Consider the following 115343-nt stretch of genomic DNA (forward strand, 5'->3'; position numbering starts at 1 on the left):
ACGAAGTCGGACACCACGTGCAGACATTGCTCGGCGTTTCAGCGAAAATTCAGACCGCTCGCCAACAGGGCCGGCCAATGGAAGGTGACAATGGATTGCTGGTGCGCCAGGAACTTCAAGCCGATTGCCTGGCCGGAGTCTGGGCCAACAATGCGCAAAAACGTCTGAACTGGCTGGAACCCGGTGATATCGAAGAAGCCCTGAACGCCGCCAACGCCATCGGCGACGACCGTTTGCAGCAGCAAGGCCAGGGTCGCGTGGTGCCGGACTCGTTTACTCATGGTACGTCGGCGCAAAGGGTGCGCTGGTTCAAAACCGGATTCGCGCAAGGCCAGGTCGGCCAGTGCGATACCTTTGCAGCGAAAAACCTATAAATGAATAAGTGGCTGTTAGCTCTACTGATCACCTGCGCAAGCGCCCAGGCTGCCGAGCATGCGGTCAAGGAGGTCAGCCCCGGACGCCTGCTGTTGACTTCAGGTGAAATCGCGGTGGGCATCGGCCCGGCGCCGACGAAAATCGAACGCGTGCTGATCATCATCCACGGTCGATTGCGCAATGCCCAAACCTATCGCCAGAGCGCCGAGCACGCGGCCGAGCAGGCCGGGCAAAGCGCAACCACCTTGGTGATCGCCCCGCAATTTCTCAATGAAACCGACGTCGCGCTTCATCCCGTGGCTGACAGCGTATTGCGCTGGCAGGGCAATGACTGGATGGCGGGCGGTTTATCCACCGCTCCGTTTTCCCTGAGTTCCTACGCCGCCCTCGACGAAATCATCGCCCGAATCGGCGATCGCCGACAGTTTCCAGACGTGAAGAAAATCGTCATCGCCGGTCATTCCGGTGGCGCTCAGGTGGTGCAGCGATATGCATTGCTGGGTCACGATCAGCCAGCGCTCAAGGCGGCGGACATACAGGTGCGTTACGTCATTGCCAACTCGTCTTCTTATGCGTACTTCGATGAACGACGGCCGATGGCGTTCAGCCACGCCGGTTGCCCTAATTTCAATCGCTGGAAGTACGGGCTGGCGGGTCTCCCTACCTACGCTGATGGGCAAACACCCGCGCAGTTGAAGGAAAACTACGTCAAGCGTGACGTCGTTTATCTACTCGGGCAGCAGGACATCGACTCGAAGCATCCGGCGCTGGATAAAAGCTGTGAGGCCCAATCTCAGGGAGCCAATCGATTGGTTCGCGGACGCAATTATTTTGCTTATCTGAAGCGGCTGCATCCTCAAGGAATGAGTCAGCAACTGATCGAAGTGCCTGGGGTCGGGCATGATGGGGATGGGATGTTCAACTCGCCGGAGGGGCAGAAAGCGTTGTTCGGGCAGTGAGTTTTTTTGGTGTTTGAGCCGACGCCATCGCGGGCAAGCCTTGCTCCTACGGGATTGTGGTGTGCACGCGATTGCATTTACACCGAGGACCTGTAGGAGCAAGGCTTGCCCGCGAAGGGGCCCTCAAGCCGAAAGCATCTGCCGCAACGCCACGCAATCGGCCGCATGCCAATCCGTTAACTCAGGCCACGGATTATCGGGCAGGTTCACCAACACCGTCCGCGTCCCTGCCGCCCGGCCGCAATCCAGATCAAAGCGGTAATCACCGACCATCACCATTTCACTGGCCGGTACATTCCAGGCCTGTGCCAACTTCAACAAACCACCCGGATGCGGTTTCGGCGGCGCTTCATCACGACCCAACACATCTTCCACCGCGAAGCAGTCGGCCAGACCGATTGCCTCCAGCGTCACATGCGCCAGTTCGCGAGCATTGCGCGTGAGAATGCCCAGGCGATAACCGCGTCCGGCCAACTCACGCACCAGTTCCACCGCGCCCGGTGCTGCTGTCGAACCCAACGCCAGGTCTCGTTCGTGTTCCAGCAACCACGCATGTTTGGCCGCGGCTTCGTCGGCCGGCAGCGCGGCGAGGTGGGTCAGGATGTCGTCTTCGGCAGGAATCGCCAACGCCACGCGGATTGCCGCGAAGTCATGCACGGCCACCGTCAGGGTGCCGTCCATGTCGAACACCCAGTGCCGCACCTCGGCCAGGCTCATGCCCAATCCTTGCGGTGGCGAATCAGGCCTTCCTGCGTGACCGACGCCACCAGTTGCCCGGCGCGGTTGAACACGCTGCCACGGGTAAAGCCACGGGAATTGCCGGCCCACGGGCTGTCCATCGCATACAGCAGCCAGTCATCGGCGCGCAGATCGGCGTGAAACCACAGCGAATGATCGAGGCTGGCGACCTGCATGTCTTTCTGCCAGACCGACTTGCCGTGAGGCTGCATTGACGTGGTCAGCAGACCGAAATCCGAGGCGTAGGCCAGCAGGTATTTATGCAGCGCCGGGGAATCGGCCAAGCCACCGTCGGCGCGAAACCAGACGTACTTGATCGGATCGGACGGTTGCGGGTTGTAGGGATCTTCCTCGGTGACCGGTCGGAACTCGATCGGTTTGGGGCACAGCAGTTTTTCGCGCATGTGCTCGGGGATCAGGTGCGCGCGCTGTTGCGCGAGTTCCAGCTCCGAAGGCAGATTTTCCGGGCCGACCACAATCGGCATCTCGGCCTGGTGCTCGAAGCCTTTTTCGTCGTACTGGAACGAAGCGCTGCAAGTGAAGATCGGGTTGCCTTTCTGAATCGCCGTCACCCGACGCGTACTGAAGCTGCCGCCGTCGCGTACCCGATCAACCTGATAAACCACGGGCAACGCGGAATCGCCCGGACGCAGGAAATAACCGTGCATCGAATGCACATGGCGCGCTTCTTCGACCGTCTGACTAGCCGCCGACAGGGACTGACCAATCACCTGGCCGCCAAACAGCTGACGAAAACCCAGGTCCTGGCTGCGGCCACGGAACAGGTTTTCTTCGATCGGTTCCAGGGTCAACAGGTCAACCAGATCATCCAACACTTGGCTCATTCAGACTCTCCTCACACAACGCATGCCGCGCAGTCTTGGCTGCGACGGTCGATTCAAATTCTGGCCAGGGCCCAGGGGAGCCATTGTAAACGTCCGTGCCGGCTTATCCATGCAAGGTTTGCAGCCACTGTTCACGAGTGATGCGGTACAGCACATGGTGACGCAGGGGATGATCGACCGCGAGCGTCGGATGTTCGAAGTCATCGGCTGAATCATGGTGCATGCCGATCGCCTGCATGACTTTCTGCGACGGCAGGTTGGTTTCGCTGGTGAAGGACACGACTTCTTTCAGCGGCAACCGGTCAAACCCGCAGCGCAGAGCGGTCCACGCCGCTTCACTGGCGTAGCCAAGGCCCCAGTGCTCGCGGGCCAGGCGCCAGCCGATTTCAGTGGCCGGTGTGAAAGGCGCGTCGAAACCGACCACCCCGAGCCCGGTGAACCCGATAAATGCCCCGGTATCCTTGCGCTCCAGCGCCCAGAGTCCGAAGCCATGCTCGGCAAAATGGCCACGAACCCGTCCGATCAGCGAAGCACTTTCCAGTCGACTCAAAGGCGCTGGAAAATATCGCATCACCTGTGGATCGGCGCACATCGCCGCAAACTCCGGCAAATCCTCATCGCGCCACTGCCGTAACAGCAGTCGCGCGCTCTCGAGTTCCAGTATCGGCTCCATCGTGCCCCCCGTTTCCATGCCGCAAGTCTACATCGCTGGTAGGATCCTTCCTTCATTCCGAACTGAATTCGTCATGCCGCTGCCCCTGATCTACCACGAAGACTACAGTCCCGAGTTCCCGGCGGATCACCGCTTCCCCATGGACAAGTTTCGCCTGCTGCGCGATCACCTTGTGGACAGTGGCCTGACCCGGGACGCCGACCTGCTGCGCCCCGACCTCTGCCCGCCAGAGATTCTCGCCCTCGCTCATGACTCTGCGTATATCGAACGCTACATGAGTGGCGAGTTGTCCCGCGAAGACCAGCGGCGCCTCGGCCTGCCGTGGAGCGAAGCCCTGGCCCGGCGCACGGTTCGGGCAGTTGGCGGCTCGCTTCTGGCCGCCGAGCAGGCGCTGCAACATGGTTTGGCCTGTCACTTGGCAGGTGGCACCCATCACGCTCACTACGACCATCCTGCCGGGTTTTGCATCTTCAATGACCTGGCAGTGATCAGCCATTTCTTGCTGGAAAGCGGTCGTGTGAATCGGGTGCTGATCTTCGACTGCGATGTGCATCAGGGCGACGGGACTGCACGGATTCTGCACAACACCCCGGACGCAGTGACCGTTTCCCTGCACTGCGAAAAGAATTTTCCTGCACGCAAGGCCGAAAGTGACTGGGACATTCCACTGCCCATGGGGATGGGCGATGCCGACTACCTGAAGGTGGTGGACGATGCGCTCAATTATTTGCTGCCGCTCTACCAACCTGACCTGGTGCTGTATGACGCCGGCGTCGATGTGCATAAAGATGACGCGCTCGGCTACCTGAAGCTGACAGACGAAGGCGTCGCCGCTCGCGATGAAAGTGTGATGCGTCATTGTCTGGGCCGCGATATTCCGGTGGTCGGCGTGATCGGCGGCGGCTACAGCAAGGACCGCAAGGCGTTGGCGCGCCGTCATGGAATCCTCCATCACAGCGCGCAGCGGGTCTGGCAGTCATCAGGTTGTCATTGAATTATGGGTCTTTACCCACAATGCCTGTGGAACTGCCTGTGGATAACCTGAGTGAAAGGTCCTACAGGCCATGCTGCCTATAGCCTGCAAAGGGGTGGTTGTTTTTTGATCAGCTTCTTCAACAACGCCCACAATGCTTCGTGCTGGTAGAATGCGCGGCTTATTCCGCCACGCCGCAGCTCTAGCCATGACCCAGCCCTCGCCTTCCTCCACTTCTCACGTTGCCATCATCGGCGGTGGCCCCGCCGGTTTGATGGCGGCTGAAGTGCTGAGCCAGGCCGGGATCAACGTTGATCTGTACGACGGCATGCCTTCAGTTGGGCGAAAATTCCTGCTGGCCGGTGTGGGTGGCATGAACATCACCCATTCCGAAGCTTATCCGGCGTTTCTCTCGCGTTACGCCGAACGCGCGCCGCAGATTGCGCCGCTGCTAAGGTCCTTCGGCGCCGATGCGTTGTGCCAATGGATTCATGACCTGGGCATCGAAACCTTTGTCGGCAGCTCCGGCCGAGTTTTTCCTACAGACATGAAAGCCGCTCCCCTGTTGCGTGCATGGCTCAAACGTCTGCGTGACAGCGGCGTCGTTATTCACACCCGTCACCGCTGGCTCGGCTGGAATGACAGCGGCGAATTGCGCATCGACAGCCCCGAGGGCGAAAAAACCGTCAAACCTGACGCAACCTTGCTGGCCCTCGGCGGCGGCAGTTGGTCGCGCCTCGGCTCGGACGGCGCCTGGATGCTGCCACTGGAACAACGCGGCGTAGGACTTGCGCCCCTGCAACCGAGCAATTGCGGCTTCGAGGTGCAGGCCTGGAGCGAGTTGATGGTCAGCAAATTCGCCGGCGCACCGCTGAAAAACATCGCCATTGGCCTCAATGACGACGTCCCACGGCTCGGCGAATGTGTGATCACGGCGACCGGGATTGAAGGCAGTTTGATCTACGCCTTGTCGGCGCCGATCCGCGAAGCCATCAATCAGCACGGCTCGGCGACCCTTCACCTCGACCTGTTACCTGGCAGGCCTGGGGATAAAGTGCAGGCTGCGCTGAGCAAACCGCGTGGGTCTCGTTCCATGTCGAAACACTTGCACAGCCAGCTCGGGATCGATGGTGTGAAAGCGGCGTTGCTGCGCGAGCTCACTCCGGCCGAATGCTTCGCTGATCCGGCGCTGCTGGCCAAAGCGATCAAGGCGTTGCCACTGACATTGGTGAAAACCCGTCCGCTGGATGAAGCCATTAGCAGCGCCGGTGGCGTGATGTTCGAGTCGATGGATGAACGTTTGATGCTCAAGCAACTGCCCGGCGTGTTCTGCGCGGGGGAAATGCTCGATTGGGAAGCGCCGACGGGGGGGTATTTGCTGACGGCGTGTTTTGCCAGTGGTAGAACGGCGGGGTTCGGGATGGTGGAGTGGTTGAAGCGAGGGGCGTGATGATCGTTCCCACGCTCTGCGTGGGAATGCCTCTTCGGACGCTCCGCGTTCGGCTTTGAAGGGACGCGGAGCGTCCCGGGCTGCATTCCCACGCAGAGCGTGGGAACGATCAACAGACGCCGCAGAGAATCAAGGCTTACGCTTACGCGGCCCAGTATTAAACACCGGCACCTTGCGCACAGGCTTGATCGAAGGTTCCGGCGCCGAAGCATCACCACTCTCAACCCATTTGCCCAGGTTGCGTTTACCGCCACTGGACGTCTTCGGCTTCTTCGGTTTTTTCGGCTTCTTCACCACTTGGCCGCTGGAATCAGTGTCCGGCACCCGATGCTCAGGCTCGAAATCCTGTTCCATCTGACGCGTCAGGGTCTGACGGGTCAACGTCTCGATGGCGGACAGTTGATTCACTTCATCCGCGCACACCAGGGAAATCGCCTCACCGGTTGCACCCGCGCGACCGGTACGACCGATCCGGTGGATGTAGTCCTCAGCCACGATCGGCAGGTCGAAATTGACCACCAATGGCAAATCTTCGATATCCAGACCACGGGCCGCGACGTCGGTGGCTACAAGAATCTGCACTTCGCTGGCCTTGAAACGGTCAAGCGCACGCTGACGAGTCGCCTGCGGTTTGTCGCCGTGAATGCCGTCAGCGTTGATGCCAAGGCCCTGGAGTTTTTCCACCAGCGCGTCCACGCCATTGCGGGTCTTGGCGAACACCAGCACCTGCTTCCATTTGCCCTTGCGCAGCAAGTGAACGAACAGCTCAGGTTTGCGCTTCTTGTCCACCACCACAACCCATTGCTTGACGGTGCTGGCGGCGACGTTGCGCGGGCTGACTTCGATGCTCAGCGGATCGTTGAGCATTTGCCCGGCCAGCAAACGGATGGCGTCGGAAAAGGTCGCGGAGAACAACAGCGTCTGACGTTGCTTCGGCAGCACGCGGTAAATATTTCCCAGCTCCTCGGAAAAACCCAGGTCGAGCATGCGGTCGGCTTCGTCAAGAATCAGGGTTTGCAGCTGATTGAACTTGAGGGCCTTCTGGCGATACAGGTCGAGCAAACGACCCGGGGTCGCCACCAGCACGTCGACACCTTTGCGCAACTTCATCATTTGCGGGTTGATGCTGACGCCGCCGTACACCGCGTAAGTGCTCAACGGCAGGTTCTCGGCGTACTGACGCACGGCTTCGTGAACCTGTTCTGCCAGTTCGCGGGTCGGCACCAGGATCAGGGCGCGCACCGAGTTGGAGGCAACTTTCGGCCCTTCCATGGCCAGCAACTGCAGCAGCGGCAGCGCGAAACCGGCGGTCTTGCCGGTGCCGGTCTGGGCCGCAGCCATCAGGTCGCGACCGGCCAGCACCGCCGGAATGGCTTGCGCCTGAACCGGCGTAGGAGTCTGGTAGCCGAGCGTCTCTAGAGAGCGCAGCAAGGGTTCGATCAGGCCAAGGGAGGCGAAAGTCATGGGATTACCGTAGGAAAATTCAGCGCGGGTTTTTCAAAACAAGTGTGCAAAACGAGATGCAATGGCGCGCAGTTTACCCTAATTCACACGGGATTCTGTCGGCACCGCTACGGCAGGTTGAACCGGAGTTCGACGCCACTGCGGCAACCCGATCAACACCACGGCACTGATGATCACCAGCATCGCCAGCCCTTCTTCAATACCGATGGTCTCACCGACAAACACGATCCCCAGCAACACCGCCACCGCCGGGTTGACGTAGGCATAACTGGTGGCCGCCGCCGGACGCACGTTTTTCAACAGGTACATGTAGGCGTTGAAAGCGATGATCGAACCGAAGACAGTCAGGTAGGCCAAGGCTGCCCAGCCTTCAATCGGAGGCAAACTCTCCAGATGTTCACCGCTCAGCGCACTGCCGATCAGCAACGCCACGCCACCCACCAGCATTTCCACGGCACTGGCCATCGCGCCCTGGGGCAACGGCAAGTGTTTGCTCCAGACTGAACCGAAGGCCCAGGAAGCTGCCGCGAAAATCAGCAATGCGGCGCCCAGCGGGCTCGATTGCAAGTTGGAGCCGAGGTTGAGCATGGCAATGCCGATCAGCCCGAGCATAATCCCGGCCCATTCGAGACGGGTATTACGCGCGCCCCAGAAATATCCGCAGAGCAAGGTAAACAGCGGCACTGTCGCCACCGCCAGCGCGGCAACGCCGGAAGCGACACCCGTGTGCTCGGCGCCACTGACCGCACCGTTACCGCACGTCAGCAGCAAGATCCCGATGATCCCGGCGGCCTTCCACTGCGCCCAGGTCGGGGCCGGCGCCCCCCGCCAACGCAGGAACGCGTACATCAACGTCCCGGCGATCACGAAGCGGACACCCGCGAGCAGCAACGGCGGCCAGTACTCCACGCCGATGCGAATCACCAGGTAGGTCGAGCCCCAAATCACGTACAACGCGAAAAAGGCAGCGATCAACGGTAAGGGAAAACGGCGTAGGCCAGGCATGGGGCAGCTCGTAGGCAAGACAAGTGAAGAGCTATTCTAGAAAGGCCAGCGGCGTAAAATAAGTTACAAAACCTGTTTATAGCGCCGGTACACTTTTCAAAACACGGAGGCCGTGGCCGAGCGCGTGGCCAAACTCGAAGCCTGCGGGGTGATCACCGGGTACCAGGCGAAAGTCGACATGGCCAAGCTTGGATTGCCGATCCAGTGCGTCATCGAACTGCGCCTGAACCAGCATGGCAACCAGAAGGCCTACGATGATCTGATCAAAATCCCGCCATTGACCGAATGCCACCGGGTGACGGGTGATCCGTGCGTGATCATGCAGGCTGCGGTGGGATCGATGCAGGAGCTGGAAGAGTTGATCAACCGGATTGCCAAGTTCGGGTTCAGCAAGACGTCGATTGTGTTGTCGAGTGCCATCGAGAAGCGCGTGCCGTTGGGGCAGCTGGAAGGAAAGCCCTGATCAGATCGTTCCCATGCTCCGCGTGGGAATGCCTCACCGGACGCTCTGCGTCCGCTCTTGGGACGCGGAGCGTCCCGGGCTGCATTCCCACGCAGAGCGTGGGGACGATCACTTTAGAACCCGCGATGGCGCTTCAGATGCTCATTGATCTTCGCCGCCGGCACTTTCTGCAAGCTGACGAGCAGATCATGCGACAACTCGCGCAACCCATGCTTGTGCCGCAGTTCCTGCGCGAGGTGCGCCGTCAGGTTGGCCGCCATCTCGGCATCGGCCATGGCCCGGTGAGCCTTGCCGGTGTGGGGCAGGCAGGCGAACGTGGTGAGGGTACCGAGTTTGTGGTTCGGCGCGGCGGGCATCAAACGGCGGGCGAGTAGCAGCGAGCAGGCAAAGTTCTGCAAGCGTGTGCGCTTGATGCGGCCGAGTTCAAAGTCCCAGAACTTCTGGTCGAACGCGGCGTTGTGCGCCAGCAGCGGTGTGATGCCGACGAACTCATTGACTTCGTTCATCACCTGCTCGGCCGACGGCGCGGTGCGCAGCATGGCGTTGCTGATGCCGGTGAGTTGTTCGATAAAGGCCGGGACGCGCACGCCGGCATTCATCAGGCTCTGGTAACGCTCGACGATGCGCCCCTGTTCAAGGATCACCACGGCAATTTCCGTGGCCCGGCAGCTGCTGCTCGGGGAGATCCCGGTGGTTTCAAAGTCGATGACTGCTATGCGTTCCAAACCTGTTTCAACTCCGTAAAAATCAATTCTTGAGCAGCAACGCGCCTTCGATCGGCACGTAGCGGCTGGCGGCGCGGATCAGCGAGTTGGCCGTCAGGCCCGGCACGCCGTAGGCCACTGCTTGCACCCCGTGTTTAGTGATGATGCGCTCCAGCAGCATGTCGAAATCACCGTCACCGGAGGCCAGCACCACTTCGTCGACATGATCGGCGGCGTCCATGATATCGAGGGTGATGCCCACGTCCCAGTCGCCCTTGGCCGAGCCATCGCTGCGCTGGATGTAGGGCTTGAGCTTCACGGTGAAACCGAGGTTGCGCAGGATCTGCTGGAATTGCTGTTGTTTGCTGTCGCCGCGATCGATTGCGTAGGCATAGGCCTCGACGATCTCGCCCTGTTTGCTGATGTCAGCCCACAGGGCGGCATAGTTGAAATGGCAACCATAGGCCTGACGCACGGTGTAATAGAGGTTCTGGACATCGGCGAACACTGCGATTTTTTTCACCGTGCATCCTCTCTTGGCGGGCAGGCAGGATCAGGCACCAGGCCCGAAAAGTGGTCCAGTATGCCAGCCCGAAGGATTGTTCCGCGAATAATCGGCCATGTGGCGAGGGAGCTTGCTCCCGCTGGACTGCGTAGCTGCAGTGGTCAACTAATTCCGGACACCTCGATAGGTGGTTTTGATGCCATCACCCGTTCGTAAACGGTCGGTGGCAAATAGCCTAGTTTCGAGTGCAGCCGTTTGTTGTTGTAAAACCCAACGATGTACTCAGTAATGTCGCGGATTGCTTCGCCGTGGTTTGCGTAGTCACGTCGCCACACTCGCTCCATTTTCAAGCTGAGGAAGAAGCGTTCCATTACCGCATTATCCCAACAGTTACCTTTGCGGCTCATGCTTTGCTGCATGTTATGTCGCGCCAGCAACGCTCGATAGCTCGCGCTGGCGTATTGGCTGCCACGGTCTGAGTGAGCGATCAGGCCCGGTGGCGGTTGACGCTGAGCGATGGCCAGTTGCATCGCGCTGCACACCAGCTCCGCCGGCATGTTCGGCGCCATGGACCAACCGACGATTTTACGGGAGTACAAGTCCAACACCACCGCCAGGTATAACCAGCCGCTGCGGGTCCGGATGTAGGTAATGTCAGCCACCCAAGCCTTGTTCGGCGCCACGGGGTCAAACTGACGATTCAGCACATTTTCGGCAATGGGCAGGTCATGGTTGCTGTCGGTGGTATGGACAAACTTGCGCTTCCAGGCCGAGCGAAGACCGTTGGCACGCATCAATCGGCGGATTTTATAAAGACCCACCGCCATGCCCTTGCCACGCAACGCATTGCGTAACGGGCGGCTGCCGAAGCAGCCTCCACTTTCCTCAAACGAAGCCCTGAGCTGAACCGTAACCGGACAAATAGATGCCGGCGCAGCAGCACGCTTGCCGGCCTCATAGAAACCGGATCGACTGACGTTGAGTACACGACAGACATGCGCTACCGAGTAAGCCTTCTGTTGCAACTGTCTGACCAGCCGATAAGTCACTTCAGCTCGCGGGCAAAGAAGGCTGTAGCCTTTTTTAAGATGTCATTGTCCATCTTGAGCTGGCGGTTTTCCTGCTCCAGCTGCCGAATACGTTGTTGCTCGGCGGTCAATGGCTTACCGATGCCGGTCTCTCCCAGTATCTCCGCATCGTACTGACGCACCCATCGGCGCACAGCCGTCTCACCAAGATTGAGATCCAGGCAGACCTGCGGAACGGTCAGGCCTTTGTCCTTGATCATCCTCACGACTTCAAGCTTAAAGCTATCGTCGAAAATTCTACGTTTGTCAGTCATTAAAAAACTCCTCGGTAGATGTATTTTCCACCTATCGGGGTGTCTGGGGGAATTAGACCACTACATAGCAGGCCCCTTAGGTTCTAAAGTAAGGGGGCCGCTTCGCGGCCCAGCGGGAGCAAGCTCCCTCGCCACAGGCGTATCAGACGAAGGAATCGTCGTCGCCGCCGAAGAACGATGAGCTGTCATCGCTATAGTCGGCGTCGGTAAAGCCGCCCTGATCGTTGGCGTTGTTGTCAGCCACGCGCTGATCATCGCCTCCGCCATTGCCACTGTCGCTCTGATCGGCGACCTGAGCCGGTTCTTCCTTGATGACTTCAGGCACTTCCGGCTGCTGATTGGGGTGGAACAGGCTGCTGATGCCTTGTGCCAGCATCACGCCACCGGCCACACCGGCTGCGGTTTTCAGTGCACCACCGAGGAAACCGCTGCCGGCAGGCTGTTGCTGGCCATAGTTCTGCTGAGGAGGCGCTGCACCGAAGTTCTGTTGTGGCGGCTGCGAGTTAAACGACGGCCGCGCCGGTTCACGCCAGCCACCACCGCTCGGTGCGGGTGGGCTTTGGGTTGGAGCAGGCTGCGAATCACGGGAGCCACCGAACATGCTCGATAGAAAACCGCCGCCGCTGGTTGCCGGAGCAGCCGGCTGAGCTTTGGCCTGCTGCAGTTCGGCCTGTAATTGCTGGACTTGCTGAGCGAGCTGCTTGTTCTGTTCGTCGAGGCTCTTGAGGGCAGCCTCTTGCACCAGAATCGCCTGGCTCATGAAATAGCCTGCCGCTGGCTGGCGAGTCAGGTGTTCCTTGATCCGCGCCTCGGCCTGGGCGTCGCGCGGGGCTGAGTCCGATTCGGCCTGTTGCAGCCGGGAAAACAGTCCATCGATCAGGGTTTGTTCTTCGCTGTTCATGGCGACCTCGTAGATTGCCGGGAATTTCTGCCCTATCCACTGTGGATAAGGGACACCCCTCTAATGGAGGTTGATGCAGGATGTTTCAATGGTCTTTACCGAACGTTTACGTTTGCGCCCCAAAGCGCTTCATCGGTTAAAGTGTGCCACTGCTTCCAACCTGCGATACCGACTGATGAATTCGTTCGATGTGCTGCGTGACTCTCTGTATTTCTTCAAACGCAATCTGGGCCAGATCGTTCGGCTGTGCCTGCCGCTGGTGATCTTCGAGGCGCTGTTGCAACTGGTGGTCGACCACTCCACCGAGCCGGACAGTTTCCCGGGTATCAGCGTGATGGTCGGCTTGCTGGTTTATCCGCTGTACACCGGCGCGCTGATCCTGTTTCTCGATGCCCGCAGCCGTGGCGAATCACCGCGCAATCGCGACCTGCTGGCGATGTCCGCGACCCTGTGGCCACGCTTCGCCCTGCTCACCGCCCTCAATACCCTGCTGATCCTGATCGGCCTGTCGCTGTATTTCCTGCCAGGCATTTGGCTGATGGTGACCCTGGCGTTTGGCGAGTACCTGCTGGTGCTGCGCGGCCTGGGCCCGCTGGCGGCGATGAAGGAAAGCCTGCGCCTGACCCGCGGCCAATTCCTGCGCATTCTGGTGTGCATTCTGTGTGTGATGGGCCCGTTATGGGTGCTCAAGGGGACGACCCTGGCGGTTTACCCGGAGCCGCAGAACCCGGTGTTTTCCCTGCTGATCGACAGTGCTCACAGCTTCCTGCAGCTGTTCACCAGCGTAGTGCTGTTCCGCTTGTTCATGCTGATCAGCGAGGTGCCCGAGAAAATTGACGGGCCGCTATGACCCCTCTACCCGTGGGCTTAAGCCCGGCTGTCGGTTATGCTCGGGCTCATCTTTTGTAACGCTATAAGCCGAGCCATGACCCGTCTACTGCGCTACACCCTGCTGGGCCTGCTGATCGTCATCGGCCTGATTGCCTTGCTGATCTACAACCTGACTTGGCGCCCCGAAGCCAAGGAAGCATTACCGGTCAGTTGCAACGTCCAGGCACCGACGCTGGTGCCCGGTCAGGCGCTGAAGGTGATGACCTGGAACGTCCAGTACCTGGCGGGAAAACGCTACGTATTCTGGAATGACCTGGCGGCCGGCAATGACGAAAAACCCACGCCCGATGACATGGCCTTCAGCCTCGATGAAGTGGCACGCGTCATCCGCGACGAGCAACCGGATGTCGTGCTGTTGCAGGAGCTCGATGACGGCGCCAAGGCCAGCGATTACCAAAACCAGTTCAAGCTGCTTCAGGAGCGAGTCGCTGACCTTTATCCGTGCAGTGCTCACGCCTTCGACTGGAAAGCCGATTTCGTGCCTGAGTCGCACCTCTTCGGCAGCGTCGGCCGGCAACTGGCCACCCTCAGCCGCTATCAGATCGAGCACGCCGAACGCCTGCAATTACCGGTCGCGCCGGCCAACTTCGTCACCCGCCAGTTCAAACCGAAAAACGCCTTGTTGGTCACCTTGCTGCCGCTGAGTGACGGCGGTCAGATAGCGGTGCTCAACACCCATCTGGACCGCGTTACCCAGCCCGACGAAACGCTGCAAGCCCAAGTGACGGCCGTGGCCAAAGTTCTCGACAAGTTCGAAAGCCGCGGCACGCCGTGGTTGATCGGCGGGGACTTCAACCTGTTGCCGCTGGGGCAATATCGACGCCTGCCCGACGAACAACGCACGCCCTACTCCGCCGACAGTGCGCTGCATGCGCTGTGGGACAAATACCCGATGATCCCGACCAACAACGAAGCCAGCGGCATCGATCGGGCACGGTGGCTGACCCATTACCCGAACGATCCGGGCTTGAACGGCCCGGACCGGACGGTCGACTACCTGTTCTACAGTCCGCGGATCAAACGGGTCGAGGCGATGGTGAGGCAGGACGACACCTTGCGCATCTCCGATCACTTGCCGGTGATCGCACGGTTCCTGCTGCCGGCAGCCCCTTAGATGACGCAGAACCTGTGGGAGCGGGCTTGCTCCCACAGGGATTGTGCATGGCTTGCATCAGGCTCAATGCGCCTCCTCCAGCTCATCGTGCAATAACCCGAAGATCTTGCGCTTCATGTCGATGAACGAGTGCTCCATGACCATGTCCAGGGTCCTTGGGCGCTCGATCGGTACGTCCAGAATCTGCTTGATCCGCCCAGGCCTGGCCCCCATCACGTAGACCCGGTCACCCAGCAGAATCGCCTCGTCGATATCGTGGGTCACGAACAACACGGTCTTCTTGCTGTTGCCCCAGACCCGCAACAACAGCTGCTGCATTTGCAGGCGCGTCTGGCTGTCGAGAGCACCGAAGGGCTCATCCATCAGCAGGATTTGCGGGTCGTTGGCCAGCGCCCGAGCAATGGCGACGCGCTGCATCATGCCGCCGGAAAGCTGCTTGGCGTAGTTATCGGCGAACCCGGTCAGACCCACTTCGTTGACGTAGTAGTCGACGATGTCCTTGCGCTGGGCGGTCGCCATGCCGCGACGCTTGAGGCCGAACTCGACGTTCTGGCGCACGGTCAGCCAGGGGAAAAGCGTATAGCTCTGGAACACCATGCCTCGATCCGCGCCCGGGCCCTGCACGTGCTGGCCGCCGACGTAGATTTCGCCTTCCGTGGGCTCATTCAGACCCGCCGTGAGATACAGCAAACTCGACTTGCCGCAGCCCGAAGGCCCGACCAGCACCGCGAACTGTTGATCCGGCACTTCGAACGATACCTGCTCCAGCGCTGTGAACATACCGCCGCCAGGCTTCTGATAACGCAGGCTGACCTTGTCCACTTGCAGCCGTGGCGCGGCGTGCACCGGGGCGGCCTGTGGCGTGACGAAACGCGGGTTGACGGCGCTTACTGAGCCCATGCGGCGATCCTCAGACGTAGGAAACGGAACAGTTGATCGGTGACCAGGCCCAGCAGGCCGATGATCGCGATGGCCAGAAAGATCACATCCACTTGAAAGCCGCGCATGGCTTTAAGGCTCAGGTAACCCAGGCCGCTGGACGCCGCAACCAGCTCGGCGACCACCAGGTAAGTCCAGGCCCAGCCCATCGTCACGCGCAAGGTATCGAGCACACCCGGCAACGACGCCGGGGCGATCACATGCAGCACCGCATCGCGGCGGTTCGAACCCAAGGTGTAAGACGCGTTGATCAGGTCCTTGGAGATACCTTTGGACACGTCCGCGATCATCACCAGTTGCTGGAAAAACACCCCGAAGATGATCACCGAGACCCGCTGTTCCAGACCGATGCCGATCCACAGAATGAACAGCGGCACGAACGAAGTCACTGGCAGGTAGCGGATGAAATTGACCATCGGCTCAAGGAACGCCTGGACGATGCGAAAGCTGCCCATCAGCAACCCCAGCGGCACCGCCACCAACGACGAGACGATGAAACCGACCATCACCACTTCGAGGCTGGCCCATACATGCAGGCCGAGGGTGCCGTCGCGGCTCAGGCGCACGGCGGCCTCGACCACCGCGCCCGGTGTCGGCAAGAACATGCCCGGCACCACGCCGCCGTATGACAATCCGGCCCACAGGCCGATCAACAACACCCAGGCCAGACCGCTCGCGCTCCAAATCACCGAAACCGGCAGGCCGGTCTTGGGCGTGATGCAGCGGCTCAGCCATGAATTGCGCTTGAACATGCAAACCTCCTAGAGCGGGCTGACGAAGCGGTTGTCGATCAGGTCGTCATTGCTGACGTTGTACGGTTTGCCCTGCAATTCACTGGCGGTCTCGTTGGCCAGTTTGATCAGCGGTTCGCTGTCACCCGGTTTGCCCGGCGAGCCGAGGAGTTTTTCGCTCATGGCCTGATCGTAGAAGCGCACGCCTTGCGCGGCAGCGGCCAGTTCCTTCGGATCGGCCAGGTAACCGCCGACACCTTTGGCCATGATCTTGTAGGCTTCTTCTGGATGGTCCTTGGTGTACTGCACCGCTTTGTACAGACCGGCCACCAATGCCTTGACGTCTTCCGGTTGCTTCTCGATGACGGTGCAATTGAGCGCGACCACATCGACAATCACTCCCGGCGTACTGCTGCTGTCGATCAGCACCTTGCCTTGTTGCTTGTTGCGGACCATCGACAGATGCGGTTCCCAGGTCACGGCGGCCGGCACGCGACCGGCGATGAACGCGGTGGCGGCATCGTCGGCGGTCATGTTCTGCACGGTGATGTCGCTCATTTTCATGCCGTGTTTTTTCAGCAAATAGGACAACCAGAACTGCGAGGTCGAACCTTCGTTCACCGCCACGGCTTTGCCCTTCAGCTCCTGCAGGCTCTTGACGTCCTTGCCGACCAAAACACCGTCGCCACCATGGCTGTCATCCAGTGCGGCCACCGCTTTGAAGCAGAACTGCGGGCGGTACTTGAGCACTTCGTCGATGGTCGACGCCGAGCCCGATAACTTTCCCGAGGCTTGCGCAGCCATGTACATCGAAGCCTCTTCGACGACGGGCAATTCGACGGTCAAACCGTTTTCCTTGAAGTAGCCCAGATCCCGGGCCAGATAGAGCGTGCCATATCCGACCCACGTGGTGTGGCCGATGGACAGGGTGCCGGCCTGGGCGCTGGTGGCGACCGTGGCGGCGATGGCGGTGACCGCCAGTGGATGAGCGACGCGGATAAGCAAGGACTTGATCATGGAGCACTCCCAAAGCTGTTGATTTAGTTTTGTCATGGGCAGTACGGCCAGTGGCCTTGGAGCAGAAGCAACCTGAGGTCTCTGATGGACCTTTCGGCGGTCAGCGTTTGGCTGACTGGCGAGGTCGATGTTGGCCCAAGGCGGGGATTAGGAAAATTAGGAAATATGTCGATGGGAGTGATGAAAAAACTGGGTAGCGCGCACTGCGAAAGGGCGCCGTGGGCAGGGATGCCCGGGGTGGGTGCAAAAGGTGCGACGATGATCGTTCCCACGCTCCGTGTGGGAATGCAGCCCGGGACGCTCCGCGTCCCAAAGCGGACGCAGAGCGTCCATTGAGGCATTCCCACGCAGAGCGTGGGAACGATCAGATGGTGTCAGAGTCGGCCGTATTCCTGCGCCGTGCGATCGACTGCCTTGAGGGTCTTGCCGACCAACTCATCAACCTCTTCGCGACTGGCAATCAACGCCGGCGCCATGATCATCCGCCCCAGCGTCGAGCGAATAATCACCCCTTCTTCGAAGCCGATCGTGCGGCAACGCCAGGCAATGTCGTTCTCATTGGCGAAGCGCTTGCGACTGGTTTTGTCCTCCGCCAACTGCAGCGCCGCTACCATGCCGACACCCTGAATATCACCCACCAACGGGTGATTGCCGAACACCTCGCGCAAGCACTGTTGCAGGTAGGGGCCGATGTCATCCTTGACCCGCGTCACCACCCCTTCATCACGCAAGGCCTTGAGGTTGGCGATGGCCACCGCCGCCGCCACCGGGTGCCCGGAATAGGTCAAGCCGTGGGCAAACACCCCGCCCTGCTCCACCAATACCTGGGCGATTTTCTTCGACAGAATCAGACCGCCCATGGGGATGTAACCCGAGGTCAAACCCTTAGCGATCGACAACGTGTCCGGCTCGAAACCGAAGTGCTCGTGGGCGAACCATTCACCGGTGCGACCAAAGCCACCGATCACTTCATCGGCGCACAACAGCACGTCGTACTGGCGGCAAATCCGCTGGATTTCCGGCCAGTAACTCTCTGGCGGAAAGATCATCCCGCCTGCGCCCTGGAACGGTTCGGCAATAAACCCCGCAACCTTGTCCGCACCCAGTTGGAGAATCTTCGCTTCCAGTTGCTGCGCCGCCCGCAGGCCAAATTCAGCCGGGGTCAGATTGCCCTCGTGAGCGAAAAAGTACGGCTCATCGATGTGTTCAATGTCGGGAATCATGCCGCCCATTTCGTGCATGAACTTCATGCCACCGAGCGCCGTCGCCGCCAGGGTCGAGCCGTGGTATCCGTTCCAGCGACCGATCATGATCTTCTTCTCGGGCTTGCCGAGGATCGTCCAGTAACGGCGCACGGTACGGATCAGCACTTCGTTGGCTTCGGAGCCGGAGTTGGTGTAGATCGCGTGGCTGTAGTGCCCCGGCAACAGGCTGAACAGCAACTCCGAAAGCTCGATGACCTGTGGGTGGGTGGTGTGGAAAAACATGTTGTAGTACGGCAACTGCTCAAGCTGTCGGGTCGCCGCTGCCGCCAGGTCCTTGCGGCCGTAACCAAGGTTGGTGCACCACAGCCCCGACATGCCGTCGAGGTAACGCCGACCATCGTTGTCCCACAGGTGCAGGCGCTCACCACGGACCATCACCCGGGGCCCTTCGTCGTTGAGTGCCTTTTGATCGACGAACGCGTGGATGTGGTGCGCAGCATCGGCGGCCTGGTAGTCGCGGGTTTCACGTGGTGTGGTCATCGCCAGTTCTCCGTTTTGTTATTAGCGGCTGTTATGAGCGCAGCTGAAACCAGGTGGTTTTCAACTGGGTGTATTTATCGAATGAATGCAGCGACAAGTCACGGCCAAAACCGGACTGTTTACCGCCGCCAAAAGGGACGGTCACGTCCAGCGCATCGACGCTGTTGACCGACACTGTGCCTGCTCGCAATTGCCGCGCCACGCGGTGGGCGCGATTGAGATCATCGGTCCACAGCGAGGCCGCCAATCCGTAGACGCTGTCATTGGCCAGCTGCAAGGCGTGAGCCTCGTCATCGAACGCCGTGACCGCCAGCACGGGGCCGAAGACTTCATCGCGAAACAGCGGCATGTCCGGGCTCACGTTAGTGAAAATGGTCGGCTGAATGAAGTTGTCGGAACCGTTGAACAACGACTGCCGTCCACCGCACACTTTCGTCGCGCCCTGGCGTTCGGCCTGCTGGATGAACTTCATGATGCGTGCAGTCTGACGGCTGTCGACAATCGCCCCGGCTCGGCTCGACGGGTCCAGCGGATCACCCGGCTGCCAGCATTCGGCCTGCGCCTTAAGGCGCTCGACGAACTCATCATGGATCGAACGCTCCACCAGCAACCGCGAGTTGGCCGAGCACACTTCACCCTGATTGAAGAAGATCCCGAACGCGGCTTTCTCCGCAGCCAGATCGAGGTCCTGGCAATCGGCGAACACCAGATTGGCGCTCTTGCCACCGCACTCCAGCCACACCTGTTTCAGGTTCGATTGCGCGGAGTACTGCATGAAATACTTGCCGACTTCGGTGGAGCCGGTGAACACCAGGCAATCGACATCCGGGTGCAAACCGAGGGCTTTGCCGGTCTGCTCGCCGAGCCCCGGCAACACGTTCAGCACCCCTGCTGGCAGGCCGGCGTCCAGCGCCAGCTCGGCCAGACGCAGGGCGGAGAACGGTGACTGCTCGGCGGGTTTGAGGATCACCGAATTGCCCGCCGCCAGCGCTGGCGCGAGTTTCCAGGCGGCCATGTCCAACGGGAAATTCCACGGCACCACCGCAGCGACTACGCCCAGCGCTTCGCGGGTAATGGTGGCCAACACGTTTTGCGCACTGGGGGCGATCTGGTCGTAGAGTTTGTCGAGACTTTCGGCGTACCAGCGAAACACCCCAGCGGCGCCCGGGACGTCGATGTTGTAGGCGTCCATCACTGGTTTACCCATGTTCAGCGAGTCGAGCAGCGCCAGTTCTTCGCGATGGACCATGATCAGGTCGGCGAGGCGCAGCAGCACTTGCTTGCGCTCGCCCGGCGATCGCGCCGACCAGGTTCCGGCCTCGAACACCTGCCGCGCATTGCTGACCGCGGCGTTCACCTCTTCATCGCCGCACGCAGTCACATTTGCCAGACACTGGCCGGTGGCCGGGTTGATCGCTGCGAAAGTCTGGCCCGACTGCGCCGAGCGGGGTTTGCCGTCGATGACGGCCTGGTCGGGTAACCGCATCGCGGCAGCTTTGTTTTGCCAATATGCAAGCTCGAACACGTTCAGATGCTCCATGGACTTTTCTTGTGTCTGGATGGTGGCCCAGGCCCGAGTCCAGGAAAAATAGTAAAAATATCTTCGCAGACCATGAAAAAACTGGGCAGCCAATCTCGCCGGTGGCGCGGTATGTGGTTATTGTTCAGGCATAACAACACCGTCGTCAGAACGGATGAAGTCGGCGTAAAAAATTGCCTGGATGTCGAGTCCATCCATCCCGAGGTTCGCCGTGGCTGCCTACAACCTGCGTCAATTGAAATACTTCATCACCACCGTTGATTGCGGCAGTGTCGCCGAGGCTTCGCGCAAGCTGTACATCGCCCAGCCGGCGATCTCCACGGCGATCAAAGGCCTGGAGGACAGCTTCGGCGTGCAACTGCTGATCCGTCATCACGCCCAGGGCGTGTCCTTGACCCCCAGCGGCGCGCGCTTCTACCGCAAGGCCCAAGACCTGTTGCGCATGGCCAAGGAGTTCGAACAGAACGCCCTGGCCGACAACGATGTGGTGGCCGGGCAAATCGATATCGGTTGCTTCGAAACGGTCGCTCCGCTGTACCTGCCGCAGTTGATTGCCGGGTTCTCGACGCTGTATCCGGGAGTGAAAATCCGCATCCGCGACGGCGAGCAGCAAGAGCTGGTGCAAGGCCTGACCTCGGGCACCTTCGACTTGGCGATTCTGTATGAACACGACCTCGACGCCACCATCCAGACCGAACCGCTGATGCCGGCGCAGCGCCCTTATGCGTTGCTGCCAGCAGATCATCGCTTTGCTCAGCTCAAGCAAGTGTCACTGCGCGATCTGTGCCTGGAGCCGATGATTCTGCTGGACGTGCAACCGAGCCGGACCTACTTCGTCAGCGTGTTCGAAGAGTTGGGGCTGACGCCGAACATTGCCTTCAGCTCACCGTCGATCGAGATGGTGCGGGGGATGGTCGGGCAAGGGTTCGGCTTCTCGATCCTGGTCACCCGGCCGCATTCGGAATGCACCTATGACGGCCAGAAAGTGGTGTGCGTGAACATTGTCGAAGACGTCACCGGCTCCGGGCTGGTGGCGGCGTGGCTCAAGCGCGGGCAACTGACCAAACCGGCGCAGTTGTTTGCTGATTATTGTCGGGAGCAGTTGACGGCCAAGGCCCAAAGACCAACCCCGGACCTGTAGGAGCACGGTTCGCCGGCGATCATCTTCAGCTTTTGCGGGGTTTGATCCGCGCAGTGGCCTCGGCCACCAGCGGATCGTCCGGCCAGTAATGCTTCGGATACCGACCCTTCAAGTCCTTCTTCACCTCGGCATACGTGCTGCGCCAGAAGTTCGCCAGGTCCTGAGTCACTTGCACCGGTCGTCGCGCCGGGGACAGCAGATGCAACTTGACCACCTGCCGGCCACCGGCAATTCGCGGGGTTTCGGCCAGGCCGAACAGTTCCTGCAACCGCACCGCCAGAATCGGCGGCTGCTCGCTGTAATCCAGACGAATCGACGACCCCGACGGCACGCTCAAATGATGCGGCGCCAGCTCATCGAGCCGTTGCGGCAGCGGCCATGGCAGCAGATTGTGGACGATGCTCGACAGGTCCAGATTGGCGAAGTGACTGAGCCGCGAGACTTTGCCCAGATACGGCATCAGCCAATGCTCAAGACTTTTAAGCAGTGCAGCATCGCTGACATCCGGCCATTCACTCTGCTCCTTACTGCCGAGGTCCAGCTGCCGCAACAACGCCACTCGCGCTTGCCACTGACGCAGCTCCGGGGTCCACGGCAACAGCTCCAGACCTTTGCGTCGCACCAGATTGACCAACGCCTGACTGCGGGCCGTTTCATCGAGGCCGGTCAGCGGTTCACGGCTGAGGATTAATTCACCAACCTTGCGCTGACGCTCGGCCCGCAACACGCCTTCACGCTCATCCCAATCCAGTTGATCGACGCAGCGCACCTGTTCGGCCAGCACCGAATCGAACAGCGTCGGATCGAAATCCGCTGCCAGATAAATTCGCTCTTCACGCTGGCCCTGACGGCTGCCAAGATCGGCGATCACCAGCCACGGTTGTTTCATCAAACTGTCGGCTTCGGCAAACAGCGCTGCACGACCGTTGGCCAAGCGATATTCCGCACCACCGGCCCTTCGCTGTTGGGCGACGCGATCCGGATAAGCCAGTGCCAACAACGCGCCGAGCCAACGCGGATGATCCGGATCGCTGACCGGTTCCGACGCTTTACCCCGCAGGTAACCGCGGTACTGCCGCGCCAGTTGCCGGGCACGTTGAACGCCCCCCTGAGCGCCGCGTGCGGCCCGTTCTTCGCCGGACAACAACACCAATCGGCTGTGCAGATCCGCGCCGGCGCCACGCAAAATATCCCGCTCACCGAGCAAGGCCGCAACATCGCACGCCATGTCGGCCAAACCGAGTGCCTGACCGCGCAACAACAAATGCGCGATGCGCGGATGAGCCGGCAGTTCAGCCATGGCCTGACCGTGCCGGGTCAATGCTTCACCGTCCAATGCACCCAAGCGCTCCAGCAGATCCTGAGCCTGTGCATAAGCCGCCGCGGGCGGTACGTCGAGCCAAACCAACTGTCCCGGCGTAACGCCCCAGCGACCGAGCTGCAACGCCAGGCCGGCGAGGTCCGCCGAAAGGATTTCCGCGCTGGCGTAGGCCGCCAATTGTTCGTGCTGATCCTGCGACCACAACCGATAACACACGCCCGGTTCCAAGCGCCCTGCCCGACCCGCACGCTGAGTGGCGCTGGCGCGAGAAACACGCTGGGTGTCGAGGCGGGTCATGCCGCTACCGGGATCGAACCGCGGCACTCGCGCCAACCCGGCATCGATCACCACGCGCACGCCGTCGATGGTCAGACTGGTCTCGGCGATGTTGGTGGCCAGCACCACTTTGCGAAAGCCTGCCGGTGCCGGATCGATCGCGGCGCGTTGCGCGGCCAGGTCCAGTTCACCGTGCAACGGGCAGAGCAGAACCTGTGTGCTCGCGCCCAGCGCATCGGCGAGTTGCTGATGCACCCGACGGATTTCCGCCTGCCCCGGCAGAAACACCAGCACGCTGCCGGTTTCATCATTCAAGGCTTCAAGGATGGTCTGTACCAGGCGTGGCTCGATGAATTCACCGGGCTGGAACGGTCGGCCCCAGCGCATTGCCACCGGGTACATGCGGCCTTCGCTGCGCAGGATCGGCGCATCATCCAGCAACCCGGCCAGGCGTTCGCCTTCCAGCGTGGCCGACATCAACAGGATTTTCAGCGCTTGATCATCACGAAACAGCTCACGGCCATTCAAGCTCAAGGCCAACGCCAGGTCGGCGTCGAGGCTGCGTTCGTGGAATTCGTCGAAAATCAGCAAACCCACACCTTCCAGCGCCGGGTCATCCTGCAGACGCCGGGTGAGAATGCCTTCGGTGACCACTTCGATACGGGTATTGGGGCCGACTTTGCTGTCGAGCCGAATGCGATAACCGACGGTTTCGCCGACCTTCTCGCCCAGCTCACTGGCCAAGCGCTCCGCCGCCGCCCGCGCCGCCAACCGACGCGGTTCGAGCATCAGAATAGTCTGCCCGGCCAGCCAGGGCTCGTTGAGCAAGGCCAACGGCACGCGGGTGGTTTTACCGGCACCGGGCGGTGCTTCGAGCACGGCTTCGTGGCGTGTAGCCAAGGCTTCACGCAGGGCGGGTAAAACTTCATCAATCGGCAAAGAAATCATGCTGGCTCCCAGACAAGCCGGGAAGTATAACGGCGAAGCACCCGGCCCAATGCAGCCAGGTGTTCAGAAACTAGATTTTGAATGCAGTCCGTATGCGCCCCGCCACTTCAGCCATAGTAACTCCGCGCAACCCGGTGGCTTTCATGTCGACTTCCAGCGCGGGCATGACGTCCAGAAATTGCCGCAGATCCTGTGCGATGCTTTCGGGCAGATCAAATTCGGGATCATCTGAAAGAAGGCGAGACAGAACAACAATCTCCTTCAGGTGTTTACTGCTCTTGCGGCCAGCGTTCGGTTCTTCACACTCCAGGCGGCTGAGGTTAGTCCAAGCCTGTGCTTTAAGCGGGATCAGTCGGTCTACACCAATATAGGAAAGATCCTCAGTGTCGTTGCGACCCGTTACGATGAACGCGTAGTAAGCCTTGTCGAGCAGAATTGCAGACAGATCGGAGATTTCTCCGTCTACAGGCACAGGAGTCAGATGAGCACCTTCTGGCAGTGATAAGCCTTCAGGTGCCCTTGAGAATAACTCCAAAAGTACGGGGTAGCTGTCATCGGTGGGATTGCCGAATCTGTAGCGCCTTGTCGGCCCATCAAGTGCCTGACGTTCCGTGTAACCTCCACGCCTTACGAACTCCCAGAGTTCGGCACCGAACACGTCATCCAAAGCTTCGATGATGAGAACGATATCCAGATCACGGGTCGCCCGGAATTCGATGCCTGCTTCTTCAAGGGTCAGGCTGGCTGCAACGCCGCCGATCAGCACATATCGATCCGCATGGCCGGCAAAGGCTCCACGAAAGGTATCCAATCCTTTTACCATTCGATCTTCTCCATCATTTCATCAAGGCTAATCTGGACTCTGTCGTCAACGTCGTCTCTTAAGCTGAGATAGAGAGACAGGGGGTCCACACTTTCTCTCGACACTGGAACACAGGTTTTGCCAATAATGTGATCAGGAGAGTAACTCCAGATTTCGACTTCAAAGACCGGGTCATTGAATTGGCCGACTTCTGTGCGCCCCGAGCGCTGGACCTCCGCGTCCCACCCTTCTTTGGTGAACGCGATAACGGGTATCGACGGCTCCCCAAGCATGGAAACTTTACTGAGCGCCGACAGGCCAGCAGCTCGCTGCAGCTGAGGGTGCCAATCAGAATAAACCACACGCCTCACCGGGTTCTGCATCACCGGCAGGGCTTTTTCCCAGATGGTTTTAGGCGCTGCGACAAAGTGCCAGCGAGGTGACCTTTCATTAGAGGCCGGCTCTATTAGTCCGAACGACTGAAATTCTTTCATCGCCCTGGACGTCGTCATTTTGGAGTACTGGTCTCCATCAACCAGGTCTGCACCTCGAAAGATATAATCCTCATCCCATCCCCGGATGATGGCTGCGATCAGCAATGCCTGGCTTGCTGGGCTCATGGCTTCTTTATCGGCTTGCCGGCTGCGATAAAACTCACGCAGATCCATTCCAAGCTGTGGGGCGAAGAGTTGATTGCCAGGCACAACAAACTGAACCCCGGACTCGATGAGGCGTTTGCGCTCGTATGATTTGAGTGCGCCGGTTGCATAGAGGATCGGCTGATCCAGCATTTTTTTCAGAACGTCGATGTGTTTACGGACCTTCGCAGCGTTTTCGAAGGGTTCGTGAGCAAGCAGTACGAGGCATTGGCGATCAAAGAGCGTAACGACGTCGAAGGCGTATTCGTCCAAGAGGTAAAAGGGCAAACCTTTAGTCTTCGCCCAGCGCCTGATCTCGGGCTTAATCCCAAAAATCGATTCGAAGTAGTCTTGGATTTCTTGCCTGCTGGTTTTCACTTCGGCGCCAAATAACACAATTTCCGCACAGTAACAGGAGCAATGTTACTGTGCAATAATCGTGTTACAGACCTCTAACATCGGCATGATATGCACACGGCTTCGTGGCGTGTAGCCAAGGCTTCACGCAGGGCGGGTAAAACTGCCGAACCCCGATAAAATTTATCAGCCGTCGCGCGTTGTCGATCTGGAAAAAACAACATCAATCCTCAACAATTCCAGTGGGGGTGAGACGAGGGCGCAATTTACTGTGGGCACGCCCTGCCGGCGCGAGTATAACGGCGAACTGCTTGTCGCTCGTTGCTGTCCTAATTCATATCGACGACGCTTCGTTTTCCAGATGACAGGAGATTTCATATGCGTGTTCCATTTCGCTTGATTGGCGGTGTATTGGTCGCGACGTTGCTGACGCAAGTGACCGCTTGCGGATCGATTTTCTACCCTGACCGTCGTGGTCAGATCGACGGCAAGATCGACCCGGCCATCGCCGCGCTCGATGCCGTGGGCCTGCTGTTCTACATCATCCCCGGCCTGATCGCGTTTGCCGTGGACTTCGCCACTGGCGCGATTTACTTCGAGCCCGGCAAGACCACCCAGGTGGCCCCGGAAAAACTCAAGGAAGCCATCGGCGCCGACGGCAAGGTCGATAACCACAAGTTGCAGACTATTCTTGAAGCCGAACTGGGACGTAGCTTCCCGCTGGACGACCCACGTCTGATTCAGCACAAGGGCAGCACCCAGCAACTGGCCATGCTTGGCCTGCAACCTGGCGCATAGTCCGTGCCTGTGAAGGATCACTCAAAGGAAACGCCGCCCCTATGATCGCAAGCTCCGAACACGCCCGCCTGTTGCGGCTGGCGACCCGTGCCTCGGTGGCGGTGGCGTGTACGCTGATCGTCGCCAAAGCCATCGCCTGGTGGTTGAGCGGTTCGGTGAGCATGCTCGCCGGGCTGACCGACTCAGTCCTCGACGGCGTCACGTCGCTGCTCAACCTGCTCGCGGTGCATTACGCCTTGCGCCCGGCCGACGATGATCATCGGTACGGGCACGGCAAGGCCGAGTCGCTGGCGGGCATGGCTCAGGCGTTGTTCATTGGTGGCAGTGCGGTGCTGATTGGCTGGCAGGCGATCGATCGACTCAAACACCCGGAACCGGTGGGGGCGCCATGGATCAGTATCGGCGTGATCGTGTTTTCCCTGGTGCTGACGCTGGCCCTGCTGGTGTTGCAACATCGGGTCGTCAAGGCAACCGGCTCCAACGCGGTGCGCGCCGACTCTCTGCATTACCGCTCGGACATGTTGCTCAACGGCAGCATTCTGCTGGCGCTGGTGCTTGCCGGGTTTGGCTGGCATCAGGTCGACCCTTGGTTTGGATTGGCGATCGCCGTCTACATTCTCTGGAGCGCGATTCAGATCGGCCGCGAAAGTTTTACCGTGCTGATGGATGAAGAACTGCCGTCTGACGTCAGCCAGCACATGCTCGAACTGGCCTGCAGCGTACCGGGAGTATTGGGGGCGCACGACCTGCGCACACGGATTTCCGGCAGCCAGTGGTTCGTGCAGTTGCACCTGGAATTGCCAGGGGATTTGACCCTGTCAGTCGCTCACGGCATCAGCGATCAAGCCTCCGATGCCATTCACACCGCTTACCCGCGAGCCGAAGTGCTGGTGCACGCCGACCCGCAGGAAGTGGTGCAGGCCAGCAGGGCTCAGTAACTCACCTGATAACCGCGACTGCTCAGGCAGTTGCCCTGGGCCTGGCGGTAGGCTTGCACCACCGAGGGGTCCGGCTGGTAAGTGGCCGTTCGCGGATCGAAGCCACTCTGCTGCACCGCGTATTGATAGCACTCGTAACCGTCCTGGTTGACCTGCTCCGGCGACTGACCGTTGGCCGGATACGCCACCACGTCATAACTATTGCTGACCGGTTGCGGCTGCGGTTGCACGGGCGGCTCGACCACGACGTAATCCTGAGTGCTTTCCTGATAGGCGTAATACGAGCCAGCCGCCAGGAACAACAGCGCACCGCCGATCCACACTTCACGCGCGTAATCAGGCATGTAGTGCACGCGAATCCCGCGTGGCGGCTGCACCACCACATAACGCGGACCGAGTGGGCGATACCAGTAGCCGCCGGAGTAGAAGTAATCCTGACCACGATACGGCACGCGGTAATCCCGGTCCGGGAAGCGATCGATCACATGACCGGGGCGGTACTGCGGGCCGGAGCCCCAGCCATTACCGTGCCCATCCGGGCGACCGGCCCAGCGATGGTCATTGGGACGCGGACCGTTGTTCTGCCAATGCGGGTTGTTATCGTTGCGCCGCGGCACGTCCTGATAGTAACCACGCTGCGGCTGCTGGGTCTGGCGCACGGTGTCGGGCCGGCCCTGGATCGGCAGGTCATTGGCCGGTAGTTGCGGCGGTGGCGGTGGCGGTCGAACCGGACTGTTGTAGTCGTGCGGCTGACGGTTCTGTTGATTCTGGCCGTTGTGCTCGAACTGGCGACTGTTGTCGCCACGAATGATGTCGTTGTTCTGCGGGCGTGGCTGGTTATTGCCGCCATGGCCCTGGTTGTTTCCCTGATGGCCGTCCGGTCCACGTTGTCCGCCATCGGGATCCCGGTTTTGCGGCTCATCCGCCAGCGATTGCGCAGTGACACTGACACATAGCAAACCAACACCGGCCAAACGCCAGATGCGCGACTTCATGCTTTTCCTCACTGCGGGTTAGGGCCTGTACGTAAGACTGGGAAAGCACCGGCCGGTTCTGCAACAGGTTATCAGTCGCGCAACTTATTTATTGATCGTCGTCACCCAATTCCGGGACAAAAGAAAAGGGAGACCCGTCGGCCTCCCTTTGAGAACTTCGTCCGTGCTCAACGCTTTTGACGTCGGCTCACCTCACGCCGTCTTCTGGACAGTGTGTAGCTCGGGGGCCGGCTCATCCCCTGTGGGGGTGGCGACCGCAGCTGGCCTGATTGGGCGAGCCGCACTGGACTGTTTGTCCGAGCAGTGATTCTGGTGATAAGAATAGGCTCGCGGCGCCAGCAGAGGATTGCGAAGATTGCTCAAATAAACATCCCTTGCGCAATTTTTAACCGTGGATAGATAATCTACCGCAATAGTTATGACAAAGGCCTGATTGATGAGCAAACTCGACCGATACGACCTGAGCATTTTGGCGGAATTGCAGCGTGACGCGCGCATCTCCAACCAGGAGCTGGCCGAACGCATCGGCCTTTCCCCTTCGCCATGCTCACGACGGGTCAAACAGCTGGAAGACGACGGTTACATCTCCCGTCAGGTGGCCCTGCTGGACCGCAAGATGCTCGGCCTGAGCCTGACGGCTTACGTGTTGATCGGCATGGACCGACACACACCGGAGCGTTTCGAAAACTTCGAAGCGGCCATTCGCACCTTGCCGCAAGTGCTGGAATGCAGCTTGGTGACCGGGATGGATGCCGACTATCAGCTCAAGGTGGTGGTGCCGGACATGGACCACTATCAGAAATTGCTGCTGGGGCATCTGACCCGGATTGAAGGGGTGACGAGTGTGCGGTCGAGTTTTGTCTTGAACCAGGTCTTGAACAGTACTGAGTTGCCGCTTACTCATCTGCGCGGCTGAACCAGCCCCCGCGCTGATTGTGGGAACGATCACTATCAGGGCGACGAATAGCTGCGGCACACTGCCGCAGGTCAATGCCTGGCCAATCCCCCATGACGTATACTCCAGCGCCTTTTAGCCCCGCCAGCGCTGGAGATGTTCGATGGATCCTGCAGTATTCGAAGAGTGGATGATGACCAGCCTGGTCAGCATCCTGATCATTTTCATGGGTTTCATCGTTTGGGACCTGGCGAAGAAGTCCAAGGCCGGGCGCTTTGGCTCGTTCATTCTGTTTTCCGTACTCGGCCTGGGCGTGGCCGCGTTCGTGATCAAAAGCGTGGTGATCGGCCTGATCGAATCCGGCTCGTTATAAACGCGCCGGCACTTCCTTCCACTGGCCCTGATCAAGTCCTTCGATGGTCCAGTCGCCAATTCTGACCCGCACCAGGCGCAATGTCGGCAACCCCACCGCTGCGGTCATGCGCCGCACCTGACGGTTACGACCTTCGCGAATCACCAGTTCCAGCCAGCTGGTGGGCACGCTTTTGCGAAACCGCACCGGCGGATTGCGTGGCCACAGCTCGGGCTCTTCCAACTGTCGCGCCTCGGCTGGCAAGGTCATACCGTCATTCAGCTCGACGCCATCGCGCAAACGCTGCAATTGCTCGGCACTCGGCTCGCCTTCCACTTGCACCCAATAGGTCTTGGCCAGTTTGTGTTTCGGATCGGCGATCCGCGCCTGAAGCTGGCCATCGTTGGTCAGCAACAGCAAACCTTCGCTGTCACGGTCGAGCCGTCCTGCCGGGTAAATCCCGGGAATCTCGATGAAATCCTTGAGTGTCGCCCGCCCTTCGCCGTCGCTGAATTGCGTCAGCACATCGAACGGTTTGTTGAACAGAATCAGCTTCGGCTCCGCCGGCGGCGCTTTGGCGACACGACGCGGGGCTGAAGGAGCTGGCTTCGCACCTGGATATCGGGAAGGAGGACGCGGGGGACGGGACATGGGAAAACAACATCTAACGGTCAGGGCTGCTAATGCTAGTGCCCCGACCGCCAAATGACCACGACAAACCGTTAGCGGAACGGCGGCTCGTCGAAGCTGCGCAGTTTGCGTGAGTGCAGAGAATTGAGCTCGGTGCGCAACAAGTCCACCGCCTCGATGCCGATCTTCAAGTGCTGGCTGACCGCGCGCTCATAGAAAGCGTTGGCCGAACCCGGCAGCTTGATTTCGCTGTGCAACGGTTTGTCCGAGACACAGAGCAACGTGCCGTACGGAACCCGCAAGCGATAACCTTGCGCGGCGATGGTGCCGCTTTCCATGTCCACCGCCACGGCGCGAGACAGGTTGATCAGCGGACGTTCCTGAGCCCAGCGTAATTCCCAGTTACGGTCGTCGTAGGTCAGTACGGTGCCGGTGCGCAGGCGTTTTTTCAGCTCGTCGCCCTTCTCACCGGTGATGTTGGCCGCCGCTTGTTGCAACGCCATCTGTACTTCGGCCAGGGCCGGAATCGGAATATTTGGCGGCACGACCCGATCGAGAATCCCGTCGCGACGCATGTAAGCGTGCGCCAGCACGTAATCGCCAATGGTCTGCGACTGACGCAAACCGCCACAGTGACCGATCATCAGCCAGCAATGCGGACGCAGCACCGCCAGGTGGTCAGTGATGTTCTTGGCGTTGGACGGCCCCACACCAATGTTCACCAGGGTCACGCCATGTCCGTCGGTGGCGATCAAGTGATAGGCCGGCATTTGATAACGGTGCCAGACCACGCCCGCAGCAATCGCCGAGGCTTCGCCATGGTCCATGCTCTTTTCGATGATGACGTTACCCGGCAAAACCATGCGCACGAAACGCGGATCGCTGCGCAACTGCTCCAGACCATGGACGATGAACTGGTCAACATAGCGGTGGTAGTTGGTCAGCAGAATCCACGGTTGCACATGGCGCCAGTCGCTGCCGGTGTAATGCACCAGGCGGCGCAGGGAGAAATCCACCCGCGCGGCATCGAACAGGGCCAGGGGCAGTGGATCGGTGTTTTCCCAATCGTACAAACCATCGGCGATGCCATCGGTCGCGGCCGATAGGTCGGTACTTGGGAACACCCGCGCCAGCACGGCAGCGGTAACGCCGGAGCCGGCCAGTTCATCGCCCTGCTCAACCACGTACGGATAAGGAATGTTTTGCTGGCTGATACCGACTTCCACCGTCACGGTGAAGTCATGCATCAAAGGAACGAGTTGTTCCAGCAGGTATTTGCGGAAGGCCGCAGGATGGGTGACGGTGACGCTGTAGGTTCCGGGCAGCTGAACCTTGGCATAGGCGCGAGTGGTCTGTGGAACTTCGCCCTGGCAAAGGTAGGTCAAACGCAGTTCAGGATAACGAAACATCGCACGCTGTTCGGCGTCCGGTTCGACACGATCCTTGAGGTAACGCTTGAGCGCCTGATTCAGCGCGGTGGTTGCACGATTGTGCAAGAGCGCAAGCCGATCCACGGCTTGCTCGGCGGTTTGAACGACAATAAAAGCTTCGGTCACGATCAGCATCCTGTGTTCTGACTTGCAGACCTTCATCTTGCCTGCATCATCGCTTCACGGGAACCCTGTGGGGTCGACCGGGCCACAATCGCTTCCACATCCAGCCCAGGTGGCAACGCGCCATACACCCGACCGGCGGAACCCAAGCGGCTCGCAATGAACGCATCACTGACGGCGCTGTTGCCGGCTTCCAGCAACAGCTTGGCCTGAAGGCCCAAGGCGATATCTTCGCAGAGCTGGCGGGCGCGGTATTGAATGTCGCGGGTGTCCTTGAAGGCCGTGTGTAATTGACTGATGTGTGAGGCCAGACGTTTGTCGCCATGACCATCGCCCAACTCGCTGAACAGTACATCGAGCACACCCGGTTCCTTCGACAACGCTCGCAAAACGTCGAGGCATTGCACGTTGCCGGAACCTTCCCACGTCGAATTGACCGGTGCCTCACGGTACAACCGCGGCAAGATGCTGTCTTCGACATAACCGGCACCGCCCATGCATTCGGCGGCTTCATTGATCATTCCGGGTGCGCGTTTGCAGATCCAGTACTTGCCTACCGCCGTGACCAGCCGAGCGAATTTGCCTTCATGGTCATCATCCAGATGATCCAGCGCCCTGCCCATGCGCAGGCTCAAGGCCAGTGCGGCTTCGCTTTCCAGGGCCAGGTCGGCCAGTACGTTCTGCATCAAGGGTTGTTCGCTGAGCAACTTACCGCCGACTCTGCGGTGAGCGCAGTGATGGCTGGCCTGGGTCAGGGCCTGACGCATCAACGAGCTGGAACCGACCATGCAATCGAAGCGGGTCATGGCGACCATTTCGATAATGGTCGGAACGCCCCGCCCCTCCTCGCCGACCATCCACGCCAGCGCACCACGGAACTCCACTTCGCTGGAAGCGTTGGAGCAATTGCCGAGTTTGTTCTTCAGGCGCTGTATGTAGAACTGATTGCGCGTGTCGTCCGGACGGTGGCGCGGCAGCAGGAAACAGGTCAAACCCTTGTCAGTCTGGGCCAGGGTCAGGAAGGCATCGCACATCGGTGCCGAACAGAACCACTTGTGACCCACCAGCTCATACGCCTGGCCCGGACCACTGGCGCCGACTGGATAAGCCTTGGTGGTGTTGGCCCGCACGTCAGTGCCGCCCTGTTTCTCGGTCATCGCCATACCGATCGTGACCCCGGCCTTGTGGGCCATGCCAACGTTGCGCGGGTCGTATTCGGTAGAGAGGATTTTCGGCAGCCATTGCTTGGCCAGATCCGCTTGCAAACGCATCGCCGGGACGCTGGCGAAGGTCATGGTCAGCGGGCAACCACTACCGGCTTCGGCCTGGCTGTGCAGGTAGGTCATGGCGGCGCGGGCGACGTGGGCGCCGGACTGCGGATGCGCCCAGGGCAACGAGGTCAAACCGTGCTCGACCGCCGTGCGCATCAGTTCGTGATAGGCCGGGTGAAATTCCACCAGGTCGATGCGATGGCCGTAACGGTCATGACTGCTGAAAACCGGCTTGTTCTGATTGGCCAGGAACCCCGCTTCCATCAGCGGCCCGCCGGCCAGTGCGCCGTAAACGTCGATCCGCGACTCGGCCCACCCGGCCCCGAAACGCCGTGACCATTCCTGCAACGGCAGGTCGATGCGATACAGGTTGATGCCGTCCAGCGACGGTGGCTGGTTGGTGACTTCGTGGGTTTCGGCGAACTGATGCAGGTTCATGACGGGGCTCCTTTGGTTAGCCAAGGGACTTCAGTTAAGCACCGCCTCTTGGCTGAACAAAGTGTCATATCTGCCTAACTGTCGGCGCTTTCGCCTTGCTTTGGACACAGCACGCGACGGTAAAGCGCTGCCTGCAGGTCCTCGAACTTCACCGGTTTGTTCAGGTAATCGATCAAGGCTCCAGTAGGGCAGCGTTCCCGATCAATGCTCAAGGCAATTACGAATACCGGCAATTCGGTGCAACCCGGCAACGCGCGGATCTGGCAACAGAGGGACGCGCCGTCCAGAGGTGTTAGCTGGCAATCGAGCAATACCGCATCAAAGGTTTCGCGCTGCAAGTGATCGAGCGCGGTAGCCCCATTGTCGGCGGTGCGCACCCGGAACCCCAGCTTGAGCAACATCCCGCGCATCACCAATTGATTGATGCTGTTGTCATCGACCAGCAGCACCCTGCAGTCCTGAGGCAGTCGCAGGCGAGGAAATTCCCGAGTCGACGGCCGCTCCACCACGGGCAGTTCGAACTCGACGTCGAGCTGGAAACGGCTGCCCCGGCCAGGCTCGGAGCGGTGAGTCAGGCGCCCGCCGAGCAATTCCACCAATTGCCGGCAGATCGCCAGGCCGACGCCCAGACCACCGTATTCTCGGGTCATCGAGCCGTCGAGCTGGAAGAAGCGCTGATAAAGGGTCGCCTCCCCCAGATCGGTGAAGCCAATGCCGGTGTCGATCACCGCAAAGGACAGTGCCAGTCGGTTGGGCTCCACCGGTTTACCCGTCACCCGCAGCGCTAACCCGCCAGTTCGAGTGAACTTGATCGCGTTATCCAGCAGGCATTCCACGCACTGCGCCAACTTGGCGCTGTCGCCGTGCAAGCGATCCGGCAGCCCCGCCGTCACGTCGACTTTGAAGTCCAGCGATTTGCTCAGAGCGTTGCCCTCGAACTGCAGGCGCAAAGCCTCAACCACGCCGCGCAAACTGAAGGTGGCCGAATACGCCTTGAGTTTGCCGGCCTGCAACTCGGTCAGGGTCAGGATGCCGTTGACCATGCGCATCATGTCTCGCGCCGAACCCGCGGCTGTTTGCTGGTATTGCTCCAACTCCGGGTCCATCTCGACGGTCTGCATCAGTTCCAGCGAACCGATCACGCCATTCATGGGCGTGCGCAGTTCGTGGGTCAGGGTGGCGAGGAATTCGTCCTTGAGCTTGTTACTGTGAGCCAGTTGCTGGTTCAGCACTTCGAGCTTTTGACCGGCATCGAACAGGGTCTGCGCCTGTTGCTCGCGCATGGCGTTGATGCGATCGGCCAGTGCCAGGGACAGCAGCGCCACTTCAATCGCCGAGCCGATCTGGCTGGAATACATGGTCAGGAATACGTTCGGCAAGTAACCCAGCACCATCAGGGTGTTGACGATGCCGCCGAGCAGGAAGGCCGACCAGGCGATGATGAAATACCGCGCCACTCGCAGGCCACGCAGCCAGGCGAAAATCCCTGCGGCAAAAATCACTAGGGTGAAGGTCAGTGCCAGCGCTGTCGCCAGACGCAAGGCCAGGGCGTAACTGGCCATCAATGACAACCCGACCACCACCGCGCTGAACGCAATCAATGCCAACAGCAAGCGGTCGAGCCAACGGCTGTACGTTGTGATCTGCAAGAAACTACGGGCGAACTGGCTGCCGAAGAGCCCCGAGCAACCGATGAAAAACGGCGTGGCGGCGTTGGCCCACCACGGGTTGTCCGGCCAGAAATATTCCACGGCTGCGCCGTTTACCGACAGCTGATACAGGCCGAACGAGGCGATGTAGAAGATGTAATAGAGGTAACTGGTATCGCGCACGCTGAGGTAGATGAACAGGTTGTAGACCAACATGCCCAGCAACACGCCGTAGATCAGCCCCAACACATAGAGTCGGACCGGTTGTTTTTCGAGGAAAGCCGTGCTCGACCACAAGGTGACTGGTGCCTGGATCGACCCTTCACTCTGCAAGCGCAGGTACACGGTTTGCGCTTGATCAGCGGTGAAGTTCAAATTGAACAGGTAGTTGTTCTGGCGGATCTCGCGAGTGGCGAACGGCAAGGCATCACCGGTCTGTCGGGCCAACTGATAGCCACCAGCAGCATCGGGCAAGTACAGATCAAGGTGATCAAGGGGCGGATAGGCCAGTTCCAGCAGCCAGGTGCGTTGCACCGCGGAGTGGGTCGGGCGGTAATGCAGGTCGATTTTCAACCAGAACGTTGAACGCGAGTAACCGGCGTTGAGGGTGGCTTTGTCGTGGGGTTTGAAGTTTCCAGCCGCGGCGTGCGCACGGACATCGGCGATGGTCGCCTGACCGCCCGCGTCTTCGAACACTTGGAGGGTTCGGCCTAGGGGAAGGCTTTGAGTGAATTCATCGAACTCGACGGCACTCGCCATGAGGGGCAAGCACAACAGCAACATCAGCAAATAGCGCATTTAAGCCCCAGCGTGGCCTGTCCGGTTATCTCAGGAAGCCCCTCATTCCTTTTGAGTAGACGTAAAACCGGTATTACCTGTCATTGGTTTGGATCCACTCTAGCATAGCCATTGATGGCCATTGAGCACTATTAAAATTTTTCCTAAAAAGGCTCTAGCACGGGCGTTCCAGCGCAATGCGTTGAGATAGAGCTGTTTACCCGATCAGCGTGTGACAATGGCCTGAGGGCGCACGCCTTTTCTCGTTCCACGGCTTATTGGTCAACACCCGAAAAAGATGTTTGGTGGTAAGCTCGCGCACCATGAATATCTACAGCTCTCGCCCCGTTGTCCTCTGTCTCTCCGGCCACGACCCAAGTGGTGGCGCCGGCTTGCAGGCAGATATCGAAGCCCTGCTCGCTCAGGGTTGTCATGCGGCCCCGGCCGTCACCGCCCTGACTGTGCAAGACACGGTCAACGTCACTGACTTCCGCGTCCTCGACCGTGAGTGGGTGTTGGCCCAGGCCAATGCCGTGCTCAACGACTCGACGGTAGCAGCGGTCAAACTGGGCATGCTCGGTTCCCTGGAAATGGTCGACACCGTGGTCGAACTGCTGTCGGCGCACCCGCATTTGCCGGTGGTCTGCGACCCGGTGCTGCGCGCTGGCGGCGGCGGACGCCTGGGCAAGGACGAAGTCGGCTACGCCATGCGCGAACGCCTGCTGCCCCTGTCGATCATCGCCACCCCTAATCTTCCTGAAGCCCGCATCCTCGCCGAACTGCCCGAAGGCACCGCGGACGAGTGCGCTGAAAAACTCCTGCCGTTCGTCAAACACCTGCTGATCACTGGCGGCCATGGCGATGAACACGAAATCCACAATCGCCTGTACAGCCGCGACGGTCACCGCGAAACCTTCACCTGCCAACGTCTGCCCGGCAGTTATCACGGTTCCGGTTGCACCTTGGCCAGCGCCCTGGCGGGGCGTCTGGCCCTGGGTGAAAACCTCGCCAGCGCCGTACAGTCGGCACTTAACTACACTTGGCGTACCCTGCGTGACGCGGAGCAGCTAGGCAAAGGCCAGTTCGTGCCGCGCCGCCTGCCGCTGGATTTCTGTTCGTAACTTTCTATTCGTAATGCGGTGAGGCTTGTCCGATGAAACTACGTGGCCTGTACGCCATTACCGATAGCCAGCTGCTGGCCGGTAAATTTCTTTCGTACGTGGAGGCGGCGCTGGAAGGCGGCGTCACCCTGCTGCAATACCGCGACAAGAGCAGCGACGAAGCCCGCCGCCTGCGCGAGGCCGAAACGCTGCGCGATCTGTGCGATCGCTACAAGACCCAGCTGATCATTAACGACGATGCCGAACTGGCCGCGCGCCTGAACGTCGGCGTGCACCTGGGCCAGACTGATGGCCCGTTGACCCCGGCCCGCGCGATGCTCGGTCGCCTGGCGATCATCGGATCGACCTGCCATGCTCAGCTTGAACTCGCCGAGCAAGCCGCCAAAGAAGGCGCCAGCTATGTCGCCTTTGGTCGTTTTTTCAACTCCAACACCAAACCCGGCGCACCGACCTGCAGCCTCGAACTGCTCGACCAGGCCCGCAGCAAACTGCACCTGCCGATCTGCGCGATCGGCGGTATCACCCTGGACAACGCCGCGCCGCTGGTGGCCCATGGGGTCGATCTGCTGGCGGTAGTCCATGGCCTGTTTGGCGCCGAGAGCACTGCCGAAGTGACGCGCCGCGCCCGCGCCTTTAACGAATTGTTCAATTCCTGATTTTTGAGAGCCCGATCATGTCTCGTTCCGAAACCCTGTTTGCCAATGCCCAGAAACACATCCCCGGTGGCGTGAACTCGCCTGTTCGCGCGTTCAAAAGCGTCGGCGGCACGCCGTTGTTCTTCAAACACGCCGAAGGCGCCTACGTCACCGACGAAGACGACAAGCGTTATGTGGATTACGTCGGTTCCTGGGGGCCGATGATTCTCGGTCACAGTCATCCGGACGTGCTGGACGCGGTACGCAAACAGCTTGAGCACGGATTGTCCTACGGCGCCCCGACCGAGATGGAAACCCAGATGGCTGATCTGGTTTGCTCGATCGTGCCGTCGATGGAAATGGTGCGCATGGTCAGCTCCGGCACCGAAGCGACCATGAGCGCGATCCGCCTGGCCCGTGGTTTCACCGGCCGCGACAGCATCATCAAGTTCGAAGGCTGCTACCACGGTCATTCCGACAGCCTGCTGGTCAAGGCCGGTTCCGGCGCCCTGACCCAAGGCGTGCCGAGCTCGGCCGGTGTGCCGGCAGCCTTCGCCAAACACACCCTGACCCTGCCGTTCAACGACATTGACGCCGTGGAAACCCTGCTCGCCGAAGTCGGCCCGGAAGTGGCGTGCATCATCGTCGAGCCAGTGGCTGGCAACATGAACTGCGTGCCACCGGCGCCAGGTTTCCTCGAAGGCCTGCGGACCCTGTGCGACAAGCATGGCGTGGTGTTGATTTTCGATGAAGTGATGACCGGTTTCCGTGTCGCCCTCGGCGGCGCCCAAGCCCACTACGGCGTGAAGCCTGACCTGACCACCTTCGGCAAGATCATCGGTGGCGGCATGCCGGTGGGCTGCTTCGGTGGCAAGCGCGAAATCATGTCGCACATCGCGCCATTGGGTCCGGTCTATCAGGCGGGCACCTTGTCGGGTAACCCGCTGGCCATGGCTGCCGGTCTGACGACCCTGCGACTGATCAGCCGCCCGGGTTTCCACGCCGAGCTGAGCGACTACACCAGTCGCCTGCTCGATGGCCTGCAACAGCGCGCCGATGCGGCGGGCATTCCGTTCGTGACCACACAAGCCGGTGGCATGTTCGGTCTGTACTTCAGCGGCGCCGACGATATCGTGACCTTCGATGACGTGATGGCCAGCGACGCCGCCCTGTTTGGGCGCTTCTTCCACCTGATGCTCGAGGGCGGCGTGTACCTGGCGCCGAGCGCCTTCGAAGCGGGCTTCACCTCGATCGCCCATGGCGAAACCGAGCTGAAACTGACGCTCGATGCCGCCGAGCGTGCATTTGCCGCATTGAAATAATGCTGTTCCGCTGACGTTGGCGATTGCCAGCGTCAACTTTCACCTACCTTTACGCCCTTATTCCTACGCTTCTGCTCAATACCCCAGCAAAGTGGGCGATATATTCCCCGCGCAGCAGAAAAACGAGTAAAGACTTTGTAAGGTTGGCCCTGCTTATTTCATAATGCGCGCTTATTGGATCCTCGATGGGTCCGCGCGCCCTTCAGAGGTAAGTCGATTCCCATGAACCGCACCGGCCGCGCCCTTGCATTGGGCTGCCTGTTGCTCCTTCAGCCCCTGCTCGCGCTCGCACAAGCAGGCGGCAACTCGTTGTTAATCCCAGCGATGGGTCGTTGCACCCTCAATACTCAGCCGCAAGACCTGGCGCAGGCTCTCGCCGCCTGCCAGAAAGCGTCGGATGAAGGGGATGCGCAAGCGCAATACGAGTTGGGTGAGTTCTACTACGACGGCAAAAACGCGCCGCGCGACCTCAAAAAAGCCCTGGGCTACTTCGAAAAGGCCTCGCTGCAAGGCCACGCCCAGGCGCAATTCAAACTCGGCACCATGTTCTTCCACGGCGAAGGCGTACCAGCCAATAACATCCAGGCTTATATCGTGCTGAAAATGGCTGCGGTCAATGGCGCTGAAGATGCGTTGGACACCGCCGACGAAGTCGCCGAGAAAATGCCCCGCGAAGAACTTGAGGTGGCTACCCAGGTGCTCGGGCAAATCTTCCGCAAATACCTGATGGAATTACAAAGCGCCGATGGGCGTACGCCGTTTTCGCCCCTGCCCTGAATGTGGCGAGGGGATTTATCCCCGTCCGGCTGCGCAGCAGTCGTAAAGTCAGCGAATGCGATCCGCTTGAAAGAATGCATTGGCTGATGGCAGGGCTGCTTCGCAGCCAACGGGGATAAATCCCCTCGCCACAATAAATCCCCTCGCCACAGAAGAGAGCCCGTCAGCCTCAAGACTGTTATTTACTTCTCAGGCATCGGCATCGGAAACGGCATGACATTGCCGACCGCACCGCGGGCTTCGCTGATTTTCGGCGTGCCGAGGCGCTCGACTTCGTCGATCCGCACGATCGAATGCATCGGTACAAAACTGCGCACAACGCCTTCGAACTGAGCCTTGAGCTTCTCTTCGCTCGGATCGACGACCACTTGCGTGCGCTCGCCAAAGACGAACTCTTCCACTTCCAGGAAGCCCCACAGATCACTTTGATAGATCTGCTTGGCATACATTTCGTACACCTGGCCCTGATTGAGGAAAATCACCTTGTAGATTGGAGCTTCACGTTTGGTCATGGCAGGCGAGCAACACATCGGGGATAAAAATGAGGGCGCGAACTATAGCATAGCCACCGGACGCACAGCGGTAGGAACCTTGGGACATGTTCCCTATAATGCGCGGTTCTTTGAATCACGTGACGACTCTTTCCATGGCCAAGAAGCTCTACATCGAAACCCACGGTTGCCAGATGAACGAGTACGACAGCTCGCGCATGGTCGATCTGCTGGGTGAACATCAGGCCCTGGAAGTCACCGCTCGCGCTGAAGATGCCGACGTAATCCTGCTCAATACCTGTTCGATCCGCGAACGCGCCCAAGACCGTGTGTACTCCCAACTCGGCCGCTGGCGCGAACTGAAACTGGCAAACCCGGACATGGTCATCGCCGTTGGCGGTTGCGTGGCCAGCCAGGAAGGCGCTGCGATTCGCGACCGCGCCCCTTACGTGGACGTAGTCTTCGGCCCGCAGACCTTGCACCGTCTGCCGGAAATGATCGACGCCGCGCGCGCGACCAAACTGCCGCAAGTCGACGTCTCGTTCCCGGAAATCGAAAAATTCGACCACTTGCCAGAGCCGCGCATCGATGGCCCAAGCGCCTACGTGTCGGTCATGGAAGGCTGCAGCAAGTACTGTACTTTCTGCGTGGTGCCTTACACCCGAGGTGAAGAAGTCAGCCGACCGTTCGATGACGTGATCGCCGAGGTCATCCACCTGGCCGAAAACGGCGTGCGCGAAGTGACCCTGCTGGGCCAGAACGTCAACGGTTATCGCGGGACCACTCACGATGGCCGCCTGGCGGATCTCGCCGAACTGATTCGCGTGGTGGCCGCCGTCGATGGCATTGACCGCATCCGCTACACCACCTCACACCCGCTGGAATTCTCGGACAGCCTGATCCAGGCCCACGCCGACGTGCCGGAACTGGTCAAGCATCTGCACTTGCCGGTGCAGTCGGGCTCGGACCGAATCCTGGCGGCGATGAAGCGCAACCACACCGCGCTGGAATACAAATCCAAACTGCGCAAATTGCGTGCCGCCGTGCCGGGGATCTGCATCAGTTCGGACTTCATCGTCGGCTTCCCGGGCGAGACCGAAAAAGACTTCGAACAGACCATGAAGCTGATCGAAGACGTCGGTTTCGACTTCTCCTACTCGTTCGTCTATAGCCAGCGCCCGGGCACTCCGGCTGCCGATCTGGCCGACGAAACGCCGGAAGCGTTGAAGAAAGAACGCCTGAATGCGCTGCAACATCGCCTGAACCAGCAAGGTTTCGAGATCAGCCGACAAATGGTCGGTTCGATCCAGCGGATCCTGGTGACCGATTATTCGAAAAAAGACCCCGGCGAGCTGCAAGGCCGGACCGAGAATAACCGTATCGTCAACTTCCGCTGCGACACTCCTACGCTGATTGGCCAGTTTGCCGACGTGCACATCGACGCCGCCCAGCCGCACTCGCTGCGGGGCTCGCTGATTAAATAACCACCACAAAACCCGTAGGAGCGAGGCTTGCCCGCGAAGGCTGACTGACATTCAACCTATGAGTCGTCTGTAATGCCGCCTTCGCGAGCAAGCTTCGCTCCTACAGGACTGTGATCGACATTGGGTTATTTAAGAGCTTTCGCACCCAGGCCACTGGCGTTATCCTTGATTTCATCTTAATTGCCCCAGGGCGGCTAAATACGACCTTGAACGCACCCATAGAACCACATCGTTTTATCCTCGAGCCCTTTGAGGCTCGCCGCTTCGCCAATCTGTGCGGGCAATTCGACGAGCATTTGCGCTTGATCGAACAGCGCCTGACCATCGAGATCCGCAACCGCGGAAACCAGTTCGAACTGATCGGCGAACCCAAGCACACCACCTCCGCGGAAAACCTCCTGCGCCGCCTGTACCGGGAAACCAAGGGTACCGAGCTGTCGCCGGACATCGTTCACCTGTTCCTGCAGGAATCGGCCGTCGAAGAGTTGGACAACGCTTCCCCCGGCGAACCCTCCGTGGCCCTGCGCACCAAAAAAGGCATGATTCGCCCTCGCGGCTTGAATCAGTTGCGCTACGTGAAGGAAATCCTCGGCAACGACATCAATTTCGGCATCGGCCCAGCCGGTACCGGCAAGACCTATCTGGCCGTTGCCTGCGCGGTAGACGCGCTGGAACGCGAGCAGATTCGCCGCATCCTGCTGGTGCGTCCGGCGGTTGAAGCGGGCGAAAAGCTCGGCTTCCTGCCCGGCGACCTGTCACAGAAGATCGACCCCTACCTGCGCCCGCTCTACGACGCTCTCTACGAAATGCTCGGCTTCGAACACGTCGCCAAGTTGATCGAGCGTCAAGTGATCGAAGTTGCGCCGCTGGCCTACATGCGCGGTCGCACCTTGAACAACAGTTTCATCATCCTCGACGAAAGCCAGAACACCACCGTCGAGCAAATGAAGATGTTCCTGACCCGGATCGGCTTCGGCTCCACGGCGGTCATCACCGGTGACATCACCCAGGTCGACCTGCCAAAAGGCACCAAGTCCGGGCTGCACCATGTGATCGAGGTACTTAAAGACGTGCCGGGCATCAGCTTCACCCATTTCAATTCCAAGGACGTTGTGCGCCATCCACTGGTGCAACGCATCGTCGAAGCCTATGAGCGCTTCGAAAACCGCGTAGCCGATGAAGCCCCGAAGGATAGCCGCCGCGATGCTTGAGCTTGATCTGCAACTGGCTACCGAAGCGTCTGCCCCAAGCGAAGCCGAGTTCCGCCAATGGTGTGAGTTGGCCCTGCGCCAGCGCACAGCCGACTCCGAAATGACCATTCGCCTGGTCGATGAAGAGGAAGGTCGCGAGCTGAACCACACTTGGCGGCAAAAGGATTACGCCACTAACGTTCTTTCGTTCCCCGCCGATGTCCCCGATGAATTTCTGGATATCCCGCTGCTGGGCGATCTGGTGATCTGCGTGGCGGTGGTCGACCGCGAAGCTGCCGAACAAGGCAAGGAACTAAAGGCCCATTGGGCGCATCTGGTCATTCACGGCTGCTTGCATCTGCTGGGTTACGACCATATAGATGACGACGAAGCCGAAGAAATGGAAGCACTGGAACGCACGTTGCTTGCAGAGTTGGGCTATCCCGACCCTTATGCAGACGACGAAACAGACGCATCCCCTATCGTTACAACAAAGGATTCAGAGTAATCGCTATGAGCGAAGATCGATCGAGCAACGGGCAAAAGTCTTGGCTGGGTAAGCTCACCCAGGCTTTTGCCCACGAGCCGAAGAACCGCCAGGAGCTGCTGGAGCTGCTGCGCGATGCACACCAAAACAAGTTGCTGGACAGCGAAGCGCTGGCCATCGTCGAAGGCGCCATCCAGGTGGCTGACCTGCAAGTACGGGACATCATGGTCCCGCGCTCGCAGATGATCAGCATCAAGGCGACCCAGACACCCCGCGAGTTCCTGCCTGCCGTGGTCGACTCGGCCCACTCCCGCTACCCGGTGATCGGCGAAAGCCACGATGACGTAATGGGCGTGTTGTTGGCCAAAGACCTGTTGCCGTTGATCCTCAAGGAGAACGGCGACAACTTCAACATCAAGGACCTGTTGCGCCCGGCCACGTTCGTGCCCGAATCCAAGCGTCTGAATGTGCTGCTGCGCGAGTTCCGGGCCAACCACAACCACATGGCCATCGTCATTGACGAATACGGCGGTGTGGCGGGCCTGGTGACCATCGAAGACGTGCTGGAACAAATCGTCGGCGACATCGAAGACGAGCATGACGTCGAAGAAGACAGCTACATCAAGCCGCTGCCCAGCGGTGACTTCCTGATCAAGGCCCTGACGCCGATCGAGAACTTCAACGAGTTCTTCGACAGCCAATTCTCCGATGACGAATTCGACACCGTCGGCGGTCTGGTGATGAGTGCGTTCGGGCACCTGCCAAAACGCAACGAAATCACTGAAATCGGCCCTTATCGCTTCCGTATCCTCAATGCGGATAGCCGTCGAATCCATTTGCTGCGCCTGACTCCAATTGCCCGTTAAGGATTAGGGGTGTGTCATCCGCTATTTCCTGCATCGCGTTGCGCCTGAAAGCGGGCCAGGCAAGGCGCAGTCCGCAGGGAATGGCATTCCCTTTCCAAGGACTGCAACGCAGCATGGCCCGCTTTCAGGCGCAACCCGAAGGGCCGGGTCTGCTGTTACGCAGGGCTGCGTTACTCGTCGCTCATTTGAAAAATCAAACCACACTCCTCGCGCCTTGCCCTGCGTAACAGCAGGCCCGGCGCGATACAGGAAATAGCTGATGACACACCCCTTGCTCCGCGTAACCCGCCCCGGCTGGCCCGGTAATCTGCTGGCCGTGGTGGCCGGTGCAATCACCACCCTGGCCCTGGCGCCGTTCGATATCTGGCCATTGGCGTTGTTGGCGGTCGGCTTCTTCTATGCCGGCTTGCGTGAACTGAACCCCCGCCAGGCTCTGGGACGTGGCTGGTGCTTCGGTTTCGGTCTGTTTGGCGCCGGCACCAGCTGGATCTACTACAGCATCCACCACTTCGGCGGCGCTTCAGTGCTTCTGGCCGGTTTCCTGATGCTGATCTTCACGGCGGCGATTGCCTGGTTCTTCGCCCTGCCCGCCTGGATCTGGGCGCGCTGGCTGCGCCGTAACGAAGCGCCGTTGGCCGACGCCTTGGCGTTCGCGGCGTTATGGGTCGGCCAGGAAGCCTTTCGCGGCTGGTTCCTGACCGGTTTCCCTTGGCTCTATTCCGGTTACAGCCAGCTCGATGGCCCGCTGGCCGGGCTCGCGCCAGTCGGCGGGATGTGGCTGATTTCCTTCACCCTGGCCTTGACGGCCGCGCTGATCTATAACGCTTTGCGTCTGCTCAAAACGAAACGCAAAGGTTTCATCGCCGCAGGTGTGTTGCTGCTGGTCGGTCCTTGGGTGGCCGGCGTGGCGCTCAAGGAGCATGCCTGGACCAGCCCGGCGGGCGCACCGCTGAGTGTCGCGGCGATTCAGGGCAACATCGAACAGAGCATGAAGTGGGACCCGGCGCAGCTCAACGCGCAACTGGCGTTGTACCGCGACATGAGCTTCAGCTCGAAACCGGTCGACTTGCTGATCTGGCCGGAAACGGCCATCCCGGTGCTCAAGGAGTCCGCCGAGGGCTACCTGAACATGATGGGAAACTTCGCTGCAGAGCGTAAATCCGCACTGATTACCGGCGTACCGATCCGCCAGGAAGTCCATCACGAGAAGCGCTTCTTCAACGGTATTACCGTGGCGGGTGAAGGCGATGGCACTTACCTCAAGCAGAAACTGGTGCCGTTTGGCGAATACGTTCCGTTGCAGGAAGTGTTACGGGGGCTGATCGCTTTCTTCGACCTGCCGATGTCGGACTTTGCCCGTGGCCCTGCCGATCAGCCGATGCTGCAAGCCAAGGGCTATCAGATTGCGCCGTTCATCTGCTACGAAGTGGTTTACCCGGAATTCGCCGCCAGCCTCGCGGCGCGTAGCGATTTGCTGCTGACCATCAGCAATGACACCTGGTTCGGCACTTCCATCGGCCCGCTGCAACACTTGCAGATGGCGCAGATGCGCGCGCTTGAGGCCGGTCGCTGGATGATCCGCGCCACCAACAACGGCGTGACCGGTTTGATCAACCCGTTCGGCCAGATCACCGTGCAGATCCCGCAGTTCGAACGCGGCATTCTGTACGGTGAAGTGGTGCCCATGCACAACCTGACGCCTTATCTGCAATGGCGTTCGTGGCCGCTGATCATTGTTTGCGTGCTGTTGTTTGGCTGGGCGCTGATCGCGAGCCGGATGGCCAAGACTGTTTAAGTCAGCTTTTGTGGCGAGGGAATTTATCCCCGTTGGACTGCGCAGCAGGCCCATTTTCAAGGCTGCTCCGCAGCCCAACGGGGCGGTGCGACGTTTCGATAAATCCCCTCGCCACAGGTCATCAGTAAAACATCGAGTAACCGATCTGCCCCACCGCCTCATTCATCAACTGCCCGCTCTGCCAGATCGCCTTGAATTCCGGCATCCAGCCGCCCAGTGGCCGAGCGTTGTCCACGCCTAAAAACCCCATCGGCGCAGGCACCACTTCAAATCCTGCCTTTTTGAAACTCCAGACCGCTCTCGGCATGTGCCAGGCCTGAGTCACGACGACCACGCGCTTGATTCCTTGCGGCAACAACACCTCGGCGCTGAACTGCGCGTTCTCCCAAGTGGTGCGGCTGCGCCCTTCCTGCCAACGCACGGTCACGCCGAAATCATCTTGCAACGAGTCGGCCATCAACCTGGCTTCAGTCGGCGGCGTGCCGTAATGCAGGCCGCCACTGGTCAAGACCGGCAAGCCCGATGCCTTGGCCAGCCGCGCCGTATAGCGCTCGCGCTGCAGCGCCACACCCGTCGGTTGGTCGCTGCCCCAAGCCAGGTCGCCACGTTCACGCCCCGCCCCCAGCACCACAATCGCGTCGGCGTGCTGAGCCAATGTTGCCCATTCGTCGCGCGCCAACGGCGCTTCACGTTCCAGCGCCTTGGCGCCCCACTGCACCACCACCGGCAGGCTCATCAGCCAGAAACCGCCCACGCCCAACGCAAAGCACAATCCGGCAAGGCGCGGCCTTGAGCGGCGTAACCACCAGGCAAGCACCAATAACAGCAAAAGAATGCCGGGGGGCAGCAGAAGTTGTTTAACGAAATATCGAAAAGGCATCGAGCATCTCCAAAAGATGCCCGAAGCCTAAGTGGGTTGACGCAATGCGACAACAAATGCGGAAGGACTATGCTTCAAAAAACTATACGTCATGGCTTCAAGTGCCCTTACTTGAATTGCAGAGACCGGACCTTTACCGCGTCCCTGCCGGGTGTTTTGTCCTTGAGCCAGATGATCGTGGCCGAACGTGGTGCGTCGAGTTGCTTCACTGCTTCAGACAAGCATCCGTGTGTCTCACGTTCACTGCGATCGAGATACGCCTTGACCAGTGCAAACTCTGCGGGGCTCAAGCCTCGCAATTCCAGCTCCAGCGGACGCTCATCGCGTAACCGGTCAGCGGTTTTTGCCGCGTCCAGGGCCATTCCCAGACGATCGATCAATCTTTCGTACAGCTCCGGTTTTGTAACTTTTTGCCGTGACTCAACCATCCCTCACCTCATTGAAGATAAGACTCACTCCCCATTTAGAGCTTAGCTTCCATGAACAAACCGGCTGAGCGCTGCGACCAACGGCCCTCGCAGCGGGTTCTGGGCGACCCGCAGCAGTAATCAGGGTTTCCCTCGGTAGAGCGCGGTCATGTATGCTACGGCGCTTCCTGTAACTCCACTTCCAGCTCGCCTGGACACCGAAACGCCGATTTGGCGTGATCACCGTCCGGCGTTGCATTGAAGAGGATTAGGCCACCCCTATTCAGTTCAAAAGTAGCCATGCACGAACAATATCAGCCCCGTGAAATCGAAGCCGCCGCCCAGTCGTTCTGGGACGAGCAAAAGTCCTTTGAAGTCAGTGAACAGCCAGGCAAGGAGACTTTCTACTGCCTGTCGATGTTCCCTTACCCCAGCGGCAAGCTACACATGGGGCACGTGCGCAACTACACCATCGGCGACGTGATCTCACGCTACCAGCGCATGCAAGGCAAAAACGTCCTGCAACCCATGGGTTGGGACGCCTTCGGCATGCCGGCGGAAAACGCCGCGATGAAGAACAACGTAGCGCCCGCCAAGTGGACCTACGAAAACATCGCCTACATGAAAACCCAGTTGCGCAGCCTGGGCCTGGCGGTGGACTGGTCCCGCGAAGTCACCACCTGCAAGCCTGATTACTACCGCTGGGAACAATGGCTGTTCACTCGCCTGTTCGAAAAAGGTGTGATCTACCGTAAGAACGGCACCGTGAACTGGGACCCGGTCGATCAGACCGTTCTGGCCAACGAACAGGTGATCGACGGTCGCGGCTGGCGTTCCGGCGCGCTGATCGAAAAACGCGAAATTCCGATGTACTACTTCAAGATCACCGCTTACGCGGATGAGCTGCTGGAAAGCCTCGACGAGCTGACTGGCTGGCCTGAACAGGTCAAGACCATGCAGCGCAACTGGATCGGCAAGTCCCGTGGCATGGAAGTGCAGTTCCCGTACAACGTCGATTCCATCGGCGAAGCCGGCGTACTGAAAGTCTTCACGACCCGCCCGGACACCCTGATGGGCGCGACCTACGTCGCGGTAGCCGCCGAACACCCTCTGGCGACCCTGGCCGCGCAGAACAACCCTGAGCTGCAAGCGTTCATCGCTGAATGCAAGGGCGGCAGCGTCGCCGAAGCCGACGTCGCCACTCAAGAGAAAAAAGGCCTGCCGACCTCGCTGTTCGTCGAGCACCCGCTGACCGGTGAGAAACTCCCGGTGTGGGTCGCCAACTATGTGCTGATGCACTACGGCGATGGCGCGGTAATGGCCGTCCCGGCGCACGACGAACGTGATTTCGAGTTCGCCACCCAGTACAACCTGCCGATCAAATCGGTAGTGCGTACCAGCTCCGGCGGCACTAACCCGTCGCCATGGCAGGACGCCTACGGCGAGCACGGCACGCTGATCAATTCCGGCAAGTTCGACGGCCTCGACTTCGAAGGTGCCTTCGACGCCATCGAAGTCGCGCTGATCAAGAAGAACCTTGGCGCCTCGCGCACTCAGTTCCGCCTGCGCGACTGGGGCATCAGCCGCCAGCGCTACTGGGGCTGCCCGATCCCGATCATCCACTGCGACACCTGCGGTGATGTGCCGGTCCCGGAAGATCAACTGCCCGTCGTACTGCCCGAAGATGTTGTACCGGACGGCGCCGGTTCGCCGCTGGCACGCATGCCTGAGTTCTACGAGTGCACCTGCCCGAAATGCGGTCAGCCTGCCAAGCGTGAAACCGACACCATGGACACCTTCGTCGAGTCCTCGTGGTACTACGCCCGTTACGCCTCGCCGCACTATGAAGGCGGCCTGGTGGAAAAAGCCGCGGCCGACCACTGGCTGCCGGTGGATCAGTACATCGGCGGTATCGAACACGCCATTCTTCACCTGCTGTACGCGCGCTTCTTCCACAAGCTGATGCGCGACGAAGGCCTGGTGAGCTCCAACGAGCCGTTCAAGAACCTGCTGACCCAAGGCATGGTGATCGCCGAGACCTACTACCGTCGCGAAGCCAACGGCAGTTACACCTGGTTCAACCCGGCGGACGTCGAACTCGAGCGCGACAGCAAGGCCAAGATCATTGGCGCCAAACTGATTTCCGACGGCCTGCCGGTGGAAATCGGTGGCACCGAGAAAATGGCCAAGTCCAAGAACAACGGCGTTGACCCGCAGTCTATGATCGATCAGTACGGTGCAGACACCTGCCGCCTGTTCATGATGTTCGCCTCGCCGCCTGACATGAGCCTGGAATGGTCCGACTCCGGCGTCGAAGGGTCGCACCGCTTCCTCAAGCGCGTCTGGCGTCTGGCGCAAGCCCACGTCGGCCAGGGCTTGTCGGGCAAACTGGACATCGCCTCGCTGAACGACGAACAGAAAGCCACTCGTCGCTCGATCCACCTGGCCATCAGACAAGCCAGCCAGGACGTCGGCCAGCATCACAAATTCAACACCGCCATCGCCCAGGTGATGACGCTGATGAACGTGCTGGAAAAAGCCCCACAAGGCACCGAGCAGGATCGCGCATTGATTCACGAAGGTCTGGAAACCGTAACCCTGCTGCTGGCACCGATCACTCCGCACATCAGCCATGAACTGTGGCATCAGCTGGGTCACGCCGAACCAGTGATCGATGCAGGTTGGCCGGTACTGGACGAGAGCGCTCTGGTGCAGGACAGTCTGCAGCTTGTCATTCAAGTGAATGGCAAACTGCGCGGCCATATTGAAATGCCCGCCAGTGCCAGTCGCGAAGAAGTCGAAGCCGCTGCACGGGCCAACGAGAACGTACTGCGCTTTGTCGACGGTCTGACTATTCGTAAAGTGATCGTAGTGCCCGGGAAACTGGTCAATATCGTCGCCAGCTAATTGGATCAGGCGCCAGGTGAGCCTGGCGCCGCGTAAAACCTTTCGGGCCGCATGATCGGCCCACCTGGTTTCAAGGGGAGCAACAAGATGATCAAACGCAATTTGCTGGTGATGGGCCTTGCGGTCCTGTTGAGCGCCTGCGGTTTCCAGCTGCGCGGCACCGGCACCACTGAACTGGCGTTCAAGGAACTCGACCTGAGTGCCCGCAATGCCTACGGCGAAGTCGTGACGCAACTGCGTCAGGTGCTGCAAAGCAGCGGCGTCAAGGTCTACAGCGGCGCACCTTACAAGCTGGTGCTGACCGATGAGCAGGAAAGCCAGCGCATCTTGAGCTATGCCGGTGCCGGTCGTACTGGCGAGTATCAGGTGAGCACAGTGCTGAGCTACGACATCCGTGGTGAGAGCAACCTGACGCTGCTGAGCGACAAACTCGAAGTGCAAAAAATCTTTATCCACGACGGCAGCAACCTGGTGGGTTCCGACCAGGAATCCAACGACGCCCGTAAGGAAACCCGTCGTGAACTGGTTCAACGCATGATGCTGCGCCTGCAACAGCTCACTCCGGTTCAGTTGGATCAGCTGCAACAGACCGCTAACGCCAAAGCCAAGGCTGAAGCCGATGCACTGGAAGCGGCGCAGAAGGCTGAAGCGGCAACCCCGCGCCAGTCGCCTATCGAACTGCCGCAGCAGTAAGACTTACGGGGCGCTCAGGCGCCCCGTTTGCCCTCGCCTATGAAACTCGCCCCCGCCCAACTCGCCAAACACCTGCAAGGTGCCCTCGCGCCGGTCTACATCATCAGTGGCGATGACCCACTGCTGTGTCAGGAAGCCGCCGACGCCATTCGTGCCGCCGCCCGCCAACAGGGATTCGACGAGCGCCAGGTCTTCGCCGCCGACGCCAGTTTCGACTGGGGTACGCTGCTGCAGGCCGGCGCGAGCATGTCGCTGTTCGCCGAAAAGCGTCTGCTGGAACTGCGTCTGCCGTCCGGCAAACCGGGTGACAAAGGTGCCGCCGCGTTCATCGAGTACTGCTCGCGACCGGCCGAAGACACGGTGTTGCTGATCAGCCTGCCCAAGCTTGATGGCAGTGCGCAGAAAACCAAGTGGGGCAAGGCGCTGATCGAAGGTCAGCAGACTCAGTTCGTGCAAATCTGGCCGGTAGAGGCCAACCAGTTGCCGAGTTGGATCCGTCAACGGCTGTCCCAGGCCGGGCTTTCCGCCAGCCAGGACGCCGTCGAATTGATCGCCGCACGGGTCGAGGGCAATTTGCTGGCTGCCGCCCAGGAAATCGAAAAGCTCAAACTGATGGCCGAAGGTGGTCAGATCACAGTTGAAACCGTGCAAGCGGCAGTGGCCGACAGTGCACGCTTCGATGTCTTCGGCCTGACCGACGCGATCCTCAACGGTGAAGCGGCCCATGCCCTGCGCATGCTCGAAGGGCTGCGTGGTGAAGGTGTCGAACCACCTGTGATTCTCTGGGCGCTGGCTCGGGAGCTGCGTCTGTTGGCCAACCTTTCGCTGCAATACAGCCAGGGTGTGCCGCTGGACAAAGCCTTCAGCTCTGCCCGACCGCCGGTCTGGGACAAACGCAAACCGCTGATGAGCAAAGCCCTGCAACGCTACTCGGCGCAACGCTGGGCGCAGTTATTGCTGGAAGCGCAGCGCATCGACGCACAGATCAAAGGCCAGGCCGCCGGCTCACCGTGGATGAGTTTGAGTCGGTTGTCGTTGTTGATGGCCGGCCAACGGCTGACGTTGCCTTCCGAATAAGGCTTTCGATCGCATAACGGCCATTCGCGGGCAAGCCTCGCTCCTACAGTTCCGTGCAAAACCTGTAGGAGCGAGGCTTGCCCGCGAAGGCGTCCGAAAGGTCCTACACAATGTGGGGTCTAGACAGAACCCCAACTTCGGCCGATGATTTGCACCGCAAAACCCACTCACTTGCGAGAAATCATCATGAGCAAAAAGCCATCCAGGCATGGCCCCAACAAGGCCAAATCCATCATCGCCCAGCCACTGTTCCGCAGCCGTCAGGAACCCGCCGGCAAGGGCAAAGGCAGCTACCGCCGCGAAGCCTTCCAGTCTAATAGCTGGGAGGCTTCTTACTTTCTGGCGGCCTGAACCTGCACACCCGTCGCCCTCCCCCCTCGAAACGCCCCCCTTTTTTTGCCAATAATCCCCTGTTACTGAGTTTGATCAGCCGCACGAAAAGCAAACGTGGCTGATTGTTCCAGCGTCTGAGGCAGCGGAATATAAATGATCGGTATCGTTACGCCCGTTAAAGCCCGGAAACGTCGCTGGTAAAGTTGTGCCCCCGCAAGACCTTTAGACTTTGTGTAGAAAAACGCTTCGATTGGCAACTGGCCAGGTATGTTCTGCGCCCACGTTTTAAGCTTCGTGTCATTGGGGGTATTAAAAGCGTCAGGGGAAATGAGGCGTCCGGCGCGCATGCCTTCCAGAAATCGCGGAGTTGCAGCATTGTTTTCAGCGTCCCGGACATTGAATGAACACATGGATTCGTATTTATTACCCGTAGAAGCATCCTTCCGATATTTCGCTTCCCATTTACCCGCAGTGTCGATAATCAGGCTCTGCTGCTCGCAACTCTTGCTGACCGTCGGATAGCTCGGATGCGCCCCACATCCGCCGTTTGGCCGGGCGTTGGAAGAGCCATCCACCGGAAAAAAACAAAGTATTTCTATATTCAGTTTTCCCGGCGGGGTGCTCAGGATTGGATAAAAAATAAAGCCGCTGTCATAGGTATAAGCAAGTCGCTTCACCTTGTAGTCAGAGCGAAGGTAGGTAAAGGAAACACCGCCATTGGCTACCGAAGTCGGGCTCGGGTTCCAGGCATCGTATTGGGTCGAAGGCTCCGTCCCGCGCAGGATCAAACCAGTGCAAAGAAACGCAGCTTTAGAGGCCGACCCACAGTTGTCGCGGGTATCTCGATATCGCTTTTCCAGCTCTGCGGCAACCTGCGCTCCTGTCATGGTCGCGGAAAAAGGCGCTACAGACTCCGTCGCAGAAGGGCTGCTTGTCATCGCCCCTTCTTGGGTGTTCGACGGACTGTTTGTTGAACAACCGCCCAGCGAAAAAGCCATTAGCAAGGGTAGTAATCTTTTCATTTCGGTACCTGTTTTCAAGGAGTATCAGACGCAGGAGTAGCCTGGTTTACGCCTGCACACCGCTATTCAACACGCGGAACTATGGGTCGAATAGCTGTTACAGCTGACAGTTGAAGTGAGGGTGAAATGGGATTAGGTTGGTCAGCCGGCTGACAAGTCTCAGCCCAAATGTTTGCCGGATAACCGATTCATTCCGCAGGCATGTTAAGGTCTGCACCTGATTCGTACTCTCTGGACCCGTGCATGCCCCTTTGTATTTCCCGTCGTTGGCCCCTGCGCCAACTGATAGCTGCCTCCAGCCTCATTTTGCTTGTTGCCTGCGCGGAAAAACCCACCGCAGCCGACGCCAAGCCGCTTCAGACCCCTCCCGTCGCGACAGCCCCTGCGGTCATTCCGCCCGTGGTTCCGACCGGTGAAAACCTCGACATCCAGCCAACCCAGACCTTCGCCGAATGGCAGGCGGGTTTCCGCAAGGATGCGCTGGCCGCCGGCATCCGCGCCGACCTGTTCGATCGCGCCTTCGCCAATGTCAGCCTGGACACCAGCGTGATCCGTGCCGACCGCAGCCAGCCGGAATTCTCCCGCCCGGTCTGGGAATACCTCGACGGTGCCCTTTCGCCGCTGCGGGTACGCAATGGTCAGGCGCTGGTCGGCCAGTACGCCGACATCCTGCAAAGCATCGAACAGCGCTACGGCGTCGACCGTCAGGCACTGGTCTCGGTGTGGGGCATGGAAAGTAACTTCGGACAGTTCCAGGGCAACAAGTCGGTGATCAACTCCCTGGCGACCCTGGCCTATGAAGGCCGGCGTCCCGGATTTGCCCACGCACAACTGATCGCCGCCCTGCAGATCCTGCAACAAGGCGATATCGATCCTGAGAAAATGCTCGGTTCCTGGGCTGGCGCCATGGGCCAGACCCAATTCATCCCGACCACCTACAACACCCACGCCGTGGACTTCGATGGCGATGGTCGCCGCGACATCTGGGGCAGCCCGGCCGACGCGTTGGCCTCGACTGCACACTACCTGCAAAGCTCCGGCTGGCAGAAAGGCCAGCCGTGGGGCTTCGAAGTGCAACTGGCGAGTGGCTTCAACTACGTCCTGGCCGATGGCACGACTCGCAAGAGCGTCGCTGAATGGCTGCAACTGGGCGTCACCCTGCCCAATGGCGGTCAGGCTCCGGCAGGCTCCGAGCACCTGTCAGCCGCCCTGCTGCTGCCGGCCGGTTACCGTGGCCCGGCGTTCCTGGTCCTCGACAACTTCCGCGCGATCCTCAAGTACAACAACTCGTCGTCCTACGCATTGGCCGTGAGTCTGTTGTCCGAGCGTTTCAACGGTGCGGGTCTGATCAACGGCACCTGGCCGAAAGATGATTTGCCGTTGAGCCGTACCGAGCGGATCGAATTGCAAAGCCTGCTGAGCGCCCAGAACTACGACGCGGGCAACGCCGATGGCATCATCGGCGCCAACACGCGCAAAGCGATCCGCAGCGCCCAGCAGTCGTTTGGCTGGCCGGCGGATGGGTATCCGACGCACCAGTTGCTCGAAGGCCTGCGTAACCGCTAAAAAGCAAAAGATCGTCCGAACCACGTTCGGACGATCTTTTTTTGCAACGCGTGATTACCTGACGACCACATCCTGCTCCAACACCAATTCCTTGTTCCCCGCATCCAGTCTCACCAGCGCGCCCATCGGCAACGTCAGGTTCGGATCGCAATGCCCGCTGCGCCACCCGGCCAGCACCGGGATGCGCAACGGCTCAAAGGTCTGCTTGAGCAAACGCTCCAGCGCAACCCCATCTACCCCCGCCACATCCCCCACCAGAACCCCGCGCAGTTTGTTCAACGTGCCTGCCAGGCGCAGATGGGTCAGCAGCCGGTCGATTCGATACAACGGCTCGTTGATGTCCTCGATGAACAGAATGACGCCCTCGGCATCCATTTCGTAAGGCGTGCCCATGGTCGCAGCGATCATCGACAAATTACCCCCAAGCAAACGCCCGTGAGCGATGCCAGGCTCAATCGTGGTCAACGGGTAGGCCACCGGATGCGTCAGCACGCTGCCGGCCTTCACCTGTCCTCTCAGTATGTTGAAGAACGAAGACTCGGTAGGTTTTTGCTTGTCGCCGAGCAGGTCGGCGTTGAGCAACGGGCCATGAAAGGTCACGAAACCCGCATAACGGCTGATCGCCAAGTGCAGCGCGGTGACGTCACTGTAGCCGATGAACGGTTTGGCATTGTTGCGCAGCAATTCGAAATCAATACGATCAAGCAATCGCGGCGTACCGTAACCCCCGCGCAGACAGATGATTGCGTCGACCTCACTGTCAGCGAACGCCCCGTGCAGATCATTGAGCCGTACATCATCACTACCGGCCAGATAGCCATCTTTCTCGTACACGCCGGGGAAAACCCGCAGCGAATATCCGCGAGCGCGCATCCAGTCGATGGCTTTATCGGTGTCCAGCGGTGCGGGACCGGCGGGCGCGATGACGCCAATCAGCCCTTGGGACGGCAAGGCCGGAACGGGTGTGTGAGGACAAAGCGTGTGGGTCGGTCGAACGGTCATCCATGAATCTCCCTGCGTGAAAGCATCAAGCACACAGTAGTCAGGAACGGGGATAAACAGAAGAGGGTCAGTCGCCCCGCAGGTTGCAGGAAAAGACTGAAGTGGCCGTAGGCACGGCCAACAAAAACGCCCGCAAGGCTGAAAAGCCTTGCGGGCGCTTTGTTACAAGGACGACATCAATTCAGCTTTAACCAGCTTCGCCTGCTCGTCGGCGTGGTACGAGGAACGTACCAACGGGCCGGAAGCCACGTTCTTGAAGCCCATCTTGTAACCTTCCTCGGCGAACCAGGCGAAAACGTCCGGGTGCACAAAACGCTGCACCGGCAAGTGGCTGCGGGACGGCTGCAGGTACTGGCCCAGGGTCAGCATGTCGATGTCGTGTTCGCGCATGCGCTTCATGACTTCGATCACTTCTTCGTCGGTCTCGCCCAGACCCAGCATCAGGCCGGACTTGGTCGGAATGTGCGGCATCATTTGCTTGAAGCGATGCAGCAGGGTCAGCGACCACTGGTAATCGGAGCCCGGACGCGCAGCCTTGTACAGGCGCGGCACGGTTTCCAGGTTGTGGTTGAACACATCCGGCGGCTCGGCAGCGGTGATTTCCAGCGCTACGTCCATACGGCCGCGGTAGTCCGGGACCAGGGTTTCGAGCTGTACGTTCGGCGACAGTTTGCGGATTTCGCGAATGCAGTCGGCAAAGTGCTGAGCACCGCCGTCACGCAGGTCGTCGCGGTCTACCGAGGTGATCACCACGTACTTGAGTTTCAGGTCGGCAATGGCAATGGCCAGGCTTTCCGGCTCGTTGACGTCCAGTGGCTTTGGACGACCGTGACCCACGTCGCAGAACGGGCAGCGACGGGTGCAGATGTCACCCATGATCATGAAGGTCGCGGTGCCACCGGAGAAGCATTCGCCCAGGTTCGGGCAGGACGCCTCTTCGCACACACTGTGCAGCTTGTGTTTGCGCAGCAGGGCCTTGATGCGGTCGACTTCCGGGGAAACCGGGATGCGCACGCGGATCCAGTCAGGTTTCTTCGGTAGTTCGGTGGTCGGAATGATCTTCACCGGGATACGTGCAACCTTCTCGGCGCCGCGCAGCTTGACGCCGGCTTCAACCTTGGCACGCGGGGCCGGACGCTCGGTGACATCGAGCGTCGGGATCATGGTTTGCACTGCATCAGTAGTCATATCAGTCGATTCCGCCCGTTAGGGTCGTCTGCTCAGCATAGTCGAGGTGTTTGACGAGCTGCGCGCGCAGCCGGGCACTTACCTCGGCAAATTCAATCGATCCTGCGTGATCGCGCAACTGGGTCATCGCCAGCCCGGCGTAGCCGCAGGGATTAATCCGTCGAAACGGTTCCAGGTTCATGTCCACGTTCAGGGCCAGGCCATGAAAAGAGCAACCATGGCGGATCCGCAGACCGAGAGAAGCGATTTTCGCCCCATTGACGTAGACACCCGGAGCATCCGGCTTGGCCACGGCGGTGACGCCGTAGCTGGCCAGCAACTCAATCAGGCAGTGTTCCATGCGGCTGACCAGGTCACGCACGCCGAAACCCAGCTTGCGTACGTCGAGCAGCAGGTAGGCCACCAATTGACCGGGACCGTGATAAGTCACCTGACCACCGCGATCCACCTTCACTACCGGAATATCCCCCGGCAGCAACACGTGCTCGGCCTTGCCGGCCTGCCCCTGGGTGAACACCGGCGGGTGCTCGACCAGCCAGATCTCGTCGGCGGCATCGCTGCCGCGTTCGTTGGTGAAGCGTTGCATGGCATGCCAGACCGGCTCGTAAGCCATCTGGCCGAGCTCGCGAAAGCCCAGCGTGCCAGACATCACAGCACCATGTGCACGAAACCGGTAGCCCGCAAATCGCTGTTGATGTCGTACAGCTGGTCTTGACCGGTGGCGATGATGTGCAGCTGGATGGTCGTGTACTTGCCGTTGGTGCTCTGGCGCTCGGCCAGGGTCTTGTGGTCAACGGTCGCGTGTTTCTCAAGGATCTCGATGATCTTGTCCTTGAAACCCACGCCAGTGTCGCCGATCACCTTAATGGGGTAATCCGCGCAGGGGAATTCGATCTTTGGCGCCTTTACTTCGGTGTCTGTCATGGCGTAACGGCCTCGTAAGCCGTGGCAACGGACATGACCCCGTTCCGGATTGGAACAGGGCCATGCAAGTCCACACTAATTCAGTTGAACAAGCCGTAGAAGAATAGACGGATGCTATCCCACATGCGACGGAAGATACCACCCTCGTCAACCGCGTCCAGAGCGATCAGATCAGCGCTGTGCACGACCTTGTCGTCCAGTTTCACTTCGACTTTACCGATCACGTCGCCCTTGGCGATTGGCGCAATCAGTTGCGGGTTCATGGTCATGCTGGCGGCGAGCTTTTTCAGCTGGCCTTTCGGCAGGGTCATGGTCAGGTCTTGAGCCAGGCCGGCCTTGACTTGATTGGTGGTGCCTTTCCAGACAGGAGCCTGAGCCAGCTCGGCGCCTTTCTGATAGAAGGTCTGGGTTTCGAAGAAACGGAAACCGTAAGTCAGCAGCTTCTGGGTTTCAGAGGCGCGAGCCACTTCGCTGTTGGTGCCAAACACCACGGCGATCAGGCGCATGCCATCACGTACAGCCGAAGACACCATGCAGTAGCCGGCTTCGTCGGTGTGGCCGGTTTTCAGACCGTCGACGGTCTTGTCGCGCCACAGCAGCAGGTTACGGTTAGGTTGCTTGATGCCGTTCCAGAAGAACTCTTTCTGCGAGTAGATCGCGTAGTGAGCCGGGTCTTCGTGGATGATCGCGCGAGCCAGCACGGCCATGTCGTGAGCCGACGAGTAGTGTTCAGGGTTCGGCAGACCGGTCGGGTTCATGAAGTGGCTATTGGTCATGCCCAGGTCGGCCACGGTTTTGTTCATCATGTCAGCGAAGGCGTCTTCGCTGCCGGCGATGTGCTCGGAGAGCGCGACACTGGCGTCGTTACCCGACTGAATGATGATGCCGTGCAGCAGGTCGCTGACAGTCACCTGCGAGCCGACTTTAATGAACATCCGCGAACCGCCGGTACGCCAGGCGTTCTCGCTGACGGTCACCGGATCGTTTTCACCGATCTGGCCACGACGGATTTCCAGGGTCGCGATATACGCGGTCATCAGCTTGGTCAGGCTGGCCGGAGGCAGGCGCTGGTCACCGTTGTTCTCTACCAGCACGTTGCCGCTGCTGGCATCCATGAGTACGTAGGCTTTGGCGGCCAGTTGCGGTGGCGACGGCATCATCTCGACCGCGAAAGCGGCAGGCGAGAGGAGCAGCGGGACTAGCAGGCACAGGCGTTTTGCAAAGGTGGTGATGTTCATCCGTCTCTCGAAATCGCTAATGGAAACTGCCTAAAGGCAAAACTAATCAGATGACCTTCTAACGAGTCATCGCGTGTTCAGTTGCTCACTCTTTAACCCTTGCCGGGCTTTTGTTCTTCAACGAGCCAACAACCCGGTTCGCCCCCCAAAACCGCAAGCGAACCGTCAATCAAGTACTACGTATTACTCGGCAGTGACCAGGCTCGGCGAACCGAGATTGGCCAGGCGCACACTGTTCTGCACTTGCTGGATTTCACCCGGCGAGCCGATGGGCCCCAGGCGCACCCGATGCAGCGTCTGTTGATTACGCACGATCGAACTGATGAACACCGGAGCGCTCACCATCCCGCTGAGCTTCGATCTCAGGAGTTCTGCAGCGTCCGGGTTGGCGAACGCGCCCACCTGCAGATACTGGCCAGAGGCTGGTACAGAAGCGTTTTTTTTTGCATCGATCGGCACGGGCACAACGGCCGCGGCGTGCTGCTGCGGCGGTGGAGTCCATTGTTCGACGGTGCCGGCCGAAGCCGTAATCGTCGGGGCGCTATTTTGCGAGATTTTCGGCTCGTTAAGCATCAAAGGCGCTGGACGGCCTTTGGCGGCCCACCATTGCTGCGGGTCAATGCCTTCGACCTTGACTCGCGCGGTACCGGTTTCGGCATAGCCGAGCTTCTTGGCGGCCGCGTAGGACAAGTCGATGATTCGGTCCGAGTAGAACGGCCCGCGGTCGTTGACTCGCAGGACTACACTCTTGTTGTTGTCCAGGTTGGTCACCCGAACGTAACTTGGCAGCGGCAAGGTCTTGTGAGCAGCACTCATGCCGTACAGGTCGTAAACCTCGCCATTGGCGGTGTTCTGACCGTGGAACTTGGTGCCATACCAGGAAGCCGTGCCGGAGGCGACGTATGACTTGGATTCCTGCTGCGGGAAGTAAGTCTTGCCCAGCACGGTGTACGGATTGGCTTTATAAGGACCGCTGTGCAGGGTCGGCGTGGCATCCGGGATGCGCGAAACGTCGACGTCCCACCATGGCGCGCCATCCTTGTGGGCGCGGTTGATGTCCAGGCCTGGCGTTGCGCGCACGGCGGTGGGAGAAGACTTTTGCGCCGGCGCGCGGCTGGTCGAACAACTGGCGACCAGCACCGCCAACGCGACGAATGCCATCAGCTTCAGGGGTTTATTCATAGGCAATGCCCGCATTACTTGACGCCCCGTGCTTGTACCAGCTGTTCAGACAGTTGATGTACGGCCATGGCGTACATCACGCTGCGGTTATAACGCGTGATTGCGTAAAAATTGGTCAGGCCCATCCAGTGTTCAGGACCGTTGTCACCTTCCAGGCGGAAAGCCGTGACCGGCATATCATCGCGCAGCGCATCATGACTTGACCACCCTAGCGCCCGCAACTCCCCGACGGTTTTAGTCGGCTCGATGCCGGTGGTCAAACCTTCGTCCACCTGATCGCCTCGAACATCGGCGCGGCTGACCACCGGTTCGCCGGCGACCCAGCCATGACGCTTGAAATAACTGGCGACACTGCCAATGGCATCAATCGGATTGGTCCAGATATTGATGTGGCCATCACCGTCGAAGTCCACCGCATAGGCGCGAAAACTGCTCGGCATGAACTGCGGCAAGCCCATTGCGCCGGCGTAAGAGCCTTTGAGGGTCAGCGGATCGACTTGCTCTTCCCGGGCCAGCAACAGGAACTCACGCAATTCCTTGCGGAAGAATTCGGCACGGGGAGGATAGTCGAAACCCAGGGTCGACAAGGCATCGACCACACGGAAATTACCGGTATTTCGGCCGAAAAAGGTCTCAACACCAATGATCGAAACAATAACCTGCGCCGGCACGCCGTATTCCTGCTCGGCACGAGCCAATACCGCCTGGTGCTGACGCCAGAAGTCGACACCACGGGCGATGCGCGCGTCGGTGATGAACATCGGGCGATATTCGTTCCACTGCTTGACCCGCTCGGCAGGTTTCGAGATAGCGTCCAGAATCGACTGCTTGCGCTCTGCTTCGCGGAACACGCCCATCAGTTGTTCACCGGCAAAACCGTAGTCGCGGGTCATTTCACCGACGAATTCGGCCACCTGGGGAGAGCCTTCGTAATCGCCGGCCAACGCATCCTGCGCTGTGCCAAGGATGCTTACCAGGCCGACCCATGGCGCATATCGAGTCGCCCAGCCACGCATTACTTGCATTGAAATCTTCACCTTATTCAAACCTGAGCGATCCACTTACGATGGGTATGGATCGACATCAAAACCCCAAACGCTGACAGCAGCGTCACCAGCGAAGTTCCTCCGTAGCTAATGAACGGCAACGGCACCCCCACAACCGGCAACAGGCCACTGACCATACCGATGTTGACGAAAACGTAAACAAAAAACGTCATGGTCAGGCTGCCCGCGAGCAATTTGCCGAACAATGTCTGGGCTTGGGCAGTAATCACCAGTCCGCGACCGATCAACAGCAGGTAAATCAGCAGAAGCGCGCAGATGCCCACCAGGCCGAACTCTTCCCCCATGACCGCAATAATGAAGTCGGTGTGGCTTTCCGGCAGGAAGTCCAGGTGCGACTGAGTACCGAGCAGCCAGCCCTTGCCGAACACTCCACCGGAACCGATGGCGGCTTTCGACTGAATAATGTTCCAGCCGGTGCCCAGCGGATCGCTCTCCGGGTCGAGGAACGTCAGGACTCGCTGCTTCTGGTAATCGTGCATGACGAAGTACCACATGGCGACTGCCACCGGCACAGCCGCGGCGAGCACGCTGAGGATCCAGCGCCAGCGCAGGCCGCCCATGAACAACACGAAAGCGCCACCGGCGAGGATCAGCAACGAAGTGCCGAGGTCGGGCTGGCGCACGATCAGGATGAAGGGCAGCCCGATCAGAAACAGACTGACGCCCACATGCTTGAGCTGCGGCGGCAAGGTGCGCTTGGACAAGTACCAGGCGATGGTCGCGGGCATCAGGATCTTCATGAATTCCGAGGGTTGGAAGCGGATCACCCCGGGAATGTTGATCCAGCGTGTGGCGCCCATGGCGTTGTGGCCCATGACGTCCACCACCACCAGCAACAGCACGCCGAGCACATAACCGACCGGCACCCAACGGGCCATGAAGCGTGGTTCGAACTGAGCAATGACGATCATCGACACCAGGCCGATGCCGAACGAAGTGGCTTGCTTGGCCAGCAGATCCCAGCTCTTGCCGCTGGCCGAATACAGCACGAACAGGCTGCCGGCAGCGAGGGTCAGCAGCAGGATCAGCAAGGGGCCGTCGATGTGCATGCGTTGCAACAGCGTCGCGCGGCGACGCATCACATCCTCGCTGGAGAGGATGCGATCGAAATTACTCTTCATGGGCCGTAGCCTCCGCACTGATAGGGCTGGCGTATTCGGCCTTCAACCGACCGTCCTGATCCAGAAGCCAGGCGTCCATGATTTGACGCACCACCGGCGCGGCGACACCGGAGCCGGACTCACCGTTCTCGACCATCACCGACACCACGATTTTCGGGTCCTCGGCCGGCGCGAAGCCAACGAACAAGGCGTGGTCGCGATGGCGCTCCTGAACCTTGGAGCGGTCGTACTTTTCGCCCTGCTTGATCGCAACGACCTGGGCCGTACCACTTTTACCCGCGATACGGTATTGCGAACCGATCGCCGCTTTGCGTGCCGTACCACGGGCACCGTGCATGACCTGCTGCATCCCGTGATTGACCTTGGTCCAGTCGGAGGGGTCACGCAGGACGATGTTCGGCATCGGGTTTTCGTCCTTCGGCTTCTCGCCTTCGACGGTCTTGGCCAGGTGCGGACGGTTCCAGACACCTTTGTTGGCGACCAGCGCGGTGGCCTGGGCCAGCTGCAACGGCGTGGACTGCATGTAGCCCTGCCCAATCCCAAGAATCAGTGTTTCGCCCGGGTACCAGGCCTGACGTCGGGTTGCACGCTTCCATTCCCGTGTCGGCATCAGCCCCGGTGACTCTTCGAACATGTCCAGCGAGACCTTCTGGCCGATGCCGAACTTGCCCATGTAAGCCGACAACCGATCGATCCCCAGCTTGTGGGCCAGGTCGTAGAAGTAGGTGTCGTTGGAACGCATGATCGCCGTGTCCAGATCGACGTAGCCGTCGCCGGTACGGTTCCAGTTACGGTATTTGTGGTCGTAATTGGGTAACTGGTAATAGCCGGGATCGTAGACCCGACTCGACGCAGTCACGACACCAGCATCCAGCCCGGCAATCGCCACCGCCGGCTTGATGGTCGAGCCCGGCGGGTAGAGGCCGCGCAGCACGCGGTTGAACAGTGGCCGGTCGATGGAATCGCGCAGCTCGGCATAGGCTTTGAAGCCGATGCCGGTGACGAACAGGTTCGGGTCGAAACTCGGCTGACTGACCATCGCCAGGACTTCGCCGGTTTTCGGGTCCAGCGCCACCACCGCGCCCCGACGACCGCCGAGCGCAGCTTCGGCCGCTTCCTGCAATTTGATGTCCAGGCTCAGGACGATGTCCTTGCCGGGAATCGGATCGGTACGCTTGAGCACACGCAACACACGGCCTCGAGCGTTGGTCTCGACTTCTTCGTAACCCACCTGACCGTGCAGCTCGGGCTCGTAGAAGCGCTCGATACCGGTCTTGCCGATGTGGTGGGTGCCGCTGTAATTGACCGGATCGAGCGACTTCAACTCTTTCTCGTTGATCCGCCCCATGTAACCCACCGAGTGCGCAAAATGCGCGCCCTGCGGGTAGTGACGCACCAGCTGCGCGACCACTTCCACACCCGGCAGACGGAACTGGTTCACTGCGATGCGGGCGATCTGCTCTTCGGTCAGCTCGAACAGGATCGGCACCGGCTCGAACGGCCGGCGCCCCTGGCGCATGCGCTTCTCGAAGATCACCCGATCCTCGGGCGTCAGCTCCAGCACTTCGACGATCACGTCGAGCACTTGCTGCCAGTCGCCCGAGCGCTCGCGGGTCATGCTCAGGCTGAAGCTGGGCCGGTTATCGGCCACCACCACACCATTGCGATCGAAGATCAATCCGCGAGTCGGCGGAATCGGCTGCACATGGACCCGGTTGTTTTCCGACAGGGTCGAGTGGTACTCGTACTGGATCACCTGGAGGAAATACAGCCGCGCAATCAGCACGCAGATCAGCACCACCACCGCAATTGCCCCGAACACGACGCGGCCACGCACCAGACGGGCGTCTTTTTCGTGGTCCTTGATGCGGATCGGCTGGGGCATGAGGGCAGAACTACTTGTGGTAAGGGTGGCCGGACAAGACTGTCCAGGCACGATACAGCTGTTCGCCGATCAGAATTCGCACCAGCGGGTGCGGCAACGTCAATGGCGAGAGCGACCAGCGCTGATCGGCCCGGGCACAGACTTCCGGCGCCAGCCCTTCGGGGCCGCCGACCATGAAATTTACCGTGCGCGAGTCCAGCCGCCAGCGATCAAGCTCTATCGCCAGCTGCTCGGTGCTCCAGGGCTTGCCGTGGACTTCGAGGGTCACAACGCGCTCGTTCGGCCCGACCTTGGCCAGCATGGCTTCGCCTTCCTGACGGATGAAGCGTGCCACGTCGGCGTTCTTGCCACGGGTGTTGAGCGGTATTTCCACCAGTTCCAGCGCCAGCTCGGACGGAAGACGCTTGGCATATTCATGCCAGCCTTCTTCCACCCACTTGGGCATGCGTGAACCGACGGCGATCAGTCGCAGTCGCACAGCGGTCCCTTATTGCTGGTCTTTGTTGAGCTTGACGAAGTGCTCATGGGTGTTTTCCGGGCTGTGGTGAGCCGCGTTCAGAGCACGGCTCTGTTCTGCACCGGACCAGAGACGCTCCAGGTCGTAAAACTGACGAGCCGAGGCGGTCATCATATGCACGATGACATCGTCCATATCCAGCAGCACCCAGTCGCTGTCGCCCTTGCCTTCTTCACCCAGTGGCTTGACGCCCAGGGCTTTGACCGCTTCGCGGACCTTGTCCAGCATCGCGCCGATCTGACGGTTCGAAGTACCGGTGGCGATGATCATGAAGTCAGTAATGCTCTGCTTTTCACGAACGTCGATGACCTGGATGTCCTGGCCTTTCACGTCTTCCAGGGCTGCTACGGCAACCTTGACCAGCTCTTCGCCGCGCAGCTCCGGCCCGGTTGGAGCCTCTACTGGCAGCGGGGCGCTCTTGAACGTGCCTTTGCGCTTTACTTTAGTTACGTCTTTGTTCGTCATATAAAACTCGTTTTGCTCGTATGTTCGGGCGCTTCGTTACACGTGATCACGTGCCTTGAAGCGCGCCCTTTTCAGTTCGACGCACGGTAAAGTCCGTGCGCATCGATGTAGGCCAGGACCGCGTCGGGCACCAGGAAACGTACCGACTTACCGCTGGCCAGCAGTTGACGGATCTGGGTGGCGGATACCGCGAGCGGTGTCTGCCAGACGAATGCAATCTGTCCGCTCGGCCCCTTGAGGGCCAGCGGGTCGCTTACCGAGCGCGCTGCCAGCAGATTGCGCAAGGCATCCGGCGGTTCGCTGTCGGCATCCGGGCGTTGCAGCACCAGGATGTGGCAATGCTGGAGCAACTCTTCCCAGCGGTGCCAAGTGGGCAGGCCGCAAAATGCGTCCCAGCCCAAAAGTAGAAACACCTGGTCTTCAGCGGCCAATTCAGCGCGCATCAGCTCCAGGGTGTCGAGGGTGTAGGACGGTTTGTCCCGCTGCAATTCGCGGGCGTCCACCACCAACGGTGCCACGCCGGCCACCGCGCACTCGACCATCGCCAGACGGTCCTTTGCCGACACCTGCGGCGTACCGCGATGCGGTGGTCTGGCACTGGGTGTCAGACGCAACTCGTCGAGCGCCAGCGATTCGGCGACTTCCAGCGCACCGCGCAAATGGCCGATGTGCACCGGGTCGAAGGTCCCGCCCAACACGCCAATGCGTCGAGGCGCAGGCTCGCTGGCGGTTTCCGGGGCTGACGCTTTGAGGTCGCCCAAGTCAGACCGACGCCTGGCCGCGCAACTGGCCATCACCGACCACGATGTACTTCTCGCAGGTCAGCCCTTCGAGGCCCACCGGGCCGCGGGCGTGCAGCTTATCAGTAGAAATGCCAATCTCGGCACCCAATCCGTATTCGAAGCCATCGGCAAAGCACGTCGGGGTGTTGATCATCACCGACGAGGAATCGACCTCCGCGACGAAACGCCGGGTGTCTGCAAGGTTTTCGCTGACGATCGAATCGGTGTGGTGTGAGCCGTACGTATTAATGTGCTCGATAGCCTGGTCCAGCCCGTCGACCACGCGGATCGACAGAATCGGTGCCAGGTATTCGGTGTTCCAGTCTTCTTCAGTGGCTGCGATGACGTCGATGATCGCCCGGGTGCGTTCGCAGCCGCGCAATTCGACGCCTTTTTCGCGGAACTGTGCAGCCATCGACGGCAGGAAATCCTTGGCGACTGCCTGGTCGACCAGCAGCGTTTCCATGGCGCCGCAAATACCATAGCGGTAAGTCTTGGCATTGAACGCAATGCGCTGGGCTTTCGGCAGGTCGGCGTGGGCACTCACGTAAACGTGACAGATGCCGTCCAGGTGCTTGATCACCGGCACGCGGGCATCGCGACTGACCCTTTCGATCAGGCCACGGCCACCACGGGGCACGATGACGTCGACGTATTCAGGCATGGTGATCAGCGCGCCAACGGCGGCACGATCGGTCGTTTCGACCACTTGCACCACGGCGGCGGGCAAATCGGCCTCGGCCAGACCGCGTTGGATGCAAGCCGCAATGGCACGATTGGAATGAATCGCCTCGGAGCCACCACGCAGGATGGTCGCGTTGCCGGACTTCAGGCACAGGCTGGCGGCATCGATGGTCACGTTCGGCCGAGATTCGTAGATGATCCCGATCACGCCCAACGGCACGCGCATCTTGCCGACCTGAATGCCCGAAGGCCGATAGCTCATGTCGCGGATCGAGCCGACCGGGTCCGGCAGCGCCGCCACCTGACGCAGCCCCACAATCATGCCGTCGATGCGTTCCGGGGTCAGCGCCAGACGCTCAAGCAATGCGGGCTCAAGACCATTGGCACGGCCAGCCGCCAAATCCAGGTCATTGGCAGCCGTCAGCTCAGTGCGTGCAGCGTCCAACGCATTGGCAGCAGCCTGCAAGGCGCGGTTTTTCTGCGCGGTGCTGGCACGGCCGATGACGCGAGAAGCTTCGCGGGCAGCGCGACCCAAACGGGTCATGTAGTCAAGAACGGACTCAGTCATTGTCTGTGGTGGTCTTTGCTAAGGTCTTGGTAAAGAGTAAAGCGGCAGATTATAGCTGGCGCGTCCCCCGACTAACAGCGGTGACGGGCGGATGGTCGAAATGGAGGGCAATTTGCCGACGTTCAGCCGTGATTAAGCTGCAAATTGTTATCATCACGACTCAATCAGCCCTGATTAACGCCGTTCATCATGTCTAACCTGACTGTTCGCACGTCCGCTACGAGCCTGCCCATGGGACTCGCGGATACATTTTTCGACAGAGATGCCCAAACGCTGGCCCGGGATTTACTCGGCAAAGTCATCCGTCACCGGGTTGGGGACCTGTGGCTCAGCGCCCGGATTATCGAGACTGAAGCCTATTACTTCGAAGAAAAAGGCAGCCACGCCTCTCTCGGCTACACAGAAAAACGTAAGGCTTTGTTTCTAGATGGCGGCCACATCTATATGTACTACGCCCGGGGCGGCGACTCCCTGAACTTCAGCGCCAAAGGCCCCGGCAATGCGGTGCTGATTAAATCCGGCTATCCATGGGTTGATGAACTGAGCGGGCCGGCGAGCCTGGCGCAGATGCTGTTGAACAATCCCGATGCTCAGGGCCGCCCTCGCCCGTCGCAAAAACTTTGCGCGGGACAGACTTTGCTCTGTAAGGCGCTGGGCCTGAAGGTACCGATCTGGGACGCCAAGCGCTTCGACCATGAAGTGCTGCTGGTGGAAGATGTCGGCCCGGCGCCTGGTCACATCATCCAAACCACGCGCTTGGGCATTCCCCACGGACGCGATGAGCATTTGATGTACCGCTTCGTCGATTCGGCTTACGCGCCGTATTGCACGCGGAACCCGCTGCGAAGGGGGCAGGTCGAAGGTCGCGATTATTTTTTGCTGACCTGAACAATGAAAATTCCCCTTGTGGAAGCGAGCCTGCTCGCTGCCACAAGGGTTCTGTTGTGTTTTACAGATTGCGTTCGTCCCATGGGACTAATGAACATTAGATGGAGTGGTTTTTATGGGCCCATGGCTCGATAGCGTGACCGGTTGGTTGACGGTCAACCCGCAATGGCTGGCCGTGGCGGTGTTCATAGTGGCCTGCGTGGAATGCCTGGCGATTGCCGGGCTGATTGTGCCCGGCACAGTGCTGCTGTTCGCCGTGGCGGTACTGGCCGGCAGCGGTGCGCTTTCGCTGGGCGAAACGCTATTGCTGGGCTTCCTCGGCGGCGTGCTGGGCGACATCATTTCGTACTTCCTCGGGCGACATTTCCATCAAAACATCCGGCGTCTGCCAGGGTTACGCCATCATCCGGAATGGATCGCCGGGGCCGAGGCCTATTTCCAGCGTTACGGCATCGCCAGCCTGTTGGTCGGGCGTTTCATCGGCCCGCTGCGGCCGATGTTGCCGATGGTCGCCGGAATGTTCGACATGCCCTTCCCGCGCTTCGCCGCCGTCAGCCTGCTGGCCACCGCGGGTTGGAGCGTCGCGTATCTGCTGCCCGGCTGGGCCACCGGGGCTGCGATTCGCTTGCCGCTGCCAGAGGGTTTCTGGCTTGAGGCCGGAATCGTCGCCGGCAGCATCGCCGTCATGCTGGGCTTGAGCATCACCAGCAGTCTGCGCCGCCATCGCAAGGCCACCGTGCTGATTACCGGGATGAGCTTTCTGATTCTGGCGGGACTGTTTATCAGCTATCCGCACCTGACCGCCCTTGATCAGGGCGTGATGACCCTGGTGCAGGAACATCGCAGCCCGTTTCTCGATGAAGCGGCCGTGGTGTTCACGTTGATTGGCGAATTCCGCAACATGCTTATGATCAGCGCCCTGCTGACCGGCTTATTGTTGCTCACCCGACAATGGCGACAAGCGGTCTTCGCCGGCAGCACTATGCTTTGCACCGCGCTGGGTAACACCGTGACCAAACTTTTTTTCGCCCGCGTGCGCCCGGAAGTGCTGAGTGATCCTTTGACCACCTACAGCATGCCCAGCGGCCACGCCTCAGGCTCCTTTGCGCTGTTTCTGACGCTCGCCGTGCTGGCCGGCCGCGGACAACCACCGCGAATGCGTCTGACCTGGTTGCTGTTGGGTTGCTTGCCGGCGTTGGCGATTGCCCTGTCGCGGGTGTACCTGGGCGCGCACTGGCCAACGGATGTGGTGGCCGGCGCCATGCTGGCGGCGTGCGTGTGTGCGGCGAGCTTGTGGCTGAATCAACGCCAGACACCGCTCAACGCCATGCCACCGAAGGTCTGGTGGCTGGTGTTGCCGGCGCTGGTGGCGCTGTTCGGGTTCTTTGCTTTGCGGCATTTACCGCTTGCGATGTTGCGGTATGCCTACTGATCAGGCAAACAACTCACCCTGCAACTCATCCAGCAACGCCTGAATCGCATCCAGTCGCTGCTGCGGATCATCGAGTTGCAGCAGGTCGATCTTGTCCACTTCGGCAAACGGCAACAGATACGCCAACTGATTGGCCAGTGACTGTTGCCCGGTCGCTTCGGTGCCCATGTTCAACGCTTCAACCATCGGGTGCTCGGCCAAGGCTTTAAGCAGCGCAACCAGGTCGGCGTCCTCATCCTGCAGCGGTTGCTCAGGTTCGTCTTCCAGCCACTCGACCTCGGCGACGGTCAGGTGATCGCGCTGAATCTCGGTGCGCAACACATTGAAACGCCGTCCGCCCTGCACCCGGATGCCCAACAACCCGTTGTCCTGCTGTTTGAAATCGGTGATCAGCGCTTCACACCCGACCAGCGCGTAGCCGGCCGGAGCAATGCCGACTTCTTCGCCGTCGAGGATGCACACCACACCGAAGCCGCCGCCCTGTTTCATGCAGCGACTGATCATGTCCAGATAGCGCGCCTCGAAAATCTGCAAATCGAGGATGCAGCCCGGAAACAACACCGTGTTCAGCGGAAAAAGCGGCAAGCTCATAGACATTTCCTTACACCACCATCGACACCGCCAACGGCAGGAAAACTGCCGTGGCCACGCCCATCAGACTCATCGCCAGCGCCGCGAAGGCGCCGCACTCTTCACTTTCCTGCATCGCCACTGCCGTGCCGACCGCGTGGGCGGTCATGCCCAGCGCCATACCGCGTGCCTCGGGGCTGTGAACACCAAGCCGGGTCAAAAGACTCGGCCCGAAGATCGCCCCGATCACCCCGGTGATCAATACGAATACGGCCGCCAGCGCTGCGACGCCACCGATCTGCTCTGCCACCAGCATGGCAATCGGTGACGTCACCGACTTCGGCGCCATGGTCATCAAGATCATGTGTTCAGCACCAAACGACCAGCCCAGCAATACGCCCATGCCAGTGGCGACGACGCCACCTATCACCAGCGTAGTAAATATCGGCCAGAACAACTGCCGAATGCGTCGCAGATTGAGGTACAGCGGCACTGCCAGTGCCACGGTCGCAGGCCCGAGCAAGATGCTGAGGATCTCGGTGCTCTTGCGGTACTCGGCATAGGTCAGGCCGCAGCCCACCAGTACGCCGATCACCAGCAGCATCGAGACCAGCACCGGTTGCAGAAAGATCCAGCGGGTTTTCTCGAATGCCGCCAGCACCAGCTGATAAGCACCCAGCGTAATGCCGATGCCGAACAACGGATGATGAATCACCGACGCCCAGGCGCCGTGCCAATCGAAAATCATTGGCCGCCCTCACGATGAGCGTGACGCTTGACCATGCGTTGCATCAGCACGCCGGCGAAAGCCAGGGACAGCAACAGTGACAACACCAGCGCGCCGACGATGGCCCAGAAGTCCGCGGCAATGTCTTTGGCGTAAACCATCACACCCACGGCGGGCGGCACCAGCAGCAACGGCAGGTAACGCAGCAGGCTGCTGGCGGCGAGATTCAGCGGTTCGCCGACCTGACCACGGCTGATCAGGAACACCAGCAGCAACAGCAGGCCGACAATCGGCCCCGGCAGCACCGGTAAAAACAAGTGGTTGATGGCTGTGCCCAGCAATTGGAACAGCACCAGCCAGGTCAGGCCACGTAACAACATCTTTCATCTCCCGCCAATATCATCCCGCACAAGCGGGCCGACCATTATAAGCACGCCAACGCTATAGACCGGCATTCGCCAAAAGCATGGACAGTTGACCGGAGCCATTTGCCATGTTGATCTAAAGTGGTAATCCGGGAGGTCAAATCCCCCCACTCGAAAAACTATAAATCCGATGAAACCCAAGGAGAGTCTCAATGCCCTATGTTCCCGTTGCAGAGCTCAAAGATTATGTCGGCAAGGAACTCGGACGTTCCGGATGGCTCACCATCGATCAGGAGCGCATCAACCTGTTCGCCGAAGCCACAGGAGATTATCAGTTCATCCACGTCGACCCGGTCAAAGCCGCGCAAACGCCATTTGGCAGCACCATTGCACACGGTTTCCTGTCGCTGTCGCTGATCCCCAAACTGATGGAAGACATCCTCATCCTGCCTGAAGGGGTGAAGATGGTGGTCAACTACGGCTTGGACAGCGTACGTTTCATCCAGCCAGTAAAGGTCAACTCCAGGGTTCGACTCAAGGTCGACATGAACGAAGTCACCGAGAAGAAACCCGGCCAATGGCTACTCAAGGCCACCGCCACGCTTGAGATCGAAGGCTCGGACAAACCGGCCTACATCGCCGAGCCACTGTCCCTCTGCTTCGTGTAAACCATCCCGGAGGCGAAACAGCTCACGCTGTTTCGCACCCTCTCCTGTTTTCCCGGCTATATATGGTCATAGAGCTGCGGCATACTCGCTCGCCTAATTGCCCGGATCCCGCTATGCGCTCACTTGCACTCCTCGCTCTGACCCTATTGCTCACCGCTTGCGGCGACGGCGAATCGCTATTGCCCCCCGACGCCCGATTGCCGGACGGCGGACGCTATCGCGGTGAACTGGTCAACGGGTGGCTGCAAGGCCAGGGCCGTATCGATTACCCAAACGGCAGCTGGTACGCCGGCAACTTCGACAAGGGCCAATGGCATGGCCAGGGTGAGTGGCACGGCAGCAACGGCGAAGTCTATCGTGGGGAATTCAATCAAGGGCTGTTCGACGGCAAGGGCGCACTGACCACCAGCGGCAGCAGCTTCACCGGCGGCTTCAAAGCCGGTCGACGGGACGGCGAAGGCACCCTTAAAGAAAACGGTATGACCTACCGCGGTGAATTCAAGGCCGATCAATATTCAGGGCTTGGTCGTCTCGAACTCGAAGACGGCAGCTCATATCAGGGCCAGTTCGCCCACGGCAAACCCAATGGCGAAGGCCAGCGCGGCGACGCCAGCGGCAATCAGTTCACCGGACATTTCGTCGACGGTCAGCTCGAAGGCAATGGGACGTTCAACAGCGCCGATGGCGATATCTATGTCGGCGGCTTCAAGAATAATCAACTGCACGGCAAGGGCCGCTACGAGAACGCCGACGGTGATGTCTGGCTCGGTCAGTTCAAGGAAGGATCACTGAACGGCAAGGGCGAGTTGATCGGCGCCGACGGCAGCCATTACATCGGCCAGTTCAGTGACTGGCGCTTCACCGACCAAGGTCGATTGAACCTGTCCGACGGCAGCTTCTACATCGGCCAATTCGACGGTGACAGTTACTCGGGGCGCGGCACCCTGGTGCTGACTGACGGCACGGTGCAAAGCGGTACGTGGATCAATGGCCAGCGTGTTCGCGACGTCGATGGCAAGCTGCTGCCCGATAGCCTGGAACTCGGTTTGCTGGCCCAGGGCCGCTTGCTCGACGATGCGCTGTTCAACGTGCCGGCTTCGACCCCGGCGGTCGAGTTGTACACCCTGACCGTCGGCGGTGACGGCAAGCAAAGCGTGTTCCTGCGCGAATCCGATTATGTCAGCAACATGCTCAGCAGCCGCTTTGGTGCGTTTGGCCAGCTCCGCCTGGTGAACCATCGCGACCACCTCGTCGACCGACCGATGGCCACCCGGGAAAACCTGCGTCGCGCCGCCGCCACCCTGGCCGAACGCAGCGGCCCGGAAGATTTGATCTTCATCTACATGACCAGCCACGGCACCAGCGAACACGAACTGGTGCTCGACCAGCCGCGCATGGAACTGTCCGATCTGCCGGCCGACGAACTCGCCACGGTGCTCGCCCCGCTGAAAAACCGCGACAAGATCATCGTGATTTCGTCCTGCTACTCCGGTGGCTTCATCCCCGCTCTCAAGGATGAACGCACGCTGATCATGACCGCCTCGCGCGCTGACCGCGTGTCCTTCGGCTGCTCCGAAGAAGCCAACTTCACCTACTTCGGCGACGCGCTGTTCGCCCAGGCACTGAACCAGACAGACGATCTGGAGCAAGCCTTCAAACTGGCCAGGGCCACCGTCGCCGAGCGCGAACTGGCAGACAGCTTCGAAGCCTCCGAGCCGCAGATCTGGGCACCGAAAACCGTCCTCTCCCACTGGCAGCTGTTACGCAAGCAGCAGGCACGAAAAGCACTACAAAGTGTCTCCGTCAGCAGCAAGGATGCGAAGAGCAACTAAGCTGAACAGTATCAGGGGGGAAACACTATGTACTTGACGCCTCAGCACGTATTGCTTGCCGGAGCTACCGGGTTAACCGGTGAACATTTGCTTGATCGTCTGCTCAATGAGCCAACGATCTCAAGGGTATTGGCCCCCTCACGCCGGCCATTGGCCGAACACCCCCATCTTGAGAACCCTGTCGGTGATCCGGCGGTGTTCCTGCCGCAATTGAACGGCCGCGTCGACATCGCCTACTGCTGCCTCGGCACCACCCTCAAGCAGGCCGGTTCGGAACAGGCGTTTCGTGCGGTGGACCTGGACATGGTGGTGGCGTTCGCCAAACGTGCGCGGGAAATGGGTGCGCGGCACCTGATCGTGATCAGTGCCTTGGGGGCCGATCGGAGGTCCTCTATTTTCTACAACCGAGTCAAAGGCGAGATGGAATATGCATTGCGCGCACAGGACTGGCCGCAGCTGACCATTTGCCGACCTTCGTTGCTGCTGGGCGAGCGTATGGAACCGCGTATGGCCGAGCAATTCGTCGGGCCGTTGTCCCGCTTGATCCCCGGCAAATACCGTGGCATAGAAGCCTGCCAACTGGCGCGGGCGATGTGGCGACTGGCGTTGGAAGAGCAGGATGGTGTGCGGATTGTTGAGTCGGATGAGTTGAGGAAGTTGGGCAAATAACGCCCCACAAAGATCGTTCCCACGCTCCGCGTGGGAATGCCTCAATGGACGCTCCGCGTCCGCTTTGGGACGCGGAGCGTCCCGGACTGCATTCCCACGCAGAGCGTGGGAACGATCAGTCTTCAGTTAGAGACCACCCGTCGCCTGAAAACTCACCCCGATCACCGTGAGCACCGACAGCGGCAATAGCAGCGTGTCGAGCAACACACTGGCCGGCAGGTCGATACCCGGATAGCTCGGGGCTTCGGCACCGAAGCGGTCCATGGCGCAGCAGCCGCCGTTCATGGCATACAAATCCAGACGCGTCCCCGAATACACCACTGGCGCCCCCGGTTTGGCGGCATCCAGCGTGCGCGCCGTGGCGCAGCCAGCCAATTGCAACGCCAGCACAATCGTCAGCAGCTTATTCATCGCTGGTCAGATGGTGTTCGCCCCAACGCGGCAGCATGTCCTGGGGAATGTTCAGCAGATTGAGAATTCGCGCCACGACGAAATCGATCAGGTCGTCGATGGTTTGCGGTTGATGATAAAAGCCTGGCGACGCCGGCAAAATCGTCACGCCCATGTTCGACAACTTGAGCATGTTCTCCAGATGGATACTTGAATACGGCGCCTCCCGCGGCACCAGAATCAGCTGACGGCGCTCCTTCAAGGTGACGTCGGCGGCACGCTCGATCAGGTTGTTGCAGGCTCCCGTCGCGATGGCCGACAAGGTCCCCGTGGAACACGGCACCACCACCATCGCCGCCGGCGAGCCGGAGCCCGAGGCTACCGGTGACATCCAGTCTTCCTTGCCGTACACGCGAATCTGCCCGGCGGCAGCGCCGGTGTACTCGGTGAGGAAGGCCTGCATCATCTGGGTTTTCGGTGGCAACGTAACGTCAGTCTCGGTGGCCATCACCAGTTGCGCAGCCTTGGAGATCAGGAAATGTACCTCACGGTCTTCGCGTACCAGACAGTCCAGCAGGCGCAAACCATATTGAGCGCCGGAAGCACCGGTCATCGCCAGCGTGATGCGTACCGGGCCGTTGTTCATTGCAGCGCCTCAGCCAGTTTGCCGTGCAGGCCGCCGAAACCGCCATTGCTCATGATCACCACGTGAGTGCCGGGCTGGGCCTGGCTCTTCACGCGCGCGATGATGCCTTCCAGCGAATCGCTGACGATCGACGGTACCGTGCACAACGCGGCGGTAGCCCCCAGATCCCAACCGAGGTTGGCCGGCGCGTACCAGATCACCTGATCGGCATCGACCACGCTTTCCGGCAAGCCGTCGCGGTGAGCACCAAGTTTCATGGAGTTGGAGCGCGGCTCGATGATCGCAATCAACGGCGCCTCGCCGATGCGCTTGCGCAGACCGTCAAGGGTCGTCGCAATAGCCGTCGGATGGTGAGCAAAGTCGTCGTAAATGGTAATGCCACGAACCTCCGCGACTTTCTCCATCCGACGCTTGACGCTTTTGAATGCGCTCAGAGCAGCGATGCCCATGGACGGCACCACGCCGACATGGCGGGCGGCAGCCAATGTGGCCAAGGCGTTGGCGACGTTGTGCTGACCGGTCATGTCCCACTCGACCACACCTTGGGCAACACCGTCGAACATCACTTCGAACTTCGAACCGTCTTCGCTGAGCAGTTTGACCTGCCACTGACCGCCGGCACCGGTGGTTTGCACCGGGGTCCAGCAGCCCATCTCGATCACTCGCTGCAATGCAGGCTCGGTGGTCGGATGGATCACCAGCCCTTCGCTCGGGATGGTCCGCACCAAATGGTGGAATTGGCGCTCAATGGCTGGCAGATCGGGGAAGATGTCGGCGTGATCGTATTCCAGATTGTTCAGGATCGCCGTGCGCGGGCGGTAGTGAACGAACTTGGAGCGCTTATCGAAGAACGCGCTGTCGTATTCGTCGGCTTCGATCACGAAGAACGGTGTGTCGCCCAAGCGAGCGGACACCGAGAAGTTTTGCGGTACGCCGCCGATCAGGAAGCCCGGGCTCATGCCCGCATGCTCCAGCACCCAGGCGAGCATGCTGCTGGTGGTGGTTTTGCCGTGAGTACCGGCGACGGCCAGCACCCAGCGACCTTGCAGCACGTGATCTGACAGCCATTGCGGGCCGGAGACGTACGGCAGGCCTTTGTTCAACACGTATTCGACAGCCGGATTGCCGCGAGACATGGCATTGCCGATCACCACCAGATCCGGTGCCGGATCGAGCTGCGCCGGGTCATAGCCTTGGGTCAACTCAATGCCCTGAGCCTCAAGCTGAGTGCTCATCGGCGGATAGACGTTGGCATCGGAGCCCGTCACGTGATGGCCCAGCTCTTTGGCCAGAACCGCCATCGAACCCATGAAAGTGCCGCAGATACCAAGAATATGAATGTGCATAGTCGACCTCGTAAACATGGCCGCAGGTTAGCGTAGGGTGGGGAAAATCGCACCTTGTGTTTAGACTGGCCGACGATGACTTCCCATTATGCTACTCGACATTCAGAATCGGCCCACGCTATGCGGCAGCACGGTACGGCACGCTTCTCCTTGATAATACGACCCTTACCTCTTGGATGACTGCTTGGAGACTGCTCATGAATAACAAGACGGCTCAACTCAGCATCACGCCTGGCTCAAGCACGAAAAAACTGTCCGCCGGGCAGCGGAAATTCAACGGACTTGTCAAAAAAATCGAAAAACAGCGTCAGACGCTCCTGGAATGGGAAACGGCCAGCCCTTTGTACATTGAACGCTGGCACGAGGAGTTCATTCCTCAGCTCGACACCTTTAATCAACGCTCGCTTGAGCTTGTGCATGTGCTGGATGAACTCAGCGAACGGATCAAACTCTCTAAATCCGATCGCTACACCTTGACTCAGGAAATTTACACCCGGACCTTCTCGTTAATCGATAGCGGCAACTACACCGATGAAGATAAGACCACCTTAAAAGCGCTTTACAACAAGCACAGCGGACGTGACTTCGATGCCGATGAGAGTGAAGACGACAAGCTATTGAAACAGGGATTGCAAGAGATATTCGGCGTTGATCTGGGCGACGATATCGACACGCTATCTGCTGAGGAAATTGCGCAAAAAATGCACGAGCGCCTATGGGCCGAGCAAACGGCGCCGCAACAAAACGCCGGCAAAAAAACCGCAAGCCACCTGCGCCAGGAAGCGGACGCCGCCCAAGCCAGTCAATCTGTGCGCGAGGTTTATCGCAAGCTGGCCAGTGCCCTGCACCCCGATCGAGAAACAGACCCCGACGAGCGCGAACGCAAAACCGCGCTGATGCAACGAGTCAACCACGCCTATGGCGAACGGAACCTGCTTGATCTGCTGCAACTGCAATTGGAAATCGAGCACATCAGCGCAGATACCCTCGATGCACTTTCCGCTGATCGGCTTAAACATTACAACCAGGTATTGTCCGAGCAACTCGGCAAGCTGCAAGACGAAGTGTTCGAAAAGGAGCTGGCGTTCAAACAGCATTTCCAACTCGATCCGTTCGATGAGGTGTCGCCGAAGAACCTGGCTGGCAAGTACCAATATCAGCTCAACAGTCTAATCAACGACACAGTAGAGCTGAACGGCCTGCGCGAAGAACTGAAGGAACCCAAAACCTTGAAAGCCTGGCTCAAGGAGCAAAGGGAGTTTCAGAAGGCCATGGACCTAGAAGAGGAGCTGTTCGATGATCTGTTCGATGAGTTCCCGGGTACGCTTTTCCGCTGAATATCGGTCTTAGGGTTTGTTTCAACTCCGCGCCTCTTAACGAGCAATCCGATGCTTACGCAACTTTCTATAAAGGGTGTTGCGGCTGACGCCCAGTTGCTCGGCGGTGTGAGTCATGTGCCAGCGCTGTTGCTCCAGGGCATTTAGCAGCGCCAGCCGCTCGGCATCCTCCAGCGGATGCTCCGACGGCTGTTCAGAGGCAGCGACCGGTAGCAGCCGAGCCTGACGAATCATCGTCGGCAAATCCTCAAGGCCAATCTGCCCGCCATCGCACAACGCCGCCAACGTGCGCAGCACATTGCGCAATTGCCGCACGTTCCCCGGCCAGGAGAAGGCCAGCAACGCCTGGCGTGCCGGACTGTCGATCAGTACGGTTTCCCCGCCCGCCTCTTCGGCCAACAAAAAGTCGAGCAACTGGGACTTATCACTGCGATCACGCAACGCCGGTAAAGCAACTTCCAGCCCATTGAGCCGGTAATACAAATCTTCGCGGAAGCTGCCGTCCTGCACCCGCTCCAGCAAATTACGGTGAGTGGCACTGATGATCCGCACATTGACCGATTCCGGCTCGCCGCCGATCGGCACCACCTGACGATCTTCCAGCACCCTTAATAGCCGGGTCTGCAAGGCCAGGGGCATGTCGCCGATTTCATCGAGGAACAAGGTCCCGCCATCGGCCTGCTGCAACTTGCCGCGCATGCCTTCCTTGCGCGCGCCAGTAAAGCTGCCGCCGCGATAGCCAAACAGTTCGCTCTCGATCAGGCTTTCAGGGATGGCGGCGCAGTTAAGCGCGACGAAGGCTTTTTCTGCCCGCCGGCTGGCCTGGTGGACGGCTTTGGCAAACGCTTCTTTGCCGCATCCGGTTTCGCCATTGATCAGTAGCGGCACGTCCCGTTCGAACACACGCAAGGATTTGCGGAAATTTTCCTGCAACCCGGTGTCGCCCAGACAAATGCCCGCCAAGCGCGAAGGTTCGGCGATCACCGGGCTTTGCACCACCGGCACCGGAATGCTGCGCGGCTGCCCACGCAATACGGCAAACAGACTCCGCCCGTCGCGCGTGCGCAACGGCCAACTGGCGCTGGCATTGACGCTGGCACGGCCGAGCAATTCATCCAGCGAGCAGTCGAAAAACGCCTCCACCGGTTTGCCCAGCAACCCACCGCGAATATGCCCCAACAGATTCAACGCACTTTGGTTGACCGCGCTGATCCGCCCTTCCCCGTCAAACGCCAGCAACCCTTCGCTGAACAGCCCGACGGATTCGGCCTGAAGGTGAAAACGCAGCAGCCATTGATTGTCGAAATAACGCAGGAAATAGCAGCTCTCGATCATCTTCGCCGACAGATTGACCAGGGCCATGGTGTGGAACTGACTTTGACGAGAGACCTCGTGGCGCGCCGAGGACACGTCGAGCACGGCCAGCAGTTCGCCGTGAGGGTCGAACACCGGGCTCGCCGAGCAGGTCAGCCCGGTGTGACGGCCGCGAAAGTGCTCGTCTTGATGGATGGTCAGGGACTGACGCTCCACCAGACAGGTGCCGATGCCGTTCGTGCCTTCGCACGCTTCACTCCAGTCGGCACCGAGCCAAAGGCCGGCGCGTTCGAAAATCTTCCGTTCGGCCGGTGCGGTGACGCAATTGAGGATCACGCCGCGGGCGTCGGTCAGCAAGACCGCATGGCCGGCGCCGGAGAGTTGCTGATGAAGGCTGGTCATTTCGCTGCCGGCGATGTGCAGCACTTGCTGCAAGCGCTCGCGGCTTTCCAGTACGCGGCCATGTTCCAGCACCGTGGGCGCCATGGTCAGGGCCGGGTCGAGGTGATAATCCTCGAGACAACGCAGCCAGGAACGCGCAATTGACGGATCGCTGCCGGGACCGTGCAGGTGGGATTTCCCCTGAGTGACGGTCAGGACCTGCTGGGCATGGCGACTCAAATGGTTGTCGTGCATTTCTTATTGTTCTCCCCGAAAGGTGAGTGCTTAGCTGTAGCCACTGCCTGTGGCGAGCATCCTCCAGCCTAGCCCGCATTGCAATGCTGGCAAGACCACCCGGTCACAGGTTGTGCCAGAAGCGGTACAAAGTGTCACCAAAGCTGTACCGAAAGCGTCACAGGCAGCGTCCGCCGGTCCGACAAAAACTGTGTAAGGCTTTGATTTTCCTGACCTGCAAGGCAGTGGCCCGACCTTTGCTCTACGCTTATAGCAAGCGCACAAGCGCGCCTCCCTTATAAATACAAAAGCCAAGGAGAAATATCATGCGTTACGCTCACCCCGGTACTGAAGGCGCTATCGTTTCGTTCAAGAGCAAATACGGTAACTACATCGGCGGCGAGTTCGTCGCGCCTGTTAAAGGTCAGTACTTCACCAATACCTCGCCAGTGAATGGCCAACCGATTGCCGAATTCCCGCGCTCCACGGCCGAAGACATCGACAAAGCCCTGGACGCTGCCCACGCGGCCGCCGATGCCTGGGGCGCCACGTCCGTCCAGGCTCGCTCGCTGGTGCTGCTGAAAATCGCCGACCGCATCGAACAGAACCTGGAAGTCCTGGCGATCACCGAATCCTGGGACAACGGCAAAGCGGTGCGTGAAACCCTCAACGCCGACATCCCGCTGGCGGCCGACCATTTCCGCTACTACGCCGGTTGCATCCGCGCCCAGGAAGGCAGCGCTGCAGAGATCGATGGCAACACCGTGGCTTATCACATCCACGAACCGCTGGGCGTGGTCGGGCAGATCATCCCTTGGAACTTCCCGATCCTGATGGCCGCCTGGAAACTCGCCCCGGCCCTGGCTGCCGGTAACTGCGTGGTGCTCAAGCCTGCCGAGCAAACGCCGCTGGGCATTACCGTGCTGATGGAGCTGATCGGCGACCTGCTGCCGCCGGGCGTGCTGAACGTGGTGCAAGGTTATGGCAAAGAGGCCGGTGAGGCCCTCGCCACCAGCAAACGCATCGCCAAGATCGCGTTCACCGGCTCGACCCCGGTCGGCTCGCACATCATGAAATGCGCCGCCGAAAACATCATTCCGTCCACCGTGGAGCTGGGTGGCAAGTCGCCGAACATCTTCTTCGCCGACATCATGCAAGCCGAAGAAACCTTCATCGAAAAAGCTGCCGAAGGCTTGGTGCTGGCGTTCTTCAACCAGGGTGAAGTCTGCACCTGCCCGTCTCGCGCGCTGGTGCAAGAGTCGATCTACGACGACTTCATGAAAGTAGTGATGAAGAAAGTCCTGCAAATCAAACGTGGTGACCCGCTGGACACCGACACCATGGTCGGCGCCCAGGCGTCCGAGCAGCAATTCGACAAAATCCTTTCGTACCTGGAAATCGCCAAGGGCGAAGGCGCCGAGCTGCTGACCGGCGGCAAGGTGGAAAAACTCGAGGGCAACCTGGCGACCGGGTATTACATCCAGCCGACCCTGCTCAAGGGCACCAACAAAATGCGTGTGTTCCAGGAAGAAATCTTTGGCCCGGTGGTGAGCATCACCACCTTCAAGGACGAAGCCGAAGCCCTGGCCATTGCCAACGACACCGAGTTCGGCCTGGGTGCCGGTCTCTGGACCCGCGACATTAACCGCGCCTATCGCATGGGCCGCGCCATTAAGGCCGGTCGTGTGTGGACCAACTGCTACCACCTGTACCCGGCGCACGCCGCGTTCGGCGGTTACAAAAAATCCGGCGTCGGTCGTGAAACCCACAAAATGATGCTCGACCACTATCAGCAGACCAAAAACCTGCTGGTGAGCTACGACATCAATCCACTGGGCTTCTTCTAAAAGCGTCTGCCGCAAGCAAGCCACTCTCCTTGTGGGAGTGAGCTTGCTTGCACCTCCGGCCTTCGCGCCAACCCGGCACCACGCCGGCCAAAAACAATAAGAACAGGTGAACCTCTATGCCTAGCGATCAAGCCAGCGTGCAGCCGGCTACCTCCTCGGTCGACTTCGAAAAGGTCGGCTCCGACTATTTCCAGCAACGAGAATTGAAAAAAGGCGCGGCAGGCTGGGTCCTGCTAGTGGGCCTGGGCGTGGCCTACGTCATCTCAGGCGATTACGCAGGATGGAACTTCGGACTGGCCCAGGGTGGCTGGGGCGGCATGTTTCTCGCGACGTTGCTGATGGCGACCATGTACCTGTGTATGTGCTTTTCCTTGGCGGAACTGTCGTCCATGATCCCTACCGCCGGTGGCGGCTACGGTTTTGCCCGCAGTGCGTTCGGCCCTTGGGGCGGATTCCTGACGGGTACCGCGATCCTGATCGAATACGCCATCGCACCGGCGGCGATCGCGGTGTTTATCGGCGCCTATTGCGAGTCGCTGTTCGGCATCGGTGGCTGGATGATTTACCTGGCGTTCTACATCATTTTTATCGCTATCCACATTTTCGGGGTCGGCGAAGCCCTGAAACTGATGTTCGTCATCACCGCCGTCGCCGCCCTGGCGCTGGGAGTGTTTCTGGTGGCGATGGTGCCGCACTTTAGCGTCGCCAACCTGCTCGACATCCCGGTGACCGAGGCCAAGGGCGCCAGCAGCTTTCTGCCGTTCGGCTACGTCGGCGTGTGGGCGGCCATTCCCTACGCGATCTGGTTTTTCCTGGCTGTTGAAGGTGTGCCACTGGCGGCAGAAGAAACCAAAAACCCGAAACGCGACCTGCCCCGTGGGCTGATTGGCGCAATGCTGGTGCTGGTGACCTTTGCCCTGCTGATTCTAGTAATCGGCCCTGGCGGTGCGGGCGCCAATGCGTTGATGACCTCGGGTAACCCGTTGGTTGAAGCGCTGAGCAAAGCCTATGGTGGCTCGACCTGGATGGGCCACTTCGTCAATCTAGTGGGCTTGGCCGGGCTGATCGCCAGTTTCTTCTCGATCATCTACGCCTACTCGCGGCAGATCTTTGCGCTGTCCCGCGCCGGCTACCTGCCGCGCAAACTGTCAGAAACCAACAAAAGCAAGGCTCCCGTACTGGCACTGATTATTCCAGGCATCATCGGATTCGGCTTGTCGCTGACCGGTCAGGGTGACTTGCTGATTCTGGTGGCAGTGTTCGGCGCGACCATTTCCTACGTCTTGATGATGGCGGCGCACATCACACTGCGTATTCGGCGCCCCAAAATGGACCGGCCATATCGCACGCCGGGCGGTATCTTCACCTCGGGTGTCGCGCTGGTGCTGGCTTGCATCGCCGTGGTGGCGGGTTTTCTGGTGGACCCGCGTGTAGTGATTGGCGCTGCGATCATCTATGGAGTGTTAATTGCTTACTTTGCCTTCTACAGTCGGCATCACCTCGTAGCAGGCACGCCCGAAGAAGAATTCGCGGCTATTCAGAAAGCTGAAGAAGCCCTGCACTAAGGGCCGAAAATTACGGCGCAGACCCCATCTGCGCCGTCACGGAGAATCTGTATGGCTAGTTTTGCTCACACTGTCGGTGGCCTGATTTATCGCTTCGAAAGCCTCAAGGAGGTGATGGCCAAGGCCAGTCCGGCACGCTCAGGGGATTTCCTGGCTGGCGTCGCGGCACTTAACGATGGCGAGCGCGTTGCCGCGCAGATGGCCTTGGCTGATATCCCGCTCACTCATTTCCTACAAGAAGTGCTGATTCCTTATGAGGCCGATGAAGTCACCCGGCTTATCATCGACACTCACGACAAACAAGCCTTCGCTACGGTCAGCCACCTCACCGTCGGTGGGTTCCGCGACTGGCTGCTCAGCGACGCCGCCGATGAACAGAGCCTGCGCACCCTCGCCCCCGGCCTGACCCCGGAAATGGCCGCCGCCGTGTCAAAAATCATGCGTGTGCAGGATCTGGTGCTGGTGGCGCAGAAAATCCGCGTCGTCACCCAATTCCGCGGCACGATGGGCTTGCGCGGCCGGTTATCCACACGCCTGCAACCCAACCACCCGACCGACGAACCGGCCGGCATCGCCGCGAGCGTTTTGGACGGCCTGCTGTATGGCAATGGCGACGCGATGATCGGCATCAACCCGGCCACCGACAGCATCGCTTCGATCTGCGCCATGCTGGAAATGCTCGACGCAATCATTCAGCGCTACGAAATTCCTACACAGGCCTGCGTTTTGACCCACGTCACCACGTCTATCGAAGCGGTGAATCGCGGTGTCCCGCTGGACCTGGTGTTTCAATCGATCGCCGGCACCGAAGCGGCCAACGCCAGTTTCGGCATCAACCTGAACGTGCTGCAAGAAGGCTACGACGCCGGTTTGAGCCTGAATCGCGGCACGCTGGGCCAAAATCTGATGTATTTCGAGACCGGTCAGGGCAGCGCCCTGTCAGCCAACGCCCACCACGGCATCGATCAACAGACCTGCGAAACCCGTGCCTACGCCGTGGCACGACATTTCAAACCGTTCCTGGTGAACACCGTCGTAGGATTCATCGGCCCGGAATACCTCTACAACGGTAAACAGATCATCCGCGCCGGCCTCGAAGATCACTTCTGCGGCAAGTTGCTGGGCGTACCGATGGGTTGCGATATCTGTTACACCAACCACGCCGAAGCCGACCAGGACGATATGGACACCCTGCTGACCCTGCTGGGCGTAGCCGGGATCAATTTCATCATGGGCATCCCCGGCTCCGATGACATCATGCTCAACTACCAGACCACCTCGTTCCACGACGCCCTCTACGCCCGCCAGACGCTGGGCCTGAAACCGGCGCCGGAATTCGAACAATGGCTGGCAAAAATGGGCATCTTCACCCAGACGGATGGCAAGATTCACTTCGGCGACAGCCTGCCGCCGGCTTTCCGCCAAGCGATGGCGCAACTGGGATGAGCGTTGAAATGGATAAATCACCCGTTGATCCACAGAACCCGTTGCTGGAACTGCGTCGCCTAACCCCGGCGCGGATTGCCTTGGGTAGAACTGGCACCAGCATGCCAACCAGCGCACAGCTGGATTTCCAGTACGCCCACGCTCAAGCGCGGGATGCGGTGCACTTGCCGTTCGACCCTGCGGGGCTGAGCTCGCAACTGGCCGAGTGCGGGCACGAGAGTGTGCTGCTGCATAGCGCGGCCGCGGATCGAAACAGTTATCTGCAGCGCCCCGATTTAGGACGCAAGTTGAGTGACGAGTCGGCGCAAACGCTGCGCGATTATGCGTTGGCCCATCCTGACGGGGTGGATCTGGCGATCGTCGTCGCCGATGGTTTGTCGGCGCTGGCCGTTCATCGCCATACCCTGCCGTTTCTGGCGCGGATGGCAGAACAGGTTTCAGCCGAGGGTTGGTCTCTGTCTCCGGTGATTCTGGTGGAACAGGGCCGGGTCGCGGTGGCCGACGAGATCGGCGAATTGCTGGGTGCAAAAATGGTGGTGATCCTGATCGGCGAACGCCCTGGCCTGAGTTCCCCGGACAGCCTGGGGTTGTATTTCACCTACAATCCCAGGATCGGGCTGACGGATGCCTATCGCAACTGCATCTCCAATGTCCGCCTCGAAGGCTTGAGTTATGGCATGGCGGCACACCGGTTGCTGTATTTGATGCGCGAGGCCTGCCGGCGGCGGTTGTCAGGGGTCAATCTGAAGGACGAAGCCCAGATTCAGACATTGGAGTCGGACGCAGGAGCGGACATGAAAGGTAATTTCCTACTGAGTCCGCCCTAAACCTGAACCGTTTCCGCATTGCGTTTCTGATCCAGTTTCAGGCAGGATCGACGCACGGCTGCCCGAGTGAGAACCGTTCGCCGTCAGAGTACGTGAAGACAGCCACTTGAAGACGAGACCTACCATGCGGATTATTCAAGCGACCCTCGAACACCTGGACCTGCTGACCCCGTTGTTCGTCAAATATCGCGAGTTTTATGGCTCCATGGCCTATCCGGACTCGTCCCGGGCGTTCCTCGAGAAACGCCTGCGTCGCAAGGAGTCGGTGATCTACCTGGCCCTGGCCGATGACGATAGCAACAAACTGATGGGTTTCTGTCAGTTGTATCCAAGCTTTTCGTCCCTTTCGCTTAAGCGCGTTTGGATCCTCAACGACATCTACGTCGCCGAAGAGGCCCGCCGACAGTTGGTGGCTGACAACCTCATCCGCACCGCGAAGAAAATGGCCAAGGAAACCAATGCCGTGCGGATGCGCGTTTCCACCAGTAGCAATAACGAAGTCGCGCAGAAAACTTACGAATCCATCGGGTTCAAGGAAGACACCGAGTTCAAGAACTACGTGTTGCCGATCAGCGACGCGCTGTAACTGAAAAGATCGCAGCCGCTATGGGTATGTCCTGAGGCTGCGATTTTTCTCCTCACTGCTCCGAAATCCCCCGCTACAAACTCAACGCGCTTTTCACCTCTCAGCCCGTATAATGCGGACCTTTCCGGCTTGTAAGAAAAACTACACCCGTCTGTAGCCTTTCGCGAAGTCATCCGCACAAGCCTGCCGAGTCGGGCCGTCACCACAGGTGCTCTCCATGGATTTCAACCCGCTCGACCTTATCCTGCACCTCGATGTTTACCTCGATTTGCTGGTAAACAACTACGGGCCATGGATTTACGCCATTCTGTTCCTGGTGATCTTCTGCGAAACCGGTTTGGTGGTGATGCCGTTCCTGCCGGGCGATTCCCTGTTGTTCATCGCTGGCGCAGTAGCGGCAGGTGGTGGCATGGACCCGGTGTTGCTGGGCGGCCTGCTGATGCTGGCGGCGATTCTCGGCGACAGCACCAACTACGTCATCGGACGTACGGCCGGCGAAAAACTGTTCAGCAATCCGAACTCAAAAATCTTCCGTCGCGACTATCTGCAGCAAACCCACGACTTTTACGACAAGCACGGCGGCAAAACTGTGACCCTGGCGCGCTTTCTGCCAATCATCCGCACCTTTGCACCGTTCGTTGCCGGCGTGGCCAAAATGCCTTACCTGCGTTTCTTGGGTTTCAGCGTCCTCGGCACCCTCCTGTGGGTCGGTGGCCTGGTGACACTCGGTTATTTCTTCGGCAACGTACCGTTCATCAAGCAAAACCTGTCGCTACTGGTCGTGGGCATCATCTTGCTGTCGCTGGTTCCGATGATCATCGGCATCGTCCGCAGCCGCTTCGGCAACACCGCGTCCAAACCCCAATCGCGCTGATTCCGCATGTGGTCCCTTAGCGCCTGGCGTCGCCAGCGCATCCTGGCCAAGCATCCAATTGCCGACGACATGTGGCAGCGGGTGCGCCATCACTTGAGTTTTCTCGATGGCATCAGCGCCGCCGAAAACCAGTGGTTGCGCGAAGCCAGCGTGCTGTTCCTCGAAGACAAGCACCTGAGCGCCTTGCCCGGCGTCGAACTTCACCAAGAACAACGCCTGCTGCTGGCCGCCCAGGCGCAATTGCCATTGCTCCATCTGGGCGATCTGAACTGGTATCAGGGCTTCCACGAAATCGTTCTCTATCCCGACGACTTCCTCAGCCCCCAGCGCCATCGCGATGCCAGTGGTGTCGAACACGAATGGGATGGCGAACACAGCGGCGAAGCCTGGCAGCAAGGCCCGATCATCCTCGCCTGGCCTGGCGTGTTGGCCAGCGGTGGCTGGGAAGGCTACAACCTGGTGATCCACGAACTCGCGCACAAACTCGACATGCTCAACGGCGACGCCAACGGCCTGCCACCGCTGCACGCCGACATGCGGGTCAGCGACTGGGCCAAGATCATGCAAGCGGCCTACGACGACCTCGATCGGCAACTGGATTGCAATCCAGACGCCGAAACAGCCATCGACCCGTACGCGGCGGAAAACCCCGCCGAGTTCTTCGCGGTCACCAGCGAATACTTCTTCAGCGCCCCGGATTTGCTGCACGAGGCGTATCCTCAGGTCTATGAGCAGCTGAAACTGTTTTACCGTCAGGACCCGCTAACCCGGCTACGGCAACTTCTGGCCGAAGACCCGGTCTATCAGGCACGCGACTAGTGTCCTGTCTCACCGATACGTTGCTCTTTTGGCGAGTGGCCGTTGTGGCCAGGCAAGGCGCTGCGACGAGTCATAGCTGGCTATGGCGAAGAGCGGCAACGCAGCATGGTCGCAACGGACGCCGTCAAAAAGCGACAGTATCGGTGAGACAGGACACCCGGGTCTCTACGACCCTTGGATCGTGGCATCGGCGGCGGAATATGCCTATAATCGCCGCCACTTTTTGGTCAATCCGGCCAAGTGTTTTTGGTCAACTAACGGGGGCACCGCCCAATGAGCTACAGCAAGATTCCGGCTGGCAAAGACCTGCCGAACGACATCTACGTCGCGATCGAGATTCCGGCGAACCACGCGCCGATCAAATACGAAATCGACAAAGACAGCGATTGCCTGTTCGTTGACCGTTTCATGGCCACCCCGATGTTCTACCCGGCCAACTACGGTTTCATCCCGAACACCCTGGCTGACGATGGTGACCCCCTCGACGTGCTGGTTGTGACCCCTTACCCGGTTACTCCAGGTTCGGTCATCCGCGCCCGTCCGGTCGGCATCCTGCACATGACCGACGACGGCGGCGGCGATGCCAAAGTCATCGCAGTCCCACACGACAAGCTGTCCCAGCTGTACGTCGACGTGAAGGAATACACCGATCTGCCACCTTTGCTGCTGGAACAGATCAAGCACTTCTTCGAGAACTACAAAGACCTCGAAAAGGGCAAATGGGTGAAGATCGAAGGTTGGGGCGACGCAGAAGCCGCTCGTACCGAGATCATGAAGTCGGTTGCTGCCTATAAAGGCTGATCGCCGCCTCTCACGAACGGCTATAACGAAGAACCCCGGTTGATCCGGGGTTTTTTGCGTTTGAATATCCTATCCAACAGCACGTTTAACTGGCGGGCAAGCCGGTTTTTTCTTGTTTAATTTTTACAAAAGACGTCTTACATCAGGACTTAAATTTCAAGCCAGATTTGAACGTTTTGTTGAATCAAAGCCTTATGCCGCACGGCTAGACTCGTGTTTATGAAAAAGAACAAAACTTGCGGCCCACGATTCAGAATGCTCCTGAAAGAGCTCCAAATCACGACAACGAGATTTGCCGAATTCCTGGGCATTTCCGACCCTCAAACTGTCCATAACTGGTATACCCGCGGAGTTCCTGACTACCGTATGGAGGACGTCGCCAGAAGACTGTCCGTGAACACTGAATGGCTGAAATCCGGCGAAGGACCGCAAGACGCCAGGGAATTGCATCTGATCGACGCATCCGGCAACACCTTCAACGCCCAGTCAATCCGGGGCGCCTATCGGGTCATCGAGCCAGTCGATATCGAACTACCCTTTTACAAAGAAGCGGCCACTGCCCCCGGCTCCGACAAAACCCATGTCATCAAAGACCCCAGCGAATCGATCCGCCTGCCGCGCCGCGATCTTGACTCCCTGGAAATCAACCACGCCGATGCCATCTGCGCCCGCATGGTTGGCAACAGCATGGCCGAAAAAATTGAAGACGGCTCCATCGTCGCCATCGACCGCGGGCTCACGCAAATTGTCGACGGAGAGATTTACGCAATCGAGCACGACGGCATGTTGCGCATCAAATACCTGAGCCGGGTACCAGGCAACGCAATACGCATGCGCAGCCACAACAGCTCCGAATACCCGGATGAAGTCTTCAGACCTCCGCAAATCGAAGAACAAAACATAAGGGTTCTGGGATGGGTGTTCTGGTGGTCGACCCTGAATAAACGCAGGCCACCCATACCTTTTCTGTAAACACATAACCTTGTAGCAGCTGGCGAAGCCTGCGCTCGGCTCCTCCAGCTGCTACAAGTCACGGGATAGCTCTACCCCGCACACCACGCTGGGAATTCACCAAAAAAATCAGTATGCTGCGCCCCTCATTTGCGCATCGACCCGCCCCGCGGCGGAGAAGCGCACCGACAAGGCAGATGATTTTCTCGCCAAGTCCCACAGCCGGACGCAAGATCCGGGTGTACGTTTTGAAGGCTGGCGCGGTTTACCAAAAATGAACCAAGCCAGTCCCCGAGAAGCCGGCCACAAGCCGGCTTTTTAATTGTCCGAAATAATCCTATCTCATCCGAGAATCCTGCCAATAGCTTAGCTATTCCGGGGGCTTCAGGCGTTCCCCTGTCCGATGGCGTTCAACGCCTTTTGACCTCATCCGACTGGATTTTCCCCTACAAAACCGGACACTAACTCCCCGTTAAATTAATGCTGCCGCCAAGCGCCTGAACTCTCTCGGCGAGCGATAGTTCAAGGCGCTGTGCGGATGCTGCTCGTTGTAGTGCTCGAAGGCAATTGCCAGGTTGCGCACGCCGTTTCCCGATCCGGTTTGGGCATGTGCGCCACGTAATCACGCTCGATCGTCTTCACGAAACTCTCGGCCATGCCGCTGCTCTGCGGGCTGCGTACCGGGGTGGTCACCGGCTGCAAACCGATCTGTCGAGCAAACAGGCGCGTCTGTTCGGCGGTGTAGGCCGAGCCGTTATCGCTTAGCCATTGCATCAGTGTTGTGGGCAGTTGGTCGCCAAAGCGCTTTTCCACGCTTTCCAGCATCAAGTCGCGGATGTCATCGCCGCTGTACCCGGTTGGGCTCGCGACCCAGCCAATAGCTTCGCGATCACAGCAATCCAGGGCGAAGGTCACGCTCAGTTTCGCGTCGTCCTCGCAGCGGAACTCAAAGCCGTCCGAGCACCAACGCGTATCGCTGGTTTTCACCGCAATACGGCCTTCGTTCCGACGCGGCACGCCGGGCTGTTTGATTCTGCGTTCAAGCAGCAAGTTGTGATCACGCATGACCCGGTAAACCCGCTTTACATTGATTGACGGTAGCGACTGGGTTTCACGGGCGCGACGCAGCAATCCCCAGACCCGACGGTAGCCATAGCTGGGCAGCTCGCTGACCTGTTGCTGGATTTCAACCACCAGATCAGCGTCGTCCACAGGCCTGCTTCGCCGTACTTTGGGCGATACCGATTGTTTGATTCGAACCGTTAATTGCGAGCGCGCTACACCGAGACATTTGCTGACCAGCTTCACTGGTCGTCCCCCGGCAACAAGGGTGAGTGCGCAATCCATTTTCGCGACCGGGCGATCTCCACGGCCTCTTTGAGGATTTCTGCCTCCATCGTTTTCTTGCCCAGCATCCGTTGCAGCTCACGGATCTGCTTGAGCGCATCGCTCAGCTCGGAGGCAGGCACCACGGCTTCACCGGCACTGACCCGCCGACAAACTGCCGTCCTGGTAAAGCTTGCGCCACAGGAACAGTTGGTTGGCATTGATGCCGTTACGCCGAGTCACCACCGAAACGCTTTGTCCTGGCTCAAGGCTCTCGCGAACTATGGCCAGTTTTTGCTCTGGGCTCCAGCGGCGCCGCCGCTCCTGGCCCAAAAGCTCACCACTCTTGTCGTTGCTATTAGTCATAAACATAACCGTTTGCCTATCCCTTATCGTAAGGGGGAAACGGTGTCCTGTCTTTCATAGGGCTCGTTCATGTCGGGAGGACGTCTGTACACAGCTACAGTCGCATGAAGCCTGCGACGGCAAGGAATTACAGTCGTCCGGCGCTAGGTACAGCAGTACGCGGCTGAGCAGTCGGGGAAGGTCGGCTCGGTAAAACCACCGGCAGCTGGGCTACAGCTTATTCGGTAGCCGGAGCAGGAAAATCGCCAACTCAAGATTGATAAATTAAAAACATTAACCGGCAGTGTCTTATCGCGCCGAACATGAAGCGTCATGCTGAACATCAGAGCGGCGTCAGAGCTGCGAAGCATTCTCTTGCGGAAAGAGTGGATCAATGATGGATATCAACATCGTAGCCAAGGTTCAGGGTGGCATTATTTCGAATTTGGTTGGGAACGGAACGAAGAGAGTTATTAATATGTCCACCATATCTAGCCTTTGAGTTTGCTTGAGCAGCATTTAAACGGCCCATTGCACATCTACATTGGAGATAAATTCATGACGATTCTAAAGTCAAACGTCTTTGTCGCGAGCATAATCGTAGCTGCTTCTCTAGTCGGAAGCCCCGCAATAGCTCAATCGACAGCCGAGCGCACCTCCGTTGAAAAGATCGTCGCTGGATGGCCGGAACGGCCCAGACTCGGAGCTAACGAGATGATGGCGAAATACGGCCCGCCGCAGGAGGCGACGTCCGAACGGCTCGTTTGGCACAATGCCGGAGCTTTCAAGCGGATCGCTGTATTAAAGCTCGAGACGCCGCATGACTTTCCTCTGCCGCACGTCGATTTTCTCGAGCACACTGTAGCCTATAACGTGCCGCAGAATAAGGTAGGTGACCTGATCGAATTCGACGCGAGCAGCACGATCAATCGCACAGTCGGCGAGCTTTCGGCGCGCTGTGACCTAGAAGGGCACAACATCCTGACCTTGAACCTTGATCACGACATTATCATCGGCAAGAAGACCGTGGAACAGGCTCGCCAAGCGTTCGGCGAAATTGTTCAACAGGACGTGACAGGCAAGCACCCGGCCTACGTCGAAGCCCTGCAGTTCCAGCCGGTCAAAGCCTCCGCCGCCGCCTTTTCGGACAAGCCCGTTATCCCCGGTTCACCCGTGCGGTTTGCAGATGACGACGCTGATGCTAAAGCTCAAATTGCCGCCAACAAAGGCAAGGAGACTGATGCCGAGATCTTGGCTACCGTCATCGCTGTAGATATGAATGAAGTGCTCGCCGCTGCAGAAGCGCAGAAAAAAGAAATCAGCCAGCAAACCCTAGAATACGCAAAAATGCTTCATCAAGAACACGGCTTGAGCATGGGCAAAACCATGAAGCTCGGTCAGCAGATGGGCGTGACGCCGACCAACACCGCCACGGTGGAGAAACTGCAAGTGAAAGGCGCGGGCGAGCTTGCCGCGTTAGTTTCTCTCGAGGGATCGGCGTTTGAGCGTGGCTACCTGGAGGCAATGGTCAATGGACATACCGAAGTTTTAAGCATGATTGATGGCAAGCTTATCGAGACGGCAAAAAACGATGCTCTAAAAAAACACCTAACAGAAACGCGGACACATATCGCTGCTCACCTTGAGAAAGCCAAAGAACTTCAAGACAGTATGTAGTGATAACCGTGTTGCGGTGCTGCCGCAAACATCCAACAAGAGGCTCTACTGTACCTGTACTGCAGTGGTCAACTAATTCCGAAGTCCAGCATTAAGGGCGATGGTGTCCGCGTATTTTTAAGCGGACGCGATCGCCCTTAACGGCAGGATTTTCATGCTGGATTGCCTTCTGACTCTAGCTGCAATCACATAGCTCCACAGAATAGGGTGATTCGATTCGCTTAAGGTGAGCAGGCTTAGACTCAGGCGTTAGGGAGTTTAGCGACAACCTTGATCTCAACATCGAAACCGTACAGCCAAGTGACCCCTACCGCCGTTACTGTGGGAAAAGGCGCCTCGCCCCAATACTCCGGCACGACCTCCCATACCTGTTCGAAGATCTTCTGCGGCTCAACCATGAAGACGGTAACGTCTTGGACATCATCAAAGCTGCAACCGGCTGCAGCCAGCACCGCGTTGAGATTCTCGAAAGCGCGTCGAACTTGTGCCTTGAGTTCTGGCTCCGGTGACCCATCTTCACGGCTGCCCACTTGGCCGGAAACGAAGAGCAAGCCATTGGCGCGTACCGCAGCTGAATAACGGTTGCGCTCGTAAAGGGCGTGACGGCCGGCGGGGAATACAACATCTCGTTGGTTCATCAGAAAATTCCAATAGTGGGGAAGCGACATGAACACTTTACGGCGCTTGCTCGGGCCCGATAAACAGGCAATGCTGGCCATTACTGTTTGTAAATCCCAAACAATATGGAGCCCCCCATGGATCGTTTCGATGCCATGCAAGCCTTTGCTCGGGTGGTAGAAACCGGCAGCTTTACTCGGGCCGCCCGCACCTTGCACATGAGCAAAACCACAGTGAGCCAACTCGTCCAGCAACTGGAGGCGCGCTTGCGTGTGAAGCTGCTCAATCGCACCACACGCAAAGTGAAGGTGACCGCCGATGGCACCGTCTACTACGAGCGGGTGCAGTTCTTGTTGGCGGCATTAGATGATGCTGAAACCGCGCTATCCAGTGCCGCAGCTGCGCCGCGTGGGCGCCTGCGGGTGGATGTGCCCAGTCCGCTGGCCCGATTGCTACTGATTCCGGCGCTACCGGCATTCCATGAGCGCTACCCGGACATCCAGCTAGACCTGGGCGTGAGCGACCGTCATGTGAGCCTGATAGATGAGAGCGTTGATTGTGTGATTCGCGGCGGAGAGATCACCGACACCTCCCTGGTCGCGCGGCACATCGCCGATCTGCCGCTGGGAGTGTACGCAGCGCCCACGTACCTGGCCCTCTATGGCGTGCCAGAACATCCGCGCGAATTGCAGGAAGGCGAGCATCGTGTCGTGGGGTATCGATGGGCGCGAACAGGCAAAGCGCTCCCTTACACCTTGCGGCGTATGGGCGAGCAGTTGGAAGTACACGGCCGACATGTGCTGGCCGTGGACGATGGCAATGCCTATCTAGCAGCCGGACAGGCTGGCCTGGGGGTTCTATGGCTACCGCGATATATGGCTTTGCAACCAGTGGCGAGCGGCGAACTTGTGCCGCTGTTCGAGGACTGGGACATCGCGTCAATGCCGCTATATATGGCCTATGCACCGAACCGCCATGTCAGCCGAAAATTACGCGTGTTCATGGACTGGGTAGTGGAGTTGATGATCAAGCATGTGCCGGAAATTGCTCTGCCGACGCGCGCTGACACCCCATAGCCTTTTGACACCGTCGCGCCTGGTTGCAGACACTCCTGGACAACGTGGGACTAGACAGGTTTAGGGTGAAAATTTCGTTGGTGCATTGGGGGCCTGACGTAAAGGTCAATCGTGTTCGCTTAGAATACCGGCGCGCATAACCATGGGATCGGTGGCGAGCCAGATGGCGTCGACGCGGATCACTGGACAAACTCACGGATAAAACGGGGAAAATCAGTGCCTGCCGGGAAATCGCTCTATCGCTGCGGACCTTGCAACGGTGGACTGAAACGGACGATATCCAGACCGATGCCCCAACGACGGTCACACGGCCAACTCCGCGAAATGCGCTGAACGAGGCTGAGCGCCAGACCATTGTGACGCTGTGCAACAGTCCTGAGTACGCCCATCTACCACCGAGTCAGATCGTGCCGCGCCTGGCTGATCAAGAGCGTTATCTGGCGTCGGAGGCGACGTTTTATCGCGTCTTGCGTGCGGCGGGTCAACAGCAACATCGAGGCCGTAGTCAGCGCCCCAGGCGATACGCGGCACCGACGACGCATGCGGCCAAAGCGCCTAATCAGGTGTGGTCGTGGGACATGATCTGTACGATGGAGCCAAAGAGAAATCTCGGAACGCTGGTCGGGTCGAACGCGTAACTGGGAGCCGATCGGTACCGTGTTGTTGAACCCGGATCGAGAGCAACAGGTTGAGAAAAAGAGCGGCATAGTTGGCATAGTTAGACGGTTGGCGCGACAACTACCTTGAAAAACGCCGGCACTGCTGCGACAAATGCAAAAAAATATGGTGTCAGCACCGCTGTCACAATTACCCCCTCACGGATAGCTAAACCCCTTAACCAACGTCAACTCCCCCACAGCGCGCATCGGCACCAGGAACGTCTCCATCTTCTCGTTCGGCGTCCCCTCCTCCGTTATCACCGTCACCTGCGCCGTGGTCAGCGGCTGAACCGCATCCTCCTGCCCGTCCTCATCACTGCGATACCCGCCTCCGAAGTAGTTCACGTAAACGAGGTATTGGCCCTTGATCGGCGCTGGCATGGCAAAGATTTCCGGGCCATACCCGGTCGTCACGTCGACATCGAGCGCCGCACCATTGGGCACAACACGATCGCCGTACCAGATGTGTGCGCCGTCGGGGGTGATGAGGTGCAAATCCAGGTCCGTACCGTCGCTGTCCCAGGCCAGTAGCACTCGCAATTTGGCAGGTGTCGCGCCGCCGCTGGCGTTAAGGAACTGCGTGCGATGCCGTTGTTGACCATCGGGGCTGCGGACTTCAACGCTGTTGCTGCCATTGGGAAACGAGAACGGCCGATCAAAGCGGCCGGCAGGATCGATCTTCAGCGGCATGCTGACGCCGTTGACGATCAACCGGCCCGGCTCACTGGACTTGGACGTGGCTTTGATCTGCCCGGTGATGCGGGCGGTATTGGCTTGGCCCACCGGCGTGTTCACCGAGGAGGCCGGGTAGTTAACGGTCTGACGGAAGCTTTCGCCTTCGCCTTCAGGCGCGCCGATGCGCCAGCCGCCAACGGGGGTGTCGAGTTTGGCGGCGCCTTCAACGGCGGACGTCATCGGCAAGACGCAAAAAGCGCAGAGGAACAGGAAGACCTGTGGATAACGGAGTTTCATGGCCTATTCCAGCAAGAGGTGGCGGGCGAGCCCTTCGATGTAGGTTTCATCCTGGCCGTTGGGGTGTGCTTCGAAGGCCAGGTGCAGGTATTCGTGGGTCAGGTCGAGGCGGTCTTGCAACGACAGCACACCGCGCACGTAGATGCGCTGGCGTTCACGGTCGACGTAGGGGCGGCCGAAGGCGAGGCGGCAGACGGCGAAGGTGCTGACTTCGTTGTAGCCAACCTCGCTTTCCAACCGCGGACGCCAGCCGCGGCGTTGGTTCAGTAGCCAGTCTTGCGCGGCGGGGAGTGCTTCGCAGGAGGCGACGGGGTTGTCCCAGCGGCTGAGGCTGGCGCGCGGATAGGCGTGGCGCAGGATGGCGTCGTAACGTTGGCCGGCGTTGGCTTGTTCGACGGCTTGTTGCCAGGAGAGTTTGTCCGGGCCGGATTGGTCGGAGTGGTAAGTGACGGTGCTTCCGGCGAGGACCAGGTCGCTGGTCCAGGCGGCGATGTTGCGCGATTCGGCCGTGGCCGGGCGTGGGGCGACGCGCTGGCGGTTGCTGCTGTCGTCAATGCTCAGGCAGTCGCCGTTACGGGTGGCGTTTTGCAGCAGGTAAGTACGGATGGCGACGGCCAGGGCTTTGGCGGCTTCGGCGGGTTCGGGCTTGGCTTCGCGCTGGAGGACGCGAGCGACGTATTCTTCGCGGTCCAGGCGGGCGACGAGCTTGTCTTTGAGCAGAAAGAGTTCGCCGTCGCTGTGGATATCCAGTTGATTGCCGTTGGTGAATTCGACGCGGTAATCACCTTGCAAAGGCGCGGAAGCAACAACGCGATCCCCGGCCAGAACGCGCCCGATCGGATAACGGGAAAACAGACCGACCTCAACACAACGACCCGCCTCTGCTGGCCATGACGACGGCAGAACAGTCGCCAGCGCCTGACCATAATTGCGCAAGACCGTCTGACTGGTTCCTCGCCCGCCCGCCCAAACCGGCGTGCCATCCGCCAACCACCCAGCAAACCCACCCTGACGCGACGAAGGATCCTGATCCCCCAACCAACTCCAGGTTTTCACCCGCAACCGGCCGCCAAGTTCGCCCACAGCATTCCCGTCAGCCGCATTCAACACCACGTCCAGCAACACCCGCCGCGCCTGATCCTGCGCCGGCATCACGGCCAGCATTCGCAGCAACTCAGTCACCGGAACCCGGGTAGCAGGTTGCAACGACGGCAAATCCAGCAACCACTCCGGTGCCTGTCGCGCCTGCCAATACCTGCGCCAGTCAGCGCCAGCAATGCCCAACCGCTTTGGTTCAAAGTACAAACCACACGACTTCACCAACGCCTGATCGCGCTCAATCTTGCCGCCAGCCGTGCAGCAATAAACTTCGTCTTTCGACTGACCGCGACACTCGTAAGGCGATTCATGGGCGCCGGTATCCACCAGCCAGCCGTACACAAACAACTTCCACACGCTGCCCAAAGGCGTCTGCAAATCAGCAGGCAGCGGCTCGCGCGCGACCACCTGAGTTCGACTCAAAGAAAGCAACTCACCTTTAAAGGCCAGCCGCAACGGCTCGTCCTGCGCTGTCGCCAACGCAGGGATCATGCACAGCAGCCACCAGACCAAAGGTCGGGTCATGTCAGTTGACCGTGACCTGGCCGAGGGCCGGTTTCTGTTCCTGAGCCTGATGCTGTGGCGCGTAGACCTGAGTGAAACGCACCGGCGGCAAGTTGAACTGGCCCTTCTGCGAGAAGCGCACCAGATGACGCAGACGCAACTCGCCACTCAAGGCATCGACCGGAATGGCATAGGCCATTTGCCCCGGTTCAAAACGCGCCTTCTCCAGCGCAGTCGGCTCGGTGCCAGCCTTGCCCATGAGCTTGATGCCCCACGTGGTGCGCTCGACATCGGCACCCGGTGGCAGCGGCACTTCGAGCATGCCGTAGCGCAGCGGTTTGGCGGCTTTGCTGGTGATGATCACTTCGTCCAGATACAGGCTGTCGCTGGACAACGGTTTGTTGCCGACCGCTTCCAGTTTGAAGTTGAAGGCTTCGTCACCCGGCACCAGACGCGACAGGCGACGGGTGATGGTCACGGCCATCGGATCAACCGCCGGTTGCTTGGTCTGGTAACTCAGCGCGGCGCGCAACGGACGTTCCTGCGTCCCAGTCAGCGACAACACTGTCGGCACGGGCGAAGAACCCTGCCAAGTCCAATACATCTCGCCAGTATCACCGTGTCCTTTTTTCCAGCCTTCACCCGGTGCCAATGCGATGTTGGGCGAAGCCTGCTCGATACTGCGCTGCAACCAGGTCAGCGCCAACGCGCGCTCCAGGGTCGATTGCTGGGGTAGCAGACGTTGCAGCAGCGCTGCCGCGTGAGCCTGATCGAAGGCTTGCAGCGACAGGTTCAACGCTTCGGCAAACGGTTGAGAACTGACGGCCAACCGCTGCTGAGCATCTGTCAGTTGCTGATTGAAAGTGTCCGGCAGATTGACCTTCGATTGCTTCGCCAAAGAGGCAGTCAACGCACGAGCGGCAGCCAAACCGAGCGCTGAATCCGGATCGCTCATGACCATGCTGTCCTCACCGTCCTCCATCAGGTTCGCCGCATTACCCGCACCCGCTTTCGACAGGTCCTCCATCAACCCGCTGAGCAAGGTGTTCACCGGTAATTGCATCTGTTTGGCGAACGATAGAATCAGCGCTCTCTGCAGCAGCGGCGTGTTCTTGGCCTGTTTCGAATAAATCTCCAGCACCCGTTGCCAATGCTCCGGCGGCAGGCTCAACTCCAACGCTTTGCTGGCGTGCCAGTCGGCGTAGTAAGCGTAAGCAGTGAGGAACGCATCCGGCTCACCGTCCATGCCCCACCAGGTGAAGCTCGCCGAAGGCCCGGCCATTTGCACCAGGCGCAGACGGCTGTTTTGCATGATCAATCGCAAACGGTCACGAATCTGCGGATTCGACGCCAAGGTCGGATAAGCGATGCTTAACGGCAGCAAGCGGCTAGCGGTTTGTTCAACACCGCCGTACGGATAACTCAGCAAATCATCAAGGGCGGAGCGGAACAACGCTTGCGGACTGTCATCCAGACGCAGACGAATATCGCTGGCGTCCGTCGGCAGGGTCAGCGGCGTGTCGCCACTGGCCACGTCCAGGCTTTGGCTTTGCGTGACCTGCCAGCCTTCACCAGCGGCGGTCAGGCGCACGGCCAGCGCATCGGCGGTTTGGCCGTCTTGCACCAGCTCAGCTGTCCACTCGCCACTGGTCCACTCACCATTAGGGAATGCAAACGCCGGCAGCGCGATGTAGTTGATGCCGTTGTTCAGGGTTACGGGCACGCGCTGTTCGGTGCCAGCGTAATGAATCACCAGCTCAGCCTTGACCGGTTTTTCGGCCTGACTGAAAGCGAACACGCCCAGATCAGGTTTGTCGCCAGCGCGGAATTTGGTTGGCCCGCTCCACTTCAGGTACAGCGGTTTTTCCGAGCGAATAAACTGCTTCTTCTGCCCGACCTGACCGTCATCGGCAATGGCCCGGGCGGTGATGCGCCAGCGGGTCAGCGAGTCCGGCATCTTGAAGGTGAAACGGGTTTTGCCGTTGGCGTCGGTCACCAGTTCCGGCTGCCACGCCGCGGTATCGACGTCTTCACGACGCGGCCGCTCCAGCACTTTCACGCCCCGCTCGCTACGGTTGGCTTTGCCCGGGGCACCCGGGCTGCCCGGCAATGCCACGTCGTAGCTGATGAACGACAGACTGGCGCTGGTGCGCACGTTGTTGCGGCGCGGGTGGTAGAAAAACTGGTCGATGGTCGGCGCGACTTCCGGTTGCAGCGCGTAGACCATTTCGTCCACCACGCTGACCGTCAGGTGCGCCGGGATCGGCTTGCCAGCAAACTGGGTGGTCAAGTCAACCGACACGGTATCGCCCGGCTGATACGACTCTTTATCGGTGGCGATGACCACGTCGATCTGCGGCGCGATCACCTTGATGCCGGCGTTCTGGAAGCTGTACTGACCACCCTTGGTGTAAAGCACCGAGAAGGTCAGGTTCGGCGCGAAACTATCTTTCACCGGGATCCGCGCGCGGTATTGGGTCTCGCTGAGTTTTTCCATCTGCAGCCAGTCGCCGCCCTTGGACAGTAACGCTGTGGCCTCGACCTTGTCGCGCTCGAGCGACAGCAATGCATCGCTGATCGGCTCAGGGAAGGTGATCAATGCGAGGGCTTCGTCGCCGGCCTTGTACTCGGGTTTGTCGAGGACGATTTCCACAGTGCCGGGCACGGCTTTGACGCCATCACCCGTGACCGAATGACCCGTGGCGCCGACCACGCGGCCATGGTCATCCTTCAACGTCAGGTTGTAGGTGCCCGGACGGTCGAACGCCACGGTGAAGCCTTTATCGCTCGCAGCGAGTTTGCCTTCGCCAGTGGACTGGTCTTCAAGCCGCACCCAGCTGTAGCCGCTCGACGTCACCGCTTTGCTTGGCTCGCTGCCACCTTCGTTGGAGTAGCTGAACGCAACCTTGTCACCCACTGCGCTGAAGCGCTGCGGTGCGTTCAAGCGGAAGCTCGCAGCGCCACGATCGATCAGGATTTCCTTGGTGGTCTTGACCCGATACGCCGCACCATCGCTGGCGAACACAGTGAGCATGTAGCGACTCGGTTTCTCTGCGGCCGGCAGATCGAGCGTTGCGTTGCCCTTGGAGTCGGTGGTCAGTTCAGAGCTGGTCAACTCAACCGGGAATTGCCCGAGGTATTGCAGTTCGTTGTCGACCATCGACAGTTGTTGGGCGCGCAGGCTCAGGCTCAGCTTGGCGTTCGCCACCGGTTTTCCGTCCGGGTACAGCAGCACCAGGCTGCCTTTCACCGGCTCGCCGGTGCGGTAATCCTGCTTGGCCAGGTTCAGGGAAATTTCGAAGTGCGGCTTGATGTATTCGGCGACACGGAAGGCGCTGCTGTAGGCCTGATCCTTGTAGCTGAAACGCAGCTCATAACCGCCGGCCACGGCGTTGTCCGGTAACTGGAAACGGCCTTGAGTGCCAGCCTTGGAATCGAGCTTCAGCGCCAGCGATTGCAGCGCCGTGCCAGTGGCATCGAGCACGGTCACGTTGACGTCAGCTGCCGTCGGCAGCACCGAGTCGCGGGCATTCTTGAACTCGCGACCGACAATTTTCAGCGACACCCAATCCCCCGGCCGATACAGCGGCCGGTCGGTGAAGGCATAGAGTTTGGTGTCGTAGATTTCGCTGTCGTAATAGAAGTTTTCGGAGACAAACACCCCGCCCTCTTCGTCCTCGCCGATCACGAAAGAACGCTCCGGGCTGACGTGTTTCAGGCGCAGCAAACCATCGGCATCGGTCGCGCCACTGCTCATCACGCCCAGCCCATCGGTCCATAGAACGTTGACCTTTGGCACCGAACTGCCTTCGTGTTTGCGCGCAGCCCACACCAGCAATTCATCACCGGCAATCTTGCTCACGGCCACGGTATTGGAGACGAAGACCATGGTGGTCGCACGGTATTTACCAATCAGCGCTTCCACCAGGTACAGACCCGGCTTCAGATTGCCCAACGGGATGTACACGTTGCCCGGTGCAACGCTGACGAACTCGCTGGAAGAACCGGCCAGGTTAACGCCCTCAGGCGGCTGGATCGGTTTGGCTTGCCACAGCGGATAACGGAACTGACTGACTACCGGCAAGCCCGGAATCAGCGCGAATTGCGGCTGGGCGTCGTAGGGCGTTGGCGCGGCGATGGCGGCGCCCATCTTCAGTTCCGGCACTTCCTCGGTGACTTGTTTGCGCGATTCGTAGGAGAACGCCCGCTGCATCACCCGACGGGATTTGCGGTACCAGTTGTCCCACAAATACGCGAGCGTGTTCGACAGGCCTTCACCCTTGAACTGGCCGTCGCTGACGACTCGATGCAGGTTCTTCTGGCGCTTGAGAAAATCCAGCGGCTTGTCGATGCGGTACACGCGAATGTCGGCGCCGCCGTAAGGCTCCATGCGGAACCGGCGGTAGTCGCGACCCGGTGCTTCGAGGCGAACCATCGCCTGTTCGTCGCTGGCGAAACTGCTGTCAGCCAGCAGGAAAAAGCTTTCACCGGCTAACGGCGTGTAGCCGCTCGGCTCGACGGTGTCTTCGGCGTTGACTGCCGAAAAAGGCAGCACTAATACCAACAGCAGAGGCAAAAAACGCAGCATGCGGGCACCGATCATTGGGAGAGAAAGTTCAGTCGATAGACGCCGATGAAGTTGGGGTTGGCTGCGTCGGGTATCCATCGGGTGTCCTTCCATGTCATGAGTTGCTGCAGGCTTGCGGAGCGCATGCCGTTGTCAGTCGGGGTAGTGGTGCCGGTGTGATAGGCGATGTAGCGGCCCATCCAGATCATCAGGTGCTGGTCGTCGCCCTGATCGAAAAACATCAGGTCGCCGGGCCGGGCTTGCGCTAAATCGCGGCCGACCAAATGGCTGTTGAACTGAATCAGTTTGATTGCGTTGACGTACGGCCCGACCTTGCCGCCGCCCTGCTGCCATTGCTGGGCGAGACCGCGTTGGGCATCGCTCAGTTGCAGCTCCGGCGGCAGGTAGCGGTTGGACAGGCCATTGCTGCGCAGCCATTTGTCGTCATGAACTTTCAGTGCTTCATTGGCGGCGAATCGCACCAGACCCGCACAGTCCTGCTGATACCAGCGCGGGCTCGGGCCTTGGGTCAGTTGTTCCTGGGCGATGCGCACGAACCAGGCGCGGAATACCTGGGATTGCTGCACGTCCAGTGGCGGCGCCTCAGCGGCAAATGCCCGGGTGCCCAGCAACATCGCCAACAGGCCAAGGCCTCGGATAAGTGCTGTCACAGGGCTTTCCATTCCAGCGGCAGCCATTGCCAGCGGCCGTCGGGCTCGCTGCCTTCGGGCAAGGTCAAGGCGTATTTGCCGTAACCGCCGAGCTTGCGCAGTTTGGGGATCAGGTAGGTTTGCGCCGCGTTGTAAAACACCGGCTCCATGTCCTGCGGCAGGCTGTCGAGGGTTTCCTGTTGCATCAGCTGCGCCATGGAATCCGGGCCGAAGTAGATCGGCATCAGCAGGTCTTTTGGCAGCACATCAGCCATCGGCGGGAAGCGTTTGTCGAGGGTGCCGAGGGCTTTGTCCACCAGCTTGTCGTCGAGGGAGAACAGCAGCGTCGAGCCGTGGCGCGCCAGGCTCACGCGCATAAAGGCTTTGCCGGTGATCGCGTCCGGTTGCTCGGCGTCTTTGGCCTTGTAAGGGCCGAAGTTGGAGCTGACCTGACGCTGCCATTGGTGGGTTGAGCCTTCCTGTTTCTCGATGACCGGGAACGCGTGTTCTTCGACGTTGGCCTCAAAGGCGCCGACCATCGAGCCGAACAAATTGCCCAGATCACCGTCGAGTTTTGCGCTGTCATCATCGTTCAGGCTGGCCACCAGCAACGGCGTGTACAACCGCGAATCGGCGTACCAACACAGGCCGGCGGCACCGGCCATGTGTTCGGTCAGGGCCTGGGCCACCGACTCTTCGGCACCGAGTTTCACCAGCAACGGTTTCTGTTGTTCGGCGGCGAGCGGCAGGGCTACACAGGCGCTGGCGCCCATCGGCATGGCTTGCCAGATCGGTTTGAAATCGAAGTCCGGCTGGTTGTCCAGTTCGTCCATGGCGAGGAAGCTGTGCCAGCCCTTGTCGTCCATGTCGAAGCGCAGGCCGGCGAAGTTCGGGATAAAGCGCTGATAACCCATGGCCAGGACGCTGGAATTGACCGAGAGGCGTTGTTTCACCTCAGGCGCGCGCGGTTGCAGGCCGAAGGCTTCGGGGAACAGTTTGTCGCCATTGAGCAACGCCGCGATGGCTTTGGTCGAGACGCTGCCCGGTTCTTCCGATGAGCCGCTTTGCGGATCGTAGAGTTTGGTCGGGTTGGACAGCACCACCAGTTTGTCGCCATGGGAGGCAAACAGCAGCGCCTTGCTGGCGTTGTAGCTCAGTTGATAAAGCGCCACATCGTCGGCGCCGACGTTCACATCGCCGATTTTGCTCAGTTGCGTATCATCCAGCGCCACTTTCGCCAGCGGCTCCAGCACCTTGGCCAGACCACCGCGATCCATCACCAACAAGAAGTCTTTCAAACGACCATCCGCCCCACGCCACAGCGCAACATCAGCCGGCTGGTCGAAAATTTGCTCGATCAGGCTGTCCTGCAGCTTCAAGTCATGTTCGTAAATGATCCGCCGCAGACTGCCGATCAAACCGAGACGATCCGCATGCGCTTCGTAATAGAAGACGAAATCTTCGGTCAGGGTTTCCTTGAGGAACGGCACGGCCAGCAAGTCCTTGGGTAACTGGCTCAAGGAGTGGGTTTCGAGCAGACCGTCCGGCCGGCTCATGCCCAGTTTGTCGCTGGCCAACTCCGCTGGCGGTGCCTTGGGTTTGTGCATGAACCAGCCCAACCCGGCCGCAACGCCGGCCACCAGGACCAGCCCGACCAGCAGCACCGGCCAGCGGCGAGGAGTTTTGGCTGCAGGCGTTTCGGCGGCCGGAGAAACAGTGTTATCGCTCATGTTCACAAAACCCGATGTCATCCGTGGTGCGGGATGCTTAATAGTTGAAAGTCTTGACCAGCAGCAGGTCACCGATCGCGCGCAGGGGCACGATGAAGGTTTCGCGTTTTTCGTCGACGGTGTTTTCGTTGAGCACGAGGTTGATCTGCGAGGTGATTACCTCGTTCTGGTTGCTGGTCTCATCGAAGTTATAGCCGCCACTGCCGAAGTTGCCCCAATAGTTCACGTAAACCAGATAGGTGCCATGCATCGGCGCGGTCATGGTGAACATTTCCGGGCCGGGGCCATCGACACCGTCAGGGTCCAGGCCGCCGCCGTTGTTCATCGCCGGGCGAGCCCAGAATGCATGCTGGCCGTCGGGGGTGATGATGTGCAGATCGAGTTCGGCTTTCGGGTCGTCCCAACCCAACACCACGCGGATCCGCGCCGGGGTGCGCAGGTTGTTGGCTTCATAAAATTGGACGCGCTTGAGCGATTTGCCCTCAGCGCTGCGAACTTCGACGCTGTTGGAACCGGCGCCGAACGCATACGGCCGGGCGAAACGCCCTTGGTCGTCGGTGTACAGATTAAGAGGATTGCCGTTAACCGCCAGGCTGTGCGGGCCACGCTGAGTGCCGATGGCCTTGAGCTGGCCCTGGATCATTGTGCGATTGCGCTGTACACCTCGATCAATGGGTGGCGTGGGATAGGCGACTTGAGGACTTTCACTGCGGTCCAGCAGGCCGGAATAACGCCAGCCGCCCACCGGCTCCGACAGCTCGGCCGAAGGCTCGGCACAGGCAGCGGTCGCGCAGACGAGCGTGATCAGCAACGTAAGAACACAACGCATGTGACGCCTCCTGCCATGCATAACGAAACCTTGCGCCCGATCCTCGGCGCGTTACAGATCCAAACACTGCGTTTCGTCAGAAAGACCCATGACTATCGGGTCGTAGAAGGCGCGAAGATTAGCCATTCGGCGGTTTTTTAACAATCGGATACCTCTATATTTGCGGCGGAAATCAAGGTGGTTATTGGGCGTGAGCCGAATAAAGCGGTTATTCGGCTCACAGAATGAGCCGAATAGGACTATTATTCGGCTCATTGACCCTAGAGCACCCGAATTCATGGAACCTCACTGGATCTGGCAACAGCCTGACTGGCCGAATTTCAACTGGCAGGCCGAGCGTTTGACCCCTCTATTGCGCGAGTGTGTGCAGGCGCAAGGTCAGTTGATGGGCATGGCCAGTTCAGTGGGTAACTCACTCAGCGCGCAAAACGAACTGGATGCGTTATTGCAGAACATCGTGACGTCTTCGGCTATTGAAGGTGAACAGCTGAACGTCGGTTCGGTTCGCTCATCGCTGGCGCGGCGTTTGGGGTTGGAAGCGGTCGATGGCGATCACGTCAGCCAACGTAGCGAAGGGCTGGCGCAATTGATGCTCGACGCCACTCAGTACTTTGCCCAACCACTGACGCTAGAGCGATTGCTGGAATGGCATAAATGGCTGTTTCCGGATCAGGACCCGGACTTTGCCGCCCGCTCGATCCATGTCGGCGCATTGCGCGGCGATGAACCGATGCAGGTGGTTTCAGGGCGGCTCGACAGGCCAACCGTTCATTTTGAAGCACCACCCCGTCTTGGCCTTGAGCGACAACTCGATACGTTCCTCGCCTGGTTTGAAACCAGCCATCGCCAGGCAGGGCTCGATCCATTGCTGCGGGCCGGTATTGCGCATTTCTGGTTCGTCACCCTGCACCCCTTCGACGACGGCAATGGTCGCCTGACGCGCACCCTAACCGATCTGGCGCTGGCACAGGGTGAGGCCCAAGCCATTCGTTTCTACGCGATGTCAGCGAGCATTCTCGAGGACCGCGCCGGCTACTATCGGGTGCTGGAATCCAGCCAGAAGGCGACGGCGGATATTACCGAGTGGCTGGAGTGGTTCCTGAAAACCCTGTTACGCAGCTTACAGCAGGCCATGGCGCGGATCGAAGCGGTTCTGGGCAAGGCGCGTTTCTGGCAGGCGCACCGGGAGTCCTCGTTAACAGCGGAACAGACCAAAGTGCTGAATCGCTTGCTCGATGGCGGGGAACGCGGTTTCGAAGGGGGCATCAGTGCGGCGCAGTATCAGGCAGTGGCCAAAGTGTCCAAAGCGACTGCGACTCGTCATCTGGCGGAACTGTTGGAAAAGGGCTATCTGAGGCGATTGCCCGGGGGTGGGCGCAATACTCGATACCAGGTCAGTTATCCCGATACATCAACATAAGGGACGAGGCTCCCGAAACCCACTGGCCAAAACACCCCGCTCATTTGCCCATAACCCCCATGTCTGCTAGTGTCGCGCCGGTTTAACGTCAACCGGAAATAGCCGCCATGGCCCGCAAAAAAGCTGCACTGGATTTCGAACAATCGCTCGCTGACCTGCAAACGCTGGTAGAGCGTCTGGAGAACGGCGAATTATCGCTGGAAGATTCGCTGACGGCTTTCGAGCAGGGCATCGGTCTGACCCGCGATTGCCAGGCGGCGCTGGCCCAGGCCGAGCAAAAGGTTCAGGTGCTGCTCGAACGTGACGGCGAGTTGGCCGAGGAACCCTTCGACGCGGACCAGCCAGAATGATTGCAGCGTATTCGGCGACCAGCCAGGCCCGCGTCAACGCTGCACTGGAAACCCTGTTCAACGCGCCGAGCCCTGAGCTCGCGCGTTTGTACGAAGCCATGCGCTACAGCGTGATGAATGGCGGCAAACGTGTTCGCCCGCTACTGGCCTACGCCGCCTGCGAAGCGCTGGGCGGCAAGGCTGAGCAAGCCAACGGGGCTGCTTGCGCGGTAGAGCTGATTCACGCTTATTCCCTGGTGCATGACGATTTGCCGGCCATGGACGACGACGATCTGCGTCGCGGCCAGCCGACCACCCACAAGAAATTCGATGAAGCCTGTGCGATTTTGGCCGGTGACGGTTTGCAGAGCCTGGCCTTCAGCGCCCTGCTCGACCCGCGCCTGAGCGCGTCAGACGCTGCTCTCACCTCCGACCTCCGCCTGCAGATGGTCAGCGCTCTAGCGTTAGCGGCTGGCCCGGCCGGTATGGTTGGCGGTCAAGCCATTGACCTCGGTTCGGTCGGTCTGAAACTCGATCAAAAAGCCCTCGAATACATGCACCGGCACAAGACCGGCGCGCTCATCGAGGTCAGCGTCAAGCTTGGCGCTCTGGCCAGCGGCCGTGCCGAGAAAGACGAACTGAAATCTTTGCAGACTTATGCTCAGGCCATCGGTCTGGCATTCCAGGTCCAGGACGACATTCTCGACGTCGAAAGCGATACCGCAACCCTCGGCAAACGCCAGGGCGCGGACATCGCACGCGACAAGCCAACCTACCCGGCCCTGCTCGGTCTCGACGCCGCCAAGGCCTACGCCCTGGAACTGCGCGATCAGGCCCTGCACGCGCTGCGACCGTTTGACGCGGCAGCCGAGCCATTGCGCGATCTGGCCCGTTATATCGTCGACCGGCGCAGCTGACGGCGTATCCGCCAAGTTAAAACCAACGCGTGGGCAGGGGGCGATGCATCAGGTAAACTGCCGCATCTTTTATACCTATAACGATTCGCCTGATGCCCACGACGTTTCATGAGATTCCCCGCAAGCGCCCGACCACGCCCCTGCTCGACCGTGCCAACACGCCGGACGGCCTGCGCCGGTTAGGCGAAGCCGAGCTGGAAACCCTGGCCGATGAGTTGCGCCTGGAATTGCTCTACACGGTCGGTCAGACCGGCGGGCATTTCGGTGCCGGCCTGGGCGTCATCGAGCTGACCATCGCGTTGCATTACGTCTTCGACACCCCGGATGACCGGCTGGTGTGGGACGTGGGTCATCAGGCCTATCCGCACAAAATCCTCACCGGCCGCCGCGAGCGCATGGGCACCCTGCGCCAGAAGGACGGTGTCGCGGCGTTCCCGCGTCGCTCCGAGAGCGAGTACGACACCTTTGGTGTCGGCCACTCCAGTACCTCGATCAGCGCAGCGCTGGGCATGGCCATTGCCGCCCGCCTGCAGAACAGTGATCGCAAGGCGATCGCCGTGATTGGCGACGGTGCTCTGACCGCTGGCATGGCCTTCGAGGCGCTGAACCATGCGCCGGAAGTGAACGCCAACATGCTGGTGATCCTCAACGACAACGACATGTCGATCTCGCGCAACGTTGGCGGGCTGTCGAATTACCTGGCGAAAATCCTTTCCAGCCGCACTTACGCGAGCATGCGTGAAGGCAGCAAAAAGGTCCTGTCGCGCCTGCCCGGTGCCTGGGAAATCGCCCGTCGCACCGAAGAATACGCAAAAGGCATGCTGGTTCCCGGCACGCTGTTCGAAGAGCTGGGCTGGAACTACATCGGCCCGATCGATGGCCACGATCTGCCGACCCTGATCGCCACGCTGCGCAACATGCGCGACCTGAAAGGCCCGCAGTTCCTGCACGTTGTCACCAAGAAAGGCAAAGGCTTCGCTCCGGCGGAAGTCGACCCGATCGGTTACCACGCCATCACCAAACTCGAACCCCTGGGCGCCCCGGCCGCTGCGCCGAAAAAGGCCGGCGGGCCAAAGTATTCCGGCGTGTTCGGCGAATGGTTGTGTGACATGGCCGCGTCCGATCCGCGTCTTGTCGGGATCACTCCAGCGATGAAAGAAGGCTCCGATCTGGTGGCTTTCAGCGAGCGCTTCCCGCTGCGCTACTTCGACGTGGCGATTGCCGAGCAACACGCCGTGACCTTCGCCGCCGGCATGGCGTGCGAAGGCGCGAAACCGGTGGTGGCGATCTACTCGACATTCCTGCAACGCGGTTACGATCAACTGATTCATGACGTCGCGGTGCAAAACCTCGACGTGTTGTTCGCCATCGACCGTGCAGGTTTAGTGGGCGAAGACGGCCCGACGCACGCGGGCAGCTTCGACCTGTCGTTCCTGCGCTGCATCCCCGGCATCCTGGTGATGACCCCGAGCGACGAAAACGAACTGCGCAAGATGCTCACCACCGGTCACCTGTTCAACGGCCCGGCGGCGGTGCGTTATCCGCGCGGCTCCGGCCCGAACGCGGCGATCGAGAAAGGCCTTGACCCGATCGAAATCGGTAAGGGTGTCGTTCGTCGTCAGGGCAGCAAAGTCGCCCTGCTGGTGTTCGGCGTGCAACTGGCCGAGGCGCTGAAAGTCGCCGAAACGCTGGATGCAACTGTGGTCGACATGCGGTTCGTCAAACCGCTCGATGAAGCACTGGTTCGCGACATCGCCGGCAGCCATGAGCTGCTGGTGACGATCGAAGAGAACGCGATCATGGGCGGTGCCGGTGGCGCCGTCAGCGAGTTTCTCGCCCGCGAAAACATCCTCAAGTCGATGCTCCATTTGGGCTTGCCGGACAGTTATGTCGAGCACGCCAAGCCTGCGCAAATGCTGGCTGAGTGCGGGCTGGATGAGGCTGGGATCGAAGCTTCGATTCGTCAGCGCCTGAAATTGCTCAATACCTGAAGAAAACGGCGCACGCCCGTGCGCCGTGCTTCACCTCCGCCACGGACTGCCGATGAAACTCTCCCGCCTCGCCCTGACGCTGATCCTGCTGCCGACCGGCCAACTCCTGGCCGACACCTTCGAACGCGATCAGGCCCTGAAGCTTCCCGACGTGCTGATCAGCGCCAACCGTCAGGTCGAAGCCCGTAACGACAGCAGCGCCGCCAACACCGTGTTCACCCGCGAAGACATTGATCGCCTGCAACCAGGCAGCGTCACCGATTTGCTGCGTCGTGTACCCGGCGTGCAAGTCGGGCAAACCGGTGGGCGCGGCAGTCTGCCGGGGATTTACATTCGCGGCACCAAGTCGGCGCAGAGTCTGGTACTGGTCGACGGCCAGCGCATCGGCAATTCCACCTCCGGCGACAGCAACCTGCAGCACATCAACATCGAACAGGTCGAGCGCGTGGAAGTGCTGCGTGGCTCCCGCTCGGTGATTTATGGCAGCGACGCGATTGGTGGGGTGATTCAGATCTTCACCCGCCGTGGCGGCGAACCCGGTTTGCAACCGCGAATGCACGTAGGTTTTGGCAACAACCAAACCTGGGAGCGCAGCCTCGGGTTGTCCGGCGGTGACGAGCAGACGCGATTCAATCTCGGCGCCAGCCTCGATGAAACAGCCGGCATCAATCGCACTCGCGAGTCATATCCCAGCGACGGCGATCATGACGACTACCGCAACAAATCGGTGAGCTTGAGCCTGAGTCACGCCCTCACCGATGACATCGAAATCGGCGCCAACGTGCTGGATAACCGTGGCAAAAGTGAGTTCGACAATCCGTTCGGCCGCTTCGACATGGACACGCTCGAGTCAGTCCAGCAGCAGCCCTACAGCGACTTCGCGGTGAGCAGCGTCAGCAGTTACGTCGATGCGCGCATCAACGACCTGTGGAAAACTCGCGTCGAGTTCGGCCACAGCGAAAACCGCGAGAAGACTTCAGACAAGCTCAGTGACGAACGCAGCGTGTTCAACACTTACCGTGATTCGCTGAACTGGCAGAACGACCTGACCCTCGACGAGCACAACAGCCTGATCCTCGGCGGCGACTGGTACGAGGATCGAATCAACAGCAACACGCCATTCGACGAGGACAGCCGCTGGAACCGTGCGGCGTTCATTCAGCATCACTATCAATCGGATAGTTTCTCCACCGAACTGGGTCTGCGCCGCGATCAGAACCAGCAGTTCGGCGGCCAGAACAGCTGGAGCGGCACCTTCACCCTGCCGCTGAATCCGGACAACGATGTGCTGCTGACCTACAGCGAAGGTTTCCGCGCGCCGACGTTCAATGATCTGTATTACCCCGATTTCAGCAATCCGGATCTGAAACCCGAGACCTCGAAAAGCTACGAGCTGCAATGGCGCAGTCAGCTGACCGACACCGCTCGCCTGGAAGCTTCGCTTTACCGTACGGACCTGGAAGACGCGATTATTTTCGGCAGCAACTCACGTCCGCAGAACGTGGCCTCGGCACGGATCAACGGGTTCGAAGCGGCTTTGAAACAGGAACTGTTCGGCTGGCAGAGCAACCTCGGCGTGGCAATCATCGACCCGAGGGATCGCGACAGCGGCCACACCCTGGCTCGCCGTGCGCGGCGGACCTTGAGCCTGGATCTGGATCGGCAGTTCGATCGCCTGGGGCTCGGCGCCAGTTGGCAGGCCGTGAGCAGCAGCTACGACGATGAAAACAATCAGCAGCCGTTGGGCGGGTATGCACTGCTGGGGATGCGCAGCAGCTGGGCGTTGAATCGTGAGGTCAAGCTTGAGCTTAAGGTCGATAACGTGCTGGACAAGGGTTATAGCCGAGCGCTGTACAGCCATGATGGCAGTCAGTATGGGTATCGCGAGGAAGGTCGGGCGTGGATGTTTGGGGTGACCTGGACGCCGGCTCTCTGAGCTGATTTGTGGTGTTTGGACTGGCCTCATCGCGAGCAAGCTCGCTCCCACAAGAGTTTTGTGTCGTTCACAAATCCAGTGTGGGAGCGAGCTTGCTCGCGATGCAGGCACCTCGGTTTCAGCGGTCGGGCGCGATCAGCTGGCACAACTTGGCCGTCGCTTCGATCATTTGCCCACTCGGCCGCTCCAGGCCTTTATCCGTCACCAACAGCAGTTGCCCCTGCGCCACTGCCGCCACTTGCGGCCAGGTTTTCCACGCATCGAGTTGCGCCTGATCGCTGGCCAGAATCACTTCTGGATTACGCTGCAATACCGCCTCAATACTGACCTGCGGCGCCGGCAGTGTCAGGTCGGCAAACACATTGCGCGCCCCGCACACTTCAAGCGCATCGCTGATGATCTGCCCGCCGCCAACGGTGTACAGCGGTCGATCCCAGACCTGATAAAACACCCGCAATGGCTCATCCCGGCGATAACGCTGGCGCAGCGAATCCAGTCGTTGACGCAACTTTTCAGCCAATGAAACGCCACGCTCCCGACGGCCGAGCTGTGAGGCAATCGCCTCAATCTGCGACGTGAGTTGTTCGAGGTTGTGGGGCTCAGCAACGTAGGTCGGGATGTTCAACCGCTTGAGCTGTTCACGCTGGGCCGGGCCAACGCTGCCGGGCCAGAGCAACAGCAGATCGGGCTTGAGACTGAGCAGCTGCTCCATGTCCAGCTGACCGTACCGGCCAACGGAAGGAAGGTCTTTGAGTTCGGCAGGACGCTCTCCGGCATCCAGCACACCCACCAACAGGTCGGCTGAATCCAGCTCAACAACGATTTCAGAGAGGGACGGCGCGAGGCTGACAACGCGTTCGACCGCAGCCGTCGGGCCACTGACGGCCAGCAGCAAAACCGCCAGCCAGACAGATCGCATCAACCGAGTTGACGCGGAATACGGTAAAGGTAGAACAGCACCACGGTCGACAGCGCCAACAACATCAACGGCACGGCTTCGAGGCCGACGAATACCGCCAACGCGCCGATCCAGGCCGGCAGGCCGGCAGCCAGGAACGCCGTGCGACGTTTGCCCGCCAGGGCGATCCAGGCAGCAGGTTCTTCAGGGGTGTCGAGGGCTTTTTGAGTGGCGATCAACGCGTGCTTGTAGCCGCCAAAGAACTTCAGGCTGACAAACATCGAAGCCACACCCGCGATGAACAACGGCATTGCCAGCACCGGCAGGATCGCCTCGCTCTGGCCAAACACGCCGTTGATCACGAACAGCGGCAACAAAGCCAACGCCAGGTATTGCCACCAGTTGACGGACAGTCGCCGCCGCACCTGACCTCGGGTCACGCGCGGTCAGCCTCACCCTGATGCTCGTTGCCCATCATGTGGTCAAGCTTGCTGGCCTTGGTGGCCAAGTAGAGTTTGTTGTGCGGGTTGTGGCCGGTGTGCAGCGGCACGCGCTCGGCGACCACGATGCCCATGTCGGTCAAGGCTTTGACCTTGCGTGGGTTGTTGGTCATCAAACGCAGGGACTTCACGCCCAAGTGCTCCAGCATCGGCAGGCACATGGCGTAGTCGCGCTGATCAGCGGCAAAGCCCAGACGCTCGTTGGCTTCAACGGTATCGGCACCGCCATCCTGCAATTCATAGGCGCGGATCTTGTTCAGCAGACCAATGCCCCGGCCTTCCTGACGCAAGTAGAGCAACACGCCACGGCCTTCACGAGCGATGGCTTGCAAGGCGGCCTCGAGTTGCGAGCCGCAGTCGCAACGCTGGCTGAACAAGGCATCGCCGGTCAGGCATTCGGAGTGCAACCGGCCGAGTACCGGGGCACCGTCGGCGAACTCACCCAGGCTCAGCACAACGTGCTCGCGCCCGTTTTCTTCATCGAGAAAGCCGTGCATGGTGAATTGCGCAAAAGGCGTTGGCAGCTTGGAAGCGGCGACAAAAACGACAGGCACCGGTGTGCTCCTGATCAATAAGTACTGGAGATTCGCAGACGCGGCATTGTAACAGCACGCTCCTACAGACGCTCAGGCTGAATTATGGCGCATAACGATCAAAAAGTTGGATCTCAAGCCCGCCCAAGCCCCCTGTGGGAGTGAGCTTGCTCGCGATAGCGGACTGTCAGCAAGCAGAGACGTGGCTGACACACCGTCATCGCGAGCAAGCTCGCTCCCACAGTGGATCGTCGCCAGCCACAAGATTTGGTTCAGTTTGGGTCGAACGGATAGGGTTGTTTCCAGCGCTTGAAGATCGGTTTCAGCTGGCCGTTTTTCACTAGCACGTCCATGCGCTGATCGAACAGCGCCATCAGTGCTCGGGCCTTGGGCGTCTTGGCAAAGCACAGATACAGCGGCAATT

At 59.7% G+C, this 115343-nt stretch carries 104 protein-coding genes and 3 pseudogenes (2 of these 107 running past the window's edge); 49 read left to right on the plus strand and 58 right to left on the minus strand.

Annotated elements, in window-relative coordinates; genetic code table 11:
* A protein-coding gene (gene ypfJ / locus ACYZTR_RS24545; protein ID WP_461974568.1) for a KPN_02809 family neutral zinc metallopeptidase crosses the window boundary here: on the plus strand, positions 1–374 show its end. The gene continues 520 nt to the left of window position 1, outside the view; 374 of the gene's 894 nt are visible here — the last part of the coding sequence; its start codon lies off the left edge, out of view; it ends in the stop codon at positions 372–374.
* Positions 375–1334: an alpha/beta hydrolase gene (locus ACYZTR_RS24550; protein WP_461974570.1), complete on the plus strand. Its 960-nt coding sequence runs from the start codon at positions 375–377 to the stop codon at positions 1332–1334. It begins immediately after the preceding gene.
* 123 nt (positions 1335–1457) lie between these two features.
* Here ACYZTR_RS24550 and ACYZTR_RS24555 read toward each other — a convergent pair whose 3' ends face one another.
* The 3 genes from ACYZTR_RS24555 to ACYZTR_RS24565 all read right to left on the minus strand — a co-directional run bounded on the left by ACYZTR_RS24555 (position 1458) and on the right by ACYZTR_RS24565 (position 3590).
* The gene (locus ACYZTR_RS24555) at positions 1458–2051 is read right to left on the minus strand and encodes an HAD family hydrolase (protein WP_461974572.1); all 594 of its coding nucleotides are present in this window, start codon (positions 2049–2051) and stop codon (positions 1458–1460) included.
* On the minus strand, positions 2048–2917 hold the full coding sequence (gene tesB / locus ACYZTR_RS24560) for an acyl-CoA thioesterase II (RefSeq protein WP_461974574.1): 870 nt from the start codon (positions 2915–2917) through the stop codon (positions 2048–2050). Before tesB ends, ACYZTR_RS24555 begins: the two co-directional genes overlap by 4 nt.
* Positions 2918–3020: 103 nt before the next feature.
* The gene (locus ACYZTR_RS24565) at positions 3021–3590 is read right to left on the minus strand and encodes a GNAT family N-acetyltransferase (protein ID WP_461974576.1); all 570 of its coding nucleotides are present in this window, start codon (positions 3588–3590) and stop codon (positions 3021–3023) included.
* A 73-nt stretch (positions 3591–3663) separates the two neighbouring features.
* Here ACYZTR_RS24565 and ACYZTR_RS24570 point away from each other — a divergent pair, with 73 nt between their 5' ends.
* Positions 3664–4584 carry a histone deacetylase family protein gene (locus ACYZTR_RS24570; protein ID WP_461974578.1) on the plus strand — a complete coding sequence of 307 codons (921 nt, stop codon included), beginning with the start codon at positions 3664–3666 and terminating at the stop codon, positions 4582–4584.
* 187 nt (positions 4585–4771) lie between these two features.
* The gene (locus ACYZTR_RS24575; protein ID WP_461974580.1) at positions 4772–6013 is read left to right on the plus strand and encodes a TIGR03862 family flavoprotein; all 1242 of its coding nucleotides are present in this window, start codon (positions 4772–4774) and stop codon (positions 6011–6013) included.
* Between the two features lie 129 nt (positions 6014–6142).
* Here ACYZTR_RS24575 and ACYZTR_RS24580 read toward each other — a convergent pair whose 3' ends face one another.
* Positions 6143–7477 carry a DEAD/DEAH box helicase gene (locus tag ACYZTR_RS24580; protein WP_461974582.1) on the minus strand — a complete coding sequence of 445 codons (1335 nt, stop codon included), beginning with the start codon at positions 7475–7477 and terminating at the stop codon, positions 6143–6145.
* A gap of 78 nt (positions 7478–7555) precedes the next feature.
* Positions 7556–8482 (minus strand): drug/metabolite exporter YedA, encoded by a 927-nt coding sequence (gene yedA / locus ACYZTR_RS24585; protein WP_461974584.1) that lies wholly within the window; start codon positions 8480–8482, stop codon positions 7556–7558.
* A gap of 109 nt (positions 8483–8591) precedes the next feature.
* Between yedA and ACYZTR_RS24590 the strand changes: the two are divergent.
* Positions 8592–8945: pseudogene (locus ACYZTR_RS24590) on the plus strand (Lrp/AsnC family transcriptional regulator); the annotation flags it as partial.
* 113 nt (positions 8946–9058) lie between these two features.
* Here ACYZTR_RS24590 and ACYZTR_RS24595 read toward each other — a convergent pair.
* From ACYZTR_RS24595 to ACYZTR_RS24610, 4 genes are all read right to left on the minus strand, one after another.
* On the minus strand, positions 9059–9670 hold the full coding sequence (locus ACYZTR_RS24595) for a 3'-5' exonuclease (RefSeq protein ID WP_461974586.1): 612 nt from the start codon (positions 9668–9670) through the stop codon (positions 9059–9061).
* Positions 9671–9692: 22 nt separating this feature from the next.
* The gene (locus tag ACYZTR_RS24600; RefSeq protein ID WP_033054212.1) at positions 9693–10172 is read right to left on the minus strand and encodes a LabA-like NYN domain-containing protein; all 480 of its coding nucleotides are present in this window, start codon (positions 10170–10172) and stop codon (positions 9693–9695) included.
* 143 nt (positions 10173–10315) lie between these two features.
* A protein-coding gene (locus ACYZTR_RS24605; protein WP_461974588.1) for an IS3 family transposase occupies positions 10316–11496 on the minus strand; the annotation gives its coding sequence in 2 pieces (ribosomal slippage) (positions 10316–11232 and positions 11232–11496; 1182 coding nt in all).
* A gap of 142 nt (positions 11497–11638) precedes the next feature.
* Entirely contained in the window at positions 11639–12397 is a 759-nt protein-coding gene (locus ACYZTR_RS24610; protein ID WP_461974590.1) for a DUF2076 domain-containing protein, read from the minus strand.
* A 175-nt stretch (positions 12398–12572) separates the two neighbouring features.
* Here ACYZTR_RS24610 and ACYZTR_RS24615 point away from each other — a divergent pair, with 175 nt between their 5' ends.
* The gene (locus ACYZTR_RS24615; RefSeq protein WP_461974592.1) at positions 12573–13247 is read left to right on the plus strand and encodes a YciC family protein; all 675 of its coding nucleotides are present in this window, start codon (positions 12573–12575) and stop codon (positions 13245–13247) included.
* A gap of 75 nt (positions 13248–13322) precedes the next feature.
* Complete coding sequence (locus ACYZTR_RS24620) at positions 13323–14402, plus strand: endonuclease/exonuclease/phosphatase family protein (RefSeq protein WP_461974594.1); 1080 nt, start codon at positions 13323–13325, stop codon at positions 14400–14402.
* Between the two features lie 63 nt (positions 14403–14465).
* Here ACYZTR_RS24620 and ACYZTR_RS24625 read toward each other — a convergent pair whose 3' ends face one another.
* The 5 genes from ACYZTR_RS24625 to ACYZTR_RS24645 all read right to left on the minus strand — a co-directional run bounded on the left by ACYZTR_RS24625 (position 14466) and on the right by ACYZTR_RS24645 (position 20359).
* Positions 14466–15302 carry an ABC transporter ATP-binding protein gene (locus ACYZTR_RS24625; RefSeq protein WP_461974596.1) on the minus strand — a complete coding sequence of 279 codons (837 nt, stop codon included), beginning with the start codon at positions 15300–15302 and terminating at the stop codon, positions 14466–14468.
* The gene (locus tag ACYZTR_RS24630; protein ID WP_461974598.1) at positions 15290–16093 is read right to left on the minus strand and encodes an ABC transporter permease; all 804 of its coding nucleotides are present in this window, start codon (positions 16091–16093) and stop codon (positions 15290–15292) included. Before ACYZTR_RS24630 ends, ACYZTR_RS24625 begins: the two co-directional genes overlap by 13 nt.
* 9 nt (positions 16094–16102) lie before the next feature.
* On the minus strand, positions 16103–17089 hold the full coding sequence (locus ACYZTR_RS24635; RefSeq protein ID WP_461974600.1) for an ABC transporter substrate-binding protein: 987 nt from the start codon (positions 17087–17089) through the stop codon (positions 16103–16105).
* 374 nt (positions 17090–17463) lie between these two features.
* On the minus strand, positions 17464–18834 hold the full coding sequence (locus tag ACYZTR_RS24640) for an aspartate aminotransferase family protein (protein ID WP_461974602.1): 1371 nt from the start codon (positions 18832–18834) through the stop codon (positions 17464–17466).
* Positions 18835–18865: 31 nt separating this feature from the next.
* A complete protein-coding gene (locus ACYZTR_RS24645) occupies positions 18866–20359 on the minus strand; it encodes an aldehyde dehydrogenase (RefSeq protein WP_461979879.1) in 1494 nt (497 codons plus the stop codon).
* 226 nt (positions 20360–20585) lie between these two features.
* On the opposite strand from ACYZTR_RS24645, the gene ACYZTR_RS24650 reads away from it, so the two are divergent.
* Positions 20586–21515, plus strand: coding sequence for a LysR substrate-binding domain-containing protein (locus ACYZTR_RS24650; RefSeq protein WP_461974604.1), 930 nt, complete (start codon positions 20586–20588; stop codon positions 21513–21515).
* Positions 21516–21540: 25 nt separating this feature from the next.
* Here the strand turns inward: ACYZTR_RS24650 and hrpB are convergent, their stop codons facing one another.
* The 3 genes from hrpB to ACYZTR_RS24665 form a co-directional block, all read right to left on the minus strand.
* Positions 21541–24060 carry an ATP-dependent helicase HrpB gene (gene hrpB / locus ACYZTR_RS24655; RefSeq protein ID WP_461974606.1) on the minus strand — a complete coding sequence of 840 codons (2520 nt, stop codon included), beginning with the start codon at positions 24058–24060 and terminating at the stop codon, positions 21541–21543.
* Positions 24061–24130: 70 nt separating this feature from the next.
* On the minus strand, positions 24131–24883 hold the full coding sequence (locus ACYZTR_RS24660) for a hypothetical protein (RefSeq protein WP_461974608.1): 753 nt from the start codon (positions 24881–24883) through the stop codon (positions 24131–24133).
* Complete coding sequence (locus ACYZTR_RS24665; RefSeq protein WP_461974610.1) at positions 24877–25878, minus strand: hypothetical protein; 1002 nt, start codon at positions 25876–25878, stop codon at positions 24877–24879. The genes ACYZTR_RS24660 and ACYZTR_RS24665 overlap by 7 nt, the downstream gene beginning before the upstream one ends.
* Before the next feature lie 357 nt (positions 25879–26235).
* Between ACYZTR_RS24665 and ACYZTR_RS24670 the strand changes: the two genes are divergently transcribed.
* Together ACYZTR_RS24670 and ACYZTR_RS24675 are read left to right on the plus strand one after the other, a co-directional pair.
* On the plus strand, positions 26236–26655 hold the full coding sequence (locus ACYZTR_RS24670; protein ID WP_461974612.1) for a polyribonucleotide nucleotidyltransferase: 420 nt from the start codon (positions 26236–26238) through the stop codon (positions 26653–26655).
* Positions 26656–26696: 41 nt separating this feature from the next.
* Positions 26697–27593, plus strand: a complete 897-nt coding sequence (locus ACYZTR_RS24675; protein WP_461974614.1) for a cation diffusion facilitator family transporter — start codon at positions 26697–26699, stop codon at positions 27591–27593.
* Here the strand turns inward: ACYZTR_RS24675 and ACYZTR_RS24680 are convergent.
* Positions 27587–28588 carry a DUF6515 family protein gene (locus ACYZTR_RS24680; RefSeq protein ID WP_461974616.1) on the minus strand — a complete coding sequence of 334 codons (1002 nt, stop codon included), beginning with the start codon at positions 28586–28588 and terminating at the stop codon, positions 27587–27589. The genes ACYZTR_RS24675 and ACYZTR_RS24680 overlap by 7 nt on opposite strands.
* A 436-nt stretch (positions 28589–29024) precedes the next feature.
* Between ACYZTR_RS24680 and ACYZTR_RS24685 the strand changes: the two genes are divergently transcribed.
* Together ACYZTR_RS24685 and ACYZTR_RS24690 are read left to right on the plus strand one after the other, a co-directional pair.
* Positions 29025–29504, plus strand: coding sequence for an Lrp/AsnC family transcriptional regulator (locus tag ACYZTR_RS24685; protein ID WP_054052470.1), 480 nt, complete (start codon positions 29025–29027; stop codon positions 29502–29504).
* A gap of 142 nt (positions 29505–29646) precedes the next feature.
* Positions 29647–29856, plus strand: coding sequence for a DUF2788 domain-containing protein (locus ACYZTR_RS24690; protein WP_282381329.1), 210 nt, complete (start codon positions 29647–29649; stop codon positions 29854–29856).
* On the opposite strand, the gene ACYZTR_RS24695 is transcribed toward ACYZTR_RS24690, so the two are convergent.
* From ACYZTR_RS24695 to ACYZTR_RS24710, 4 genes are all read right to left on the minus strand, one after another.
* Positions 29851–30486, minus strand: coding sequence for a pseudouridine synthase (locus tag ACYZTR_RS24695; RefSeq protein ID WP_461974618.1), 636 nt, complete (start codon positions 30484–30486; stop codon positions 29851–29853). The two genes, ACYZTR_RS24690 and ACYZTR_RS24695, sit on opposite strands and share 6 nt — an antisense overlap.
* A gap of 71 nt (positions 30487–30557) precedes the next feature.
* On the minus strand, positions 30558–32057 hold the full coding sequence (gene amn, locus ACYZTR_RS24700) for an AMP nucleosidase (RefSeq protein ID WP_461974620.1): 1500 nt from the start codon (positions 32055–32057) through the stop codon (positions 30558–30560).
* Positions 32054–33727, minus strand: coding sequence for an acyl-CoA dehydrogenase family protein (locus tag ACYZTR_RS24705; RefSeq protein WP_461974622.1), 1674 nt, complete (start codon positions 33725–33727; stop codon positions 32054–32056). The genes amn and ACYZTR_RS24705 overlap by 4 nt, the downstream gene beginning before the upstream one ends.
* A gap of 74 nt (positions 33728–33801) precedes the next feature.
* Positions 33802–36174, minus strand: coding sequence for a 7TM diverse intracellular signaling domain-containing protein (locus ACYZTR_RS24710; protein WP_461974624.1), 2373 nt, complete (start codon positions 36172–36174; stop codon positions 33802–33804).
* A gap of 302 nt (positions 36175–36476) precedes the next feature.
* Here ACYZTR_RS24710 and ACYZTR_RS24715 point away from each other — a divergent pair, with 302 nt between their 5' ends.
* The 4 genes from ACYZTR_RS24715 (at position 36477) to ACYZTR_RS24730 (ending at position 40008) form a co-directional block, all read left to right on the plus strand.
* Positions 36477–37274 carry a hydroxymethylpyrimidine/phosphomethylpyrimidine kinase gene (locus tag ACYZTR_RS24715; protein ID WP_449645737.1) on the plus strand — a complete coding sequence of 266 codons (798 nt, stop codon included), beginning with the start codon at positions 36477–36479 and terminating at the stop codon, positions 37272–37274.
* A gap of 32 nt (positions 37275–37306) precedes the next feature.
* Positions 37307–37930: a thiamine phosphate synthase gene (gene thiE / locus ACYZTR_RS24720; protein WP_461974626.1), complete on the plus strand. Its 624-nt coding sequence runs from the start codon at positions 37307–37309 to the stop codon at positions 37928–37930.
* 17 nt (positions 37931–37947) lie between these two features.
* The gene (hemL, locus tag ACYZTR_RS24725) at positions 37948–39231 is read left to right on the plus strand and encodes a glutamate-1-semialdehyde 2,1-aminomutase (protein ID WP_461974628.1); all 1284 of its coding nucleotides are present in this window, start codon (positions 37948–37950) and stop codon (positions 39229–39231) included.
* Between the two features lie 222 nt (positions 39232–39453).
* The gene (locus ACYZTR_RS24730) at positions 39454–40008 is read left to right on the plus strand and encodes a tetratricopeptide repeat protein (RefSeq protein ID WP_461966423.1); all 555 of its coding nucleotides are present in this window, start codon (positions 39454–39456) and stop codon (positions 40006–40008) included.
* 182 nt (positions 40009–40190) lie between these two features.
* Here ACYZTR_RS24730 and ACYZTR_RS24735 read toward each other — a convergent pair whose 3' ends face one another.
* Positions 40191–40520 carry a DUF1820 family protein gene (locus tag ACYZTR_RS24735; RefSeq protein WP_007894425.1) on the minus strand — a complete coding sequence of 110 codons (330 nt, stop codon included), beginning with the start codon at positions 40518–40520 and terminating at the stop codon, positions 40191–40193.
* Positions 40521–40654: 134 nt separating this feature from the next.
* Between ACYZTR_RS24735 and miaB the strand changes: the two genes are divergently transcribed.
* From miaB to lnt, 5 genes are all read left to right on the plus strand, one after another.
* Positions 40655–41983, plus strand: coding sequence for a tRNA (N6-isopentenyl adenosine(37)-C2)-methylthiotransferase MiaB (gene miaB / locus ACYZTR_RS24740; protein WP_461974630.1), 1329 nt, complete (start codon positions 40655–40657; stop codon positions 41981–41983).
* A 206-nt stretch (positions 41984–42189) separates the two neighbouring features.
* Complete coding sequence (locus ACYZTR_RS24745) at positions 42190–43194, plus strand: PhoH family protein (protein ID WP_461974632.1); 1005 nt, start codon at positions 42190–42192, stop codon at positions 43192–43194.
* Positions 43187–43681 (plus strand): rRNA maturation RNase YbeY, encoded by a 495-nt coding sequence (gene ybeY, locus ACYZTR_RS24750; RefSeq protein ID WP_461974634.1) that lies wholly within the window; start codon positions 43187–43189, stop codon positions 43679–43681. The genes ACYZTR_RS24745 and ybeY overlap by 8 nt, the downstream gene beginning before the upstream one ends.
* Positions 43682–43686: 5 nt before the next feature.
* Positions 43687–44526, plus strand: a complete 840-nt coding sequence (locus ACYZTR_RS24755) for an HlyC/CorC family transporter (protein ID WP_064675727.1) — start codon at positions 43687–43689, stop codon at positions 44524–44526.
* Between the two features lie 259 nt (positions 44527–44785).
* Entirely contained in the window at positions 44786–46321 is a 1536-nt protein-coding gene (gene lnt / locus ACYZTR_RS24760; protein ID WP_461974636.1) for an apolipoprotein N-acyltransferase, read from the plus strand.
* A gap of 121 nt (positions 46322–46442) precedes the next feature.
* Here the strand turns inward: lnt and ACYZTR_RS24765 are convergent, their stop codons facing one another.
* On the minus strand, positions 46443–47201 hold the full coding sequence (locus tag ACYZTR_RS24765; protein ID WP_461974638.1) for a YdcF family protein: 759 nt from the start codon (positions 47199–47201) through the stop codon (positions 46443–46445).
* Between the two features lie 107 nt (positions 47202–47308).
* A complete protein-coding gene (locus ACYZTR_RS24770; RefSeq protein WP_461974640.1) occupies positions 47309–47629 on the minus strand; it encodes a hypothetical protein in 321 nt (106 codons plus the stop codon).
* A gap of 279 nt (positions 47630–47908) precedes the next feature.
* Here ACYZTR_RS24770 and leuS point away from each other — a divergent pair, with 279 nt between their 5' ends.
* The 4 genes from leuS to arfA all read left to right on the plus strand — a co-directional run bounded on the left by leuS (position 47909) and on the right by arfA (position 52636).
* Complete coding sequence (gene leuS, locus ACYZTR_RS24775) at positions 47909–50515, plus strand: leucine--tRNA ligase (RefSeq protein WP_461974642.1); 2607 nt, start codon at positions 47909–47911, stop codon at positions 50513–50515.
* Between the two features lie 87 nt (positions 50516–50602).
* A complete protein-coding gene (locus tag ACYZTR_RS24780) occupies positions 50603–51208 on the plus strand; it encodes an LPS-assembly lipoprotein LptE (protein ID WP_461974644.1) in 606 nt (201 codons plus the stop codon).
* Between the two features lie 39 nt (positions 51209–51247).
* Positions 51248–52285, plus strand: coding sequence for a DNA polymerase III subunit delta (holA, locus tag ACYZTR_RS24785; RefSeq protein WP_461979881.1), 1038 nt, complete (start codon positions 51248–51250; stop codon positions 52283–52285).
* Between the two features lie 186 nt (positions 52286–52471).
* Positions 52472–52636, plus strand: a complete 165-nt coding sequence (gene arfA / locus ACYZTR_RS24790) for an alternative ribosome rescue factor ArfA (RefSeq protein WP_461974646.1) — start codon at positions 52472–52474, stop codon at positions 52634–52636.
* Positions 52637–52698: 62 nt separating this feature from the next.
* On the opposite strand, the gene ACYZTR_RS24795 is transcribed toward arfA, so the two are convergent.
* Positions 52699–53640: a halovibrin HvnA gene (locus tag ACYZTR_RS24795; protein WP_461974648.1), complete on the minus strand. Its 942-nt coding sequence runs from the start codon at positions 53638–53640 to the stop codon at positions 52699–52701.
* A 243-nt stretch (positions 53641–53883) separates the two neighbouring features.
* Here ACYZTR_RS24795 and ACYZTR_RS24800 point away from each other — a divergent pair, with 243 nt between their 5' ends.
* Positions 53884–55206: a lytic murein transglycosylase gene (locus ACYZTR_RS24800; RefSeq protein WP_461974650.1), complete on the plus strand. Its 1323-nt coding sequence runs from the start codon at positions 53884–53886 to the stop codon at positions 55204–55206.
* A gap of 54 nt (positions 55207–55260) precedes the next feature.
* Here the strand turns inward: ACYZTR_RS24800 and ACYZTR_RS24805 are convergent, their stop codons facing one another.
* The 13 genes from ACYZTR_RS24805 to ACYZTR_RS24865 form a co-directional block, all read right to left on the minus strand.
* Positions 55261–56208: a S66 peptidase family protein gene (locus tag ACYZTR_RS24805; protein WP_461974652.1), complete on the minus strand. Its 948-nt coding sequence runs from the start codon at positions 56206–56208 to the stop codon at positions 55261–55263.
* 162 nt (positions 56209–56370) lie between these two features.
* Positions 56371–57396: a lipoyl synthase gene (lipA, locus tag ACYZTR_RS24810; protein ID WP_461974654.1), complete on the minus strand. Its 1026-nt coding sequence runs from the start codon at positions 57394–57396 to the stop codon at positions 56371–56373.
* A gap of 1 nt (position 57397) precedes the next feature.
* Positions 57398–58045: a lipoyl(octanoyl) transferase LipB gene (gene lipB / locus ACYZTR_RS24815; protein WP_461974656.1), complete on the minus strand. Its 648-nt coding sequence runs from the start codon at positions 58043–58045 to the stop codon at positions 57398–57400.
* Positions 58045–58320 carry a DUF493 domain-containing protein gene (locus ACYZTR_RS24820; RefSeq protein ID WP_133100063.1) on the minus strand — a complete coding sequence of 92 codons (276 nt, stop codon included), beginning with the start codon at positions 58318–58320 and terminating at the stop codon, positions 58045–58047. Before ACYZTR_RS24820 ends, lipB begins: the two co-directional genes overlap by 1 nt.
* 80 nt (positions 58321–58400) lie before the next feature.
* Entirely contained in the window at positions 58401–59558 is a 1158-nt protein-coding gene (locus tag ACYZTR_RS24825; protein WP_283181799.1) for a D-alanyl-D-alanine carboxypeptidase family protein, read from the minus strand.
* A gap of 183 nt (positions 59559–59741) precedes the next feature.
* Positions 59742–60755, minus strand: coding sequence for a septal ring lytic transglycosylase RlpA family protein (locus ACYZTR_RS24830; protein ID WP_461974659.1), 1014 nt, complete (start codon positions 60753–60755; stop codon positions 59742–59744).
* Positions 60755–61765, minus strand: a complete 1011-nt coding sequence (gene mltB, locus ACYZTR_RS24835) for a lytic murein transglycosylase B (RefSeq protein ID WP_461974661.1) — start codon at positions 61763–61765, stop codon at positions 60755–60757. Before mltB ends, ACYZTR_RS24830 begins: the two co-directional genes overlap by 1 nt.
* A gap of 17 nt (positions 61766–61782) precedes the next feature.
* Positions 61783–62886: a rod shape-determining protein RodA gene (rodA, locus tag ACYZTR_RS24840; protein ID WP_282379335.1), complete on the minus strand. Its 1104-nt coding sequence runs from the start codon at positions 62884–62886 to the stop codon at positions 61783–61785.
* Between the two features lie 31 nt (positions 62887–62917).
* On the minus strand, positions 62918–64813 hold the full coding sequence (gene mrdA, locus ACYZTR_RS24845) for a penicillin-binding protein 2 (protein WP_461974663.1): 1896 nt from the start codon (positions 64811–64813) through the stop codon (positions 62918–62920).
* A 10-nt stretch (positions 64814–64823) separates the two neighbouring features.
* The gene (gene rlmH, locus ACYZTR_RS24850) at positions 64824–65291 is read right to left on the minus strand and encodes a 23S rRNA (pseudouridine(1915)-N(3))-methyltransferase RlmH (RefSeq protein WP_449645718.1); all 468 of its coding nucleotides are present in this window, start codon (positions 65289–65291) and stop codon (positions 64824–64826) included.
* A gap of 9 nt (positions 65292–65300) precedes the next feature.
* A complete protein-coding gene (gene rsfS, locus ACYZTR_RS24855) occupies positions 65301–65795 on the minus strand; it encodes a ribosome silencing factor (protein WP_449645717.1) in 495 nt (164 codons plus the stop codon).
* A 71-nt stretch (positions 65796–65866) separates the two neighbouring features.
* The gene (gene nadD / locus ACYZTR_RS24860; RefSeq protein WP_461974666.1) at positions 65867–66556 is read right to left on the minus strand and encodes a nicotinate-nucleotide adenylyltransferase; all 690 of its coding nucleotides are present in this window, start codon (positions 66554–66556) and stop codon (positions 65867–65869) included.
* A gap of 1 nt (position 66557) precedes the next feature.
* Entirely contained in the window at positions 66558–67829 is a 1272-nt protein-coding gene (locus ACYZTR_RS24865; RefSeq protein ID WP_461974668.1) for a glutamate-5-semialdehyde dehydrogenase, read from the minus strand.
* Between the two features lie 189 nt (positions 67830–68018).
* On the opposite strand from ACYZTR_RS24865, the gene ACYZTR_RS24870 reads away from it, so the two are divergent.
* Positions 68019–68717 carry a DNA-3-methyladenine glycosylase gene (locus tag ACYZTR_RS24870; protein WP_461974670.1) on the plus strand — a complete coding sequence of 233 codons (699 nt, stop codon included), beginning with the start codon at positions 68019–68021 and terminating at the stop codon, positions 68715–68717.
* Between the two features lie 115 nt (positions 68718–68832).
* A complete protein-coding gene (locus ACYZTR_RS24875; RefSeq protein ID WP_461974672.1) occupies positions 68833–70149 on the plus strand; it encodes a bifunctional DedA family/phosphatase PAP2 family protein in 1317 nt (438 codons plus the stop codon).
* On the opposite strand, the gene ACYZTR_RS24880 is transcribed toward ACYZTR_RS24875, so the two are convergent.
* The 3 genes from ACYZTR_RS24880 to ACYZTR_RS24890 are packed head-to-tail and all read right to left on the minus strand — an operon-like array spanning position 70150 to position 71826.
* On the minus strand, positions 70150–70740 hold the full coding sequence (locus ACYZTR_RS24880; protein ID WP_449645712.1) for an LON peptidase substrate-binding domain-containing protein: 591 nt from the start codon (positions 70738–70740) through the stop codon (positions 70150–70152).
* A gap of 10 nt (positions 70741–70750) precedes the next feature.
* A complete protein-coding gene (locus ACYZTR_RS24885; protein WP_282379112.1) occupies positions 70751–71467 on the minus strand; it encodes an LrgB family protein in 717 nt (238 codons plus the stop codon).
* Positions 71464–71826 (minus strand): CidA/LrgA family protein, encoded by a 363-nt coding sequence (locus tag ACYZTR_RS24890; protein ID WP_461974675.1) that lies wholly within the window; start codon positions 71824–71826, stop codon positions 71464–71466. Before ACYZTR_RS24890 ends, ACYZTR_RS24885 begins: the two co-directional genes overlap by 4 nt.
* A 197-nt stretch (positions 71827–72023) precedes the next feature.
* On the opposite strand from ACYZTR_RS24890, the gene ACYZTR_RS24895 reads away from it, so the two are divergent.
* The 3 genes from ACYZTR_RS24895 to ACYZTR_RS24905 all read left to right on the plus strand — a co-directional run bounded on the left by ACYZTR_RS24895 (position 72024) and on the right by ACYZTR_RS24905 (position 74980).
* Entirely contained in the window at positions 72024–72479 is a 456-nt protein-coding gene (locus tag ACYZTR_RS24895) for a MaoC family dehydratase (protein WP_461974677.1), read from the plus strand.
* A 113-nt stretch (positions 72480–72592) separates the two neighbouring features.
* Complete coding sequence (locus tag ACYZTR_RS24900) at positions 72593–74311, plus strand: C13 family peptidase (RefSeq protein WP_461974679.1); 1719 nt, start codon at positions 72593–72595, stop codon at positions 74309–74311.
* A 27-nt stretch (positions 74312–74338) separates the two neighbouring features.
* Positions 74339–74980 (plus strand): oxidoreductase, encoded by a 642-nt coding sequence (locus ACYZTR_RS24905; RefSeq protein WP_461974681.1) that lies wholly within the window; start codon positions 74339–74341, stop codon positions 74978–74980.
* A 126-nt stretch (positions 74981–75106) separates the two neighbouring features.
* Here the strand turns inward: ACYZTR_RS24905 and ACYZTR_RS24910 are convergent, their stop codons facing one another.
* From ACYZTR_RS24910 to mpl, 3 genes are read right to left on the minus strand one after another with little or no spacing between them, the layout of a single operon-like run.
* The gene (locus tag ACYZTR_RS24910) at positions 75107–75391 is read right to left on the minus strand and encodes a YceK/YidQ family lipoprotein (protein ID WP_461974683.1); all 285 of its coding nucleotides are present in this window, start codon (positions 75389–75391) and stop codon (positions 75107–75109) included.
* Positions 75384–76016 carry a flavin prenyltransferase UbiX gene (gene ubiX / locus ACYZTR_RS24915; protein ID WP_461974685.1) on the minus strand — a complete coding sequence of 211 codons (633 nt, stop codon included), beginning with the start codon at positions 76014–76016 and terminating at the stop codon, positions 75384–75386. The genes ACYZTR_RS24910 and ubiX overlap by 8 nt, the downstream gene beginning before the upstream one ends.
* Positions 76013–77362, minus strand: coding sequence for a UDP-N-acetylmuramate:L-alanyl-gamma-D-glutamyl-meso-diaminopimelate ligase (gene mpl, locus ACYZTR_RS24920; protein WP_461974687.1), 1350 nt, complete (start codon positions 77360–77362; stop codon positions 76013–76015). The genes ubiX and mpl overlap by 4 nt, the downstream gene beginning before the upstream one ends.
* Positions 77363–77559: 197 nt before the next feature.
* On the opposite strand from mpl, the gene ACYZTR_RS24925 reads away from it, so the two are divergent.
* Positions 77560–78699, plus strand: coding sequence for a molecular chaperone DnaJ (locus ACYZTR_RS24925; protein WP_461974689.1), 1140 nt, complete (start codon positions 77560–77562; stop codon positions 78697–78699).
* Between the two features lie 36 nt (positions 78700–78735).
* Here ACYZTR_RS24925 and ACYZTR_RS24930 read toward each other — a convergent pair whose 3' ends face one another.
* Positions 78736–80649: a sigma-54-dependent Fis family transcriptional regulator gene (locus ACYZTR_RS24930; protein WP_461974691.1), complete on the minus strand. Its 1914-nt coding sequence runs from the start codon at positions 80647–80649 to the stop codon at positions 78736–78738.
* Between the two features lie 305 nt (positions 80650–80954).
* Between ACYZTR_RS24930 and exaC the strand changes: the two genes are divergently transcribed.
* From exaC to ACYZTR_RS24975, 9 genes are all read left to right on the plus strand, one after another.
* Positions 80955–82475 carry an acetaldehyde dehydrogenase ExaC gene (gene exaC / locus ACYZTR_RS24935; RefSeq protein ID WP_461974693.1) on the plus strand — a complete coding sequence of 507 codons (1521 nt, stop codon included), beginning with the start codon at positions 80955–80957 and terminating at the stop codon, positions 82473–82475.
* Between the two features lie 116 nt (positions 82476–82591).
* A complete protein-coding gene (gene eat / locus ACYZTR_RS24940; RefSeq protein WP_461974695.1) occupies positions 82592–84040 on the plus strand; it encodes an ethanolamine permease in 1449 nt (482 codons plus the stop codon).
* 51 nt (positions 84041–84091) lie between these two features.
* Positions 84092–85486: an ethanolamine ammonia-lyase subunit EutB gene (locus ACYZTR_RS24945; RefSeq protein ID WP_461974697.1), complete on the plus strand. Its 1395-nt coding sequence runs from the start codon at positions 84092–84094 to the stop codon at positions 85484–85486.
* An 8-nt stretch (positions 85487–85494) separates the two neighbouring features.
* On the plus strand, positions 85495–86313 hold the full coding sequence (gene eutC, locus ACYZTR_RS24950; RefSeq protein ID WP_461974699.1) for an ethanolamine ammonia-lyase subunit EutC: 819 nt from the start codon (positions 85495–85497) through the stop codon (positions 86311–86313).
* Between the two features lie 124 nt (positions 86314–86437).
* Entirely contained in the window at positions 86438–86899 is a 462-nt protein-coding gene (locus tag ACYZTR_RS24955; protein WP_461974701.1) for a GNAT family N-acetyltransferase, read from the plus strand.
* A 217-nt stretch (positions 86900–87116) separates the two neighbouring features.
* Positions 87117–87773, plus strand: coding sequence for a DedA family protein (locus tag ACYZTR_RS24960; protein WP_461974703.1), 657 nt, complete (start codon positions 87117–87119; stop codon positions 87771–87773).
* A gap of 6 nt (positions 87774–87779) precedes the next feature.
* Positions 87780–88592 carry a M90 family metallopeptidase gene (locus ACYZTR_RS24965; protein WP_461974705.1) on the plus strand — a complete coding sequence of 271 codons (813 nt, stop codon included), beginning with the start codon at positions 87780–87782 and terminating at the stop codon, positions 88590–88592.
* 273 nt (positions 88593–88865) lie between these two features.
* Positions 88866–89393 carry an inorganic diphosphatase gene (gene ppa / locus ACYZTR_RS24970; RefSeq protein WP_282379152.1) on the plus strand — a complete coding sequence of 176 codons (528 nt, stop codon included), beginning with the start codon at positions 88866–88868 and terminating at the stop codon, positions 89391–89393.
* 219 nt (positions 89394–89612) lie between these two features.
* Positions 89613–90365 carry a S24 family peptidase gene (locus ACYZTR_RS24975; RefSeq protein WP_461974707.1) on the plus strand — a complete coding sequence of 251 codons (753 nt, stop codon included), beginning with the start codon at positions 89613–89615 and terminating at the stop codon, positions 90363–90365.
* 451 nt (positions 90366–90816) lie between these two features.
* Here the strand turns inward: ACYZTR_RS24975 and ACYZTR_RS24980 are convergent.
* Positions 90817–92036, minus strand: a pseudogene (locus tag ACYZTR_RS24980) (IS3 family transposase).
* Positions 92037–92573: 537 nt separating this feature from the next.
* Here ACYZTR_RS24980 and ACYZTR_RS24985 point away from each other — a divergent pair.
* A complete protein-coding gene (locus tag ACYZTR_RS24985) occupies positions 92574–93692 on the plus strand; it encodes a DUF4142 domain-containing protein (RefSeq protein ID WP_461974709.1) in 1119 nt (372 codons plus the stop codon).
* 242 nt (positions 93693–93934) lie between these two features.
* Here ACYZTR_RS24985 and ACYZTR_RS24990 read toward each other — a convergent pair whose 3' ends face one another.
* Positions 93935–94330: a RidA family protein gene (locus tag ACYZTR_RS24990; RefSeq protein ID WP_461979883.1), complete on the minus strand. Its 396-nt coding sequence runs from the start codon at positions 94328–94330 to the stop codon at positions 93935–93937.
* 117 nt (positions 94331–94447) lie between these two features.
* On the opposite strand from ACYZTR_RS24990, the gene ACYZTR_RS24995 reads away from it, so the two are divergent.
* Positions 94448–95386: a LysR family transcriptional regulator gene (locus tag ACYZTR_RS24995; protein WP_461974711.1), complete on the plus strand. Its 939-nt coding sequence runs from the start codon at positions 94448–94450 to the stop codon at positions 95384–95386.
* A 209-nt stretch (positions 95387–95595) separates the two neighbouring features.
* A pseudogene (locus tag ACYZTR_RS25000) lies at positions 95596–95991 on the plus strand (IS3 family transposase); the annotation flags it as partial.
* Positions 95992–96201: 210 nt separating this feature from the next.
* Here the strand turns inward: ACYZTR_RS25000 and ACYZTR_RS25005 are convergent.
* From ACYZTR_RS25005 to ACYZTR_RS25030, 6 genes are read right to left on the minus strand one after another with little or no spacing between them, the layout of a single operon-like run.
* Positions 96202–97017, minus strand: a complete 816-nt coding sequence (locus tag ACYZTR_RS25005; RefSeq protein WP_461974713.1) for a YfaP family protein — start codon at positions 97015–97017, stop codon at positions 96202–96204.
* Between the two features lie 3 nt (positions 97018–97020).
* Positions 97021–98640: a DUF2300 domain-containing protein gene (locus ACYZTR_RS25010; protein ID WP_461974715.1), complete on the minus strand. Its 1620-nt coding sequence runs from the start codon at positions 98638–98640 to the stop codon at positions 97021–97023.
* 1 nt (position 98641) lies between these two features.
* Entirely contained in the window at positions 98642–103222 is a 4581-nt protein-coding gene (locus ACYZTR_RS25015) for an alpha-2-macroglobulin family protein (RefSeq protein ID WP_461979885.1), read from the minus strand.
* Positions 103219–103821 (minus strand): DUF1175 domain-containing protein, encoded by a 603-nt coding sequence (locus tag ACYZTR_RS25020; protein ID WP_461979887.1) that lies wholly within the window; start codon positions 103819–103821, stop codon positions 103219–103221. The genes ACYZTR_RS25015 and ACYZTR_RS25020 overlap by 4 nt, the downstream gene beginning before the upstream one ends.
* Before the next feature lie 32 nt (positions 103822–103853).
* Positions 103854–105566 carry a DUF2138 domain-containing protein gene (locus tag ACYZTR_RS25025; protein ID WP_461974717.1) on the minus strand — a complete coding sequence of 571 codons (1713 nt, stop codon included), beginning with the start codon at positions 105564–105566 and terminating at the stop codon, positions 103854–103856.
* A 37-nt stretch (positions 105567–105603) separates the two neighbouring features.
* Positions 105604–106395 (minus strand): YfaP family protein, encoded by a 792-nt coding sequence (locus tag ACYZTR_RS25030; RefSeq protein ID WP_461974719.1) that lies wholly within the window; start codon positions 106393–106395, stop codon positions 105604–105606.
* A gap of 277 nt (positions 106396–106672) precedes the next feature.
* Here ACYZTR_RS25030 and ACYZTR_RS25035 point away from each other — a divergent pair, with 277 nt between their 5' ends.
* From ACYZTR_RS25035 to ACYZTR_RS25055, 5 genes are all read left to right on the plus strand, one after another.
* The gene (locus ACYZTR_RS25035; RefSeq protein ID WP_461974721.1) at positions 106673–107815 is read left to right on the plus strand and encodes a Fic family protein; all 1143 of its coding nucleotides are present in this window, start codon (positions 106673–106675) and stop codon (positions 107813–107815) included.
* A 107-nt stretch (positions 107816–107922) separates the two neighbouring features.
* Positions 107923–108165, plus strand: coding sequence for an exodeoxyribonuclease VII small subunit (locus ACYZTR_RS25040; protein ID WP_007894317.1), 243 nt, complete (start codon positions 107923–107925; stop codon positions 108163–108165).
* On the plus strand, positions 108162–109061 hold the full coding sequence (locus ACYZTR_RS25045) for a polyprenyl synthetase family protein (protein WP_461974723.1): 900 nt from the start codon (positions 108162–108164) through the stop codon (positions 109059–109061). Before ACYZTR_RS25040 ends, ACYZTR_RS25045 begins: the two co-directional genes overlap by 4 nt.
* Positions 109062–109153: 92 nt before the next feature.
* Positions 109154–111052 carry a 1-deoxy-D-xylulose-5-phosphate synthase gene (gene dxs, locus ACYZTR_RS25050; protein WP_461974725.1) on the plus strand — a complete coding sequence of 633 codons (1899 nt, stop codon included), beginning with the start codon at positions 109154–109156 and terminating at the stop codon, positions 111050–111052.
* 52 nt (positions 111053–111104) lie between these two features.
* Entirely contained in the window at positions 111105–112988 is a 1884-nt protein-coding gene (locus tag ACYZTR_RS25055; protein WP_461974727.1) for a TonB-dependent receptor domain-containing protein, read from the plus strand.
* A 118-nt stretch (positions 112989–113106) separates the two neighbouring features.
* Here ACYZTR_RS25055 and ACYZTR_RS25060 read toward each other — a convergent pair whose 3' ends face one another.
* The 4 genes from ACYZTR_RS25060 to ACYZTR_RS25075 form a co-directional block, all read right to left on the minus strand.
* Positions 113107–113907, minus strand: a complete 801-nt coding sequence (locus ACYZTR_RS25060; protein WP_461974729.1) for a cobalamin-binding protein — start codon at positions 113905–113907, stop codon at positions 113107–113109.
* Positions 113907–114326 carry an MFS transporter gene (locus tag ACYZTR_RS25065; protein WP_461974731.1) on the minus strand — a complete coding sequence of 140 codons (420 nt, stop codon included), beginning with the start codon at positions 114324–114326 and terminating at the stop codon, positions 113907–113909. The genes ACYZTR_RS25060 and ACYZTR_RS25065 overlap by 1 nt, the downstream gene beginning before the upstream one ends.
* Positions 114323–114940 (minus strand): GTP cyclohydrolase II, encoded by a 618-nt coding sequence (gene ribA / locus ACYZTR_RS25070; RefSeq protein ID WP_027924335.1) that lies wholly within the window; start codon positions 114938–114940, stop codon positions 114323–114325. Before ribA ends, ACYZTR_RS25065 begins: the two co-directional genes overlap by 4 nt.
* 251 nt (positions 114941–115191) lie before the next feature.
* Positions 115192–115343, minus strand: partial view of a substrate-binding periplasmic protein gene (locus tag ACYZTR_RS25075; RefSeq protein ID WP_461979889.1) — the 3' portion only. It continues 586 nt past the right edge of the window; only the last 152 of its 738 coding nucleotides appear in the window; the start codon falls outside the window, past its right edge; the stop codon is at positions 115192–115194.

The sequence above is a fragment of the Pseudomonas sp. Hz4 genome, assembly GCF_054898165.1.

Bases quoted from the DNA above. Each gene is read 5' to 3' on its own strand.
- ACYZTR_RS24570 (WP_461974578.1), top strand. From the start codon at position 3,664: ATGCCGCTGCCCCTGATCTACCACGAAGACTACAGTCCCGAGTTCCCG.
- ACYZTR_RS25010 (WP_461974715.1), bottom strand. From the start codon at position 98,640: ATGACCCGACCTTTGGTCTGGTGGCTGCTGTGCATGATCCCTGCGTTG.
- ACYZTR_RS24690 (WP_282381329.1), top strand. From the start codon at position 29,647: ATGGATCCTGCAGTATTCGAAGAGTGGATGATGACCAGCCTGGTCAGC.
- ACYZTR_RS24820 (WP_133100063.1), bottom strand. From the start codon at position 58,320: ATGACAGACACCGAAGTAAAGGCGCCAAAGATCGAATTCCCCTGCGCG.
- ACYZTR_RS24770 (WP_461974640.1), bottom strand. From the start codon at position 47,629: ATGGTTGAGTCACGGCAAAAAGTTACAAAACCGGAGCTGTACGAAAGA.
- ACYZTR_RS24625 (WP_461974596.1), bottom strand. From the start codon at position 15,302: ATGGGCTCAGTAAGCGCCGTCAACCCGCGTTTCGTCACGCCACAGGCC.
- thiE (WP_461974626.1), top strand. From the start codon at position 37,307: ATGAAACTACGTGGCCTGTACGCCATTACCGATAGCCAGCTGCTGGCC.
- ACYZTR_RS24805 (WP_461974652.1), bottom strand. From the start codon at position 56,208: ATGACCGTTCGACCGACCCACACGCTTTGTCCTCACACACCCGTTCCG.
- ACYZTR_RS24960 (WP_461974703.1), top strand. From the start codon at position 87,117: ATGGATTTCAACCCGCTCGACCTTATCCTGCACCTCGATGTTTACCTC.
- ACYZTR_RS24660 (WP_461974608.1), bottom strand. From the start codon at position 24,883: ATGGTAAAAGGATTGGATACCTTTCGTGGAGCCTTTGCCGGCCATGCG.
- mpl (WP_461974687.1), bottom strand. From the start codon at position 77,362: ATGCACATTCATATTCTTGGTATCTGCGGCACTTTCATGGGTTCGATG.
- ACYZTR_RS24555 (WP_461974572.1), bottom strand. From the start codon at position 2,051: ATGAGCCTGGCCGAGGTGCGGCACTGGGTGTTCGACATGGACGGCACC.
- ACYZTR_RS24955 (WP_461974701.1), top strand. From the start codon at position 86,438: ATGCGGATTATTCAAGCGACCCTCGAACACCTGGACCTGCTGACCCCG.
- ACYZTR_RS24985 (WP_461974709.1), top strand. From the start codon at position 92,574: ATGACGATTCTAAAGTCAAACGTCTTTGTCGCGAGCATAATCGTAGCT.
- ACYZTR_RS24800 (WP_461974650.1), top strand. From the start codon at position 53,884: ATGCCCCTTTGTATTTCCCGTCGTTGGCCCCTGCGCCAACTGATAGCT.
- leuS (WP_461974642.1), top strand. From the start codon at position 47,909: ATGCACGAACAATATCAGCCCCGTGAAATCGAAGCCGCCGCCCAGTCG.
- ACYZTR_RS25040 (WP_007894317.1), top strand. From the start codon at position 107,923: ATGGCCCGCAAAAAAGCTGCACTGGATTTCGAACAATCGCTCGCTGAC.
- ACYZTR_RS25020 (WP_461979887.1), bottom strand. From the start codon at position 103,821: ATGTTGCTGGGCACCCGGGCATTTGCCGCTGAGGCGCCGCCACTGGAC.
- ACYZTR_RS24735 (WP_007894425.1), bottom strand. From the start codon at position 40,520: ATGACCAAACGTGAAGCTCCAATCTACAAGGTGATTTTCCTCAATCAG.
- ACYZTR_RS24755 (WP_064675727.1), top strand. From the start codon at position 43,687: ATGAGCGAAGATCGATCGAGCAACGGGCAAAAGTCTTGGCTGGGTAAG.
- ACYZTR_RS25030 (WP_461974719.1), bottom strand. From the start codon at position 106,395: ATGCGTTGTGTTCTTACGTTGCTGATCACGCTCGTCTGCGCGACCGCT.
- ACYZTR_RS24890 (WP_461974675.1), bottom strand. From the start codon at position 71,826: ATGTTGTTACGTGGCCTGACCTGGCTGGTGCTGTTCCAATTGCTGGGC.
- ACYZTR_RS24880 (WP_449645712.1), bottom strand. From the start codon at position 70,740: ATGAGCTTGCCGCTTTTTCCGCTGAACACGGTGTTGTTTCCGGGCTGC.
- miaB (WP_461974630.1), top strand. From the start codon at position 40,655: ATGGCCAAGAAGCTCTACATCGAAACCCACGGTTGCCAGATGAACGAG.
- ACYZTR_RS24825 (WP_283181799.1), bottom strand. From the start codon at position 59,558: ATGAACATCACCACCTTTGCAAAACGCCTGTGCCTGCTAGTCCCGCTG.
- ACYZTR_RS24730 (WP_461966423.1), top strand. From the start codon at position 39,454: ATGAACCGCACCGGCCGCGCCCTTGCATTGGGCTGCCTGTTGCTCCTT.
- ACYZTR_RS25060 (WP_461974729.1), bottom strand. From the start codon at position 113,907: ATGCGATCTGTCTGGCTGGCGGTTTTGCTGCTGGCCGTCAGTGGCCCG.
- ACYZTR_RS24765 (WP_461974638.1), bottom strand. From the start codon at position 47,201: ATGCCTTTTCGATATTTCGTTAAACAACTTCTGCTGCCCCCCGGCATT.
- ACYZTR_RS24610 (WP_461974590.1), bottom strand. From the start codon at position 12,397: ATGAACAGCGAAGAACAAACCCTGATCGATGGACTGTTTTCCCGGCTG.
- ybeY (WP_461974634.1), top strand. From the start codon at position 43,187: ATGCTTGAGCTTGATCTGCAACTGGCTACCGAAGCGTCTGCCCCAAGC.
- ACYZTR_RS24615 (WP_461974592.1), top strand. From the start codon at position 12,573: ATGAATTCGTTCGATGTGCTGCGTGACTCTCTGTATTTCTTCAAACGC.
- ACYZTR_RS24830 (WP_461974659.1), bottom strand. From the start codon at position 60,755: ATGCGGGCATTGCCTATGAATAAACCCCTGAAGCTGATGGCATTCGTC.
- ACYZTR_RS24780 (WP_461974644.1), top strand. From the start codon at position 50,603: ATGATCAAACGCAATTTGCTGGTGATGGGCCTTGCGGTCCTGTTGAGC.
- ACYZTR_RS24875 (WP_461974672.1), top strand. From the start codon at position 68,833: ATGGGCCCATGGCTCGATAGCGTGACCGGTTGGTTGACGGTCAACCCG.
- ACYZTR_RS24925 (WP_461974689.1), top strand. From the start codon at position 77,560: ATGAATAACAAGACGGCTCAACTCAGCATCACGCCTGGCTCAAGCACG.
- exaC (WP_461974693.1), top strand. From the start codon at position 80,955: ATGCGTTACGCTCACCCCGGTACTGAAGGCGCTATCGTTTCGTTCAAG.
- amn (WP_461974620.1), bottom strand. From the start codon at position 32,057: ATGAAGGTCTGCAAGTCAGAACACAGGATGCTGATCGTGACCGAAGCT.
- ACYZTR_RS24715 (WP_449645737.1), top strand. From the start codon at position 36,477: ATGAATATCTACAGCTCTCGCCCCGTTGTCCTCTGTCTCTCCGGCCAC.
- arfA (WP_461974646.1), top strand. From the start codon at position 52,472: ATGAGCAAAAAGCCATCCAGGCATGGCCCCAACAAGGCCAAATCCATC.
- lipA (WP_461974654.1), bottom strand. From the start codon at position 57,396: ATGACTACTGATGCAGTGCAAACCATGATCCCGACGCTCGATGTCACC.
- eutC (WP_461974699.1), top strand. From the start codon at position 85,495: ATGGATAAATCACCCGTTGATCCACAGAACCCGTTGCTGGAACTGCGT.
- rsfS (WP_449645717.1), bottom strand. From the start codon at position 65,795: ATGACGAACAAAGACGTAACTAAAGTAAAGCGCAAAGGCACGTTCAAG.
- ACYZTR_RS24635 (WP_461974600.1), bottom strand. From the start codon at position 17,089: ATGATCAAGTCCTTGCTTATCCGCGTCGCTCATCCACTGGCGGTCACC.
- ACYZTR_RS24565 (WP_461974576.1), bottom strand. From the start codon at position 3,590: ATGGAGCCGATACTGGAACTCGAGAGCGCGCGACTGCTGTTACGGCAG.
- ppa (WP_282379152.1), top strand. From the start codon at position 88,866: ATGAGCTACAGCAAGATTCCGGCTGGCAAAGACCTGCCGAACGACATC.
- ACYZTR_RS25025 (WP_461974717.1), bottom strand. From the start codon at position 105,566: ATGAGCGATAACACTGTTTCTCCGGCCGCCGAAACGCCTGCAGCCAAA.
- yedA (WP_461974584.1), bottom strand. From the start codon at position 8,482: ATGCCTGGCCTACGCCGTTTTCCCTTACCGTTGATCGCTGCCTTTTTC.
- ACYZTR_RS25005 (WP_461974713.1), bottom strand. From the start codon at position 97,017: ATGAAACTCCGTTATCCACAGGTCTTCCTGTTCCTCTGCGCTTTTTGC.
- ACYZTR_RS24680 (WP_461974616.1), bottom strand. From the start codon at position 28,588: ATGAAGTCGCGCATCTGGCGTTTGGCCGGTGTTGGTTTGCTATGTGTC.
- ACYZTR_RS24905 (WP_461974681.1), top strand. From the start codon at position 74,339: ATGTACTTGACGCCTCAGCACGTATTGCTTGCCGGAGCTACCGGGTTA.
- ACYZTR_RS24895 (WP_461974677.1), top strand. From the start codon at position 72,024: ATGCCCTATGTTCCCGTTGCAGAGCTCAAAGATTATGTCGGCAAGGAA.
- ACYZTR_RS24900 (WP_461974679.1), top strand. From the start codon at position 72,593: ATGCGCTCACTTGCACTCCTCGCTCTGACCCTATTGCTCACCGCTTGC.
- ubiX (WP_461974685.1), bottom strand. From the start codon at position 76,016: ATGAACAACGGCCCGGTACGCATCACGCTGGCGATGACCGGTGCTTCC.
- holA (WP_461979881.1), top strand. From the start codon at position 51,248: ATGAAACTCGCCCCCGCCCAACTCGCCAAACACCTGCAAGGTGCCCTC.
- hrpB (WP_461974606.1), bottom strand. From the start codon at position 24,060: ATGATTTCTTTGCCGATTGATGAAGTTTTACCCGCCCTGCGTGAAGCC.
- ACYZTR_RS24865 (WP_461974668.1), bottom strand. From the start codon at position 67,829: ATGACTGAGTCCGTTCTTGACTACATGACCCGTTTGGGTCGCGCTGCC.
- ACYZTR_RS24885 (WP_282379112.1), bottom strand. From the start codon at position 71,467: ATGATTTTCGATTGGCACGGCGCCTGGGCGTCGGTGATTCATCATCCG.
- hemL (WP_461974628.1), top strand. From the start codon at position 37,948: ATGTCTCGTTCCGAAACCCTGTTTGCCAATGCCCAGAAACACATCCCC.
- ACYZTR_RS24975 (WP_461974707.1), top strand. From the start codon at position 89,613: ATGAAAAAGAACAAAACTTGCGGCCCACGATTCAGAATGCTCCTGAAA.
- mrdA (WP_461974663.1), bottom strand. From the start codon at position 64,813: ATGCCCCAGCCGATCCGCATCAAGGACCACGAAAAAGACGCCCGTCTG.
- ACYZTR_RS25015 (WP_461979885.1), bottom strand. From the start codon at position 103,222: ATGATCGGTGCCCGCATGCTGCGTTTTTTGCCTCTGCTGTTGGTATTA.
- ACYZTR_RS24620 (WP_461974594.1), top strand. From the start codon at position 13,323: ATGACCCGTCTACTGCGCTACACCCTGCTGGGCCTGCTGATCGTCATC.
- tesB (WP_461974574.1), bottom strand. From the start codon at position 2,917: ATGAGCCAAGTGTTGGATGATCTGGTTGACCTGTTGACCCTGGAACCG.
- ACYZTR_RS24550 (WP_461974570.1), top strand. From the start codon at position 375: ATGAATAAGTGGCTGTTAGCTCTACTGATCACCTGCGCAAGCGCCCAG.
- ACYZTR_RS25055 (WP_461974727.1), top strand. From the start codon at position 111,105: ATGAAACTCTCCCGCCTCGCCCTGACGCTGATCCTGCTGCCGACCGGC.
- ACYZTR_RS25035 (WP_461974721.1), top strand. From the start codon at position 106,673: ATGGAACCTCACTGGATCTGGCAACAGCCTGACTGGCCGAATTTCAAC.
- ACYZTR_RS24640 (WP_461974602.1), bottom strand. From the start codon at position 18,834: ATGACCACACCACGTGAAACCCGCGACTACCAGGCCGCCGATGCTGCG.
- ACYZTR_RS24705 (WP_461974622.1), bottom strand. From the start codon at position 33,727: ATGAACCTGCATCAGTTCGCCGAAACCCACGAAGTCACCAACCAGCCA.
- lipB (WP_461974656.1), bottom strand. From the start codon at position 58,045: ATGTCTGGCACGCTGGGCTTTCGCGAGCTCGGCCAGATGGCTTACGAG.
- ACYZTR_RS24945 (WP_461974697.1), top strand. From the start codon at position 84,092: ATGGCTAGTTTTGCTCACACTGTCGGTGGCCTGATTTATCGCTTCGAA.
- ACYZTR_RS24930 (WP_461974691.1), bottom strand. From the start codon at position 80,649: ATGCACGACAACCATTTGAGTCGCCATGCCCAGCAGGTCCTGACCGTC.
- ACYZTR_RS24995 (WP_461974711.1), top strand. From the start codon at position 94,448: ATGGATCGTTTCGATGCCATGCAAGCCTTTGCTCGGGTGGTAGAAACC.
- ACYZTR_RS24695 (WP_461974618.1), bottom strand. From the start codon at position 30,486: ATGTCCCGTCCCCCGCGTCCTCCTTCCCGATATCCAGGTGCGAAGCCA.
- ACYZTR_RS25045 (WP_461974723.1), top strand. From the start codon at position 108,162: ATGATTGCAGCGTATTCGGCGACCAGCCAGGCCCGCGTCAACGCTGCA.
- ACYZTR_RS24580 (WP_461974582.1), bottom strand. From the start codon at position 7,477: ATGACTTTCGCCTCCCTTGGCCTGATCGAACCCTTGCTGCGCTCTCTA.
- ACYZTR_RS24575 (WP_461974580.1), top strand. From the start codon at position 4,772: ATGACCCAGCCCTCGCCTTCCTCCACTTCTCACGTTGCCATCATCGGC.
- ACYZTR_RS24630 (WP_461974598.1), bottom strand. From the start codon at position 16,093: ATGTTCAAGCGCAATTCATGGCTGAGCCGCTGCATCACGCCCAAGACC.
- lnt (WP_461974636.1), top strand. From the start codon at position 44,786: ATGACACACCCCTTGCTCCGCGTAACCCGCCCCGGCTGGCCCGGTAAT.
- ACYZTR_RS24670 (WP_461974612.1), top strand. From the start codon at position 26,236: ATGCGTGTTCCATTTCGCTTGATTGGCGGTGTATTGGTCGCGACGTTG.
- ACYZTR_RS24965 (WP_461974705.1), top strand. From the start codon at position 87,780: ATGTGGTCCCTTAGCGCCTGGCGTCGCCAGCGCATCCTGGCCAAGCAT.
- mltB (WP_461974661.1), bottom strand. From the start codon at position 61,765: ATGCAAGTAATGCGTGGCTGGGCGACTCGATATGCGCCATGGGTCGGC.
- ACYZTR_RS24685 (WP_054052470.1), top strand. From the start codon at position 29,025: ATGAGCAAACTCGACCGATACGACCTGAGCATTTTGGCGGAATTGCAG.
- ACYZTR_RS24870 (WP_461974670.1), top strand. From the start codon at position 68,019: ATGTCTAACCTGACTGTTCGCACGTCCGCTACGAGCCTGCCCATGGGA.
- rodA (WP_282379335.1), bottom strand. From the start codon at position 62,886: ATGCGTCGCCGCGCGACGCTGTTGCAACGCATGCACATCGACGGCCCC.
- ACYZTR_RS24710 (WP_461974624.1), bottom strand. From the start codon at position 36,174: ATGCGCTATTTGCTGATGTTGCTGTTGTGCTTGCCCCTCATGGCGAGT.
- ACYZTR_RS24910 (WP_461974683.1), bottom strand. From the start codon at position 75,391: ATGAATAAGCTGCTGACGATTGTGCTGGCGTTGCAATTGGCTGGCTGC.
- ACYZTR_RS24990 (WP_461979883.1), bottom strand. From the start codon at position 94,330: ATGAACCAACGAGATGTTGTATTCCCCGCCGGCCGTCACGCCCTTTAC.
- dxs (WP_461974725.1), top strand. From the start codon at position 109,154: ATGCCCACGACGTTTCATGAGATTCCCCGCAAGCGCCCGACCACGCCC.
- eat (WP_461974695.1), top strand. From the start codon at position 82,592: ATGCCTAGCGATCAAGCCAGCGTGCAGCCGGCTACCTCCTCGGTCGAC.
- ACYZTR_RS24795 (WP_461974648.1), bottom strand. From the start codon at position 53,640: ATGAAAAGATTACTACCCTTGCTAATGGCTTTTTCGCTGGGCGGTTGT.
- ACYZTR_RS24675 (WP_461974614.1), top strand. From the start codon at position 26,697: ATGATCGCAAGCTCCGAACACGCCCGCCTGTTGCGGCTGGCGACCCGT.